This window comes from Klebsiella sp. C283 (assembly GCF_048822555.1).
Taxonomy (GTDB): domain Bacteria; phylum Pseudomonadota; class Gammaproteobacteria; order Enterobacterales; family Enterobacteriaceae; genus Klebsiella; species Klebsiella quasipneumoniae.
This window is the reverse complement of the sequence record NZ_JBMEZS010000011.1, coordinates 56784-170466: the sequence shown is the minus strand read 5'-3', so window position 1 is coordinate 170466 and position 113683 is coordinate 56784. Positions and strand designations below refer to the sequence as shown.

104 protein-coding genes, 2 tRNA genes, 1 other RNA gene, 1 pseudogene and 1 other annotated feature (2 of these 109 only partly in view) are annotated in these 113683 nt (G+C 57.5%); of the genes and pseudogenes, 35 read left to right on the top strand and 73 right to left on the bottom strand.

From position 1 onward, the window contains the following. Together btuC and ACOI7Z_RS21575 are read right to left on the bottom strand one after the other, a co-directional pair. Positions 1–861, bottom strand: partial view of a vitamin B12 ABC transporter permease BtuC gene (gene btuC / locus ACOI7Z_RS21580; protein ID WP_065881301.1) — the 5' portion only. 117 nt of this gene lie to the left of the window's left edge; 861 of the gene's 978 nt are visible here — the first part of the coding sequence; its start codon is at positions 859–861; its stop codon lies beyond the left edge, outside the window. A gap of 120 nt (positions 862–981) precedes the next feature. Continuing rightward, positions 982–2415, bottom strand: coding sequence for a H+/gluconate symporter (locus ACOI7Z_RS21575; RefSeq protein ID WP_023290109.1), 1434 nt, complete (start codon positions 2413–2415; stop codon positions 982–984). 276 nt (positions 2416–2691) lie between these two features. On the opposite strand from ACOI7Z_RS21575, the gene ACOI7Z_RS21570 reads away from it, so the two are divergent. The 3 genes from ACOI7Z_RS21570 to ACOI7Z_RS21560 are packed head-to-tail and all read left to right on the top strand — an operon-like array spanning position 2692 to position 5259. Then, a complete protein-coding gene (locus tag ACOI7Z_RS21570; protein WP_065881299.1) occupies positions 2692–3606 on the top strand; it encodes a LysR family transcriptional regulator in 915 nt (304 codons plus the stop codon). 37 nt (positions 3607–3643) lie between these two features. Continuing rightward, positions 3644–4909: a D-amino acid dehydrogenase gene (locus ACOI7Z_RS21565; RefSeq protein ID WP_332840667.1), complete on the top strand. Its 1266-nt coding sequence runs from the start codon at positions 3644–3646 to the stop codon at positions 4907–4909. Beyond that, positions 4906–5259 (top strand): RidA family protein, encoded by a 354-nt coding sequence (locus ACOI7Z_RS21560; RefSeq protein WP_074442547.1) that lies wholly within the window; start codon positions 4906–4908, stop codon positions 5257–5259. The genes ACOI7Z_RS21565 and ACOI7Z_RS21560 overlap by 4 nt, the downstream gene beginning before the upstream one ends. 52 nt (positions 5260–5311) lie before the next feature. Here the strand turns inward: ACOI7Z_RS21560 and ihfA are convergent, their stop codons facing one another. The 10 genes from ihfA to ACOI7Z_RS21510 all read right to left on the bottom strand — a co-directional run bounded on the left by ihfA (position 5312) and on the right by ACOI7Z_RS21510 (position 14173). After that, positions 5312–5611: an integration host factor subunit alpha gene (ihfA, locus tag ACOI7Z_RS21555; RefSeq protein WP_002909098.1), complete on the bottom strand. Its 300-nt coding sequence runs from the start codon at positions 5609–5611 to the stop codon at positions 5312–5314. Between the two features lie 4 nt (positions 5612–5615). Continuing rightward, on the bottom strand, positions 5616–8003 hold the full coding sequence (pheT, locus tag ACOI7Z_RS21550) for a phenylalanine--tRNA ligase subunit beta (protein WP_087849332.1): 2388 nt from the start codon (positions 8001–8003) through the stop codon (positions 5616–5618). A gap of 15 nt (positions 8004–8018) precedes the next feature. After that, a complete protein-coding gene (pheS, locus tag ACOI7Z_RS21545) occupies positions 8019–9002 on the bottom strand; it encodes a phenylalanine--tRNA ligase subunit alpha (RefSeq protein WP_002909105.1) in 984 nt (327 codons plus the stop codon). A 63-nt stretch (positions 9003–9065) separates the two neighbouring features. Beyond that, positions 9066–9190 (bottom strand) — a sequence feature (Phe leader region). Continuing rightward, complete coding sequence (gene pheM, locus ACOI7Z_RS21540; RefSeq protein ID WP_001386830.1) at positions 9141–9185, bottom strand: pheST operon leader peptide PheM; 45 nt, start codon at positions 9183–9185, stop codon at positions 9141–9143. (Overlaps the previous feature by 45 nt.) A 118-nt stretch (positions 9191–9308) precedes the next feature. Continuing rightward, positions 9309–9665, bottom strand: coding sequence for a 50S ribosomal protein L20 (gene rplT / locus ACOI7Z_RS21535; protein WP_000124850.1), 357 nt, complete (start codon positions 9663–9665; stop codon positions 9309–9311). Positions 9666–9715: 50 nt separating this feature from the next. Beyond that, entirely contained in the window at positions 9716–9913 is a 198-nt protein-coding gene (gene rpmI / locus ACOI7Z_RS21530) for a 50S ribosomal protein L35 (RefSeq protein WP_001124225.1), read from the bottom strand. 92 nt (positions 9914–10005) lie between these two features. Beyond that, positions 10006–10548, bottom strand: a complete 543-nt coding sequence (infC, locus tag ACOI7Z_RS21525; protein ID WP_004189469.1) for a translation initiation factor IF-3 — start codon at positions 10546–10548, stop codon at positions 10006–10008. 3 nt (positions 10549–10551) lie between these two features. Beyond that, positions 10552–12480, bottom strand: coding sequence for a threonine--tRNA ligase (gene thrS, locus ACOI7Z_RS21520; protein WP_017900777.1), 1929 nt, complete (start codon positions 12478–12480; stop codon positions 10552–10554). A gap of 431 nt (positions 12481–12911) precedes the next feature. Beyond that, on the bottom strand, positions 12912–13145 hold the full coding sequence (locus ACOI7Z_RS21515; RefSeq protein WP_048297753.1) for a hypothetical protein: 234 nt from the start codon (positions 13143–13145) through the stop codon (positions 12912–12914). A gap of 269 nt (positions 13146–13414) precedes the next feature. Then, on the bottom strand, positions 13415–14173 hold the full coding sequence (locus tag ACOI7Z_RS21510) for a DUF481 domain-containing protein (protein ID WP_004203142.1): 759 nt from the start codon (positions 14171–14173) through the stop codon (positions 13415–13417). Positions 14174–14528: 355 nt separating this feature from the next. On the opposite strand from ACOI7Z_RS21510, the gene pfkB reads away from it, so the two are divergent. From pfkB to ACOI7Z_RS21495, 3 genes are all read left to right on the top strand, one after another. Further along, positions 14529–15461, top strand: coding sequence for a 6-phosphofructokinase II (pfkB, locus tag ACOI7Z_RS21505; RefSeq protein ID WP_065881289.1), 933 nt, complete (start codon positions 14529–14531; stop codon positions 15459–15461). A gap of 93 nt (positions 15462–15554) precedes the next feature. Next, the gene (gene ghoS / locus ACOI7Z_RS21500) at positions 15555–15839 is read left to right on the top strand and encodes a type V toxin-antitoxin system endoribonuclease antitoxin GhoS (protein ID WP_087849334.1); all 285 of its coding nucleotides are present in this window, start codon (positions 15555–15557) and stop codon (positions 15837–15839) included. Between the two features lie 105 nt (positions 15840–15944). Next, positions 15945–16817, top strand: coding sequence for a fructosamine kinase family protein (locus ACOI7Z_RS21495; RefSeq protein ID WP_023290117.1), 873 nt, complete (start codon positions 15945–15947; stop codon positions 16815–16817). A gap of 43 nt (positions 16818–16860) precedes the next feature. On the opposite strand, the gene tonB is transcribed toward ACOI7Z_RS21495, so the two are convergent. After that, complete coding sequence (gene tonB / locus ACOI7Z_RS21490) at positions 16861–17607, bottom strand: TonB system transport protein TonB (protein ID WP_087849335.1); 747 nt, start codon at positions 17605–17607, stop codon at positions 16861–16863. A 210-nt stretch (positions 17608–17817) separates the two neighbouring features. Here tonB and ACOI7Z_RS21485 point away from each other — a divergent pair, with 210 nt between their 5' ends. Together ACOI7Z_RS21485 and ACOI7Z_RS21480 are read left to right on the top strand one after the other, a co-directional pair. Continuing rightward, entirely contained in the window at positions 17818–18114 is a 297-nt protein-coding gene (locus ACOI7Z_RS21485; protein WP_002910042.1) for a YciI family protein, read from the top strand. Between the two features lie 685 nt (positions 18115–18799). Next, positions 18800–19447, top strand: coding sequence for a YceI family protein (locus ACOI7Z_RS21480; RefSeq protein WP_170927845.1), 648 nt, complete (start codon positions 18800–18802; stop codon positions 19445–19447). 277 nt (positions 19448–19724) lie between these two features. Here the strand turns inward: ACOI7Z_RS21480 and ACOI7Z_RS21475 are convergent, their stop codons facing one another. After that, a complete protein-coding gene (locus ACOI7Z_RS21475; RefSeq protein ID WP_023290120.1) occupies positions 19725–19898 on the bottom strand; it encodes a YciY family protein in 174 nt (57 codons plus the stop codon). Positions 19899–20041: 143 nt separating this feature from the next. On the opposite strand from ACOI7Z_RS21475, the gene cls reads away from it, so the two are divergent. Further along, a complete protein-coding gene (cls, locus tag ACOI7Z_RS21470) occupies positions 20042–21502 on the top strand; it encodes a cardiolipin synthase (RefSeq protein WP_023290121.1) in 1461 nt (486 codons plus the stop codon). A gap of 34 nt (positions 21503–21536) precedes the next feature. After that, positions 21537–21866, top strand: a complete 330-nt coding sequence (locus ACOI7Z_RS21465) for an HI1450 family dsDNA-mimic protein (protein ID WP_002910079.1) — start codon at positions 21537–21539, stop codon at positions 21864–21866. Between the two features lie 63 nt (positions 21867–21929). Here ACOI7Z_RS21465 and ACOI7Z_RS21460 read toward each other — a convergent pair whose 3' ends face one another. The 8 genes from ACOI7Z_RS21460 to ACOI7Z_RS21425 form a co-directional block, all read right to left on the bottom strand. Then, on the bottom strand, positions 21930–22757 hold the full coding sequence (locus ACOI7Z_RS21460) for an ion transporter (RefSeq protein ID WP_137916244.1): 828 nt from the start codon (positions 22755–22757) through the stop codon (positions 21930–21932). Between the two features lie 54 nt (positions 22758–22811). Further along, positions 22812–23816, bottom strand: a complete 1005-nt coding sequence (oppF, locus tag ACOI7Z_RS21455; protein ID WP_002910083.1) for a murein tripeptide/oligopeptide ABC transporter ATP-binding protein OppF — start codon at positions 23814–23816, stop codon at positions 22812–22814. Further along, on the bottom strand, positions 23813–24826 hold the full coding sequence (locus ACOI7Z_RS21450; RefSeq protein WP_137916243.1) for an ABC transporter ATP-binding protein: 1014 nt from the start codon (positions 24824–24826) through the stop codon (positions 23813–23815). Before ACOI7Z_RS21450 ends, oppF begins: the two co-directional genes overlap by 4 nt. An 11-nt stretch (positions 24827–24837) precedes the next feature. Beyond that, entirely contained in the window at positions 24838–25746 is a 909-nt protein-coding gene (gene oppC, locus ACOI7Z_RS21445; protein WP_004145396.1) for an oligopeptide ABC transporter permease OppC, read from the bottom strand. 14 nt (positions 25747–25760) lie between these two features. Beyond that, on the bottom strand, positions 25761–26681 hold the full coding sequence (gene oppB, locus ACOI7Z_RS21440; RefSeq protein WP_002910089.1) for an oligopeptide ABC transporter permease OppB: 921 nt from the start codon (positions 26679–26681) through the stop codon (positions 25761–25763). A gap of 85 nt (positions 26682–26766) precedes the next feature. Further along, the gene (gene oppA / locus ACOI7Z_RS21435) at positions 26767–28401 is read right to left on the bottom strand and encodes an oligopeptide ABC transporter substrate-binding protein OppA (RefSeq protein ID WP_023290124.1); all 1635 of its coding nucleotides are present in this window, start codon (positions 28399–28401) and stop codon (positions 26767–26769) included. A 744-nt stretch (positions 28402–29145) separates the two neighbouring features. Next, positions 29146–29793, bottom strand: coding sequence for a YchE family NAAT transporter (locus ACOI7Z_RS21430; RefSeq protein ID WP_002910095.1), 648 nt, complete (start codon positions 29791–29793; stop codon positions 29146–29148). A gap of 183 nt (positions 29794–29976) precedes the next feature. Beyond that, entirely contained in the window at positions 29977–30192 is a 216-nt protein-coding gene (locus ACOI7Z_RS21425) for a hypothetical protein (RefSeq protein ID WP_032428896.1), read from the bottom strand. 77 nt (positions 30193–30269) lie between these two features. On the opposite strand from ACOI7Z_RS21425, the gene adhE reads away from it, so the two are divergent. Continuing rightward, a complete protein-coding gene (gene adhE, locus ACOI7Z_RS21420) occupies positions 30270–32945 on the top strand; it encodes a bifunctional acetaldehyde-CoA/alcohol dehydrogenase (protein ID WP_023290125.1) in 2676 nt (891 codons plus the stop codon). A 146-nt stretch (positions 32946–33091) separates the two neighbouring features. On the opposite strand, the gene tdk is transcribed toward adhE, so the two are convergent. After that, entirely contained in the window at positions 33092–33709 is a 618-nt protein-coding gene (gene tdk, locus ACOI7Z_RS21415) for a thymidine kinase (RefSeq protein ID WP_032429180.1), read from the bottom strand. A gap of 7 nt (positions 33710–33716) precedes the next feature. Here tdk and ACOI7Z_RS21410 point away from each other — a divergent pair, with 7 nt between their 5' ends. Continuing rightward, a complete protein-coding gene (locus tag ACOI7Z_RS21410) occupies positions 33717–33848 on the top strand; it encodes a hypothetical protein (protein WP_032428897.1) in 132 nt (43 codons plus the stop codon). A 422-nt stretch (positions 33849–34270) separates the two neighbouring features. Next, positions 34271–34678, top strand: a complete 408-nt coding sequence (gene hns / locus ACOI7Z_RS21405; RefSeq protein ID WP_002910103.1) for a histone-like nucleoid-structuring protein H-NS — start codon at positions 34271–34273, stop codon at positions 34676–34678. A gap of 123 nt (positions 34679–34801) precedes the next feature. On the opposite strand, the gene galU is transcribed toward hns, so the two are convergent. The 3 genes from galU to rssA form a co-directional block, all read right to left on the bottom strand. After that, on the bottom strand, positions 34802–35704 hold the full coding sequence (galU, locus tag ACOI7Z_RS21400) for a UTP--glucose-1-phosphate uridylyltransferase GalU (RefSeq protein ID WP_023290127.1): 903 nt from the start codon (positions 35702–35704) through the stop codon (positions 34802–34804). A 197-nt stretch (positions 35705–35901) separates the two neighbouring features. Further along, positions 35902–36915 carry a two-component system response regulator RssB gene (gene rssB, locus ACOI7Z_RS21395; protein WP_032453277.1) on the bottom strand — a complete coding sequence of 338 codons (1014 nt, stop codon included), beginning with the start codon at positions 36913–36915 and terminating at the stop codon, positions 35902–35904. Positions 36916–37004: 89 nt separating this feature from the next. Next, positions 37005–37907, bottom strand: coding sequence for a patatin-like phospholipase RssA (gene rssA, locus ACOI7Z_RS21390; RefSeq protein ID WP_004203175.1), 903 nt, complete (start codon positions 37905–37907; stop codon positions 37005–37007). Between the two features lie 112 nt (positions 37908–38019). On the opposite strand from rssA, the gene ACOI7Z_RS21385 reads away from it, so the two are divergent. The 5 genes from ACOI7Z_RS21385 to ACOI7Z_RS21365 all read left to right on the top strand — a co-directional run bounded on the left by ACOI7Z_RS21385 (position 38020) and on the right by ACOI7Z_RS21365 (position 39907). Then, a complete protein-coding gene (locus ACOI7Z_RS21385; RefSeq protein WP_032428898.1) occupies positions 38020–38478 on the top strand; it encodes a YchJ family protein in 459 nt (152 codons plus the stop codon). A gap of 42 nt (positions 38479–38520) precedes the next feature. Continuing rightward, a complete protein-coding gene (gene purU / locus ACOI7Z_RS21380) occupies positions 38521–39363 on the top strand; it encodes a formyltetrahydrofolate deformylase (protein ID WP_004203178.1) in 843 nt (280 codons plus the stop codon). Positions 39364–39522: 159 nt separating this feature from the next. Beyond that, positions 39523–39607 (top strand) — tRNA-Tyr (locus ACOI7Z_RS21375). Between the two features lie 43 nt (positions 39608–39650). Further along, positions 39651–39783: non-coding RNA, RtT sRNA (locus ACOI7Z_RS21370), on the top strand. Positions 39784–39822: 39 nt separating this feature from the next. Beyond that, positions 39823–39907, top strand: a tRNA-Tyr gene (locus tag ACOI7Z_RS21365). A gap of 164 nt (positions 39908–40071) precedes the next feature. Here the strand turns inward: ACOI7Z_RS21365 and ACOI7Z_RS21360 are convergent. Further along, positions 40072–40515, bottom strand: coding sequence for an Lrp/AsnC family transcriptional regulator (locus ACOI7Z_RS21360; protein WP_023290130.1), 444 nt, complete (start codon positions 40513–40515; stop codon positions 40072–40074). 107 nt (positions 40516–40622) lie between these two features. Between ACOI7Z_RS21360 and ACOI7Z_RS21355 the strand changes: the two genes are divergently transcribed. Then, a complete protein-coding gene (locus ACOI7Z_RS21355) occupies positions 40623–41519 on the top strand; it encodes a DMT family transporter (RefSeq protein ID WP_137916242.1) in 897 nt (298 codons plus the stop codon). Here the strand turns inward: ACOI7Z_RS21355 and narI are convergent. From narI to ACOI7Z_RS21330, 5 genes are all read right to left on the bottom strand, one after another. Beyond that, on the bottom strand, positions 41516–42193 hold the full coding sequence (narI, locus tag ACOI7Z_RS21350) for a respiratory nitrate reductase subunit gamma (protein ID WP_002910189.1): 678 nt from the start codon (positions 42191–42193) through the stop codon (positions 41516–41518). The two genes, ACOI7Z_RS21355 and narI, sit on opposite strands and share 4 nt — an antisense overlap. Beyond that, the gene (narJ, locus tag ACOI7Z_RS21345; RefSeq protein ID WP_023318561.1) at positions 42193–42903 is read right to left on the bottom strand and encodes a nitrate reductase molybdenum cofactor assembly chaperone; all 711 of its coding nucleotides are present in this window, start codon (positions 42901–42903) and stop codon (positions 42193–42195) included. Before narJ ends, narI begins: the two co-directional genes overlap by 1 nt. Beyond that, entirely contained in the window at positions 42900–44435 is a 1536-nt protein-coding gene (narH, locus tag ACOI7Z_RS21340) for a nitrate reductase subunit beta (RefSeq protein ID WP_023290133.1), read from the bottom strand. The genes narJ and narH overlap by 4 nt, the downstream gene beginning before the upstream one ends. After that, entirely contained in the window at positions 44432–48175 is a 3744-nt protein-coding gene (locus ACOI7Z_RS21335) for a nitrate reductase subunit alpha (RefSeq protein WP_137916241.1), read from the bottom strand. Before ACOI7Z_RS21335 ends, narH begins: the two co-directional genes overlap by 4 nt. A gap of 405 nt (positions 48176–48580) precedes the next feature. Beyond that, positions 48581–49969, bottom strand: a complete 1389-nt coding sequence (locus ACOI7Z_RS21330; protein ID WP_023290135.1) for a NarK family nitrate/nitrite MFS transporter — start codon at positions 49967–49969, stop codon at positions 48581–48583. A gap of 311 nt (positions 49970–50280) precedes the next feature. Between ACOI7Z_RS21330 and narX the strand changes: the two genes are divergently transcribed. Together narX and narL are read left to right on the top strand one after the other, a co-directional pair. Next, positions 50281–52059: a nitrate/nitrite two-component system sensor histidine kinase NarX gene (gene narX / locus ACOI7Z_RS21325; RefSeq protein ID WP_032428899.1), complete on the top strand. Its 1779-nt coding sequence runs from the start codon at positions 50281–50283 to the stop codon at positions 52057–52059. A 10-nt stretch (positions 52060–52069) separates the two neighbouring features. Then, a complete protein-coding gene (gene narL / locus ACOI7Z_RS21320) occupies positions 52070–52720 on the top strand; it encodes a two-component system response regulator NarL (RefSeq protein ID WP_002910198.1) in 651 nt (216 codons plus the stop codon). Here the strand turns inward: narL and ACOI7Z_RS21315 are convergent. From ACOI7Z_RS21315 to nasR, 7 genes are all read right to left on the bottom strand, one after another. Beyond that, positions 52717–54099 (bottom strand): YchO/YchP family invasin, encoded by a 1383-nt coding sequence (locus tag ACOI7Z_RS21315; protein ID WP_032453282.1) that lies wholly within the window; start codon positions 54097–54099, stop codon positions 52717–52719. The genes narL and ACOI7Z_RS21315 overlap by 4 nt on opposite strands. 153 nt (positions 54100–54252) lie before the next feature. Then, complete coding sequence (locus tag ACOI7Z_RS21310; protein WP_087848649.1) at positions 54253–56859, bottom strand: nitrate reductase; 2607 nt, start codon at positions 56857–56859, stop codon at positions 54253–54255. Beyond that, positions 56859–60926 (bottom strand): nitrite reductase large subunit NirB, encoded by a 4068-nt coding sequence (gene nirB / locus ACOI7Z_RS21305; protein WP_087848648.1) that lies wholly within the window; start codon positions 60924–60926, stop codon positions 56859–56861. The genes ACOI7Z_RS21310 and nirB overlap by 1 nt, the downstream gene beginning before the upstream one ends. A 10-nt stretch (positions 60927–60936) precedes the next feature. Continuing rightward, entirely contained in the window at positions 60937–61725 is a 789-nt protein-coding gene (locus ACOI7Z_RS21300; protein WP_087848647.1) for an ABC transporter ATP-binding protein, read from the bottom strand. Positions 61726–61734: 9 nt separating this feature from the next. Beyond that, positions 61735–62619: a nitrate ABC transporter permease gene (gene ntrB / locus ACOI7Z_RS21295; protein WP_087775644.1), complete on the bottom strand. Its 885-nt coding sequence runs from the start codon at positions 62617–62619 to the stop codon at positions 61735–61737. 1 nt (position 62620) lies between these two features. After that, on the bottom strand, positions 62621–63877 hold the full coding sequence (locus ACOI7Z_RS21290) for a CmpA/NrtA family ABC transporter substrate-binding protein (protein WP_032453296.1): 1257 nt from the start codon (positions 63875–63877) through the stop codon (positions 62621–62623). A gap of 244 nt (positions 63878–64121) precedes the next feature. Then, positions 64122–65303, bottom strand: a complete 1182-nt coding sequence (gene nasR, locus ACOI7Z_RS21285; protein WP_044523872.1) for a nitrate regulatory protein NasR — start codon at positions 65301–65303, stop codon at positions 64122–64124. A 68-nt stretch (positions 65304–65371) separates the two neighbouring features. Here nasR and ACOI7Z_RS21280 point away from each other — a divergent pair, with 68 nt between their 5' ends. Then, the gene (locus tag ACOI7Z_RS21280; RefSeq protein ID WP_002910380.1) at positions 65372–65725 is read left to right on the top strand and encodes a DsrE/DsrF/TusD sulfur relay family protein; all 354 of its coding nucleotides are present in this window, start codon (positions 65372–65374) and stop codon (positions 65723–65725) included. Between the two features lie 238 nt (positions 65726–65963). Continuing rightward, positions 65964–66206, top strand: coding sequence for a DUF1883 domain-containing protein (locus ACOI7Z_RS21275; RefSeq protein WP_002910387.1), 243 nt, complete (start codon positions 65964–65966; stop codon positions 66204–66206). Between the two features lie 56 nt (positions 66207–66262). On the opposite strand, the gene ACOI7Z_RS21270 is transcribed toward ACOI7Z_RS21275, so the two are convergent. Both ACOI7Z_RS21270 and chaB read right to left on the bottom strand, forming a co-directional pair. After that, entirely contained in the window at positions 66263–66943 is a 681-nt protein-coding gene (locus tag ACOI7Z_RS21270) for a gamma-glutamylcyclotransferase (RefSeq protein ID WP_023290144.1), read from the bottom strand. A gap of 136 nt (positions 66944–67079) precedes the next feature. Continuing rightward, positions 67080–67310, bottom strand: coding sequence for a putative cation transport regulator ChaB (chaB, locus tag ACOI7Z_RS21265; protein WP_023290145.1), 231 nt, complete (start codon positions 67308–67310; stop codon positions 67080–67082). 263 nt (positions 67311–67573) lie between these two features. Between chaB and chaA the strand changes: the two genes are divergently transcribed. Beyond that, positions 67574–68674, top strand: a complete 1101-nt coding sequence (gene chaA / locus ACOI7Z_RS21260) for a sodium-potassium/proton antiporter ChaA (RefSeq protein ID WP_065881264.1) — start codon at positions 67574–67576, stop codon at positions 68672–68674. 87 nt (positions 68675–68761) lie between these two features. On the opposite strand, the gene kdsA is transcribed toward chaA, so the two are convergent. Genes kdsA through hemA form a run of 6 tightly spaced genes read right to left on the bottom strand, consistent with a single transcriptional unit; the run spans position 68762 to position 74093 of the window. Next, on the bottom strand, positions 68762–69616 hold the full coding sequence (gene kdsA / locus ACOI7Z_RS21255; protein WP_002910393.1) for a 3-deoxy-8-phosphooctulonate synthase: 855 nt from the start codon (positions 69614–69616) through the stop codon (positions 68762–68764). Positions 69617–69655: 39 nt separating this feature from the next. Next, positions 69656–70468: an invasion regulator SirB1 gene (gene sirB1 / locus ACOI7Z_RS21250; RefSeq protein ID WP_017899847.1), complete on the bottom strand. Its 813-nt coding sequence runs from the start codon at positions 70466–70468 to the stop codon at positions 69656–69658. Between the two features lie 3 nt (positions 70469–70471). After that, complete coding sequence (sirB2, locus tag ACOI7Z_RS21245) at positions 70472–70864, bottom strand: invasion regulator SirB2 (RefSeq protein WP_008804389.1); 393 nt, start codon at positions 70862–70864, stop codon at positions 70472–70474. Beyond that, on the bottom strand, positions 70864–71712 hold the full coding sequence (prmC, locus tag ACOI7Z_RS21240; protein WP_087848646.1) for a peptide chain release factor N(5)-glutamine methyltransferase: 849 nt from the start codon (positions 71710–71712) through the stop codon (positions 70864–70866). The genes sirB2 and prmC overlap by 1 nt, the downstream gene beginning before the upstream one ends. Further along, positions 71712–72794 carry a peptide chain release factor 1 gene (gene prfA / locus ACOI7Z_RS21235; RefSeq protein ID WP_004203214.1) on the bottom strand — a complete coding sequence of 361 codons (1083 nt, stop codon included), beginning with the start codon at positions 72792–72794 and terminating at the stop codon, positions 71712–71714. Before prfA ends, prmC begins: the two co-directional genes overlap by 1 nt. A 42-nt stretch (positions 72795–72836) precedes the next feature. Next, positions 72837–74093, bottom strand: a complete 1257-nt coding sequence (hemA, locus tag ACOI7Z_RS21230; RefSeq protein WP_023290148.1) for a glutamyl-tRNA reductase — start codon at positions 74091–74093, stop codon at positions 72837–72839. A gap of 271 nt (positions 74094–74364) precedes the next feature. Here hemA and lolB point away from each other — a divergent pair, with 271 nt between their 5' ends. From lolB to dauA, 4 genes are all read left to right on the top strand, one after another. Further along, entirely contained in the window at positions 74365–74976 is a 612-nt protein-coding gene (lolB, locus tag ACOI7Z_RS21225; RefSeq protein WP_023290149.1) for a lipoprotein insertase outer membrane protein LolB, read from the top strand. Continuing rightward, the gene (gene ispE, locus ACOI7Z_RS21220) at positions 74976–75824 is read left to right on the top strand and encodes a 4-(cytidine 5'-diphospho)-2-C-methyl-D-erythritol kinase (protein ID WP_072413462.1); all 849 of its coding nucleotides are present in this window, start codon (positions 74976–74978) and stop codon (positions 75822–75824) included. Before lolB ends, ispE begins: the two co-directional genes overlap by 1 nt. A gap of 183 nt (positions 75825–76007) precedes the next feature. Then, on the top strand, positions 76008–76955 hold the full coding sequence (gene prs, locus ACOI7Z_RS21215) for a ribose-phosphate diphosphokinase (RefSeq protein WP_002910407.1): 948 nt from the start codon (positions 76008–76010) through the stop codon (positions 76953–76955). Between the two features lie 250 nt (positions 76956–77205). After that, positions 77206–78885, top strand: coding sequence for a C4-dicarboxylic acid transporter DauA (gene dauA / locus ACOI7Z_RS21210; RefSeq protein ID WP_064157472.1), 1680 nt, complete (start codon positions 77206–77208; stop codon positions 78883–78885). On the opposite strand, the gene ACOI7Z_RS21205 is transcribed toward dauA, so the two are convergent. Then, positions 78886–79932, bottom strand: a complete 1047-nt coding sequence (locus tag ACOI7Z_RS21205; protein WP_065881258.1) for a MerR family transcriptional regulator — start codon at positions 79930–79932, stop codon at positions 78886–78888. 222 nt (positions 79933–80154) lie between these two features. After that, the gene (ychH, locus tag ACOI7Z_RS21200; protein ID WP_002910437.1) at positions 80155–80430 is read right to left on the bottom strand and encodes a stress-induced protein YchH; all 276 of its coding nucleotides are present in this window, start codon (positions 80428–80430) and stop codon (positions 80155–80157) included. 272 nt (positions 80431–80702) lie between these two features. Here ychH and pth point away from each other — a divergent pair, with 272 nt between their 5' ends. Together pth and ychF are read left to right on the top strand one after the other, a co-directional pair. Then, positions 80703–81287, top strand: a complete 585-nt coding sequence (pth, locus tag ACOI7Z_RS21195) for an aminoacyl-tRNA hydrolase (RefSeq protein WP_004180389.1) — start codon at positions 80703–80705, stop codon at positions 81285–81287. Between the two features lie 117 nt (positions 81288–81404). After that, on the top strand, positions 81405–82496 hold the full coding sequence (gene ychF / locus ACOI7Z_RS21190) for a redox-regulated ATPase YchF (protein WP_002910443.1): 1092 nt from the start codon (positions 81405–81407) through the stop codon (positions 82494–82496). A gap of 87 nt (positions 82497–82583) precedes the next feature. On the opposite strand, the gene ACOI7Z_RS21185 is transcribed toward ychF, so the two are convergent. The 19 genes and pseudogenes from ACOI7Z_RS21185 to tssK all read right to left on the bottom strand — a co-directional run bounded on the left by ACOI7Z_RS21185 (position 82584) and on the right by tssK (position 105093). Then, positions 82584–82913 (bottom strand): DUF1869 domain-containing protein, encoded by a 330-nt coding sequence (locus ACOI7Z_RS21185; RefSeq protein ID WP_087848645.1) that lies wholly within the window; start codon positions 82911–82913, stop codon positions 82584–82586. A gap of 83 nt (positions 82914–82996) precedes the next feature. After that, positions 82997–83911, bottom strand: a complete 915-nt coding sequence (locus ACOI7Z_RS21180; RefSeq protein ID WP_023290154.1) for a sugar ABC transporter substrate-binding protein — start codon at positions 83909–83911, stop codon at positions 82997–82999. Positions 83912–84042: 131 nt separating this feature from the next. Continuing rightward, positions 84043–85458: a VasL domain-containing protein gene (locus ACOI7Z_RS21175; protein ID WP_087848644.1), complete on the bottom strand. Its 1416-nt coding sequence runs from the start codon at positions 85456–85458 to the stop codon at positions 84043–84045. 19 nt (positions 85459–85477) lie between these two features. Beyond that, positions 85478–85921: a type VI secretion system baseplate subunit TssE gene (tssE, locus tag ACOI7Z_RS21170; RefSeq protein WP_048297773.1), complete on the bottom strand. Its 444-nt coding sequence runs from the start codon at positions 85919–85921 to the stop codon at positions 85478–85480. 1 nt (position 85922) lies between these two features. Further along, positions 85923–86459, bottom strand: a complete 537-nt coding sequence (gene tssJ, locus ACOI7Z_RS21165; RefSeq protein WP_087848653.1) for a type VI secretion system lipoprotein TssJ — start codon at positions 86457–86459, stop codon at positions 85923–85925. Continuing rightward, the gene (tssG, locus tag ACOI7Z_RS21160; protein WP_170927803.1) at positions 86440–87456 is read right to left on the bottom strand and encodes a type VI secretion system baseplate subunit TssG; all 1017 of its coding nucleotides are present in this window, start codon (positions 87454–87456) and stop codon (positions 86440–86442) included. The genes tssJ and tssG overlap by 20 nt, the downstream gene beginning before the upstream one ends. Positions 87457–87485: 29 nt before the next feature. Beyond that, the gene (gene tssF, locus ACOI7Z_RS21155; RefSeq protein WP_087848642.1) at positions 87486–89249 is read right to left on the bottom strand and encodes a type VI secretion system baseplate subunit TssF; all 1764 of its coding nucleotides are present in this window, start codon (positions 89247–89249) and stop codon (positions 87486–87488) included. A gap of 134 nt (positions 89250–89383) precedes the next feature. Beyond that, positions 89384–92689, bottom strand: a complete 3306-nt coding sequence (locus ACOI7Z_RS21150; protein ID WP_249356068.1) for an ImcF-related family protein — start codon at positions 92687–92689, stop codon at positions 89384–89386. Between the two features lie 131 nt (positions 92690–92820). Continuing rightward, entirely contained in the window at positions 92821–93930 is a 1110-nt protein-coding gene (locus tag ACOI7Z_RS21145) for a hypothetical protein (protein ID WP_087848641.1), read from the bottom strand. 2 nt (positions 93931–93932) lie between these two features. Next, positions 93933–94193, bottom strand: coding sequence for a PAAR domain-containing protein (locus ACOI7Z_RS21140; RefSeq protein ID WP_087848640.1), 261 nt, complete (start codon positions 94191–94193; stop codon positions 93933–93935). 144 nt (positions 94194–94337) lie between these two features. Further along, positions 94338–94730: a T6SS immunity protein Tli4 family protein gene (locus ACOI7Z_RS21135; protein ID WP_240513432.1), complete on the bottom strand. Its 393-nt coding sequence runs from the start codon at positions 94728–94730 to the stop codon at positions 94338–94340. A 41-nt stretch (positions 94731–94771) separates the two neighbouring features. Continuing rightward, on the bottom strand, positions 94772–95455 hold the full coding sequence (locus ACOI7Z_RS21130; RefSeq protein WP_249356067.1) for a hypothetical protein: 684 nt from the start codon (positions 95453–95455) through the stop codon (positions 94772–94774). 97 nt (positions 95456–95552) lie between these two features. Further along, the gene (locus ACOI7Z_RS21125; RefSeq protein ID WP_249356065.1) at positions 95553–96671 is read right to left on the bottom strand and encodes a T6SS immunity protein Tli4 family protein; all 1119 of its coding nucleotides are present in this window, start codon (positions 96669–96671) and stop codon (positions 95553–95555) included. Continuing rightward, positions 96640–98412, bottom strand: a complete 1773-nt coding sequence (locus ACOI7Z_RS21120; protein ID WP_087848638.1) for a lipase family alpha/beta hydrolase — start codon at positions 98410–98412, stop codon at positions 96640–96642. The genes ACOI7Z_RS21125 and ACOI7Z_RS21120 overlap by 32 nt, the downstream gene beginning before the upstream one ends. A gap of 24 nt (positions 98413–98436) precedes the next feature. Then, a complete protein-coding gene (locus tag ACOI7Z_RS21115; RefSeq protein ID WP_087848637.1) occupies positions 98437–100941 on the bottom strand; it encodes a DUF2345 domain-containing protein in 2505 nt (834 codons plus the stop codon). Between the two features lie 150 nt (positions 100942–101091). Continuing rightward, a pseudogene (locus ACOI7Z_RS21110) lies at positions 101092–101215 on the bottom strand (hypothetical protein). 186 nt (positions 101216–101401) lie between these two features. Next, positions 101402–103099, bottom strand: coding sequence for an OmpA family protein (locus tag ACOI7Z_RS21105; protein WP_087848636.1), 1698 nt, complete (start codon positions 103097–103099; stop codon positions 101402–101404). Between the two features lie 3 nt (positions 103100–103102). Beyond that, positions 103103–103756 carry a type VI secretion system protein TssL, short form gene (gene tssL, locus ACOI7Z_RS21100; RefSeq protein ID WP_420702438.1) on the bottom strand — a complete coding sequence of 218 codons (654 nt, stop codon included), beginning with the start codon at positions 103754–103756 and terminating at the stop codon, positions 103103–103105. Next, the gene (gene tssK / locus ACOI7Z_RS21095; protein ID WP_087848634.1) at positions 103753–105093 is read right to left on the bottom strand and encodes a type VI secretion system baseplate subunit TssK; all 1341 of its coding nucleotides are present in this window, start codon (positions 105091–105093) and stop codon (positions 103753–103755) included. The genes tssL and tssK overlap by 4 nt, the downstream gene beginning before the upstream one ends. A gap of 601 nt (positions 105094–105694) precedes the next feature. Here tssK and ACOI7Z_RS21090 point away from each other — a divergent pair. Next, on the top strand, positions 105695–106024 hold the full coding sequence (locus tag ACOI7Z_RS21090; protein WP_023290172.1) for a gamma-glutamylcyclotransferase family protein: 330 nt from the start codon (positions 105695–105697) through the stop codon (positions 106022–106024). Between the two features lie 115 nt (positions 106025–106139). Continuing rightward, positions 106140–106679 carry a DUF2058 domain-containing protein gene (locus ACOI7Z_RS21085; protein WP_023290173.1) on the top strand — a complete coding sequence of 180 codons (540 nt, stop codon included), beginning with the start codon at positions 106140–106142 and terminating at the stop codon, positions 106677–106679. A 24-nt stretch (positions 106680–106703) separates the two neighbouring features. Here ACOI7Z_RS21085 and ACOI7Z_RS21080 read toward each other — a convergent pair whose 3' ends face one another. Further along, the gene (locus tag ACOI7Z_RS21080; protein ID WP_087848633.1) at positions 106704–107402 is read right to left on the bottom strand and encodes an RluA family pseudouridine synthase; all 699 of its coding nucleotides are present in this window, start codon (positions 107400–107402) and stop codon (positions 106704–106706) included. 191 nt (positions 107403–107593) lie between these two features. Between ACOI7Z_RS21080 and ACOI7Z_RS21075 the strand changes: the two genes are divergently transcribed. Then, on the top strand, positions 107594–108076 hold the full coding sequence (locus ACOI7Z_RS21075) for a cold-shock protein (protein WP_032453327.1): 483 nt from the start codon (positions 107594–107596) through the stop codon (positions 108074–108076). 114 nt (positions 108077–108190) lie between these two features. Continuing rightward, positions 108191–109090, top strand: a complete 900-nt coding sequence (locus ACOI7Z_RS21070; RefSeq protein ID WP_044523908.1) for a LysR family transcriptional regulator — start codon at positions 108191–108193, stop codon at positions 109088–109090. Here ACOI7Z_RS21070 and ACOI7Z_RS21065 read toward each other — a convergent pair. The 3 genes from ACOI7Z_RS21065 to ACOI7Z_RS21055 all read right to left on the bottom strand — a co-directional run bounded on the left by ACOI7Z_RS21065 (position 109065) and on the right by ACOI7Z_RS21055 (position 112447). Further along, positions 109065–109874, bottom strand: coding sequence for a substrate-binding domain-containing protein (locus ACOI7Z_RS21065; protein WP_170927801.1), 810 nt, complete (start codon positions 109872–109874; stop codon positions 109065–109067). The two genes, ACOI7Z_RS21070 and ACOI7Z_RS21065, sit on opposite strands and share 26 nt — an antisense overlap. An 11-nt stretch (positions 109875–109885) precedes the next feature. Next, positions 109886–111181 carry an MFS transporter gene (locus ACOI7Z_RS21060; RefSeq protein WP_044523912.1) on the bottom strand — a complete coding sequence of 432 codons (1296 nt, stop codon included), beginning with the start codon at positions 111179–111181 and terminating at the stop codon, positions 109886–109888. Between the two features lie 333 nt (positions 111182–111514). Further along, a complete protein-coding gene (locus ACOI7Z_RS21055; protein ID WP_044523914.1) occupies positions 111515–112447 on the bottom strand; it encodes a LysR family transcriptional regulator in 933 nt (310 codons plus the stop codon). A 99-nt stretch (positions 112448–112546) separates the two neighbouring features. On the opposite strand from ACOI7Z_RS21055, the gene ACOI7Z_RS21050 reads away from it, so the two are divergent. Continuing rightward, positions 112547–113023, top strand: a complete 477-nt coding sequence (locus ACOI7Z_RS21050) for a GNAT family N-acetyltransferase (RefSeq protein ID WP_004203250.1) — start codon at positions 112547–112549, stop codon at positions 113021–113023. A gap of 49 nt (positions 113024–113072) precedes the next feature. On the opposite strand, the gene pckA is transcribed toward ACOI7Z_RS21050, so the two are convergent. Next, positions 113073–113683, bottom strand: the 3' portion of a protein-coding gene (gene pckA, locus ACOI7Z_RS21045; RefSeq protein WP_023290179.1) for a phosphoenolpyruvate carboxykinase (ATP). 1033 nt of this gene lie beyond the right edge of the window; only the last 611 of its 1644 coding nucleotides appear in the window; its start codon lies off the right edge, out of view — the gene reads right to left on this strand; its stop codon occupies positions 113073–113075.

Below are 113683 nucleotides of genomic sequence, written 5' to 3'. Positions count from 1 at the left end.
CAAGGCGCTTGCCCCTGCCAGCATGCAGGCCGGGAGCAAGACCCGGTGATCGCTCAAGCCGCATAGCCGCAGAATGTGTGGGATCACCAGGCCGATAAAGCCAATCGCCCCCGCCAGCGCCACGCTCACGCCGACCATCCAGCCGGTCGCCACCACCAGCAGCTTACGCCACAGCCACAGCGGCAGGCCGAGCTGACGGGCGGAGACTTCGCCCAGCGCCAGTAAATTCAGGGGTTGCGACTGCAGACAGACCCAGCAGAGCGCTGGCAGGAGGGCTATCATCAGCCACAGCTGCTGCCAGTCGACGCCGCCAAACCCGCCCATCATCCAGTACATCAGCTGACGCAGGTCAAAAGAGGTGGAGAAATAGACCGCCCAGGTCATCAGGGCGCTGCAGATGATCCCCAGCGCCACCCCCGCCAGCAGCAGGCGGCTGGTGGAAAGATGGCGGCGGGCAAAACGCAGCAGAATAAAGGTGATCAGCAGCGCGCCCAGGATCGCGCACAGCCCGAGCGCCCAACCCGGTAACAGGCCTTTACCCAGCAGGACGGCGGCAATCAGCCCGACGCCCGCGCCGTTGGAGACGCCCAGCAGACCCGGTTCCGCCAGCGGATTTTCAAACAGCGCCTGCATTATCGCCCCGGAGAGCGCCAGCGCCGCCCCCACCAGCAGCACCGCCAGGGTCCGCGGCAGGCGGATCTGCCAGATAAACAGCTGACCTTTGGCGCTGAGCCACTCGCCGGGCGGGATCCATTGATCCCCCGCGCACAGGCTGATCAGCAGGGTGACCAGCAGCAACAGCGTTAAACTAAGGAGCCAACGCCGGCTGCGGCGCTGTTGAAGATGGGCGAGAGTCAGCATAGATTCCATTACGCAGTGGGAACAAGAGGCTGATTTTACGGTGGGTGTCGCGGTGAGAAAAGGAAAACCTCACGACCAAAGGTCGACGCGGAGGACCCTCCCCCCGTCGACCATCCCGCTTTACACCAGAATCTGAAACAGCAGCGCGAAGAGAATGATGTTCGCCACCACGATTGCCCAGCCGTTATAGAGCATATACTTCAGATGTGTAGACTGCGCCAGCCCCATCTGGCCGAACATGTCCGATGAGGGAAACGGCCCGAACCAGTCCACCTGAGACGAGGCCAGCAGCACCGCGGTGGTCCCCTGCGGCGGCACGCCGGCGGCCATCAGCATCGGGCCAAAGATTTTATGCGTAAAGGTCATCTGGGCTACCGCCGCGCCGGGCACATGGCCGATAATATTGAACGCGAAGATGCTAAAGCACAGCCAGGCCGGGGAGATCCCTTCCAGCAGCGGCTGAGTATACTCCAGCAGCCCCTGATAGGCGTGCAGGCCATCCATCAGCTCAAGGATCGGGTTATACAGCCAGTAGAGAATAAACATCCACACCAGACGACCGCAGCCGTGATACAGCGCCTGCAGGATCTGCGTCGGCCGCAGGCCGCCCACCAGCCCGGTCATCAGCGCCACCAGCAGCATGACGATAATCGCAAAGCTGAAGCCGGCTTTAATCACCACCCCAACCACCGCCATCACGATGATGGTCGCGGCGAAAGCCAGCGCGCTTAATTTACGCCGGCGCTGCTGCGCGGCGCTAAGGTCCTCTTGCGGCTTTTCCGAGAGATCGACCTCATAGCGCAGTTTGCCTTCGGTCATCTTCTGGATCCGTCCGGCCATGATCCAGCCGGCTAACAGGGTGACGGCGCTCATCGGCAGGCCGACATACAGCAGATAATCCGGATAGCTCAGACCGCCGAGGCTGAGGATCGTCACGGTGCTGGGGGTGAAGGGCCCGGTAAAGAGTCCAACGGAACCGGCGGTCATCATCAGCGCGGCTACCGTCGGCGGCGTTAAGCGTACCGCCGCCGCTACGGGGATAATCACTGCGACAATAATCGCATTGCCGCCGGCCATGGTGCCCAGCGAACCGCAAATTAAAATCGATGACACCACAATGCCGAACTTGACCCGCGTCTGGCTCGACAGCCCAATACGGTGGACCACGAATTTCACCAGTTCAACCGCCGCGCCGGTGCGGGTGGCCACTTCCCCCACGCCGGCGCCGAGCATAATGATAAGCCCGACGGTGGCAATAAATGACCCGGTGGACTTCGCCAGCATCGCGCCCATTTCCGGCAGACCGGTCGAGGTCATGATCATGGCGATAATAATCGAGGAGATGACCGCCAGCACTATATCGACGCCGATCAGCGATAATATCGCTAACGCCACCAGCGGCGTAAATCCCAGCAGGCCAAGCTCGCTGCCCGGTCGACCGTGGCACCACAGCGCAATCAACACGAACAGCAGCAATAACAGACCGGTAATAACGTTTTTTCGCGTGATATTTCGTCTGACAGGCGTATTGCCTGCGAGCGTTGAGTCACTCATAACACTCCTTAATGCCAATCAATCCGACCATGATGGTCAGGTGGTGTATGGGGGCCTGCTCAGAAAATATCCTCCCTCTTTTTCATTATTGGCCGCAGCCTGAGGGTCTGTTGGGGTACAAAGGAAACGATTCTGAGAGCGTTTTATTCCGCCATCAGGCGGGGCCAGCAGCACAATATGTAACCAATGCGCTGATTGGTGATTAAATTTATGTTAACTTAGTGTTAGTAGAAAATGACTTTTTATCGGTAGGCTATAACCCTGAGTTAACTGTTCATGAAACTGCGTCATCTGGAAATCTTCTATGCCGTCATGACCTGCGGCTCTCTGTCACGGGCGGCGGAATCGCTCAATATCTCCCAGCCAGCGGCCAGCAAAGCGTTAAAAAGCGCCGAACTGAAGCTGGGCTTTACCCTGTTTCAGCGGGTGCGCGGCAAGCTGCTGCCGACCAGCGAGGCGATCACACTTTTCGAAAAAGCGCAGACTATTTATCAGGACCTGGACAACCTGCGCCTGCTGGCCGATAACCTGGCCCGCGATCCGCGCGCCAAAATCACCTTAGGCTGTCTGCCGAGCCTGGGGTTAAGCCTGGTGCCGGAGCTGGTGACCGATTTTTATCAGCTAAACAGCAACCTGGTGATGACGCTCACCACCGAGCACACCGAGACGCTGGTCAGAAAACTGGATTTACGCGAGATAGACTTAGCGCTGACGCTGCAGCCGGTGCAGCAGGGAGAGATCCTTACCACCCTGATTGCCGAAGTGCCGCTGGTCTATATCGACCGTCATTATCGTCAGGGAGCGGTGGATATCAGCCAGATCGACCAGCAGCGCTGGATCTCGCCGGGGCCGCACTCGCTTTCCGCCGCCATCGCCACCCGTCGCGACTTTTCCACTACCCGGCTGAATGTCCAGACCTACTACATGGCCACCGAGTTCGTGAAGCGCGGCATGGGCTGCAGCATTACCGATATCTTTTCCGCCCAGCACAACCTGGCTCCCGAGATGATCCATCCCATTACGCCGCCGATGGCCATTAACCTCTGCCTGCTGCGTCGGGCCGACGTTTCCCTGAGCCCGATGGCGCAAAAATTCGTCGATTTTCTCTGCCAGCGCCTGCGCCAGCAGCTCAAGGAGATTAACCTGCGGTTATACCCTGACCATAAAAAGTCAATTGCGCCGCCAGGGTAAATGCTTTGACATAACCCGATAAATTGAACAGCGGTGGATATATCGGGTTATGAACAAACGCATTGTCATTATCGGCGGCGGCGTGGTCGGTCTGGCCACGGCCTGGGAACTGATCAAGCGCGGCCATCAGGTGCAATTACTGGAGCGCAACGGCGAACCGGCCAGCGCCACCAGTTTTGCCAACGGCGGACAATTAAGTTACCGCTACGTCGCCCCCCTTGCCGACAGCGGCGTTCCCCTGCAGGGGATAAAATGGATGGGCAAAGCCGATTCGCCGCTCAATATGCGTCTCAATATCTCTTTACAGCAGTGGCGCTGGCTGCTGCAGTTCCTGCGCGCCTGTAATAGCCAGACCAATAAAATAAACGGCGCTCATATATTGCGTCTGTCGCTGCTCAGCCGGCAGGTCATGCAGTCGTGGCGGGAAGAGGATAATCTTGCCGATTTTCACTGGCGACGCAGCGGAAAATTAATTATCCATCGCCGGGAATATGATTTTACTAAAGCGGCAAAAGGGATCGATCCTCAGTATCAGCAGGCGCTGAATGCTGAAGCCTGCCTGCAGCTGGAACCGGCGCTAAAACATATCAGCCCTTCGCTGCAGGGCGGAATTTATTCGCCGGGGGATGAAACGGCGGATTGCCATCAGTTTTGCCTTGCGCTGATCGGCAAGCTCACCGCCAGCAGCCGCTTCAGCCTGCTGACCCACTGTGAGGTGCAGCGGCTCGCCAGGCGCGGCGGACGCGTCAGCGCCCTGGAGACCAGCCGCGGGACCATCACCGGCGATGAGTACGTCGTCGCCGCCGGCAACGGCAGCGGTCCGCTGCTGGGGCACATGGGCGTTCGCGTGCCGCTCTGCGCCCTGAAGGGGTACAGCCTGACCCTTCCCTATCCGCAGCAGGCGGGCATTGCGCCGGACATCAGCGTCACCGATTACGGGCACAAAATCGTTTATGCCCGCCTGGGCCAGCAGCTGCGCATCGCGGCGATGGTGGACATCGGCTACGACGGCGACACACTGCGCGAGAGCCGCATTCAGGCGCTGAAAAAAATCGTCTCCCGCAGCTTTCCCGAACTCGAGGGGTTGGACAAGGCCGAAGCCTGGACCGGCATGCGCCCCTCAACGCCAGCCGGGCCACCGCTACTGGGACGCGCCGGCTACCCCAACCTGTGGATGAATCTCGGCCAGGGCAGCCTCGGTTTTACCCTCGCCGCCGGCAGCGCGGTGGTGCTGGGCGCGTTAATCGACAATCAGATGCCAGACATTTCTTTAGAAGGTCTCACATGGAAACAAACCGCATGACAATTATTCGCAATCATCCTCAACCTCGTCTTTCCGCCAGCGTTGCGTATGGCAATCTGCTGTTCCTCTCCGGACAGACGCCGAAAAGCAACGAGGAGGACATCGCCTTGCAGACCCGCGAAGTGCTGGAGAAAATCGACGCCCTGCTGGCGGCGGCCGGGAGCGATAAGCGGCACATTCTCTCCGCGCAGATCTGGCTGAAAAATATCGAGCGTGACTTTGCCGCGTTCAATGAGGCGTGGGTGGAGTGGATGCCGGAAGGCCATAGCCCGGCGCGCGCGGCCGTGCAGGCGGAGATGGCGCGACCAGACATCCTGGTGGAGATCATGCTCACCGCCGTTAAAGCGTAAGATTCGACAGAAAAGAAAAAGGCCGCAATGCGGCCTTTTTAATTAGTTCAGATTATTTGTCTTTAGGCGACGCGTTTTCGACACGGCTTTTCAGCTTCTGACCGGGTCTGAAGGTCACCACGCGCCGGGCTGTAATGGGAATATCCTCCCCCGTCTTCGGGTTACGTCCCGGGCGTTGGTTTTTATCCCGCAAATCGAAGTTGCCGAACCCGGAGAGTTTGACCTGTTCTCCGTTTTCCAGAGCACGACGGATCTCTTCGAAAAACAACTCGACCAGTTCTTTGGCATCCCGCTTGCTAAGCCCAAGCTTATCAAACAGATATTCTGACATTTCAGCTTTTGTAAGCGCCATAGGTTCAATCCCTCAATGATGCCTGGAATCGCTCTTTTAATGCCTCTACACATCTGGCAACGGTAGCGGCAATCTCCTCTTCTTCGAGTGTACGGCTGGTATCCTGCAGGATCAGGCTAATCGCAAGGCTCTTATACCCTTCCGCCACACCTTTACCACGGTACACGTCAAATAAGTTTACGCCAACTACCTGATTTACGCCAACTTTCTTACATTCGGCTAAAACATCGGCGGCAGCCACGTTTTCCGCGACCAGCACCGCGATGTCGCGACGGTTCGCCGGGAAGCGGGAAATGTCGCGCGCCTGAGGCACCACGCGGTCTGCGAGCTTGTTCCACTCCAGTTCAAACACCAGAGTGCGACCGTTCAGATCCAGTTTACGTTCCAGCTCAGGATGAACAACCCCAATGAAACCAATGCGTTCACCTTTAAGATAAATCGCTGCGGATTGCCCCGGATGCAGCGCGGTGGTCGCTTCCGCACGGAATTCGATATCCGCTAATTTGCCGGTTAAATCCAGAACGGCTTCCAGATCGCCTTTCAGATCATAGAAATCGACCGTCTCTTTCGCCAGTGTCCAGTGCTCTTCGTAGCGGTTGCCGCAGATCGCCCCGGCCAGCATCACATCCTGACGAATGCCCAGCGGCGCATTGGTGTCCGGCACAAAGCGCAGACCGCTCTCAAAGATGCGAACCCGGCTCTGCTGACGGTTCTGGTTGTAGACCACGGTCCCCAGCAGGCCAGTCCACAGCGACAGGCGCATGGCCGACATTTCGCTGGAGATCGGGCTTGGCAGGATCAGCGCCTCTTCACCGGCGTGGATCAGCTGCTGGACTTTCGGGTCGACGAAGCTGTAGGTGATCACTTCCTGATAGCCTTTGTCATTCAGCAGCGTTTTCACGCGCTTCAGCGACAGGTCGGCTTCACGATGGGTACCCATGATCAGACCCGCCTGCACCGGCTCATCAGGAATGTTGTTGTAGCCATAAACGCGAGCCACTTCCTCGACCAGATCCTCTTCGATCTCCATGTCGAAACGCCAGCTCGGGGCCACCGCCTGCCATTCGCCCTCGCCCACCGTCACTTCGCAGCCGAGGCGCTGAAGAATATCAGTGACCTGCGCGTCGTCGATATGGTGGCCAATCAGGCGATCCAGTTTGCTGCGACGCAGAGTGATGGTGGCGCGTTGTGGCAGGGTCGCTTCGTTAGTCACGTCGATCACCGGGCCGGCTTCGCCGCCGCAGAGGTCGATCAGCAGACGCGTGGCGCGCTCCAGCGCTTTATACTGCAGGGCCGGATCGACGCCGCGCTCATAGCGATGAGAGGCATCGGTGTGCAGGCCGTGACGGCGCGCGCGGCCGGTAATGGACAGCGGGCTGAAGAAGGCACACTCCAGCAGTACGTTCTGGGTTTCGTCGTTAACGCCGGAGTGCTCCCCGCCGAAGATCCCGCCCATTGCCAGCGCTTTGTTGTGGTCAGCAATGACCAGGGTATCGCTGTCGAGCTTCGCTTCGGAGCCATCGAGCAGGACCAGGGTTTCGCCCTCTTTTGCCATGCGCACCACGATCCCGCCTTCAATACGGTCGCGGTCAAAGGCGTGCATCGGCTGGCCCAGCTCAAGCAGCACATAGTTGGTCACGTCAACCACCGCGTCGATGGAGCGGATCCCGCAGCGGCGCAGTTTCTCTTTCATCCACAGCGGCGTCGGCGCTTTGACGTTGATGCCTTTCACCACGCGGCCCAGATAGCGCGGGCACGCCTGCGGGGCGTCAACCTGAATCGGCAGCACATCGTCAATGGTGGCGGCTACCGGGGTGATTTCCGGCGCGTTCAGCGGCGCCTTGTTCAGCACGGCCACATCGCGCGCGACGCCGATGATGCCCAGGCAGTCGGCACGGTTCGGGGTGACGCTGATTTCGATAGTGTTATCGTCAAGCTTCAGATATTCGCGAATATCGGTACCGATCGGCGCATCCGCCGGCAGCTCGATAATTCCGCTATGATCATCGGAAATGCCCAGCTCGGAGAAGGAGCACAGCATCCCCTCTGACGGCTCGCCGCGCAGTTTCGCGGCTTTGATTTTAAAATCGCCCGGCAGCACGGCGCCGATGGTCGCCACGGCGACTTTCAGCCCCTGACGGCAGTTTGGCGCGCCGCAGACGATGTCCAGCAGGCGTTCGCCGCCGACGTTGACTTTGGTGACGCGCAGTTTGTCGGCGTTCGGGTGCTGACCGCACTCCACTACTTCACCGACAACGACGCCGTTGAAGGTGCCGGCAACCGGCTCAACGCCGTCCACTTCGAGGCCCGCCATGGTGATCTGATCGGAAAGCGCTTCGCTGTCGATCGCCGGGTTAACCCACTCGCGTAACCACAGTTCACTGAATTTCATTGTTCTGTCCTGCCCTTATTTAAACTGTTTGAGGAAACGCAGATCGTTTTCGAAGAACGCGCGCAGATCGGTGACGCCATAGCGCAGCATGGTCAGACGCTCCATGCCCATGCCGAAGGCGAAGCCGGAGTACACTTCCGGATCGATACCCACGTTGCGCAGCACGTTCGGGTGCACCATCCCGCAGCCCAGCACTTCCAGCCATTTGCCGTTTTTACCCATCACGTCAACTTCCGCGGACGGTTCGGTGAACGGGAAGTAGGACGGACGGAAGCGTACCTGCAGATCTTCTTCAAAGAAGTTGTTCAGGAAGTCGTGCAGGGTTCCTTTCAGGTTGGTGAAGCTGATGTTTTTATCAACGATCAGACCTTCCATCTGGTGGAACATCGGGGTGTGGGTCTGATCGTAGTCGTTACGATAGACGCGGCCCGGCGCGATAATACGGATGGGCGGCTGCTGGTTTTCCATGGTGCGGATCTGCACGCCGGAGGTCTGGGTGCGCAGCAGGCGAGTGGCATCGAACCAGAAAGTGTCGTGGTCAGCGCGCGCCGGATGGTGGCCCGGGATATTCAGCGCATCGAAGTTGTGGTAATCATCTTCGATTTCCGGGCCCGTCGCCACGGTAAAGCCGAGCTCACCGAAGAAACTTTCAATACGGTCGATGGTGCGGGTGACCGGATGCAGACCGCCATTTTCAATGCGGCGGCCCGGCAGCGAGACGTCGATGGTCTCTGCAGCCAGACGAGCATTCAGCGCCGCGCCTTCCAGTTCGGCTTTGCGCGCGTTCAGCGCCTGCTGTACCTGCTCTTTCGCTTCGTTGATGACCGCACCGGCTGCCGGACGCTCTTCCGGCGGCAACTCACGCAGGGTGGTCATTTGCAGGGTCAGATGCCCTTTCTTACCCAGGTATTCCACGCGGACGTTGTCCAGCGCAGCAACATCTGATGCCTCGTTAATGGCTGCCTTGGCACTGGCAACCAGCTCTGCGAGATGTGACATGGTTTTCCTCATTATGTCGGTGCAGACACCGGTTATAGTGAAATTAATATTCCGAATCCATATACGAAAAAAGCCTCCACAGGGGAGGCTTTCTGGCGCTGTTTTCCGTTTCTTCTTTCACGCGCTAGCCTCCTGAGTTCAGGTGCTAAAGTAAAAAAAGAAGCGGAAAATAGCAGCATTCATGCTTGCATTACCTTGTCTGGTAAGAAACGTCAGACCTGTATTGAAAAGCCTGCGCCGATAAAAGTCAATGTATTGATGGTGTTGAAACGAAAAGAGGGAGACAAGCTCCCTCTTTCAACTGGCTTATGCCAGAGCTGCTTTCGCTTTTTCGACCAGAGCGGTGAACGCTACTTTGTCGAATACGGCGATGTCAGCCAGGATCTTACGGTCGATTTCAACAGAGGCTTTTTTCAGGCCATTGATGAATTTGCTGTAAGAAATACCGTTCTGACGTGCTGCTGCGTTGATACGTGCAATCCACAGTTGACGGAACTGACGTTTACGTTGACGACGGTCACGGTAAGCGTACTGACCAGCCTTGATAACAGCCTGGAAGGCAACGCGGTATACGCGAGAACGCGCACCGTAGTAGCCTTTAGCTTGTTTCAAAATTTTCTTGTGACGTGCACGTGCAATTACACCACGTTTTACGCGAGCCATGTGTGCTCTCCTGTATCTATTCTAAGTTAAAAAAGTTAAACGTTAACGACTTATGCGTACGGCAGGCACGCGATAACCAGGCCCAGATCGCCTTTGGAAACCATGGCTTTCGGACGCAGGTGACGTTTACGCTTGGTAGCTTTTTTAGTCAGAATGTGACGCAGGTTAGCGTGCTTGTGCTTAAAACCACCTTTACCGGTTTTTTTGAAGCGCTTAGCAGCACCGCGTACGGTCTTAATTTTTGGCATTTTAATAACTTCCACTTCGCATTGTTAATAAACGAAACAAAGGCGAACAAAACCAGTGAGCCGAAGCCCACCGGAAATGTTTCTTGATGGCCTTACTGTTTCTTCTTAGGAGCGAGCACCATGATCATCTGGCGGCCTTCGATCTTCGTTGGGAAGGATTCGACTACTGCCAGTTCAACCAGATCGTCTTTCACGCGGTTAAGCACTTCCATACCGATCTGCTGGTGGGCCATCTCACGACCGCGGAAACGCAGCGTGATTTTGGCCTTATCGCCATCTTCGAGAAAGCGAATCAGGCTGCGGAGTTTTACCTGATAGTCACCTTCATCAGTACCAGGGCGGAATTTAATTTCCTTAACCTGGATAACTTTCTGCTTCTTCTTCTGTTCCTTAGAAGACTTACTCTTTTCATAAAGGAACTTGCCGTAGTCCATGATACGACAAACTGGCGGCTCGGCGTTAGGGCTGATTTCAACTAAATCTACTCCAGCCTCTTCAGCCTTTTCGATAGCTTCTCTCAGACTCACAATACCCAGCTGCTCACCTTCCAGACCTGTTAAGCGAACTTCCTGGGCGCGAATCTCGCCATTGATACGATTCGGACGTGCCGTTTGAACTCGTTTTCCGCCTTTAATACCTTATTCCTCCAGTTGTTGAAGACTGCGGCTGCGAATCTCTTGTTGCAGCTTCTCGATCACTTCATTTACGTCCATGCTGCCGAGGTCTTTCCCGCGACGGGTGCGCACGGCCACTTTGCCGGCTTCGACTTCTTTGTCGCCACAGACCAACATATACGGGACACGACGTAAAGTGTGCTCGCGGATTTTAAAGCCAATCTTCTCATTTCTCAAGTCTGCTTTTACACGAATGCCCGCATTTTGTAGTTTACGCGTCAATTCGTTAACGTATTCAGCCTGAGAATCGGTGATATTCATGACCACCACCTGCACTGGTGCAATCCAGGTTGGGAAGAAGCCAGCGAACTCTTCGGTCAGGATGCCAATGAAGCGCTCCAGAGAACCGAGAATCGCACGGTGGATCATGACCGGCACCTGACGCTCGTTGTTTTCGCCCACATAGGAGGCGCTTAAACGCTGCGGCAGAGAGAAGTCCAGCTGTACCGTACCGCACTGCCATGCACGATCGAGGCAGTCATACAGGGTAAATTCAATTTTCGGGCCGTAGAACGCCCCTTCACCCAGTTGATATTCAAATGGGATATTATTTTCTTCCAGCGCCACCGCCAGATCCGCTTCCGCGCGATCCCAGGTCTCGTCGCTGCCGATACGTTTTTCCGGGCGAGTCGACAGTTTGACGACGATCTTCTCGAAGCCAAAGGTGCTGTACATATCATAAACCATACGAATACAGGCGTTCACTTCATCGCGAACCTGATCTTCAGTACAGAAGATATGCGCATCATCCTGGGTAAAACCGCGAACGCGCATCAGACCGTGCAGCGCGCCTGATGGTTCGTTACGGTGGCAGCTACCAAACTCCGCCATACGCAGCGGCAGATCGCGGTAGGATTTCAGCCCCTGGTTGAAGATCTGCACGTGGCCCGGGCAGTTCATCGGCTTAATGCAGTATTCACGGTTCTCAGAAGAGGTGGTGAACATCGCATCTTTGTAGTTGTCCCAGTGGCCGGTTTTTTCCCACAGCACACGGTCCATCATGAACGGACCTTTGACTTCCTGGTACTGATACTCTTTCAGTTTCGAACGGACAAAGGTTTCCAGTTCACGGAAGATAGTCCAGCCGTCGTTGTGCCAGAACACCATCCCAGGCGCCTCTTCCTGCATATGATACAGGTCGAGCTGCTTACCGATTTTACGGTGGTCGCGCTTGGCGGCTTCTTCCAGACGCTGCAGATAAGCATTCAACGCTTTTTTATCTGCCCACGCGGTGCCGTAGATACGCTGCAACATTTTATTGTTGCTGTCGCCGCGCCAGTAGGCACCGGCGGTTTTCATCAGCTTGAAGTGATGGCAGAAGCGCATGTTCGGCACGTGCGGACCGCGGCACATATCGATATATTCTTCATGATGATACAGGCCAGGCTTGTCATCATGGGCAATGTTTTCGTCAAGAATAGAAACTTTATAGCTTTCGCCGCGCTTCACGAAGGTTTCACGCGCTTCGTGCCAGCTCACTTTCTTCTTGATGACATCGTAGTTTTTCTCGGCGAGCTCATGCATACGTTTTTCGAGCGCGTCGATATCTTCCTGAGTCAGGGTATGGTCGAGGTCTACGTCATAGTAGAAGCCATTATCAACAACCGGACCGATAGCCATTTTGGTGTTGGGCCACAGCTGCTTGATGGCATGACCTAACAGGTGCGCGCAGGAGTGACGAATGATCTCCAGCCCTTCTTCATCTTTAGCCGTGATAATAGAGAGGGTGGAATCAGTTTCAATCGGGTCGCAGGCGTCTACCAGTTCACCGTTTACCCGCCCGGCGATGGTGGCTTTCGCCAGGCCCGGGCCGATATCCAGCGCGACGTCCATCGGGCTGACAGCGTGATCAAAATGGCGTTGGCTGCCATCAGGAAGCGTAATTACAGGCATTTTATGTCCTTATTTGCAGTGGTGCCCCGCACGAAAGAGCACATACAAAACTATATAATCATAATTATCATCAGGTTAAGGCGCAGTTCCCGCTTCACTCTGCGAAAAGAGGAGCACGACCGGAGCGATCGTTCCCGCCTGCTGCCGCCTGCTGATAACACCGGGGAGTAGTTTACACATCATTGGTACGTGATTAAAGCCGTAATAGCATAAATGATGGCGGAATGTGGAGAAAACAAGAGCCGCGCGGATAAAAGCAGAATATCCGCCAGGAAGACGCGAAAATAATCACCAGCGAAGCCGGATGATATTATGCGGACAAACTAAAAGAGACGCCTTGATATTGCCTGCGTGATGTTTAGCGCGGGTCGTTAAACCGGTACCACTCTACCCGGCTTAATAGTCTGCCCGTGAAGCAGTAGCCTGCGATATTAAGACCACTCGCCTGCTACCAGCGTATGCACATTAAAGGCATCGCTCATGGATTGTCCGGTGCTATGGGAACCGGGGGCAATATTCGAACCGGCCTCAACGTCGGTTGCTTTGGCGATACCTACCTGCGTATGGTCCTGGTTACCCGACGGCGGAACTGGCGTGGCGGCTGATGCGCCAAAGGAAAGCACGCACAGCGCCAGGGCTGCGATGGTAAATTGGCTGTTTTTCATGATGTTTATTCTCTTATTACGGAAGACGGACCGAACAATGTCGCCATTCGGTCAGTGACTCTTAGTATAGATCCAGATCACATATTTGTCCGACGAATATTTAGCTTTTCGTGTCAAATAGAATGAATATTTGTCAGCAAACGGAGAATAATGGAGAAAAGATGGAGGCCCGTTTCTTTTTATAAAAACTAAAACGAATTGCCAGAAAAAATAATGTCACTTATTGCTAAATCTAAAACGATCAGGCCGGGAAACCCGGCCTGAAAATATTACATCTTATACCCGAGGGAGAGCGAGGTCCGGCGATCGGTATGCTCCGGCGCAGACGCAGGGGGCTCCGAGTTCCAGGTGACGTTGTACGCCACTTTCAGCGCAAAGTGGGCGTTAATCGCCACGTTTAACGCGCTCTCTGAGTTGACCGTGGTGTCCTCGGCGCCAAACACCGATACCCCTTGAGTAAATTTGGCGTTGTCGGTCATCTGCCAGGCCCAGGTTCCGGAGGCGTAACCCAGCGGCTGAGTGTCGGTATCCCCGTCGGTGTATTCGTCATAGCGGACGCCAGGACCAAATTCAAACCGCAGGCTATGCACTGGTCCGTTGAGGATTTGACGACCATAGCCCGCCGTCAGAACATCGCGCTGCTGATAGCCGTTGTAGCGGTCGGTTAGCCAACTGCCCTGCCCAAAGACGTAGTTCATATCGGTCAGGTTATAGCGGCTACGGCCACCGACAGCATATTTCTCTGAGGAGCGCTCATCGTTGGACGAGGTGTTGCTGGCGTTGCCCCACAGCGACCAGGCGGTGGTATTGCCATACCAGGTCAGGGTGGAATCGGCCGTCATTGAGGAGTTCTTGGTGTTGCCGGACTGCGCCAGGTAACCTGCGTTGACCACTCCTTCGAACGGTTTTTTGGCAGCGGAAGGGTCATCCATGACGGTAAATACAGAATCATCGGCCATTGCGCCAACAGACGCAAAAAGCCCCCCCGCCAGCATGACCGCTGCGGGTACTGTCTTTAAAAGCTTCATTATAACTCTCTAAAATACATTTTTTAGGACAGTACAAATGATGAACAGGCGTCACTTTGCCGGCTCATTGAATTTAGCGTCCGTACAACATAAAAGAGACCTGTGGGTCCCGGAAACTTTCGCGAGGATCGCGGAGTGCAGGTCCTAAGAAAGGTAGCAAATTATAAAAAAGCACGAATAACATAGCAATCACTTACTCTTTCGTTTTTTGAATAAGACAGCTCCGGAAACAATCTTTATTTCATAATGAAAATACAGGCTTCTTTGCAAATCTCTCAGGGACAGCACTTTCCCTCCCTGGATCATCGTGCCATGCTTAAATAAAGTACAGTCGCCGTATTAAGGAGGAGAAGGAATGACCAAAATTTATACGCTCACGCTGGCCCCCTCGCTGGATAGCGCCACCCAGACCCCACAGATCTACCCGGAAGGGAAACTCCGCTGCAGCGCGCCGGTATTTGAACCCGGCGGCGGCGGGATCAACGTCGCCCGCGCCGTGACCTTTCTCGGCGGGAAAGCCACCGCCATTTTCCCTATTGGCGGCGCCACCGGCGAGCACCTTGCCGCCCTGCTGGCCGATGAGCAGGTGCCGGTCGAGACCGTCGAAACCCGCGACTGGACGCGACAGAACCTGCACGTTCACGTAGCCGCCAGCGGCGAACAGTATCGCTTTGTGATGCCCGGCGCCGCGCTGACAGACGATGAATTCCGCCGTCTGGAAGAGAAAGTCCTGACCATCGATCCCGGCTCTCTGCTGGTGATCAGCGGCAGTCTGCCGCCAGGAATCAGCGTCGAAAATCTGATGCAGCTGGTTAAGCATGCGCAACAGCAGGGCCTGCGCTGCATTATCGACAGCTCCGGCGACGCGCTGGCCGCCGCGCTGGACGTCGGCAATATTGAATTAGTGAAGCCAAACCAGAAAGAGCTCAGCGCCCTCGTGCAGCGCGATCTGAGCCAGCCCGATGACGTTCGCCTTGCCGCTCAATCGTTGATCCAGTCCGGTAAAGTTCGCCGGGTGGTGGTCTCCCTTGGTCCGCAGGGGGCGTTGGGGGTTGACGCCAGCGGCAGTGTTCAGGTGGTGCCGCCGCCAATGAAAAGCCAGAGCACCGTCGGCGCAGGCGACAGCATGGTGGGCGCCATGACCTTACGTCTGGCGGAGAACGCCAGCCTCGAAGACATGGTACGCTTTGGCGTCGCCGCCGGTAGCGCCGCGACCATCAACCAGGGCACCCGCCTCTGCTCGCAGGCCAATACGCAAAAAATCTACGATTATCTCTGCGGGTGTTGATCTCCCCTGCCCCTCCCCGCTGGCGGAGGGGAACCACGATATTTGCAGGATGGTCTATGCTGGAAAGGCCATGCATAACAACGGGGTGTAGAAATGAGCAATGATATTACCGCCTGGGTCGTCAGCGTGAACTTCCACGAACAGGCGCTAACGGAGATCAATGAGGTCAGCAACCATTTTACCCGAGCAGGGTTTGTACTGACGCTCAATGATGAAGAGGGCACTCCCCATGAGCTGGGCACCAATACCTTTGGCCTGCTGAGCGCCCAGGCAGCCGAGGAAGTGAAGGCCCTTGGCGCCGGACTGGCGGAAGCGGCCCTTGGCCGCCCGGCGGAGATCGCCGTCAGCACATTCGCTGAATGGTTAAAAACTCAATAAGTGCGTTTAGCGCAACGTAAAGCGTCAGTTGTGCGTCAGTTCCAGGTTTACCCGGTAGTAATGCGCTAACCTTATGATATGGTGGAAAACATGGGGAGAGACAGCATGTGGCAAGCAATCAGTACTCTTTTACGCGATTGGCATACCGAAGACGCTGAAATCGAACTGAAAACCGAGCTGCCCGGCGGAGAGATCCATTCCGCCTGGCATTTGCGTTTCGGCGGCAAAGATTACTTCGTGAAATGCGACGAACGGGAACTCCTGCCTATCTTCACCGCCGAGGCCGATCAGCTGGAGCTGCTGTCGCGAAGCAAAACTGTTCGCGTACCACAGGTCTTTGCCGTCGGCAGCGATCGCGACTACAGCTTCGTGGTCATGGAATACCTCCCTCCCCGTCCGCTGGATGCGCATAACGCTTTCCTGCTTGGCCAGCAGTTAGCCCACCTGCATCAGTGGAGCGATCAGCCGCAGTTCGGTCTGGATTTTGATAACGATCTTTCCACCACGCCGCAGCCCAACGCCTGGCAACGTCGCTGGTCGGTGTTTTTCGCTGAGCAACGTATCGGCTGGCAGCTGGAGCTGGCGGCGGAGAAAGGGTTGCACTTTGGCGATATCGATACCTTAGTCGATGTGGTACAGCAGCGGCTGGCCAACCATCAGCCGCAACCTTCGCTGCTACACGGGGACCTGTGGTCCGGCAACTGCGCCTTAGGGCCGGATGGCCCCTACATCTTCGACCCGGCCTGCTACTGGGGCGATCGCGAATGTGATTTAGCTATGCTGCCGATGCACCCGGAACAACCTCCGCAGATCTATGACGGCTATCAGTCCGTCTCACCGCTGCCGGCTGGTTTTCTCGAGCGTCAGCCGATCTACCAGCTTTATACCCTGCTGAACCGGGCGATATTGTTCGGTGGTCAGCACCTGGTGACGGTCCAGCAGGCGCTGGACGATGTCTTGATGGAAAAAACGCGTTAGACAAGGTTTACGGCGGACCTCCCCGGTCCGCCGCCCTGCATTATCAGTTAATCTCGACGCCGTTGAGACGGAATTTAATGGTCATCGTCACGCCGGTTCCCGGTTTTGCCTGCTCGTAACGCCATCTGCGCATCGCGCTTTTCACCTCGCGCTCAAACATATTCGCCGGCTGGGCGGAGAGGATCTGCAGATTATCAATTCGGCCATCAGGCGTGACGTCAAACTTCACCCGCACCGTTCCTTCAATGCGCAGCGCCTGAGCGCGCGCCGGATAGGTCGGCTGAACGCGGCTGATCGCCCGCGGGCCGCTCGGGGCAGTGACGGTGGGTTTGGCCGCTGCGGTGGAGGTGCTCGGCGCGGTGCGCGCTGGCGTCGTATTGCTGTTTTCAAACGGTGAAGCCGGACGAGGCTCCGCGGCCGGTTTGACGTCCCGCTTCGGCTGCTCAACCTTTTTCTCCGGCCTGGGCTTCGGTTTAGGTTTGGGCTTCGGCTTAGGTTCTGGTTTATGGATCACCACCGGCGCCTCTTTCGGCGGCTCCGGGACCACCTCAGGTTCCGGCTCCGGTTCAGGTTCAACAACGGGCTGCACGACGGGTTGCGCCGCCGGGGGCGGCTCAAGATCGGCCGGCGCCACCATCGTGATCTCTATCGGCTGCGTCGGGGAAGGCTGTTCAATAACCTGATGTACCGAGGTATAAAGCAGCCCCGCCACAACGGCACCGTGGATAGCCACGGATAACAGCGTTGGCCACGGGAAGCGGCGAGGTAAATCAAGGGTCATTGCGCTCATAGTCGTTTCTGTTGAAAAATGATGCTCCGATTTTAAATGCAAATAGCAATCATATTCAATAAGCCGTCTTAACCTGAGTCAATTTTTGCCACCATTTGCGGAAAAAAGCCGCGTCAGCGGGGCATTCGACACCGGGGCGCATCTTTGCATTGCAGTCCATCGTCGTTTAACTTAACGTAATTCGCCTGTTTAATGATAAGGAGCTTTGCCGTGCTTTACGTTATCTACGCTGAAGATATCGCCGATTCTCTGGAAAAGCGGCTCTCGGTTCGCCCCGCGCACCTTGCGCGTCTACAACTTTTACATGATGAAGGTCGGCTGCTTACCGCCGGGCCAATGCCGGCCGTTGACAGCAACGAACCGGGCGCAGCCGGATTCAGCGGCTCAACGGTGATCGCTGAGTTTGAATCGCTGGAAGCGGCTCAGGCCTGGGCTAATGACGATCCGTATATCGCCGCCGGCGTCTACCGCCAGGTCTCTGTTAAACCATATAAGAAGGTATTTTGAAAATACCCTTTTCTTTTTCTGGTTAACGGCAACAACGCACCAGGCCATCAGATTAAAGGGCGCATTTTGCTACATCACATTAAAATGTCGCCCTTTTTAACCGCACGCAAGCGTTGTCTGTTATCCGCCGGAGACGCCAGGAAGATGAGCACATCCCTTCTCCTTCGACGACATCATCGACCCTCACCTCGCCTTTTGCGGCCATAGAAAATGCTGACCAAACGTCGACGCCGGGCATGATTTTGAATTGCTAATGTATTGAATCAGTCTGCAACAGAGGTCTTGCATTGGATTTAGCGCTTGCTTTACAAGCCAGCACATCCTGACGTCGCCCGGTAAATCCAAAATACAGTTGAAAGAAGATCGTTAAAGAGAGATAGATGCTGACCAACAGATATAAAGGCCTGGAATAAATAAGCATGCATATCCCGTTCCGCAGGTATGGGACCCCATATCGCCATCTTACTGCATTCAGAAACGCGGTGGCTTGAAAGCGTCTGAAAATAAACGGAGTGCGCTGACACAGGCACATATCAATATGGAATGAACGTCTAAAAACTACGCAACCAGATTTACGTTGCAGATGATCATTTTTTAAAGTCGATTAATTTCGCTGGGTAAACTTCACGCAGAGTAATTGTAGGGTGATTTTTGGTTGATTAAAAAATTTGAACGGGAATAACAAATGTTTTCAATAAGTGCCGCATTTTTTTGGGCTACCATTTATGTACCTGACGCTTATGAGGATTTTTGTGTGAATACCCTGAAAAAAACCGCATTGCTTTCTCTGCTTGCCTTATATATTCCTGTGTCACAAGCCGTAGCGACAGAATATAGCCTGGATCCGCAGCATACTTCGGTTGTTATTGCCTGGAACCATTTTGGCTTCTCTAACCCTACAGCGTATATCTCTGATGTTTCAGGGAAACTGTCTTTCGACAAAGACAACCCGGAGAAATCCTCTGTGCACGTCACGCTGCCAGTCAAAACCATTGACACTCACGTCAAAGCGTTAACGGATGAGTTTTTAGGCAAAGAGTACTTCGATGTCAACACGTATCCTGAGGCCACTTTTCAGAGCACCCGGGTGGAAAGTAAAGGCGGCAATAAATATGATGTTGAAGGTAACCTGACCATTAAGGGCATCACCAAACCGGTTGTATTGCATGCCACTTTGAATAAACAGGATATGCATCCGATGGTGAAAAAACAGGCCATTGGTTTTGATGCCACAGGGGTAATAAAACGTTCAGACTTCAAGCTTGATAAATATGTTCCGGCGGTGAGTGATAACGTGACTATCACGTTATCCACGGAAGCCTATGCCAAATAAATTACCGCCCGCAAAAGCGGTGCGTTTTATTCAGGGTGGGTATCCTGATAGTGAGCATGACATTGAAAAACGATCGACGACCCCACGCCCTGTCCGGACTTCCACACGGCGGTGAATGCCTGTTGCGGAAAAAGGCGTTCTGTCGATAATCCCCCGTCATACCCTGACAGGCATCGCATAGATATTTCAATAGGCGATCTGGCGATGTTAAAAGGGAATGCCGCGCAGAGCGGGAAAACGACAACGGCACCGCATTCGGTGCCGTTGTTCTGCTCGTTTAACAGTCGGGGAAGATAAACAGCAGAGCATGACGCTGCCGTTTCACCAGTCCCTTCCTGATAGCGAGGATCCGCATATTGCGGCGTGATTGGGCTTCCAGCCAGCGCGCTTTACGGCGATTCACCTGTCTCAGCATGCGCCAGCGCCCTACTTCCGTTCTACTACGCTTCATTGCAACGACTCTACGAGTGAAAACAGCCCCCATTATAAACCTCTACCGGCTACTGACCACCGCTTTCGCTGCGTTTTTATTTGCCAGAAAAATACTGATGCGTAAACTCATCACATAACGTCATTCAAAAGGATTTTACATCTATGACAACCTTTTACACGGTGGTGAACTGGCTGGTCATTCTGGGGTACTGGCTGTTGATCGCCGGTGTAACATTACGAATTCTAATGAAACGCCGCGCTGTGCCGTCCGCCATGGCATGGTTATTGATCATTTATATCCTGCCGCTGGTGGGGATCATCGCCTATCTCTCCTTTGGCGAGCTGCATCTTGGCAAGCGGCGGGCAGAACGCGCGAGAGCGATGTGGCCTTCCACGGCCAAATGGTTAAACGACCTCAAAGCCTGCAAACATATCTTTGCCGAAGATAACAGCCCGGTGGCCGAGTCCCTGTTCAAGCTTTGCGAACGGCGCCAGGGCATTGGCGGCGTAAAAGGCAACCAGCTGCAGTTGCTGACGGAATCTGACGACGTCATGCAGGCCCTGATCCGCGATATTCAACTGGCTCGCCATAACATAGAGATGGTCTTCTATATCTGGCAGCCAGGCGGTATGGCCGACAGCGTCGCCGAATCGCTAATGGCCGCCGCCCGTCGCGGGGTTCACTGCCGGTTAATGCTCGACTCCGCGGGCAGTGTGGCCTTTTTCCGTAGCCCATGGGCGGCGATGATGCGTAACGCCGGCATTGAAGTGGTCGAGGCTCTCAAGGTCAATCTGATGCGTGTGTTTCTGCGCCGGATGGACCTGCGCCAACATCGTAAAATGGTAATGATCGATAACTATATCGCCTACACCGGCAGCATGAATCTGGTCGATCCCCGCTACTTTAAGCAGGACTCGGGGGTCGGGCAGTGGATTGACCTGATGGCGCGCATGGAAGGCCCAGTGGCGACCTCGATGGGCATCGTCTACTCCTGTGACTGGGAGATCGAGACCGGAAAGCGTATTCTGCCACCGCCGCCGGACGTCAATATCATGCCGTTTGAAGAGGCCAGTGGGCATACCATCCACACGATCGCCTCCGGTCCGGGCTTTCCGGAAGATCTGATCCATCAGGCGCTGCTCACCGCCGCCTACGCGGCGAAAGAGCATTTGATCATGACCACGCCCTACTTCGTACCCAGCGACGACCTGCTGCACGCGATCTGTACCGCCGCCCAGCGCGGCGTGGACGTGAGTATTATTTTACCGCGCAAGAACGATTCGCTGCTGGTGGGCTGGGCCAGCCGGGCCTTTTTCACCGAGCTGCTGGCGGCAGGGGTGAAGATTTACCAGTTTGAAGGCGGCCTGTTGCATACCAAAAGCGTGCTGGTCGATGGCGAACTGAGCCTGGTGGGAACCGTGAATCTGGATATGCGCAGCCTGTGGCTCAATTTTGAAATCACGCTGGTCATCGATGACGCCGGCTTCGGCAGCGATCTGGCGGCGGTTCAGGATGACTATATCTCGCGCTCGCGCCTGCTGGACGCCCGTCTCTGGTTAAAACGTCCGCTGTGGCAGCGGATCGCCGAGCGACTGTTTTACTTCTTCAGCCCGTTGCTGTAAAACGTGCCCATCAGATACCGAATGAGTAGCAATCATGGATATGGATTTAAACAACCGCCTGACCGAAGACGAAACGCTTGAGCAGGCATACGACATCTTCCTCGAACTGGCGGCCGATAACCTCGACCCGGCGGACATCATTCTGTTTAACCTGCAGTTTGAGGAGCGCGGCGGCGCCGAGCTGTTCGACCCATCCGCAGACTGGGAAGAGCATGTGGATTACGATCTGAACCCGGATTTCTTCGCCGAAGTGGTGATTGGCCTGGCGGATACCGACGGCGGGGAAATCAATGATATCTTCGCCCGCGTGCTGCTGTGCCGCGAGAAAGATCACAAGCTGTGTCATATTCTGTGGCGTGAATAACGCTGACCCGCCAGTGAAAAGCCTGCCGCGTTCCACCCGGCAGGCTTTTTTTATGCCGAGAGTTTACTTCGGTAAGACATGACCGCAGGCGTGGCAAAACCGGGCGTTATCGTCATGGTCGCCCTGCTGGCACTGCGGGCATACCCGCTGCTGGCGCCGCCGGTTCAGGGCGCTGGTCATATGGGTGGTGATAAGCCCGGTCGGAATGGCAATAATGGAGTAGCCGATCAGGATGAGAATGGAGGCCAGGATGCGGCCCAGCGGCGTGTGCGGCGTAATATCCCCGTAGCCGACGGTGGTGATGGTCACAATGGCCCAATAGACCGAAGCGTTGAGCGTGGTAAAACCATACTCTGGCCCTTCTATCAGGTACATTAACGAGCCGAAAATCACCATCACAATGGCGATAAACGAATAGAACAGGATCAGCTGATGGCGCGCGCTGACAATCGCCCGCCAGAACACATTGAGCGAAGGCATAAAGCGCAACAGTTTGAGAATACGCAACGCGCGGATCGCCCGCATTGCCCGCCAGGCAGAGACATAATTGAGACTAATTTCCGGCCACAGCCACATCACGTATAGCGGCAGGATGGTCGCTAAGTCAATAAACCCCCAGAAGCTGAAAATGTAGTGGAGCGGATTGGGCCATGTCGCAATACGCAGCAGATACTCCAGGGTAAAGACCGCGGTCACCATCAGCTCCAGCCAGACGAATAAATGCCATTCATCTAATGTCAGATGATATTGCGTGCCCAGCCCCGATTCGACAAATATCACCACCACGCTGAGCAAGGCGAAAAGTCCGCACAGCCCTTCGAAGCGGCGGCCGGAACGTCGGTTTTGATCGAAAAGCAAATGATAAAGCCGCAGGCGAGCGGCAGAAAGCATACCCACTTCGTTAACCTCGCAAAAAAAAGGGCTGACCTGCGTCAGCCCCTGAGATTATAACGGGTCTACCTTAAGGCAGGAAACCGCATGGCGGAAACTGCCCTCCAGCACCGGGCGGGTTTTGGCGCACTCCGGTCCGGCGAGCGGACAGCGGGTGCGGAAGACACAGCCCGACGGCGGATTAATCGGCGAGGGTAATTCGCCCTCCAGCAGCTGGATGGTTTTCGTTTTTTCGAGGTCCGGATCGGGGATCGGCACCGCCGACATCAGCGCTTTGGTATAGGGGTGTAGCGGATTATGGTACACCTCATCGTAGGTTCCCAGCTCCACCGCATGGCCCAGATACATCACCAGTACGCGATCGGAGATGTGCTTAACCACCGCCAGATCGTGGGCGATAAATATCAGCGACAGTCCCATTTCACGCTGCAGCTGCTGCAGCAAGTTGACCACCTGAGCCTGGATGGACACATCAAGCGCGGACACCGGCTCATCGCAGATAATCAGCTTCGGCTCGAGGATCAGCGCCCGCGCAATGCCGATGCGCTGACACTGACCGCCAGAGAACTCGTGCGGATAGCGGTTGATCAGGTTAGGCAACAGCCCGACTTTCATCATCATCGCCTTCACGCGATCGCGCACTTCCTGACGCGGCATCTTCGGATGATAGGTACGCAACGGCTCAGCGATGATTTCTCCGATGGTCATACGCGGGTTCAGCGAGGCCAGCGGATCCTGGAAGATCATCTGGATATCGCTGCGCACGTCGCGCCACTCTTCCTGCTTCATGCCCAGCAGATCTTTACCCAGCCAGGCCACTTTGCCATCGGTAGCTTTCACCAGACCAATGATGGCGCGGGCGAAAGTCGATTTACCGCAGCCGGACTCCCCCACCACGCCGAGGGTCTCGCCTTCATAGAGACGCAGCGTCACGCCATCTACGGCTTTCAGCGTTTTCGACGGCTGCCAGAACCACTGTTTGCCATCTTTAATATCGAAATGCACCTTCAGGTCGGCAATTTCGAGCAGGACTTTTCGTTGTTCAGTTACGGCGTTCATAGCAGCTCCCCCACCGGTTTAAAGCAGGCACGCAGGCGGCCTGGCACGAACGACTCCAGCGGCGGCGCGCTGCTGCACTGTTCCATTGCGTGCGGACAGCGCGGCTGGAATGGGCAGCCCTTCGGCAAACGCAGCAGGTTTGGCGGGTTGCCCGGAATGGTCAACAACGCATCGCCTTCGGCATCCAGACGAGGAACCGCATTCAACAGCCCAATAGAGTAAGGGTGAGACGGCTGATAGAAGACATCGCGCGCCTGACCATACTCCATGGTGCGGCCCGCATACATCACCAGCACTTTATCGCAGATCCCCGCCACCACTCCGAGGTCATGGGTGATCATAATGATGGCCGTATTAAATTCGCGTTTCAGCTCATTCAGTAACGTCATGATCTGCGCCTGTACGGTGACGTCCAGGGCGGTGGTCGGCTCATCGGCAATCAGCAGCCGGGGTCGGCAGAGCAGCGCCATGGCAATCATCACGCGCTGGCGCATCCCACCGGAGAACTCGTGTGGGAACATCTTCATGCGCTTGCGCGCTTCCGGCATTTTTACCGCGTCGAGCATCTTCACCGATTCTTCAAACGCTTCGGCTTTACTCAGCCCTTTATGCAGCATCAGGACTTCCATTAACTGCTCGCCCACCCGCATATACGGGTTCAGAGAGGTCATCGGATCCTGGAAAATCATCGAGATTTGCTCGGCGCGCAGTTTGTTCAGCTCACGCTCAGGCAAATTGAGGATTTGCCGACCGTTAAAGGTGGCGGAACCCCCGATTCGGCCGTTGGCCGCCAGCAGCCCCATCAGGGCGAAGGCGGTCTGCGATTTACCGGAGCCGGACTCCCCGACAATACCGAGCGTCTCCCCCGCCTGCAGGGTGAAGTTCAGATCATTGACGGCGGTGACATCGCCATCCGGCGTTTTAAAGGTGACGCGAAGATCTTTCACGTCCAGCAGCAGGCCGCTGTGGCTCTGCGCTTGCGGCGCTTTTGCCGTTTCAATCATGGTCATGGCAGCGCTCCTTAGCGGTCTTTCGGGTCGAGGGCATCACGCAGACCATCGCCGATAAAGTTGAAACAGAACAGGGTCACCACCAGGAAACCCGCCGGGAACAGCAGCAGCCAGGGCGAGACTTCCATTGAGTTGGCGCCATCGCTGAGCAATGCCCCCCAGCTGCTGAGCGGCTCCTGCGTCCCCAACCCCAGGAAGCTGAGGAAGGATTCAAAGAGGATCATGCTGGGGACCAGCAGCGAGGCGTACACCACCACCACGCCCAGCACATTAGGAACGATATGGCGCAGCACGATGCTCGCTGTGGAGACCCCGCCGACCTGCGCCGCTTCAATAAACTCTTTGCGCTTCAGGCTCAAGGTCTGTCCGCGAACGATACGCGCCATATCCAGCCAGGAGACCATGCCGATAGCGACAAAAATCAACAGGATATTCTGGCCAAAAAAGGTCACCAGCAGGATAACGAAGAACATAAACGGGAAGGAGTTGAGGATCTCCAGCAGACGCATCATCACCGAATCCACTTTGCCGCCGAGATAACCGGAAAGCGAACCGTACAGCGTGCCGAGGATCACCGCCACCAGCGCCGCCGCCACCCCGACCATCAGCGAAATACGCCCGCCGATCGCCACGCGCACCAGCAGATCGCGACCGGAGGAGTCGGTCCCGAAGTAGTGGCCAGAGGCCATGTCCGGGGCGTTAGACATCATGCCCCAGTCGGTGTCGAAATAGGAGAATGACGACACCATCGGCGCGAAGGTCACGAACAGCGCAATAAGCACCAGCATAATCAGGCTGGTGACCGCGGCGCGGTTGTGCATAAAGCGGCGACGCGCATCCTGCCAGAGGCTACGCCCCTCCACTTCCAGCTTCTCACTGAAGTTTTCCAGCGCCTCGCTATTTTTCTTACTTAACATCATGGCGAACTCCGGCTTCAGTAGCGAATCTTCGGATCGATAACGGCGTACAGCACGTCAACGATGGCGTTGAACAGGATAGTCAGGGCGCCAACCAGGATCGTCAGGCTGAGCACCAGCGAGTAGTCGCGGTTAAGCGCCCCGTTAACGAACAGCTGGCCAATCCCCGGCAGGCCGTAAATGGTTTCAATGACCATTGAGCCCGTAATGATGCCCACGAAAGCCGGCCCCATATAGGAGAGCACCGGCAGCAGCGCCGGCTTCAGCGCATGACGCAAAATAATGCGGCGCATCGGCAGCCCCTTCGCCCGCGCGGTGCGGATAAAGTTAGAGTGCAGCACTTCAATCATTGAGCCGCGGGTAATACGCGCGATACTGGCGATATAGGCCAGGGAAAGCGCCACCATCGGCAGGATCATAAATTTCAGCGCCCCGCCGTTCCAGCCTCCGCCCGGCAACCAGTGCAGGGTAATGGCAAAGATCATCACCAGCAGAGGCGCCACCACAAAGCTCGGAATAACCACGCCGGTCATGGCTACCCCCATCACCGCATAGTCCCAGCGGGTATTCTGCTTCAAAGCGGCAATAACGCCCGCAGCGACACCGATCACAACCGCCAGCAAAAAGGCGGCGAAGCCCAGTTTCGCTGAAACCGGGAAGCTGGCCGCCACCAGATCGTTGACCGAATAATCTTTGTATTTAAAGGAGGGACCAAAATCGCCATGCGCCAGCTGCTTCAGGTAATTGAAGTACTGCGTCATGATGGGGTCGTTTAAATGGTATTTTGCTTCAATATTCGCCATGACTTCCGGCGGTAGCGTGCGTTCCCCGGTAAAAGGACTTCCCGGAGCCAAACGCATCATGAAGAATGAGATGGTGATAAGAATAAATAGCGTCGGAATCGCTTCCAGACAGCGACGTAAGATAAATTTTAACATTGCCCGTACCTTCTGGCGTGTGCCTTTGCACTGCTCTCAAATAAGACACGATGGAGCGAGCACAGGCCCGCTCCACGTATTGCCATTAATGTTTGATAACGTAAAGGTCTTTTGTATAGACGTTATCCATCGGGTCTTTACCGGTGTAGCCACCGACCCACGGTTTCACCAGGCGGGCGTTAACATAGTAATAGACCGGTACGATCGCGCTGTCTTTATCCAGCTGCTGCTCTGCTTTCGCATAGGCCGCCGTGCGCTGTGCTTCATCGGATGCTTTTACGGATTCAGCCATAATTTTGTCGAACGCCGGGCTCTTATAGTGCGCAGTGTTCATTGAGCTGTCAGAAAGCATGGTGTTCAGGAAAGAGGTTGGCTCGTTATAGTCAGCGCACCAGCCCGCACGCGCCACGTCATAGGTGCCCTGATGACGGGTATCGAGGAACGTCTTCCACTCCTGGTTGACCAGCTTCACGTCAATGCCCAGGTTTTTACGCCACAGCGAGGCGGCGGCAATCGCCAGCTTCTTGTGCAAATCAGAGGTGTTATACAGCAGGTTGAAGGTCAACGGTTTATCGGCGCTATAGCCGGCTTCGGCCAGCAGTTTTTTCGCTTCTTCATTCCGTTTTTCCTGCGACCAGGTAAACCATTCCGGCTCGGTCAGCTTCGCGCCATCGGTATACGGCGGGGTGTAGCCGTAGGCCGGCAGATCGCCCTGTCCTTTCACCTTATTGGCAATGATATCGCGATCCAGACCCAGCTTCAGCGCGGTACGCACGCGCACGTCGGTGAACGGCGCTTTCTGGTTGTTAATTTCGTAGTAATAAGTACACAGATACGGGTCAACGTGCAGCTCGTTCGGGATCTCTTTTTTCAGTTTCTGGAAGAGCTCGATCGGCAGCTGGTTATAGGTCATATCCAGTTCACCGCTGCGATAACGGTTAACATAGGTCACTTCAGAAGAGGTCGGCAGCCAGGTGACGGTGTTGATAACGGTTTTGGCATTATCCCAGTAATGCGGGTTGCGCTCCATCACGATACGTTCGTTGACCACCCAGTCTTTCAGGGTGTAGGCGCCGTTGGTGACGATATTGCCAGGCTGCGTCCACTTCTCGCCAAACTTTTCAATCGCTGGTTTATAGACAGGAGACATCGCCGGGTTAACCAGCAGTTTGTAAAAATAGGGTACCGGCTCGCTGAGGGTGACTTCCAGCGTATGGTCGTCAATGGCTTTTACGCCCAGCTCGCCTGGGGCTTTCTTGCCGTCAATGATTTCATCAACGTTGAGGATATGACCATACTGCGGGTAGCTGGCATAAGGAGACGCTGTTTTCGGGTCTACCAGACGCTGCCAGCTATAAACGAAATCCTGGGCGGTAACCGGCTCGCCGTTAGACCATTTCGCATCTTTACGCAGATGGAAGGTCCAGACTTTGAAATCTTTATTATCCCAGCTCTCTGCCACACCAGGGATCGGGTGGCCATCTTTCGGCGAGGTATTCAGCAAGCCTTCGAACAGGTCGCGGCTAATATTCGCCTCGGGCACCCCTTCAATTTTATTCGGGTCCAGCGATTGCGGCTCGGCGCCGCTATTTCGCACCAGCGTTTGCTTATCCGAAAGCTGCACACCGGCCGGGACATCCGCTGCCATAGCCATATTGCCAGCCATGAGCGCGGATAGCACTCCTGCGGCGATCAAACGTTTTTTAGTGATGATGGTCATTGTGTTGTAACTCCAGTCATTATAATTACTGGTTTTTTAACCAGCCTGTTTTTTTTCCCGTTTTCGGGATCTGTCCAACGCAGGAGTGTTTGCGATTGGCAGATTGCTATCACCGACTTATTTATTACGACCGCTCGAACGGCAGTCTTAACGTCGATTCGTTCCCCCTCGCTGGAGGGCAGTTCAGGCGCAATGAGACGATTAAAAATGATTCTCATTTACACGCATAATTCAGCAGACGATAACGGCGGAAAGTACCAAAAGGTACACACCTCCGCCAATGCAATTTGCAAATATGTTACCGGATTCTCTTTTATTGCCGGCTTTGCCAGCGTCACTAGCGGTTGCCACAATATGCCGACAGAAAAATGTTTTTATCAATCATATATTTACTAAATTTCCATCAGTCATCATACTGCGCAGCGACCGCGAGATGATTTTTTGTACAAAAATTTAACAATAGATTACTTTTTAGCACATTCATCTGCAGCCTTGTTAAAATTACTAATATCATTTCGATGATCCGACAGCAAGCGCCAGAGAATGATGTGAAGAAAATAACATCACAGGAGGGAGAGACGTGAGGGGAATGTTAAGAGAAATATTTCATATCTTAATGAAAAACATGAAATTAATAGCGATATCGCAAAATCGTATTCCTACCGCCGGTTCCGCGCTGGTTAATAGGTTTTGCTAATAATCGCGCAGGCGTGAAGGGAGCCTCCCCGCCTGCGTGGCAACGAACTAACTCAGCAGCCCCGGGAAGAGCGCTTTAATCCCCGTCACAATAAACTCAATGCCGAGAGCCATCAGCAGCAGGCCCATAATACGGGTGATAACGTTAATCCCTGTCTGCCCCAGCAGACGCACCAGCCATGGCGCCATGCGGAAAATCCCCCAGCAGCAGAGGGCAAAGACCGCAATCGCCAGTGAAAAACCGACGAGATGCACCCAGGAGTGATACCGCGTACCCCATACGATAGTGGAACTGATTGCCCCCGGTCCGGCCATTAACGGTAGCGCGAGAGGAACGACGCCGATGCTCTCCCTCACCGCCGTCTCCGACTTCTCCTGCTTGTTCTGCTTATCTTCGCCGAGCTTACCGCTGATCATCGACATCGCAATGGTCACCACCAGGATGCCGCCGGCGATACGGAAGGAATCAATGGAGATACCAAAAATCTGCAGAATGCCATCGCCGAGAAACAGTGACGTCAGGAGGATGATCGCCACCGACAGGTTGGCGGTCAGGTTGGTCTTATTGCGCACTGCTGCCGGCTGGTAGCTGGTCATACTAATGAACACCGGAATAATGCCCACCGGGTTAACCAGGGCAAATAAGCCGATGAAAAACTTGAAATATGCAGAAAAATCGAACAGTGATTGAGTCACAATGGGCTCCGCAGCATCATCAAAATTGGCGGTTGACTGTTAACAGCATAAAATAACTGCGCGAAACATACGCTTTTTGCATGCAATATTCATTATAAATATGCATAACCCGGTGATATGTATCGAATGTTAGCTATTTGTAGTTTTAATGCTAATAGTTTTTTTAATTTCAAAACCCTCCCATTACACTTGATCGAACCGGTCAAAAAGCAGCCAGCTGAAAGGTATCAGCAGTGCCAATACTTGATCTAAATCACGTAATTTGTACTCAGAAGTGAGTAATCTTGATGACACCAACAGAGTGGAAGGCAGCAGTACCTGAAAGTTAAAAAGAGAAAGCTTTTTTAGTAAATCGGTAAAACAGCGTCCTGATTTTCCTACATAAACATTTACATGCAAGCTGTTTACAGCCTGTCTATAATGTCGAATCGAGCGACTGATTTACTAAAAAAGTTTAACATTATCAGGAGAGCATTATGGCTGTTACTAATATCGCTGAACTGAACGCGCTTGTTGAGCGTGTCAAGAAAGCCCAGCGTGAATATGCCAGTTTCACTCAAGAACAAGTCGACAAAATCTTCCGCGCCGCCGCGCTGGCCGCTGCAGATGCTCGAATCCCTCTCGCCAAAATGGCCGTTGCCGAATCCGGCATGGGCATCGTTGAAGACAAAGTGATCAAAAACCACTTCGCTTCCGAATACATTTACAACGCTTATAAAGACGAAAAAACCTGTGGCGTCCTGTCAGAAGACGACACCTTTGGTACCATCACTATCGCTGAACCTATCGGCATCATCTGCGGTATCGTACCGACCACTAACCCGACTTCAACAGCCATCTTCAAATCGCTCATCAGCCTGAAGACGCGTAACGCCATCATTTTCTCTCCGCACCCGCGTGCTAAAGAAGCCACCAACAAAGCGGCTGACATCGTCCTGCAGGCTGCCATTGCTGCCGGCGCGCCGAAAGACCTGATTGGCTGGATCGATCAGCCGTCTGTTGAACTGTCTAACGCCCTGATGCACCACCCGGACATCAACCTGATCCTTGCGACCGGTGGTCCAGGCATGGTGAAAGCAGCATACAGCTCCGGTAAACCTGCTATCGGCGTAGGTGCCGGTAACACCCCGGTGGTGATTGATGAAACGGCTGACATCAAACGCGCCGTTGCTTCCGTTCTGATGTCTAAAACCTTCGATAACGGCGTTATCTGTGCTTCTGAGCAGTCCGTTGTGGTGGTTGATTCCGTTTATGACGCGGTTCGCGAACGTTTCGCCAGCCACGGCGGCTACCTGCTGCAGGGTAAAGAGCTGAAAGCCGTTCAGGACATTATCCTGAAAAATGGCGCGCTGAACGCCGCTATCGTTGGTCAGCCTGCGGCGAAAATCGCTGAACTGGCAGGCTTCACCGTACCGGCCACGACTAAAATTCTGATTGGCGAAGTCACCGACGTTGACGAAAGCGAGCCGTTTGCTCACGAAAAACTGTCTCCGACGCTGGCGATGTACCGTGCGAAAGATTTCGAAGACGCCGTGACCAAAGCTGAAAAACTGGTCGCCATGGGCGGTATCGGTCATACCTCTTGCCTGTACACCGACCAGGATAACCAGCCGGCTCGCGTGGCTTACTTCGGCCAGATGATGAAAACTGCGCGTATCCTGATCAACACCCCGGCTTCTCAGGGTGGTATCGGTGACCTGTACAACTTCAAACTCGCTCCTTCCCTGACTCTGGGTTGTGGTTCCTGGGGTGGTAACTCCATCTCTGAAAACGTTGGTCCGAAACACCTGATCAACAAGAAAACCGTTGCTAAGCGAGCTGAAAACATGTTGTGGCACAAACTTCCGAAATCTATCTACTTCCGTCGTGGCTCCCTGCCTATCGCACTGGATGAAGTGATTACTGATGGTCACAAACGCGCGCTGATCGTGACTGACCGCTTCCTGTTCAACAACGGCTATGCCGATCAGATCACCTCCGTACTGAAAGCAGCGGGTGTTGAAACTGAAGTCTTCTTCGAAGTTGAAGCTGACCCGACGCTGACCATCGTACGTAAAGGCGCCGACCTGGCGAACTCCTTTAAACCAGACGTGATCATCGCGCTGGGCGGCGGTTCCCCGATGGATGCGGCAAAAATCATGTGGGTCATGTACGAACATCCGGAAACCCACTTCGAAGAACTGGCGCTGCGCTTTATGGACATCCGTAAACGTATCTACAAGTTCCCGAAAATGGGCGTTAAAGCCAAGATGGTGGCGATCACTACCACCTCCGGTACCGGTTCTGAAGTTACGCCGTTCGCCGTTGTGACCGATGATGCGACAGGTCAGAAATATCCGCTGGCGGACTACGCGCTGACCCCGGATATGGCCATCGTCGATGCCAACCTGGTGATGGATATGCCGAAATCGCTGTGTGCGTTCGGTGGTCTGGATGCCGTGACCCACGCCCTGGAAGCTTACGTTTCCGTGCTGGCTTCTGAGTTCTCTGACGGCCAGGCTCTGCAGGCGCTGAAACTGCTGAAAGAGTACCTGCCGGCTTCCTACCACGAAGGTTCCAAGAACCCGGTTGCCCGCGAGCGCGTACACAGTGCCGCCACCATCGCCGGTATCGCGTTTGCTAACGCCTTCCTCGGCGTGTGTCACTCCATGGCGCACAAACTGGGTTCCCAGTTCCATATTCCGCACGGTCTGGCCAACGCCCTGCTGATCTGCAACGTTATCCGCTACAACGCGAATGACAACCCGACCAAGCAGACCGCGTTCAGCCAGTACGACCGTCCGCAGGCTCGTCGTCGCTACGCTGAAATCGCCGATCACCTGGGTCTCTCCGCACCGGGCGACCGTACCGCAGCGAAAATCGAGAAGCTGCTGGCATGGCTGGAAAGCGTGAAAGCTGAGCTGGGTATTCCGAAATCTATCCGCGAAGCTGGCGTTCAGGAAGCTGACTTCCTGGCCCACGTTGATAAGCTGTCTGAAGATGCATTCGATGACCAGTGCACCGGCGCTAACCCGCGCTACCCGCTGATCTCCGAGCTGAAACAGATCCTGCTGGATACCTACTACGGTCGCGAGTTCGTCGAAGGCGAAGCAGCCGCGAAAGCCGAAGCAGCTCCGGTGAAAGCTGAGAAAAAAGCGAAAAAATCCGCTTAATCGACAAGCATAAACGTTCTGCAAGCCCCGTCATCTGACGGGGCTTTTTTTTGCCCGCCGACAGCCAAGCTTTAACGCCTGCTGGCCCAACGGAGCGCAGGCAATAAAAAGGCGCCCACAGGCGCCTGGACGAGCTTCTGCGCGTATTAGCTGGGGCGGTGCTGGTTTTGTACCTGAGTTAACGAGCCGACGCTCAGCGCCTCTTTATAATGCTTACGACAAACTGACACGTACCGCTCATTGCCGCCGATGACGACCTGCTCGCCCTCGTTGTAAGGACGCCCCTCCTGATCGAGGCGCAGCACCATACTGGCCTTCCGGCCGCAGAAACAGATGGTTTTCAGCTCCACCAGCTTATCTGACCAGGCCAGTAAATACTGGCTGCCGGTAAAGAGCTCACCGCGAAAGTCTGTCCGCAAACCATAGCAAAGCACAGGAATATCCAGCGTATCGACAACTTCAGACAGCTCGTGAACCTGCTCGCGCGTCAGAAACTGGCTTTCATCCACCAGCACGCAGTGAATCGGCTTTAGCTTGTGCTCTGCGGCAATATCGTTAAATAGCGACGTCTGTGGGTTATACAATCGGGCCGGCGAGGAGAGACCGATACGCGAGCTGACTTTTCCGGCGCCAAAGCGGTCATCAATCTCAGCGGTATAAACGACGGTACGCATCCCCCGCTCCTGATAATTGTACGAAGATTGCAACAGAGCGGTCGACTTACCTGCATTCATTGCAGAGTAGTAGAAATAAAGTTGTGCCATCGGCTGCGTGACCCCAATCAAAGTGTTTTATCGCGGCGGCGATTGTACCATATTTTATGCGTACAGCCGCCCATTCGGCAGGGGTATTGTATCGCAGCTGAAGAGCCTGCAAAGCCAAAGGATTAAGAGGATGAATTGAATTTTCAGGGCCATTATTTGTACGCCCCGCTACGCTACTGGCGGGGTAACCATTGTCTTTTCGTGCTTATAGGGCGGTTACCTATGGGGCTATAAGCGGCGCCGCGCGTTGTTTTATATTAAGCCTCATAACCAAAAATGCGCTAATACTGACAAGGGTTATTTACCCATGTAAAGGATAATTTTTCTCACCGAACCTCAGAAAAAGCATACCGTCTCAGTGTTTTAGCTTACCTTCTGCTCATCGCTATAAGGATGAAAGATGTGAAGCGGCACGGGAATTTTAACTTAAATTAATTAATTCTCGCGACAAATAACCAGTAATTTTGAATTCCTTACATTCCCCCCTATTGCACAACGCATTTTATCGCTCTATTATTAGTTCAACAAACCACCCCACAATATAAGTTTGAGATTACTACAATGAGCGAAGCACTTAAAATTTTGAACAACATCCGTACTCTTCGTGCGCAGGCAAGAGAATGCACCCTGGAAACGCTCGAAGAAATGCTGGAAAAATTAGAAGTCGTTGTTAACGAGCGCCGTGAAGAAGAAAACGCCGCCGCGGCAGAAATTGAAGAGCGTACGCGTAAGCTGCAGCAATATCGTGAAATGCTGATCGCTGACGGTATTGATCCGAATGAACTGCTGAGCACCATGGCAGCCGTTAAAGCCGGTACCAAAACCAAGCGTGCTGCACGTCCGGCTAAATACAGCTATGTCGACGAAAACGGCGAAACCAAAACTTGGACCGGCCAGGGCCGTACCCCGGCGGTGATCAAAAAAGCAATGGATGAGCAAGGTAAATCACTGGACGATTTCCTGATCTAATCTCCGTTGTTACGATATAAAAAATCCCGCTGCGGCGGGATTTTTTTTGCCCCCAGGGGCCGATATAAAAAACCGGGAGCGCATCTGCGACTCCCGGTTTTGTGCTTTCAGCAGCGCTGCAGATTACTTAGCAACCGCGGTTTCCAGCCAGGCTTTAAAATCGTCACCCAGCGTTTTGTGGCGAATACCATATTCGACGAACGCCTGCATGTAGCCAAGCTTATTACCGCAGTCATGGCTCTTGCCTTTCATATGATAAGCTTCGACCGTCTCTTTTTCGATCAGCATATCAATCGCGTCAGTCAGCTGAATTTCATCACCGGCACCCGGAGGAGTCTTCGCCAGCAGCGGCCAGATATCGGCGCTGAGGACATAGCGCCCCACCACCGCCAGGTTGGACGGGGCGACGTCAGCTTTTGGCTTCTCGACCACGCCTACCATCGGCACGCTTTCTCCCGGCTTGAGAGATTCACCTTTGCAGTCAACGACACCGTAAGCGGTCACGTCGTCGACAGGCTCAACCATAATCTGGCTGGCGCCGGTCTCATCGAAACGAGAGATCATCTCTGCGAGGTTATCGCGGCTCAGATCGGATTCATATTCATCCAGAATAACGTCTGGCAGAATAACTGCGACCGGCTCATCACCCACCACCGGATGGGCGCAAAGCACCGCGTGTCCCAGACCTTTTGCCAGGCCCTGACGAACTTGCATAATGGTTACGTGCGGCGGACAAATAGACTGTACTTCTTCCAGCAGCTGGCGTTTCACACGTTTTTCCAGCATCGCTTCCAGCTCAAAACTGGTATCGAAATGGTTTTCGATAGAGTTTTTGGACGAGTGCGTTACCAGAACAATTTCAGTAATTCCTGCAGCGATACATTCATTAACAACGTACTGAATTAACGGCTTATCTACCAGCGGCAGCATTTCTTTTGGAATCGCTTTGGTGGCCGGCAGCATCCTGGTGCCTAATCCCGCAACCGGGATAACCGCTTTTCTGACTTTAGAATTAAGGGCAGCCATTGAAATCTCCTGGACTGTTTGTTTTTTAAACTTCTCGTTACAAATAACGTGTCGAGTATATCAGTCAACCGCGTATTCACTGGTCTGAAAAGCTTCCGATAGCCTCGAATTAGGACTTTTACGCATAAAACTGCTCGATGTTACCACCGCTAAAGGACAACGGGTAATCCCGTCTGCTTAGATATAAACGCAATTGCTCACTCCGCAGACAACATTAAGCGTAAACGGCCTCCCGCCCCCCAAATTTGGCACTGCCATGAGGTACAGCGTTGACTAATTTGATTAAGGTAAGCATCACCCAGGGTGCCCAAAGGAACGCCATTGCTAATCTGAATTTGATGCTCACCGGTATTCAGCGTGCCATTAAGTCCCGCCGACACCAGAATTAAATTTTTCAGTCCGCTGTGGTAATACCCCACTAACAAAGGAAACTGGCCGGGAAGGTTTGCCTGACGCAGGAGCTGATTCACCTGTTTTAGCAGACTCCCCATTTCTGGTAGCCGCTGTCCCTGATGCGCCAGCTGCTCCTGTAGCAAGCCATTGAACAACGCGCGCAATAATAAAGCGGCCAGGACGCCATTATCTCCTGCCCGTGTGACATCCAGACAATAGAAGGCCAAATCATTGTCTGAGAGCGGCGCGATATCAAGTACCAGACCGGGTTTATCCGCCGACACCAGCTGGCGATAATGAATGCGGCAGTGCGACATTTCCTGTTGCACCGGCGGCTGTAATTCCTGCAGTAATCGTGAAGCCGCAGTGGGATTACTGACCAGCGCGTCCCAGTCCTCAAATAATCGCTCTTCCTCTTCCACCCGTGAACTGAACATCGCAGGATAGAGGCAGGCATAAACGGTTTCGCGCAGGCGATCGAAATCTTTTACTGGCTTTAACAACACGTCCTGAACGCCAAGCCGCAACGCTTTGGCTATATCGGCCATGTTTTCGGTAGCGGAAATCATCAGGATCGGTAGCTGCTCGCCGCGATTACGCAACGTTTCCACCAGCTCCAGACCGTTCATTCTCGGCATCGAAATGTCGCAAATCATCAGGTCCGGATGCACCTCCGTCATTTTATGCAGGGCATCCTTGCCATCTTCCGCCTGGAAGGTTGTTGCTCCCAGCGAGGTCAGCCATCCATGCAAGAGTGAGCGGAAAACGGGTTCGTCTTCAACTATCAGAATCTGTTTTCCCGCCAATGGCTGCGTCATGATATCTCCCCTGGCTGACGATAATTCAATAGTGGCACGCTATTCTCACTATCGCCTGTCAGAATTTGCTTAAGTCAGGTACTCGTGCGTTAAATCGCGGTACGCACTAAGGGTAATAATTCATCCATTTTCTTTTCTACCGCCAACTGCCCTGCGGTAATCGCCTCGCCGGCGCGATGGAAATCAAGCGTCGAGACTTGCGGACAGTACGGTTGCAACAGGATATCCGGCGGGTCACCCGCCATACGATTGCGTTTAAGACGGTTCTCCAGGACCTGGATAGAGGTGGTCATGATCTCCATCGCCGTCGGCGTCACGGCCGTACGGCGGGAACTCATTTGCGTCAAGCGTGCGCGCAGACGAGTATGCCATGGCCCCTCCTTCGCTTCGGCTTCCCGCCGCGGCGTTTCGAGGGAGAATAAATCCTGCTGCATAAGGTGGGCATCATGTTGCAAATCCACGGCAATCACGATATCCGCCCCCATTGCCCGCGTAAGCGATACGGGAACCGGATTGACCACCGCGCCATCGACCAGCCAGTAACCGTTATGCCTGACCGGCGACATTAACCCCGGCATACTGCAGGAGGCTCGAATCGCTAAGTGCAGATCGCCTTCGGTAAACCACAGCTCCCGGCCAGTGCTTAAATTTGTCGCGACGGCGGCAAATCGCCGCTCGCAGTGTTCGATATCGGTCACGGGCATGATGCGGCGATAATGATTGAACACCTTTTCACCCCGCAGTAGTCCACCGCGGCGCCAGGAGAGGTCCATCAGTTTCAAAACGTCCCAGTTACTGAAAGAGCAGACCCAGGACTCAAGGGCCGGGAGTCGGTTACAGGCATACGCCGCCCCTACCAGCGAACCGATAGAGCAACCGGCCACGATATCAATCTCAATGCCGGCCTGCTGGAGGGCGTTGATGACGCCAATGTGCGACCATCCGCGGGCGGCGCCCGCACCTAACGCCAGACCAATTTTAAGCTTTCTCATTAGTACTGATAACTATCCTTCCACTCTGAGCGTGGCAACATTGTCACGGCTCAGTTAACATAAAGCCCTTTGGCGTAGAAGCGCCGTTACTCTTTCTTCCATGGAGGCAGTTTTGTCGCAATTATGCCCCTGTGGCAGCGCACTGGAGTATAGCTCATGTTGCCAGCGATATCTGTCCGGCGCTGAGCTTGCGCCAGGCCCGTCACAGCTTATGCGCTCCCGTTACAGCGCGTTCGTCATGAAAGATGCCGACTATCTGATCAAAACCTGGCATCCGTCCTGTCAGGCGCAGCAGTTTCGCGCCGAACTGGAGAAAGGCTTTGCCCACACCGAATGGCTGGGCTTAACCCTGTTCGCCAGCGATGATGGACGAGCCGCCAATGAAGGCTTTGTCAGCTTTATCGCCCGCTTTAATGACAATAACCGCCCGGGCGCCATTATTGAACGTTCCAGATTCTTAAAAGAAAATGGACAGTGGTACTATATCGACGGGACACGGCCGCTGATTGGCCGTAACGACCCCTGCCCTTGCGGTTCAGGTAAAAAATTTAAAAAATGCTGCGGCCAGTAACGCTACCGCAGCGCTTGCAAACACTACAGGATTTTCCTCGCGATGCATTCATTACAACGTAAAGTACTACGCACTATTTGCCCTGATCAGAAAGGCCTCATCGCGCGTATCACCAATATCTGCTACAAGCACGAACTTAACATTGTGCAGAACAACGAATTTGTTGACCACCGTACCGGTCGTTTCTTTATGCGCACCGAACTGGAAGGCATCTTCAACGACGCTATTCTGCTGGCCGATCTGGACAGCGCCCTGCCGGAAGGCTCGATTCGTGAACTCAATCCGGCAGGCCGCCGCCGGGTAGTGATTCTGGTGACGAAAGAGGCGCACTGCCTCGGCGATCTGCTGATGAAAGCCAACTACGGCGGGCTGGATGTCGACATTGCCGCGGTTATTGGCAACCATGACACCCTGCGCCCGCTGGTGGAACGTTTTGGCATCCCGTTTGAACTGGTCAGCCATGAAGGGCTGAGCCGCGAAGAGCACGACAAGCAGATGGGCGACGCGATTGCCGCCCATGAACCGGATTACGTGGTGCTGGCCAAGTATATGCGCGTTCTTACGCCGGAATTTGTCGCTCGTTTCCCGAACAAGATCATTAATATTCACCACTCGTTCCTGCCGGCGTTTATCGGCGCGCGTCCGTATCATCAGGCCTATGAGCGCGGCGTGAAGATCATCGGCGCCACCGCCCACTACGTGAATGATAACCTGGACGAAGGTCCCATCATTATGCAGGACGTCATTCACGTCGATCATACTTATACCGCAGAAGATATGATGCGTGCCGGGCGCGATGTCGAAAAAAACGTATTGAGCCGGGCGCTGTATCAGGTCCTGGCGCAGCGCGTCTTCGTCTACGGTAACCGGACGATTATTCTTTAATCGACTGAGAAATGAATTGGTTAGCTTTCCGGCGTTACGGGTAAAAATCAGGCAACCAGTTTATTTTTGTCAAAGGAATGCTTTACAGGGGCGCATCATTTGGTATGATGCGCCCCGCTTCCCGAGAAGGAAGCAGGCCAGTACTAAGCATTACCCCGTGGTGGGGTTCCCGAGCGGCCAAAGGGAGCAGACTGTAAATCTGCCGTCATCGACTTCGAAGGTTCGAATCCTTCCCCCACCACCATTATTCACTACAGTGATAGGGTTTCCCCGGCAGGCGTAAACGATGTTTGCACTTAGCGGGAAGGGTAAGAACCTTCGACTAAGGTTCGACTCAAGCGCCAGCGAGAGAACGTTGCCGCAGGCAACGGCCCGAAGGGCGAGGAGCGATAGCGACGAGTTATCCTTCCCCCACCACCATTCACTTTGCTGAATAGCCTACAATTTGATTTTACCCCTGGTGGGGTTCCCGAGCGGCCAAAGGGAGCAGACTGTAAATCTGCCGTCATCGACTTCGAAGGTTCGAATCCTTCCCCCACCACCATCTCTTCATGTATTACCCAACTTACTTCACTTGCGATACTCTATATTCTGCCCCACGGGGAAGGATGAGAAGCGTCGACTAAGGTTCGACTCGAGCGTAGCGAGAGAACGTTGCCTGTGCCGACCGGCAGCCCGGACTGGTGCGCCGCGCCGCCTCCGGGAAACTCACAGCGGGGGCAGTCGTCTCTTCACCGGCGAACTTTTCACCACCGAGGTATTGCACTGAGCAAATTCGGCCAGGCCGTCAAGCAGCGTATCCAGTTGGGCAATATCACGCACCACCAGTCGCATCACGAAACAATCCTCTCCGGTCACTTTGTCACTTTCGATGCACTCCGGCATCGCCTGGATATATTTATCCACCTTCTGCAGCAGACCAGGCAGCGGCCGTACCCGCACCAGCGCCTGCAGGCTGTAGCCCAGCGCGGCAAGATTCACCCGCGCCCCATAGCCCTGGATCACCCCCCGCTCCTCCAGGCGCTTCACCCGCTCGGCGGTGCTCGGCGAGGTCAGCCCCACCCGCGCGCTCAATACCTTCAACGAGACTCTGGCGTCCTGAGTCAGGCAAGCGAGGATCGCCCGGTCAATTTCATCAAGTAAGTCATTCATGGTTTTCACCTAATTATGAAAGGAATTTCCCCCTGCTTACCTTAATTCAGCCATGTCAGGCTGTCAGGATTTTTCGCACAATAATGGAAAACTACTGGAGGTGAAATATGCAACTTACCCGCGGCGTCTGGCAAATGAGCCTGGCGATGATAATTTCTGGCTCGATCGGCGCGTTCGTGCTGCTCTCTGGTTTGCCGGTAATTGATGTGGTGTTCTGGTGCTGCCTGATTGGCGCGCTCACCCTGCTGCTGTTTATCGTTCTCAGCCGCCAACCCTTCAGTCGTCTCACGCGCTGCACCCTCGCCCTCGCGGTGCTTGGCGGCATTGCGCTGGTCATCAACTGGCTGCTGCTTTTTGCCGCCTACTCGCGTATTTCAATTGGCATGGCCACGGTGGTCTACAACACCCAGCCGTTTATGCTGGTACTGATGGGCATGGTGCTAGGGGAGCGAGTCAGCGCCGTAAAATGGGGATGGTTACTGCTGGCCTTCGGCGGCGTGGTGATCCTGCTGTCAAGCGAGCTTGCCCCGGCGCACGGCGATAGTCTCGCGACCGGCGTTTTGCTGGCATTAGGCGCAGCATTTTTCTATGCTCTGACCGCCATTATCGCCCGCAAACTGCATCCGCTCCCTGCTCAGCATATCGCCTTTATTCAGGTGCTGGTCGGCGTCGTGATGCTGCTGCCGCTGGTGCAAATGCCCGAGTTTTCTGCCAGCTTTCCCTGGCGCTATCTGCTGATCCTCGGCGTCGTCCATACCGGGATCATGTATCAGCTTTTATATAGCGCGATACAGAAGCTGCCAACGCCCATTACCGGTTCACTCTCCTTTATTTATCCACTGGTGGCGATGGGGGTCGACTATCTGGTCTTCCACCATGCGTTAACCCCTGTGCAGTGGTGCGGCGGGATGCTGATTCTGTTTGCCGCCGCGGGGAATAACCTCGGCTGGGGCGAAAAAAAACCCCGCCAGAGCGGGGTCAGTCAGCAGTCGCGGGCCAGTTAGCGACGGGCGCGAACAATCTGGTATTTGCGCGTCAGGTACTCTACCGGCGCGCTCCAGATATGAACCAGACGGGAGAACGGGAACAGCAGGAACAGGGTCATACCCAGCACCAGGTGGACGCGGAAGATAAACGCCACGCCATCCAGGTGCTGCGACGCACCGCCGTGGAAGGTGACCACCGACTGCGCCCAGCCGACCAGCTTCATCATTTCGCTGCCGTCCATATGCTGGGCTGAGAACGGGATCGTCAGCAGGCCCAACGCACACTGCACCATCAGCAGGGAGAGGATCAGAATATCCGCGCCGGTGGTGGTGGCGCGAACGCGCGGGCTGAGCAGACGACGCTTGAGCAGCAGTAAACCGCCCACCAGGGTCATCACGCCGCAGGCGCCGCCGGCGATCATCGCCATCTTCTGCTTGACGTCGATCGGCAGGAAGGATTCATACATCCAGTGCGGCGTCAGCATGCCGAGGAAGTGGCCGGCGAAAATGCCGAGGATGCCGATATGAAACAGGTTCGACGCCAGATTCATCCCTTTACGGTCCAGCATCTGGCTGGAGGCCGCGCGCCAGGTGTACTGACCGTAGTCATAGCGCAGCCAGCTGCCGATCAGAAACACCGAGCCCGCAATGTACGGATAAATGTCAAAGAAGAACATATTCAGGAAGTGCATTATTGCTGTCCTCCGTTAGAGATATTCAGATATTGCGGGGCCACGGCTCCGGCAAAACGACGCTGGTGAGCGGAAATCTCCGACTCGCCGCAGCCCTGGTCGGCAAAGAATTTAACCTGTTCTTCTTCCCAGACTGCGTCCAGCGCCTGCGGCGTATCGTCGCGGGCTTCGTCGGCAATCTTCTCCGCCACTTTCTGGCTGTCGACCTGAGTGTTGGCCAGCTTCAGCAGCAGCTCGAACAGCACCGCATAGCGGCTCTCGCGCTGCTGCAGGCGCGCGCTGAGCAGGCCGAGGATCGGCGCGACGTCCCGCAGGCCGCCAAGCGCTTCCTCTTCCGGCAGCTGCGCCAGATACTCCAGATACAGCGGCAGATGATCCGGCAGCTCATGGCTATCGAGCAGCAGACCGTGGCGCTCATACTGCGCCATCAGGTCAACCATCGCCTGCCCGCGATCGCGGGATTCGCCGTGCACGTGTTCAAACAGCAGCAGCGAGGTGGCCCGTCCGCGGTCAAACAGTTCGCTGTAGGCCGCCTGGGCATCCAGCGGATCCTGAGCCAGCAGATCGCGCAGAAAAACGCCCAGCGCGTGAGCATCTTCTTTGCTGAGTTTCTCCGATGACGCGAGCGCCTCGAACATCTCCTGCTGATGCTGCCATAAGGCAGCGTCAGGGTATTCGAGCAAACGCGACACAATCACAAGTTCAATCATGCGTGCGGCTCCGTTTTGCTGGTCACGTCGATGGCGTCGATGCGACGGCTGTTGAACAGGTTGAACTGGCTGTCAGAGCCGTGGCAGCCGTCGCCAAAGCTAAAGCCGCAGCCATTTTTCTCCGGAAACGCTTCCCGCGCCTGTTCACGATGGCTGCTCGGCACCACGAAACGATCTTCGTAGTTGGCGATCGCCAGGTAGCGGTACATCTCCTGAGCCTGCGCTTCGCTTAAGCCCACCTCTTCCAGCGCGCGGGTATCGACAACACCGTCAACGGTTTCCGCCCGCTTATAGTGACGCATCGCCAGCATCCGCTTCAGGGCCAACAGGACCGGTTGGGTATCGCCGGCGGTCAGCAGATTGGCCAGATACTGCACCGGAATACGCAGGCTTTCCACGTCCGGCAGAATCCCGTTGCTGCCCAGTTCGCCGGCATCGGCGGCGGACTGAATCGGCGACAGCGGCGGCACGTACCAAACCATCGGCAGGGTGCGATATTCCGGGTGCAGCGGCAGGGCCAGCTTCCAGTCCATCGCCATTTTCCAGACCGGCGACTGCTGCGCGGCTTCAATCACGCCCTGCGGTACGCCATCTTTCAGCGCCTGCTCAATCACTTTCGGGTCGTTCGGATCGAGGAACACGTCCAGTTGACGCTGATAGAGATCTTTCTCGTTCTCGGTGCTGGCGGCATTTTCGATCGCGTCCGCGTCATACAGCAGGACGCCGAGGTAGCGGATTCGGCCCACGCAGGTTTCGGAGCATACCGTCGGCATTCCGGATTCAATACGCGGGTAGCAGAAGATGCACTTCTCAGATTTCCCGCTCTTCCAGTTGAAGTAGATCTTCTTGTACGGGCAGCCGGTGATGCACATCCGCCAGCCGCGGCACTTGTCCTGGTCGATCAGTACGATGCCGTCTTCTTCACGCTTATAGATGGCGCCGCTCGGGCAGGTTGCGACGCACGCCGGATTCAGGCAGTGCTCGCACAGGCGCGGCAGATACATCATGAAGGTGTTCTCGAACTGGCCGTACATCGCCTTCTGCATGTTGTCGAAGTTCTGGTCTTTGGCGCGCTTTTCAAACTCGCCGCCGAGGATCTCTTCCCAGTTCGGACCGCTGGTGATCTTGTCCATCCGCTGGCCGGTGATCAGCGATCGCGGACGGGCGATCGGCTGGTGTTTACTCTCCGGGGCGTTATGCAGGTTCTGGTAGTCGTAATCGAACGGCTCGTAGTAATCATCGATGCCCGGCAGATGCGGGTTCGCGAAGATTTTACCTAACAGCATCGCGCGGTTGCCCATACGCGGCTGCAGCTTGCCGTTGATTTTGCGGATCCAGCCGCCCTTCCATTTCTCCTGGTTTTCCCAGTCGTTCGGAAAACCAACGCCAGGCTTACTCTCCACGTTATTGAACCAGGCGTACTCCATCCCTTCCCGGCTGGTCCAGACGTTTTTACAGGTTACCGAGCAGGTGTGGCAGCCGATGCATTTATCGAGATTCAGCACCATGCCGACTTGTGAACGAATTTTCATTTTACGCTCTCCTGTACCTGGTCATTGCCTTCGCCGTCTAACCAGTTAATGTTCTTCATCTTACGTACCACCACAAACTCATCGCGGTTGGAGCCGACGGTGCCGTAGTAGTTAAAGCCATAGGCCAGATGGCCATAGCCGCCGATCATATGGGTCGGTTTCGGCGTAATACGGGTAACCGAGTTATGGATCCCGCCGCGCTGGCCGGTGACTTCAGAGCCAGGCAGGTTCACGATGCGTTCCTGCGCGTGGTACATCATGGTCATCCCGGCCGGCACGCGCTGGCTCACCACCGCGCGCGCCGTCAGGGCGCCGTTGGCGTTGAACACTTCGATCCAGTCGTTATCTTCGATACCCAGATCTTTCGCATCCGCCTCGCTCATCCAGACGATCGGACCGCCGCGTGACAGGGTCAGCATCAGCAGGTTATCGCTGTAGGTCGAGTGGATACCCCATTTCTGGTGCGGCGTCAGGAAGTTCAGCGCCTTCTCCGGGTTGCCGTTGGACTTCTCGCCCATCACCGCTTTCACCGAGCGGGTGTCAATCGGCGGACGATAAACCAGCAGGCTCTCGCCAAAGTCGCGCATCCACTGGTGATCCTGATACAGCGACTGACGACCGGACAGGGTACGCCATGGGATCAGCTCGTGAACGTTGGTGTATCCGGCGTTATAGGAGACGTGTTCGTCTTCCAGCCCGGACCAGGTCGGGCTGGAGATGATTTTCCGCGGCTGCGCCTGAATATCGCGGAAACGGATCTTCTCGTCTTCTTTGTTCAGCGCCAGGTGCGCGTGTTCGCGGCCGGTGATTTCGCTCAGCGCTTTCCACGCCTTCACCGCCACCTGACCGTTCGTTTCCGGCGCCAGGGTGAGGATCATCTCCGCGGCGTCGATGGCCGTTTCCAGCTTCGGCTGACCTTTCGCCGGGCCTTCGGCCTTGGTGTAGTTGAGCTTACGCAGCAGGTCCATTTCGCTCTGGGTATTCCAGGCGATGCCTTTCCCGCCGTTGCCGATGGTTTCCAGCAGCGGGCCAATGGAGGTGAAGCGCTCATAAGTCGCCGGGTAATCACGCTCGACCGGAATAATATGCGGGGCGGTTTTCCCCGGAATCAGGTCACATTCGCCCTTCTTCCAGTCTTTGACGTCCAGCGGCTGCGCCATTTCCGCGGCGGAATCATGCTGGATCGGCAGCGTAACGACGTCGGTTTCTTTACCGAGGTGGCCCACGCACACTTCAGAGAATTTCTTCGCGATACCTTTGTAGATATCCCAGTCACTCTTCGATTCCCAGGCCGGGTCAACGGCCGCTGACAGCGGATGAATAAACGGATGCATATCCGAGGTATTCATGTCGTCTTTTTCGTACCAGGTGGCGGTCGGCAGCACGATGTCGGAGTAGAGACAGGTGCTCGACAGACGGAAGTCGAGGGTCACCACCAGGTCCAGTTTGCCGTCGAGGCCGTTATCGCGCCATTCGACTTCTTCCGGCTTCACGCCGCCCTGCTTGCCAAGGTCTTTACCCTGAATGCCGTTCTCCGTACCCAACAGGTACTTGAGCATGTACTCATGGCCTTTACCGGAGGAGCCCAGCAGGTTGGAACGCCAGATAAACAGGTTACGCGGATGGTTTTTTCCGTTTTCCGGCTGCTCTGCCGCAAAGCGAATCGATCCCTCCTTCAGAGATTTGACGGTGTAATCCACCGGCGTCATGCCCGCTTTTTTCGCCTCATCGGCGATGCGCAGCGGGTTTACGCCCAGCTGCGGCGCCGACGGCAGCCAGCCCATCCGCTCGGCGCGGACGTTGAAGTCGATCAGATGGCCGCTGTAGCGGGATTTATCCGCCATCGGCGAGAGCAGCTCCTGCGCGGTCACGCTTTCATAGCGCCACTGGCTGGAGTGGTTATAGAAGTACGAGGTGCTGTTCATATGACGTGCCGGACGTTGCCAGTCAAGGGCGAACGCCAGCGGCTGCCAGCCGGTCTGCGGACGCAGTTTTTCCTGGCCCACATAGTGCGCCCAACCGCCGCCGCTCTGGCCGACGCAACCGCAGAAGATCAGCATGTTGATCAGACCGCGGTAGTTCATGTCGAGGTGGAACCAGTGGTTGAGACCCGCCCCGACGATAATCATCGACCGACCATGGGTTTTATCGGCGTTATCGGCAAACTCGCGGGCGGTACGGATAATATGCGCGCGGGAGACGCCGGTAATTTTCTCCGCCCAGGCCGGGGTGTAGGCTTTCACTTCATCATAACTGGCGGCGCAGTTGTCATCGTTCAGACCGCGCTCCAGGCCATAGTTGGCCATGGTCAGGTCGTACACGGTGGTCACCATGGCGGTGGAGCCGTCAGCCAGCTGCAGGCGTTTAACCGGCAGTTTGTGCAGCAGAATGTTTTCCAGCGCGACTTTGTTGAAGTGTTCAGAACCTTCGCCGCCGAAGTACGGGAAGCCGACGTCCGCGACCTCGTCATGGCTGCCCAGCAGGCTCAGACGCAGCTCAATCTCTTCGCCGGTTTTACCGTCGCGCTGTTCGAGGTTCCATTTGCCTTTGTCGCCCCAGCGGAATCCGAGGGAACCGTTCGGCACGGTCAGATCGCCCTTCTCATCAAAGGCGACGGTTTTCCATTCCGGATTCTTCTCCTGACCAAGGGAATCCACGAGGTCGGACGCGCGCAGCGTGCGGCCGGCGGCGTAATAGCCGTCGCGCTCCTCAAGCATCACCAGCATCGGCATGTCGGTGTAGCGACGCACGTAATCGGTGAAGTACTGGCTCGGTTTATCAAGATGGAACTCACGCAGCATCACGTGGCCCATCGCCAGCGCCATCGCGGCATCGGTACCCTGCTTCGGCGCCAGCCACAGATCGCAGAGCTTGGCGATTTCGGCGTAGTCCGGGGTGATGGCGACAGTTTTGGTCCCTTTATAGCGAACTTCGGTAAAGAAGTGCGCATCCGGGGTACGGGTCTGCGGCACGTTGGAGCCCCAGGCGATGATATAGCTGGAGTTGTACCAGTCGGCGGATTCCGGCACGTCGGTCTGCTCGCCCCAGGTCATCGGCGAGGCCGGCGGCAGGTCGCAGTACCAGTCGTAGAAGCTCAGGCAGGTACCGCCGATCAGCGACAGGTAACGAGCGCCGGAGGCGTAGGAGACCATCGACATCGCCGGGATCGGCGAGAAGCCGGCCACGCGATCCGGACCGTAAGTTTTCACGGTATAGACGTTGGAGGCGGCAATCAGCTCATTCACTTCCTGCCAGGAGGAGCGGACAAACCCGCCGCGACCGCGAGCCTGCTTGAAGCTTTTCGCTTTGTCGGCGTCTTCGATAATCGAGGCCCATGCCTCAACCGGATCGCTATGCTGGACCTTCGCTTCCCGCCACATCTTCATCAGGCGTTTGCGCATCAGCGGGTATTTCAGGCGGTTCGCGCTGTACAGATACCAGGAGTAGCTGGCGCCGCGCGGGCAGCCGCGTGGTTCGTGGTTTGGCAGGTCCGGACGGGTGCGCGGATAGTCCGTTTGCTGGGTTTCCCAGGTCACCAGTCCGTTTTTGACATAAATCTTCCAGCTGCATGAACCGGTGCAGTTGACACCGTGAGTGGAACGCACAATTTTGTCATGCTGCCAACGTTGACGGTATCCATCCTCCCAGTCCCGGTTGGTGTTTAGAAGCTGGCCGTGCCCATCGGCAAAGGTTTCACCCTTCTGTTTGAAGTAGCGAAACCGGTCCAGGAATTTACTCATCGGGTTTCTCCTGATATGGAGCCTGACGGCTCTCTGATAAATCGACATTGCTGGATTTGCAGCGAAGGTAACGCTATGAAAGCGGACGGGAATTGATAGCGATCAATACGGACTGGCTTGTTATCGCGGCGGAAATTGGCATTTACCACCAAGGTGGTAGGAAGTTAAATTTTTTAACTTAATGTTTTTTAATGGTTTTTATCGAAAAATGGGTCGCCAGGCGCGGAATTGTTCACCAGGGAGGTATTAAGGGGTAGAGCAGTGACGCTGGCAAGCCGTCCCTTCCCGGCTCAGTGGCCAATACGCATACAATCACCCCTTAGTATGTTGTAACTAAATAGGCCGGTAAAAAAAGGCGCCTCCTCCGGGAGTACGCCTTTACGAAGCAACATCGACGATAGCGAATTACTGACGCTTACGGCCGTATACCGCCCAGGTGATGATCACGCAGGCGATATAGAAGATCAGGAAGACTTTCATCGCGCCGGCCGGCGAGCCGGTCAGATCCAGCGAGATACCGAACGCCTTCGGAATAAAGAAGCCGCCGATGGCGCCAATAGCGGAGATAAAGCCCAGCGCCGCCGCGGTATCGGTCGCCGCCTCGCGCATCGCCTGGGCTTCGCTGCCGCCCTGGGCCTTCACCCGGTCCATGGTCAGCTTACGGAAGATCACGGAGATCATCTGGAAGGTGGAAGCGCTCCCCAGCCCGGCGGTCAGGAACAGCACCATAAACACCGCGAAGAAGGCGATGAAGTTACCGCCCTGGCCGTTGGTCGGCAGGGTCAGGAACAGCAGCGCACAGAAGACAGCCATCACCACAAAGTTGACCAGCGTCACGCGGGTACCGCCGAGACGGTCGGAGATCGCCCCGCCCATCGAACGCGCCAGCGCGCCAATAAACGGACCGAAGAAGGCGTAGTGCAGGATCTGCACGTCCGGGAACTGGGTCTTTGACAGCATGGCGAAACCGGCGGAGAAACCGATAAAGGAGCCGAAGGTCGCCAGATAGAGCAGCGCCATGATCCACAGGTGCAGGCGTTTGAGCACCGGCAGCTGTTCGCTCAGCGAGGCTTTAGAAGCGGACAGGTCGTTCATAAAGAACCACGCCGCCAGGGTGAAAATAATCAGGAAAGGTACCCAGATCCACGCGGCGTTTTCCAGATACAGCATTGAGCCGTCCGGCTGCTCGCTGCCGGTCCCGCCAAAAATGGCAAACACCGAGACCGACACCACCAGCGGCGCGACCAGCTGCATCACGCTGACGCCCATATTACCAAGGCCGCCGTTGACGCCCAGCGCCCCGCCCTGCTTCGCTTTCGGGAAGAAGAAGCTGATATTGGCCATACTGGAGGCGAAGTTGGCCCCGGCGAAGCCGCACAGCAGAGAGATGATCACGAAGACGCTAAACGGCGTGGAGGTATCCTGGACCGCAAAGCCCAGCCACACGCACGGCACAATCATGATCCCGGTACTGAACGCCGTCCAGCGGCGGCCGCCGAACAGCGGTACCATGAAAGCGTAAGGCACGCGCAACAAAGCGCCTGACAGCGCCGGCAGCGCGGTCAGCATAAACAGCTGATCGGTCGTAAACTGAAAGCCCACTTTGTTGAGGTTAACGGCAACGGCGCTGAACAACATCCACACGCAGAACGCCAGTAACAGACAGGGAACGGAGATCCATAAATTGCGGCTCGCCACATGGTGGCCGCGCTGTTGCCAGAATTCAGGATCTTCAGGCCGCCAGTCGGTAATGACCGAGCGGTTAGCCTTCTCCGGGAGGGAAGATTGACTCATAGATACCTCTGATTATTCATTTTTCCTGCCGCTACCTTAGGGGTTGCCCCGGGCGGTAAGTTGATATAAATCAAAGGAAAAGCGCGCGCTAATTTGTGCGAAAATAAACCATGCTCCGAAGTGAGTAGAGAATGGTGGGAAAAAAAGTGTGGTTTTTCACACGGCTGCCGGGATGCGTCTAACCCCTCTCCCAACGGCGCCTACCACCGACAATTAAGGAGTAACTCTTTGTGGGTATGGGTATACTCCAGGGGATAGCCGAGAATAAGCGCCACTCCCGGGGACACGACCGGTCAGGAGCCACGCATTCCATGTTAAAACGTCTTTTTACCCCGCTGACGCTGGTCAATCAACTGGCGTTGATCGTCCTGCTTGCCACCCTTACTGGCGTCGCCGGTATGGCGATCTCCGCGCGCCTGGTCAACGGCGTGCAGGGCAGCGCGCACGCCATTAACAAAGCCGGGTCATTACGCATGCAGAGCTACCGGCTGCTGGCGGCGATCCCGCTGAATGAACACGACCAAAAGCTGGTCGATGATATGACCGCCACCGTCTTCAGTCCGGAGCTGCAAAACTCCGCCCGCCGCGACGGGCAGGAGCGCCAGCTGCAGGCCCTGCAGCAGTACTGGCAGCTGGCGCTGGCTCCCGGCATGCAGCGCGCGGTCAACCAGGCGGAGGTCGCCCAGGATGTCGCCGACTTTGTCGATCGTATCGACCAGCTGGTCACCGCATTCGACCATACCACCGAGCAGCGTATCGAACGGGTGGTCTGGATCCATCGCCTCCTCGCCATCGGCATGGCGCTGCTGCTGATCTTCACCATCATCTGGCTACGCGCCCGCCTGCTGCGGCCATGGAAACAGCTGCTGAGCATGGCGCGAGCGGTGAGCCAGCGTGATTTCACCCAGCGGGCGCACATCAGCGGACGCAACGAAATGGCGACCCTCGGCATGGCGCTAAATAACATGTCGGAAGAGCTGGCGGAAAGCTACGCCGTGCTCGAGCGCCGGGTGCAGGAGAAGACCGCCGGGCTGGAACAGAAGAACGAGATCCTCGCTTTCTTATGGCAGGCCAACCGCCGGCTGCACGCCAACGCCCCGCTCTGTGAACGCATTTCGCCGGTGCTGAACGGCCTGCAGGGTCTGACGCTGCTGCGCGATATCGAGGTGCGGGTCTACGATCTGGAAGATGAAGACAACCATCAGGAGTTTACCTGCCACTCGGATAATGAGTGTGACGACATGGGCTGCTACCTCTGCCCACGCAACCTGCCGCCGCTGCCGGATGGCGGAACGACGCTGAAGTGGCGGCTGTCGGATGCGCATAATCAGTACGGCATCCTGCTGGCGACGCTGCCGGTTGGCCGTCATCTCAGCCACGATCAGCAGCAGCTGGTGGATACTGTGGTTGAACAACTGACCAGCACCCTGGCGCTGGACCGCCATCAGGAGAAACAGCAGCAGCTGATCGTTATGGAAGAGCGGGCCACTATCGCCCGCGAGCTGCATGATTCCATCGCCCAGTCGCTATCCTGTATGAAGATGCAGGTCAGCTGCCTGCAGATGCAGGGCGACGCCTTGCCGGCGGAGAGCCGTCAGCTGCTGGGGCAGATACGTAACGAGCTGAATACCTCCTGGGCCCAGCTGCGTGAGCTGTTGACCACCTTCCGCCTGCAGCTGACCGAGCCGGGCCTGCGCCCGGCGCTGGAGGCCAGCTGTCAGGAGTACAGCGCCCACTTCGGCTTTACGGTGCAGCTTGATTATCAGCTCCCGCCGCGCTTTGTGCCGTCGCATCAGGCCATTCACCTGCTGCAGATCGCCCGCGAAGCGTTAAGCAATGCCCTGAAGCATGCCAGCGCGACCCAAGTCACCGTGACGGTGTCACAACGCGATAATCAGGTCCGTCTGGTGGTGGCGGATAACGGCCGCGGCGTGCCGGACCACGCAGAGCGGAGTAACCATTACGGTTTAATCATTATGCGGGATCGCGCGCAAAGTCTGCGCGGCGACTGTCAGGTTCGGCGCCGGGAAACCGGCGGGACCGAAGTGATCGTCACGTTTATCCCGGAAAAAACGTTTTCTATCCAATAAGGAGACCCCCATGAGTCAACAGGAACGGGCAACCATCCTTCTCATTGACGACCATCCGATGCTGCGCACCGGCGTGAAACAACTGATCAGCATGGCGCCGGACATCCAGGTGATTGGCGAAGCCAGCAATGGCGCGCAAGGTATCGAGCTGGCGGAGTCGCTGGATCCGGACCTGATCCTGCTGGACCTCAATATGCCGGGCATGAACGGTCTGGAGACGCTGGACAAACTGCGTGAGAAATCGCTGTCTGGCCGGGTGGTGGTCTTCAGCGTCTCTAACCATGAAGAGGACGTTGTTACCGCCCTCAAGCGCGGCGCCGATGGCTATCTGCTGAAAGACATGGAGCCGGAAGATCTGCTGAAAGCGCTGCAGCAGGCCGCCGCCGGCGAGATGGTATTAAGCGAAGCGTTAACCCCGGTGCTGGCCGCCAGCCTGCGCGCCAACCGCGCCACCTCCGATCGCGACATCAGCCAGCTGACCCCGCGCGAGCGCGACATCCTCAAGCTGATCGCCCAGGGGCTGCCGAACAAAATGATCGCCCGCCGGCTGGATATCACCGAAAGCACCGTCAAAGTGCACGTCAAGCACATGCTGAAGAAAATGAAGCTCAAATCCCGGGTGGAAGCCGCGGTATGGGTCCACCAGGAGCGAATTTTTTAAGGCGAGTCCGTCCACGAGACGCCAGGCGCGGTGAACTTGATCAGCGGCTCGGTCAGCGTCAGGACGATCTCATTGGAGGAGACGCGCTGCCCCTGTTTATCCTCTACCACCACCGACAGGCGCCAGCGGTTCGCGGCGCCCGGTTCACTGTTCCACACCGGCATAATCACGCTCCAGCCATCGGGGCTGCTGGCATCCACCGGCGGCGTCAGGCTGAGCGCCTGGGTGTCGCCCTGCCAGTGCAGCGACTTGATGCCGTGCAGACTATGGATCTGCAGCTTCAGCTGCACCGTCTCCCCGGACTGTAGATCCCAGGGCGGCGTGGCCAGGTAGACCGTCAGATTTTTGCGCTGCCGATACTCCACCACCGGCAGATTATCCCGCTCCGGGCTGTCGAAGCGGCTGCCGCGCAGTGAGTTGCTGAACGCCACCTCGTCCGCCGCCAGCTGCTGCTTGAGCGGCACGCCAAAGCGGTAGTTGAGCTTCAGGCCAACGTTGTTCTGGCTGACGCCATTTTCCCCTTGCTTATGCTTGGCGGTCACGGTGACCAGCGGGACCGGGGTATAATTGAGCCCGACGGAGACGGCCACCGGGTTATGGTAGCCTGTGCCGGTGTGAAACAGATCGACGCTGTCGCCGAAGTACTGTTCGACGCTGACGCTGGTGTTGATGTGCTCATAAAACGGCAGCCGCGCCTGGGCGGTAACGTCATACCCCGCGGCCATCCGCTGCTCCTGAGTTTGATTCTCCCGCAGCTGCCAGTCGCCCAGCGGATGATAGTAGTTCGCCGACAGGCGGAGATATTCCCCCCACGCCTCGGCGCCGACGCTGCCGCGGGCCAGGCTTTCGCTCAGCACCTTGTCATAAAACGAGTTATAGCCCAGCAGCCAGCCGCCGACCCGCCAGCGCTGGCCAAGCCCAATATTGCCCACCAGATCGTTCTCGCGCCGGGTTACCGAATACTGGTTCCACGTCAGGTAGCGATCGTTATCCTGCAATGGCACGAACCAGCTCCCTTTACTGCCGGTGAACTTCCCCTCTTTATCGACCAGCAGGTCGACATTGGCGTTGCCCCACGGCGAGAGCCAGCTCTCCAGCTGGTGGCTCACTTCATTGCCGAGTTTGTTGATGGCGAACATCTGCGCCTGCTCGCCCGCCGTCAGTCCGTTATCGCTCATGCTGGCCTCGCCGAATTTCTTCGCCACTTCGGCAAAGTGTCTGGCGTCGTCATCGACCTGCGGGGCGATCCCCAAATCGGGCAAGGGATCTTCTCCCTGGGGCGTAAGAGCGGTGTCGCTGGCGGTCAGCGCCCAGACAGGAGCGCCCGGCAGCAGCAGGAGAAAGATCAGGGATGGCAGCAAACGGTACGACACAGGCATCAACAGGTTTTGCGCGGGCTCGCAGAAAAAATTGGAAGATAGTTTTAGTTTATCGTCTTTTCCCTTCTCCCGCAGCCCTGCGGACAATTCCAGGAATATGCTGAAACCGGTTGGGCAAATAGTCGCCCAACCACAGAAGGTGCCGCCGCGCCGTTACGCCCCGGCGCGGGCCGGTTGCGCCGTCAGCAGCGCGTTGAGCTCCGGCACGCAGGAGCCGCAGTTGGTCCCGCACTTAAGCCTGGCGCCCAAAGCCCCAACGCTGGCGCAGCCGCTGGCGATGGCCTCGCCGATCGCCCGCTCCCCCACCCCAAAACAGCTGCAGACGATCCGCCCCGGCGGCGCGGCGGCGGCGTCCGGTCGGCCGCTGAGCAACGCATGGCGCCGGGCGGCGTCGGACGGCGGCGCGGCGAAGGCGGCGCTTATCCCTGCGCTATCCACCGCCGGCTCGCGCGCATCGCTCCACCAGCCCAGCATCAGCCTCCCCTGATGCCACGCCAGCAGGTTCCACACCGCGCCGCCGTCTGCTATCTGCAGCTGCCAGCCGCGCTGCGCGCACCAGACGCTGAGCCACTGTCGGGCTGACGCCTCCCCGGCCAGCGAGTAGTGCAATACGCCCGCCGCCGCCCGCCGCCGCCAGTGCCAGGCCGCAGGAAACGGCAGCGGTTCGCGACAAAACAGTTCGCTATGCCAGGCAGGCTGCCAGGGGGCGATGGCCACCGCCGCCTGTTTACTCTCCGGCTGGGCGGAATGCGGGTCCGTGACGGCGGCCAGCAGATTATTCACCCGCCCCTGGCGGGCGAACTGATTGTTCCAGTGCATTGGGACAAACAGCGAGCCGGGGCGCTGGCCTTCGCTGATCGCCACTTTCGCCACCATCACCCCATGGCGCGACCAGATCCGCGCCAGCCCGCCGGCGACAAGCTGGTAGCGAACGGCGTCCTGCGGCGCCACCTCCACCACCGGCTCCGCGATATGCTGCATCAGCCGCGGCACGGCGCCGGTGCGGGTCATGGTGTGCCACTGATCGCGGATCCGCCCGCTGTTGAGGATCAGCGGATAAAAGACATCGGTTGCCGCCCGGGTCGGCTGAGGCGTCACTGGCACCATCCGCAGCCTGCCATCGCTATGCCAGCCGCGCGTGACATCCCAGGCGGCGCGGCGGCGGCTGACCGGCCAGCGTACCGGCGCCATAGCGTCCCATGCCTCGCGGCTGAGATCCGCCAACGCGCCGATATCAAACGCCCGCTGGCCGTCGTTTTCGAAACCGGACAGCGCCGCATGCTCGCGGAAGACGTCATGCGGATGCTGCCAGGTAAACGCCTCGCGATACCCCAGCGCCTGCCCCACTCTGGCGATGATCCACCAGTCCGCTTTCGCCTCCCCCGGCGGCGGCAGGAAGCTACGCTGACGGGAGATGCGCCGCTCCGAGTTGGTGACCGTGCCATTTTTCTCGCCCCAGGCCAGCGCAGGAAAGCGAATGTGGGCGAATTGTCCGGTATCCGTCTCAGCGGCGACATCCGAGACGATCACCAGCGGACAGCCGGCCAGCGCCTGGCTCACCGCGTGGCTGTCGGGGAGCGACACCACCGGGTTGGTGCCCATGATCCACACCGCTTTCACCTCGCCGCGGCCGATGGCGGCAAACAGCTCCACGGCGGTCAGCCCCGGGGTCTGCGCCAGCCGCTCGGTTCCCCAAAAGCGGGCCAGCCGCTGCAGATCGTCTGGCACAAAATCCATGTGCGCCGCCAGCATCGTCGCCAACCCGCCGACTTCGCGCCCGCCCATGGCGTTGGGTTGACCGGTCAGCGAAAAGGGGCCGCAGCCGCGGCGGCCATACTTTCCGCTGGCCAGATGGACGTTGATGATGGCATTACATTTGTCGCTGCCGCTGGCTGACTGGTTAATTCCCATGGTGTAGAGGGTGATGGCCCGCGGGGCGGCGATAAAATCGCGATAGAAACCCGCCACCTCATCGGCGGGCAGGCCGCAAAAAGCCGCCACTTTCGCCACGTCCCAGCCGCGGGCGGCGGCCAGCGCCTGCGGGCCGTCGCGAAAACCGTCGACGCAGGCCCCGGCCTGCGCCAGGGCGTTAAGCAACCCCACGAACAGCCCGCCGTCGCTTCCCGGCGCCAGCGCCAGATGGCGATCGGCGATTTCGCAGGTGGCGGTGCGCCGGGGGTCTATCGCCACGATCTGTAGCCGGGGATTATCCCGCTTCGCCTGCGCCAGACGCTGGTACAGCACCGGGTGCGCCCAGGCGGCGTTCGAGCCGACCAGCACCACCAGATCGCTGTTTTCCACATCCTCATAGCTACAGGGCACCACGTCGGCGCCAAAGGCCCGCTTGTAGCCGGTCACCGCCGAAGACATGCACAGCCGCGAATTGGTATCGATGTTCGCCGCGCCGATAAATCCCTTCATCAGCTTGTTGGCGGCATAGTAATCCTCCGTCAACAGCTGGCCGGAGGCGTAGAAGGCCACCGCCTGCGGACCGTGCTGGTCGATAACCTGTTGCAGGCGGGAAGCGGTCTCCGCCAGCGCCTGAGACCAGGCCACCGGCTGGCCGTCCACCTCCGGCGCCAGCAGCCGCCCCGCCAGGCCCGTGGTCTCCCCTAGTGCCGCCCCTTTGACGCACAGGCGGCCGAGGTTGGCCGGGTGCTGTTCGTCGCCGCGCACGCTCACCTGACCCGCGTCATCCACGCTCGCCAGCACGCCGCAGCCTACGCCGCAGTAGGGACAGGTCGTTCGGATGGTCTTCATCAGGAGGCCTCCGCTCGCGCCAGCAGCTGCTGGCTGCCCACCCACACTTTGCCGTTTTCCACTTTCACCGGCCAGGCGCGCACTGCCTGTTCACCGCCGTCGCACGGCCAGCCGTCGCGCAGGCGAATCCGCTGTTTGTACAGCGGGGAGATCACCACCGGTTCCCCGCCGACGTCCCCTAACAGCCCCCGCGACAACACGTTGGCCGCGCTGCCCGGCTCGCGGTTGTCCAGGGCATACACCCGATCGCCAAAGCGGAACAGGGCGATCTGCCGCTCCCCTAACCGGGCGCCGATCCCCGCCTGCGCCGGGATGGCGTCAAGGTCGCAAATCGCCTGCCACGGCCGGGATGGGAGTTCGCCTTCGGGCAACGCTTCAGCAGGCAACGGCTGCGGCTGACCGCGCAGATCGTGGCGCTGCACCGCCTCGTCGGGCTGGTCGCTGTTCACGAAGGAGCGGAACAGCGCCAGGCGCTGGGGATCGTTGAGCGTGGTCTGCCACTCGCACTGGTAGCTGTCGACGATGCGGGCCATCTCCTGTTCCAGCTCCTCGCCAATGCCGAGGCTGTCCTCCATCACCACCTGCCGCAGGTAGGCCACGCCGCCCTCCAGGTTGTCCATCCAGGTGCTGGTCCGCTGCAGGCGATCGGCGGTGCGGATATAGAACATCAGCAGACGATCGATGCTGCGGATCAGCGTCGCTTCGTCGAGGTCGCTGGCAAACAGGTCGGCGTGACGCGGCTTCATTCCGCCGTTGCCGCAGACGTAGAGATTCCAGCCTTTGTCGGTGGCAATCACCCCGATGTCTTTGCCCTGGGCTTCAGCGCATTCGCGGGTGCAGCCGGAGACCGCCATCTTGATTTTGTGCGGGGCGCGCAGCCCTTTATAGCGATGCTCGAGCCGCACCGCGAGCCCGGTGGAGTCCTGCACGCCGTAGCGACACCAGGTTGCGCCGACGCAGGACTTCACCGTGCGCAGCGACTTGCCATAGGCGTGGCCGGTTTCAAACCCGGCGTCGGCCAGCTCGCGCCAGATCGCCGGCAGCTGTTCCAGCCGCGCGCCAAACAGGTCGATGCGCTGGCCGCCGGTCACTTTGCTGTAGAGCTGGTAACGTTTGGCGATCTGCCCGATGGCGATCAGCCCGTCCGGCGTCACTTCCCCCGCCGCCATCCGCGGCACCACCGAATAGGTGCCGTCCTTCTGAATGTTGGCGAAATAGCGGTCGTTGGTATCCTGCAGCGGCAGGTGCGCCGGCTTCAGCAGGTATTCGTTCCAGCAGGAGGCCAGCACCGAGGCCACCAGCGGTTTACAAACCTCGCAGCCGTGCCCCTGGCCGTAGCGGCTAATCAGCTGCTCGAAGGTATGGATATGGTTGACCCGCACCAGATGGTAGATCTCCTGACGCGACCACGGGAAATGCTCGCAGACGTCTTTTTTCACTTCGACGCCCTGCGCCGCCAGCTGGTGCTCCATCACCTGTTTCACCAGCGCGCTGCAGCCGCCGCAGCCGGTGGCCGCTCTGGTGCAGCTTTTTATCGCCGCCATATCCCCCGCGCCATTGTTCACCGCCTGGCAGATATCGCCTTTGCTGACGCTATGGCAGGAGCAGATCGGCGCGCTGTCGGGCAGCGCCGCCACCCCCAGCGCCTTCGGCGCGGCCCCCTCCAGCGCCGGCAGGATCAGGCTCTCCGGACGCGGCGGCAGCGCCATGCCGTTCAGCATCATCTGCAGCAGCGTGGCGTAGTCGCTGGCGTCCCCCACCAACACGCCGCCAAGCAGGGCTTTGCCGTCCTGACTGACGACGATTTTTTTGTAAACCTGCTGCGGACCGTCGGTCCATTGATAGCTCTGGCAGCCCGGCGTGCGCCCCTGCGCATCGCCAAACGAGGCTACGTCAACCCCCAGCAGCTTCAGTTTGGTGCTCATGTCGGCGCCGCTAAAGCAGGCGTCCTCTCCTGCGAGGGTGGCCGCGGCGATCCGCGCCATCTGATAACCCGGCGCCACCAGGCCGTAAATTTTATTATCCCACAGGGCGCATTCGCCTATCGCCAGCACGTCCGGGTCAGTGGTGCGGCACTGGCCGTCGATGCCAATCCCCCCGCGCTCGCCAACCTGCAGGGCGCAGCCACGGGCCAGCGCGTCCTGCGGGCGGATCCCTGCCGAGAAGACCACCATGTCGGCCGCCAGCGTGCCGCCGTCGGCAAAGTTCAGCCGCAGGCCATCGGCCTCGCGCACGATGGCGGTGGTGGCTTTGCTGGTATGCACCCCCACGCCGAGGGCGACGATCTTCTCCCGCAGCATCGCCGCCCCGCCGTTATCCAACTGGACGGCCATCAGGTTCGGGGCAAACTCCACCACGTGCGTCTCCAGCCCCAGCTGTTTCAGGGCGTTGGCGGCCTCCAGCCCGAGCAGGCCGCCCCCGATCACCACCCCGGTCTTCGCCGCGGCGGCATGGGCGGCGATACGGTCGAGATCGTCAAGGGTGCGATAGACAAAGCACCCGTCGAGATCGTTGCCAGGGATCGGCGGAACAAAGGGATAGGAGCCGGTCGCCAGCACCAGTTTATCCCAGTGAGTTTCATGCCCCTCGGCGTCCCGCACCAGCCGCGCGTCGCGGTCGATCGTCGCCACCGCCTTGCCGAGGCGGAGTTCGATGCCGTGCTGGTGAAAGAAATCATCGGCCACCAGCGACAGCGATTCGGCGCTGCGTCCGGCGAAATATTCGGAGAGATGCACCCGGTCGTAGGCGGCGTAACGCTCTTCGCCAAACACCACGATACGATATTGCTGATGCAGGTTGCGGCTCACGCATTGTTCGAGAAAATGGTGGCCGACCATGCCATGTCCCACCAGCACTAATACAGGTTTCGTCATCGTCATTATTCCTGCAGCCTGCGGCTGCGTTGAAGAAGGGTCAAAAAGCCAGTCCGCGGTGGCGGGCTCGTCGCTTTCCAGGCGCGCGGTGAGCGCGGCGGCGGCGGTACAGTCGCCCATCAGCAGCACGCCGTGCAGGCGGCCGTCGCGCAGCAGCAGGCGACGATAGTGCCGGTCGATGGGATCCCAGCTGGTATAGATGTCATCCTGTTCGCCGGCCTGCTGTTCGCCGACGCTAAAGAGTTCAATGCCGGTGACCTTCAGGCGGGTCCCGGCGTCCTGCCAGACAAAGCCCGCGCCGGGGGCGCCGCACAGGCGATCCGCCAGCACCTCGGCCTGGCGCAGGCAGGGAGCCACCAGCCCCCAGGTCTGGCCGTCAATTTCGCAACACTCGCCAATGGCGCTGATCCCCGGCAGCGAGGCGGCCATCTGGCGGTCAACCACGATCCCCTGCTGGCACAGCACGCCGGACTGCGCCGCCAGACGGCTGTTGGGCTGCACGCCGGTCGCCAGCACCACTCGGGCGGCGCGGAATACCCGCCCGTCCGCCAGCCGCACGCCGTCGGCGTCGATGGCGGCGATCCGGCACTCCAGCACGCAGCGAATACCGCGCGCTTCAAGCTGCTGCCTGAGCTCATCGGCGGCAAAGGCGTCGATCAGCGGCGCCATTAAGCCGCTGCCGCGATGCAGGAGTGTGACCTCTCCGCCGCGGCGACGCAGCGCCGCCGCCGCTTCCACGCCCAGAACCCCACCGCCAATCACCACCGCCGGGCCGGGTATCGCCAGAATACGTTCCACGTCCGCCAAGGTGCGGAAGGGCATAACCTGCGGACGATCAATGCCCGGCAGCGGCGGGATAAAGGGCCGCGAGCCGGTGGCGAAAACCAGCTCGTCCCACGGCAGCCAGGCGTCAGCGATGCGCAGCCGCCGTTGCGCAACATCCACTTCATCCACCGCCTCGCCAGACCGCAGACACACCCCGTGCCGGGTGTACCACTCCGCCGGCAGCAACGGGATCTGTGAGGCCGTTTTTTCGCCAGCCAGCAGCGGCGAGAGCTGGATGCGGTTATAGGCCGGGTGCGGCTCGTCGCCGACGACGGTAATGGCAAACCGCGCAGGGTCGCGCTCAACCAGCCGCTGCACCAGCCGGGTGGCCGCCATGCCGTTACCGATCACCACCAGTCGCCGCGTCATGACCGCCTCCTTATGCCGCTTTCGGCTGTTTTTCATACAGGAAATGGAGGATCTGCTGGCGCAGATGGTGGTACCGGCTGTCGTCCGCCAGCTGAACGCGATGGCGCGGACGCGGCAGATCGACCGCGAGGATCTCGCCGACCGTCGCCGCCGGGCCGTTGGTCATCATCAGCACCCTGTCGGAAAGCAGCACCGCTTCATCAACGTCGTGGGTGATCATGACGATGGTGGTATTGAGCTCCTGCTGGATATGCATCACCGTGTCCTGGAGGTGAGCGCGGGTCAGCGCGTCCAGGGCGCCGAAGGGCTCATCAAGCAGCAGCACTTTCGGCTTCATCGCCAGCGCCCGGGCGATACCCACCCGCTGCTTCATGCCGCCGGAGATCTCCCCGGGCCGTTTATGCAGCGCATGACTCATCTGCACGCGAGCGAGGTTGTGTTCAATCCACTCCCGACGCTCATGCTTGCTCATGATGCGACGGAACACCTGATCCACCGCCAGCGCCACATTGTCGAAACAGCTCAGCCACGGCAGCAGCGAGTGGTTCTGGAAAACCACCGCCCGCTCCGGCCCGGGCCCGGCGATTTCCCGGTTATCGCACAGCAGTCCGCCCTCGGTAGGGGTCGTGATCCCGGCGATCAGATTCAGCAGGGTCGATTTTCCGCACCCCGAGTGGCCGATCAGGCTAATGGTCTCCCCTTCGACGATATCGAAGGAGACATTCTGTAGCGCCAGAAACTCGCCGCTGGCGGTGTTGAAGCGCTGGCTGACGGCCTGCACCTGAATTAATGGTTTCATATTGGCTCCTTATTTGTCCTGCCAGCTAAAGCGGCGGGCGAGCAGCATCAGGCCCTGCTCCAGCAGCAGGCCGACGACGCCGATAATGACGATGGCGATGATGATGTTTTCCACATTGAGGTTGTTCCACTCGTTCCAGATCCAGAAGCCGATCCCCAGCCCGCCGGTGAGCATTTCCGCCGCCACGATCACCAGCCAGGCGATGCCGATGGAGAGGCGCACGCCGGTGAGCACCGCCGGCAGCACCGCCGGAAAGAGAATTTTGCGCATCACCGTCCACTCTGAGAGCTGGAGGACGCGGGCGACGTTGAGATAGTCCTGCGGGATCCGCCGCACGCCTTCCGCGGTGTTGATCACCATCGGCCAGATGGAGCAGATAAAAATGGTCCAGCTGGAGGCTGGCTCCGCCTTCTGGAACAGCAGCAGGCCAATCGGCAGCCAGGCCAGCGGGCTGACCGGGCGCAGCAGAGCAATCAGCGGATTAAACATGCGGGCGAAGAACAGCGAGCGGCCGATCAAAAACCCCAGCGGAATGCCCGCCAGCGCCGCCAGGCCGAAGCCCACCGCCACGCGCTGCAGGGAGGCCAGCACGTTCCAGCCGATCCCCATGTCATTCGGCCCGTCCTGATAGAACGGATCGGCGAACAGCGTCAGCGCCGAGTCCAGCGTGCTCAACGGGGTGGGAAAGCCTTTGCTGTGCATCGCCGCCAGCTGCCAGGCCAGCAGCAGCACCCCCAGCCCCAGCAGCGGGGGCAGCAGGCGTTGGGTGAGCTCACGCAGCCAGCGCGTGACGGTCGGCGTGGTGCGCCGGACCTGCACCGGCGGCAGGATAATGACTTCGCCAGGCGCGTTCTCCGCGCTGACGACCGGTTGCTTACGTTGTGCCTGCTTCATCTCATGCCCCCTTACGTTGAATAGCGAAATGGCGGGCGTAGCCTTCCGGGTCAGACCCGTTCCAGACCGTACCGTCCATCAGTGTGCTGCTGCGCATCGTGGCCGCCGGTGTGCTGATCCCGCCGACCGCCTGGGCGGCCGCCTGCCAGACGTCGATGCGGTTAAGACGCGACGCCACGGCGAGGTAATCCGGAGCCTGCTTCAGCAGCCCCCAGCGACGAAACTGGGTGAGGAACCACATCCCGTCCGACAGCCAGGGAAAGCTCACCTCTCCCTCGGCGTAAAAACGCATCGGATGGGCATCCTGCCAGCGGCGGCCGAGGCCGTTGTCATACTCCCCAAGCATCCGGCCGGTGAGGTACTGCTCTTTGGTATTGAGCCAGCCGCGTCTGGCGAGCAGGCGGGCCGTCTCCCGGGTGTTCTCCGCCGAGGCGGCGATCCAGCGCTGCGCCTCCATCAGGGCCGCCACCAGCGCGCGGGCGGTGTTCGGGTGGCGTTCCACCCAGTCGCGACGGGCGCCCAGCACCTTTTCCGGATGCTCAGGCCAGATATCCTGGGAAGTGGCCGCGGTGAAGCCGATACGGTCGTTAATGGCGCGGGCGTTCCACGGCTCGCCGACGCAAAAGCCGCTCATATTGCCGATGCGCATGTTCATCACCATCTGCGGCGGCGGCACCACGACGGTGCGCACATCGTTAAAGGGATCGATGCCGGCGCTCGCCAGCCAGTAGTAAAGCCACATGGCATGGGTGCCGGTGGGAAAGGTATGGGCGAAGGTGTAGCTGCCCGGCGCGCTGCGGTCGATCAGCCGCTTCAGTCCGCCGAGGTCGGTCACCCCTTTCTCCTGCAGCTCGCTGGAGAGGGTGATGGCCTGACCATTGCGGTTGAGGGTCATCAGATTAGCCATCGCCTGCGGCTTGCTGGCGATCCCCAGTTCAAGACCGTACAGCAGGCCATAGAGAATATGCGCCGCGTCCAGTTCACCGGCCACCAGCTTATCGCGCACCGCCGCCCAGCTGGCCTCCTTACTCGGCGCCAGGGTAATGCCATATTTTTTGTCAAACCCCTTCGCCGCGGCGATGGCCAGCGGCGCACAGTCGGTCAGCGGAATAAACCCTACCCGCACGGTGGTTTGCTCCGGTCTGTCCGAGCCGCCGGCCCATGCGGCCTGCATCACGCCCGGCAGCAGCATCGCGCCGCCCAGCGCGGCCCCTGCCTGCAGCAAGCGCCGCCGTGAAATTGAAAACTTATCGCTCATATCCGCTCCACACGCGCAAAAAAAAAGCGCCCGACAGTGCATATGCACTGCAGGACGCCTTTATCCACGGACACCCGAACCGCCATTGGTTCGTCGCCCGGACTTTTATTCACTCACTAATGCTAATGCAAAGGGGATGCCAGCTTTGGCTATGGCGCGCTGGCGGGCTTTTCCTTTCGCTCTGGTCGGTTTGTCAGGCAAAAGTGCACCGCCGACAGGCAGCGAATGCCCATCGATTGTGCATCTACTCCTTTGGGGTTAATGGCCAGATCGCCTTCACCATCAGCAGCGCGCGGGCTATCTCAACCATCCGCTGATTCTTGTCCATGGCCATCTTGCGCAGCGTCTGCCAGGCCTGCTCCTCCGGCATCCCCTGATGAGTCATCAGCAGGCTTTTCGCTTTTTCGATCAGCTTGCGTTCCTCGAGCGCGTCTTTCAGCGAAGCCAGCTGGCTGGAGAGCTGCTGCAGCTCATAGGCCTGCTGGCGCACCAGCGGCAGCAGCTGTTTATCCAGCCGCGGCGTCACGCTGTCGCTCTCCTCCCCGGCCAGCCAGCCAGGCGCGTCGTCTTCTAACAGCGCGTCGGTGGCGTCCAGCAGATCGTCGATCAGTTGCTCTTCCACTTCGCGCAGTTGCTCAAGCCGCTGGGTTTGCAGGCCGAACCAGCGCAGCGCCGTTTCCCCGCCGTCCGCCGCCGGCTGGCGGGTGCAGGCGATCCGCCGCAGTTGCTCGATGTCCAGACCGGCCTGGCACTCGGTCGTAAACAGCTGGACCGTCGCCGGACTGCCCAGCGCCTGGAAGCTGTCAAAGCAGGGCTGCTGACCGTCAATACGGTCCACCAGCTGCTGGCGCAGGCTGTCGCTGAACTCGCCGCGGGTAAAGCCCAATGCTCCCAGCGCGCGCTCCTGGCCCACCAGCTCTTTTCCCTGCATAAAGCTGTACAGGGCGACCATACGCCCGGCTACCGACGGGTCGTCAATGCTGTCATTGAGCTGCGGGACGATATTCAGCAGATGGCGGATAATACGGCTGAACTGCTCCGTCGCAGCTTCAGCGGCGACCTGCCGGCGGCTGACCTGCTCACGCAGCGCCGGGAGCTGCGCCAGATCGCCGACCGCCCGGGCGATGCGCCAGCACAGCGCGCTGCCGGCGACCGCGCGCGCCCGTTCGAGGGCGGCATAGAACAAGGCCAGCCGCTCATCAACCAGCGCCCCACCCGCCCGACACTCCGCCGCGTACAGCTGACCGCCCGAGCAAAGAAAAATATTCGACGCCCCGCGCTCGCACTGCAGCATATGCACCAGCGCGCTGAGCTGACTTGCCAGCTCGCCCAGCCGGGCAAGTTGCTGAAGCTGTTGTTTTTGCAGGCGGCGCGCCAGCTGCAGCCAGGCCGTCGCCTCGTCCGCGTGACCAGTCGTATTATTCATACCCCTCCTCCGGGTTAACGCTTTATACTGCGGTAAAGCAATAACCGTGCCTTTAAGAAGGAGTTTGTATGCAACGTATTGTGATTATCGCCAACGGCGCCGCCTACGGCAGTGAATCCCTGTTCAATAGCCTGCGTCTGGCCATTGCCCTGCGCGAACAGCAGTCCGACCTCGATCTCAAGCTGTTTTTGATGTCCGACGCCGTCACCGCCGGGCTGCGCGGGCAGAAGCCGGCGGAAGGGTATAATGTGCAGCAGATGCTGGAGATCCTCACCGCCCAGCAGGTTCCCGTGAAGCTGTGCAAGACCTGCGCGGACGGCCGCGGGGTCAGCGCACTGCCGCTGGTTGATGGGGTGGAGGTTGGCACTCTCGTTGAGCTGGCCCAGTGGACCCTGGCGGCAGATAAAGTGCTGACCTTCTAAATCTGCGCCGCAGAACGGCAGGAAATATCAGGTTTCGCCGCCTGAAGAGGTAAAAAAAACGTTAGCTGAATGCTTTCAGGAACAACGTCATTTTTGTTTAATCTTTATCCCTTTTTTTGATCAAAATCAGCATCCCGACCCGCGCCGTTTGGTGTGATGCACAGAGCAAAGTGTGAACAATATCACGCGAGGACTGGGTGGGCAGGATGCTGTAGCGGGACAGAGACGGGGTACAAAAATGGCGATGGTAAAAGCAAGTTTGACGTTGTTTGGCGGTGACACGCTGGTGGTGCGGTGCTCAGAGCGCTGCCATATTCATCTGATGAGCGCGAAGGTTCCTGGCGACAGCCATGCGGATATTCTGAGCGTGCAGGATCGGGACAGCGCCTATCTGACGGTGCCCTACAGCGGCACCTGGAACGTGCTTATCGACAGTCACAGCCAGTCACTGGAGCACTCCATCAGCTACGTTCCGGCCTGACAGTCACTGCCTTAACACACGCCCGGCCATGCCGGGCGTTTTTCTTTTCCGCGCGCTCAGGCCAGGCCCGGCGTCGGGCTGTCGCCCAACAGCGCGCGGACGCTGGCCACCAGATCATCAAGACTGGCGTCGTGCATCCCGAGCTTACTCAACGCCTGTTCCAGCGAAAACAGGTACTGAGCGTTGGTGCCGAGCGGCCCGCTGGCCCGGGCGATCAGCGGAGCAATGACCTGGGCGCTGGTATCCGGCTCAAACAGCGGATGACGCGGATCCATAATAAACACCAGCGCATTTACCGTCCGCCCGTCGTCCAGCTCCAGCTTGCACCAGGTCGGCAGATAGCAGCCGGTAATCATCTCCCGTTTCCACAGCAGCGTCAGCTCTTCTTCCAGCGTGTCGTCCGGCAGACGATAAGCGACGCCGGTGGTTCGACCGCCCTCTTTCAGGGCCAGCATACGTCCCGGCTGGCAGGCGCTCCCGCGCCCGGCGGTCAACCGCAGGCAAAACGCGCGGTGCCAGCCCGGCAGCGTGCCAGTGCAGGACTCGCGATAATTGAGCGCCGGGTTCCAGATAAGCGAACCGTAGCCAAAGATCCATACTGAGCCATCATCCGGGCGGCAGGCCAGCGTCGCCGCCAGCGAGGCTGCGCGTTGTTCTGCCGACCAGAGTAGCGATTCCTCAATAGCGCCAAACGCTGTCTTACAATCCGCATTCATCAAGAAATCACGAGTTAACACTGTTTACTACCTCCGCCACTGCCCGCTTCCCGGCGTTCGTCTCATGCATCCGTCAATATTGCTGAAATATTATCCAGCTTTATCTTTCAATAAGCAATCAGCGGGGCGCTGGCAAGCATAAAAGCGGCGTCAGCAATTATTTTTTCTTATGCCACTTATCGTCATCGCCTTTCTCGTAGCTGTTCTTCACCGCCGCCCAGGCGACTTTGTGCGCCGTCTCTTCACGGCTGGCGTCATCGCGCCGCTCGTCTTTATCTTTATATTGATCCCAGGCGCTGTTAAACGCTTCTTTATAAATTTCCTGTGCATGGGCAGGCAGAACATGCTGAACGCTGTCGGGGAGCTCTTGTTTACTGTTATAGGGCATAATGACCTCCTGTTTGAGCATAAAATTTAAGTCTGGAACGCAGGCGGCAGGCTATCAAGCCGAGGATGAGTTAAAAATGAATTTTAGTAATTATCTGAATAGTAAGTATAAAAATAGCGTAATCGCAAATTATAATAAACTAATCAAGATATCTCTCGATACCCGTAAACTTAAGTAAAAATACAGCAGAAATTTAGCAAAATCTGTTACTTTATCGCCCTGCGTTTTTATAATTATAACACCTGCATAAATGGAGATGGTTCATGACCCATGCACATGAGGCGGTAAAAACCCGCCATAAGGAGTCTTCCCTCGTCTTTCCGGTGCTGGCGCTGGCGGTGCTGTTTTTCTGGGGCAGCAGCCAGTCACTGCCAGTGGTTATCGCGATTAATATCCTCGCGCTGGTCGGTATTTTAAGCAGCGCCTTCAGCGTGGTCCGCCACGCCGACGTCCTAGCCCACCGCCTGGGCGAACCCTACGGCTCCCTGATTCTCAGCCTGTCGGTGGTTATCCTTGAGGTCAGTCTGATCTCCGCGTTGATGGCCACCGGCGACGCCGCGCCGACCCTGATGCGTGATACGCTCTACTCCATCATTATGATCGTCACCGGCGGTCTGGTCGGTTTCTCCCTGCTGCTGGGCGGGCGTAAATTCGCCACCCAATATATGAATCTGTTCGGCATTAAGCAGTATCTTATCGCCCTGTTTCCGCTGGCGATTATCGTGCTGGTGTTTCCCATGGCGCTGCCGGGCGCGAACTTCAGCACCGGGCAATCGCTGCTGGTGGCGGTGATTTCGGCGGCCATGTACGGCGTTTTCCTGCTTATTCAGACCAAAACCCATCAGAGTCTGTTTGTGTATGAGCATGAAGACGACGGCGATGATGACGACCCGCACCACGGTAAACCGTCCGCCCACAGCAGCGGGTGGCATACCGCCTGGCTGCTGGTGCACCTGGTGGCGGTGATCGCCGTCACTAAAATGAACGCCAACCCGTTGGAAACGCTGTTGACCAGCATGGATGCCCCGGTGGCCTTCACCGGCTTCCTCGTGGCCTTGCTGATCCTGTCGCCGGAAGGCCTTGGCGCGCTCAAAGCGGTGCTCAACAATCAGGTACAGCGGGCGATGAACCTGTTCTTCGGCTCCGTGCTGGCCACCATCTCGCTGACGGTCCCGGTGGTCACCCTCATCGCCTTCCTGACCGGCAATGAGCTGCGCTTTGGCCTTGGCGCGCCGGAGATGGTGGTGATGGTCGCTTCGCTGGTGCTGTGTCATATCTCCTTCTCCACCGGACGCACCAATGTGCTGAACGGCGCGGCCCATCTGGCGCTGTTCGCCGCCTACCTGATGACCATTTTCGCCTGACCCCGCTTGCCCGTCCGGCGGAGTCCGGGCGAAAAAAAAGCCTGCCGGTTTTGACGCCGGCAGGCTTTTTCAGTGATGCGGTCAGGCTTACTTGCTGGTATCCAGCTCGTCGAAGCTTTTCACCAGATCGTCAATCGCTTTCATCTGCTTGAGGAACGGCTCCAGTTTATCCAGCGGCAGCGCGGACGGGCCGTCGCATTTCGCGTGGTCCGGATCCGGATGCGCTTCGATAAACAGACCGGCGATACCCACCGCCATACCAGCGCGGGCCAGCTCGCTCACCTGCGCGCGGCGACCGCCGGAGGCAGCGCCAAACGGGTCGCGGCACTGCAGCGCGTGGGTGACGTCGAAAATAACCGGCGAGTTGTTGGAGGCTTTCTTCATCACGCCGAAGCCGAGCATATCCACCACCAGGTTGTCGTAACCGAAGTTCGCGCCGCGGTCGCAGAGGATCACTTTGTCGTTACCACCTTCGATGAATTTATCGACGATGTTACCCATCTGGCCCGGGCTGACGAACTGCGGTTTCTTGACGTTGATCACCGCTCCGGTTTTGGCCATCGCTTCCACCAGGTCAGTCTGGCGCGCGAGGAAGGCGGGAAGCTGGATCACGTCCACGACGTCAGCCACCGGCTGCGCCTGGCTGGCTTCATGAACGTCGGTGATGATTTTCACGCCAAAGGTCTGCTTCAGCTCCTGGAAAATCTTCATCCCTTCTTCCAGACCCGGCCCACGATAGGAGTGAATGGAGGAACGGTTGGCTTTATCAAAGGAGGCTTTGAAGACGTAGGGGATGCCAAGCTTCTGCGTAACGGTGACGTAATGTTCGCAGATGCGCATCGCCAGATCGCGTGACTCCAGCACGTTCATCCCGCCGAACAGCACGAACGGCAGGTCGTTCGCTACGTTGATATCACCAATGCTAACCACTTTTTGTTTCATAAATTCGCCTTATCAGGGTGTAACCGGAATGGTTCCAGACTAATGCAATGTAATTTGTTTGTGCGAAATCGTGTTGATTTGTGCGCGGATCATCTCGCTGATCGGATCCTCCGGACACTGTTCGACAAAATAGCTCAGGTCCAGCAGCGCCACGTGATCGCAATCCAGCTGGGCGTATATCAGCCCGCGGTCGCGGATCTCATACGGATCTTCCGGGTTAAACTGCAGCAGCGCTTCGCTGGCGCGCAGGGCCAGCTCCATCTGCCGCTCTTCCATCAGCGCCGACTTCAGGGTGTCCAGCAACTTGCGGATCACCTCGGCGTTATCCGCTTCGTCGAGATCTTCATTAAACAGTTCCGCCACCGGCCCGATGTTGCCCTTCAGCCATACCTCCAGGGTATGTTCGTCGAGGGTTTCGCCGTTGAACGGATTAATCAGCCACATCTCTTCGCTGGTTTCCGGGTCCGCGCGCAGCAGCATCTGGGTCGGGAAGATCACCGGCACTACCGGCAGCCCCAGACGCTGGGCGATCCACAGCAGGATCGCGCCTAATGACACCGCGCTTCCCTGGCGGTTGACCAGCACTTTATCGAGCCATAGCGCGTCGGATAGACGATAAACGCCCTGCGAGGCGCCAAAGCCCCACTCCTCGTAAAACAGCGCCAGCAGGCGTTCTATCTGGCGTTCCTGGTCCCACGAAGGCGCAATCTCCTCCTGCGCGAGGCGCAGCAGCCGCTGCAGCTCTTCCTCGACAAAACGCGTCGGAAAATCGTCGCGGACCTGTTCAGAAATGAGGACCATGCCATCACACAATGGCGCTTTGTTAAATTCGAAATCCGCTAATGACCCCATGACCTACCCCAGTATCGGTATTCTTGTGATGGCGAGTTGAATGATGATAAACAACACCACCAGCGCCAGCAGGAACGCGATAAAGCGGCTCTGCTGGCTGCGCGGACGACGACGGCCCAGCGCGATAAAACCTAATGCGATGTAAATGATAACGCCAAACAGCTTTTCAGTCAGCCATGCGCCGTCTTCTGTGAACGGCAGGTAGTGCGTTATCGCCATTAATCCCGCACCGCTGAGAAACAGCAGCGTATCGCTGCAGTGCGGCGCAATTCGCACCCACCGCTGGTTCAGCAGCGGGCTCTGGTGATACATCCACCAGTAACGTAAAACGAACAATCCTACCGACACCACCACGCTGGCGATGTGCAGGTAGAGGACAGCCGTGAATAAGTTCATCAGCCAACGTTCTCCATGTCGGGTAAACGTCCGAGGGTCAGACGCTCATTGTCGCCATAGTCGCGGCAGGTCGCGACATCCAGATAGCCCGCCTCGCGAAACAGGGCGCGTACCGCTTCGCCCTGGGTCCAGCCATGCTCCAGCAGCATCCAGCCGCCGGGCTGCAGATACTGCCGCCCCTCGCGGATAATCTGCGCCAGATCGGCCAGTCCCTGGTCGCATGCCACCAGCGCCGTCAACGGCTCAAAACGCACATCGCCTTCGGCAAGATGCGGGTCGGCGGCGTCGATATAGGGGGGATTGCTGACGATCATGGCGAAGCGCTGCCCGGCCAGCGCACTGAACCAGTCGCTTTGCCGTATCGTCACGTTAGCAATGCCCAGATGAGCGGCATTACGCAACGCCAGCGCCACGGCGTCCGGCATCACGTCCACCGCGATCACTTCACAGTCAGGACGTTCACTGGCCAGCGCCAGGGCAATGGCGCCGGTCCCGGTGCCGAGGTCGAGAATACGGCACGGCGCGACGGGCAGACGCGCCAGCGCCTGCTCCACCAGACATTCGGTATCCGGTCGGGGGATCAGCGTCGCCGGGGAGACAAACAGCGGCAGCGACCAGAACTCCCGCTGCCCGACCAGATGGGCGATGGGCTCCCCGCGCTGGCGTCGCTGCAGGAGCGCCTCCAGCGTCGTCGCCTCGTCGGCGGACAGCGTCGTTTCGCCGAAGGCCAGGATCCAGGTGCGCGCCCGACCGGTGACGTGTCCCAGCAGGATCTCGGCGTCGCGTCGCGGACTGTCGCTCTCCGCCAGGCGGGCGATTGCCTGCTGCAGCCAGGCCTGAAAGGTCATCATTCCTGCTCGGACAGCGCCGCCAGCTGATCGGCCTGGTGTTCCTGGACAATCGGCTCAATCAGCATGTCGAGTTTGCCCTCCATCGCCTCATCGAGACGGTAAAGGGTCAGGTTGATGCGGTGGTCGGTCACGCGGCCCTGCGGGAAGTTGTAGGTACGGTTGCGATCGCTGCGGTCGCCGCTGCCCAGCAGGTTGCGGCGCGTGGAGGCTTCCGCCTGCTGACGCTTGGCCACTTCGGCGGCGCGGATCCGCGCCCCCAGCACCGACAGCGCCTTGGCTTTGTTTTTATGCTGGGAACGTTCGTCCTGACACTCCACCACGATGCCGGTGGGCAGGTGGGTAATACGGATCGCCGAGTCGGTGGTGTTAACGTGCTGACCGCCCGCGCCGGAGGAACGGAACGTATCGATGCGCAGATCCGCCGGGTTGATATCCGGCATTTCCGCCTCCGGCAGCTCCGGCATCACCGCCACCGTACAGGCGGAGGTGTGGATACGCCCCTGCGACTCGGTGGCCGGCACGCGCTGCACGCGATGGCCGCCGGATTCAAATTTGAGCCGGCCATAGACGCCGTCGCCGCTGATCTTGGCGATCACCTCTTTAAAGCCGCCGTGTTCACCTTCGTTGGCGCTGAGGATCTCCACCTGCCAGCGGCGCGATTCCGCGTAACGGGTGTACATGCGGAACAGGTCGCCGGCAAACAGCGCCGCTTCGTCGCCGCCGGTCCCGGCGCGCACTTCCACGAAGGCGTTACGCTCGTCATCAGGATCTTTCGGCAGGAGCAGGACCTGTAGCTGTTGCTCCAGCTGTTCGCCTTTATCTTTGGCGTCCCGCAGCTCTTCCTGCGCCATTTCGCGCATTTCCGGATCGTCGAGCATCATCTGCGCGGTTTCAATATCCTCCTGCACCTGACGCCAGTCGGTATAGCAGCGCGCCACATCGCTTAGTTGAGCATACTCCCGCGACAGCGCGCGGAATTTATCCTGATCGGCAATCGTCGCGGCATCGCCGAGCAGCGCCTGCACTTCTTCGTGGCGCTCGTACAACGCTTCCAGTTTGGCAACAATAGAAGACTTCATAGGCGTGAATTCACCCTGTCCTGAAAATAAGAGAAAGGTGCGCTATTCCAGCCCGAGGCTGTTGCGCAGAATATGCAGGCGTTCGTCGTCCCCGTCACGGGCGGCCTGCTGAAGTGATTTGGTTGGCGCGTGGATCAGGCGGTTGGTGAGCTTACGCGCCAGATCCTGCATAATTTCCTGGGCATCACCGCCCTGCTCCAGCGCGGCCAGCGCCTTCGCCGTCAGCTCCTCACGGACCTGCTCGGACTGAGAACGGTATTCGCGAATGGTCTCGCTGGCGCTCTGCGCGCGCAGCCAGGCCATAAATTCGCTGGTCTCCTGCTCGACGATCGATTCCGCCTGCACCGCCGCGGCCTTACGCTGCGCCAGGTTATGCTGAATGATGTTTTGCAGATCGTCGACGCTGTAGAGGTAAGCGTTAGCCAGTTTGCCGACCTCCGGTTCGACGTCGCGCGGGACGGCGATATCCACCAGCAGCATCGGCTGGTTGCGCCGCGCCTTGAGCGCACGTTCCACCATGCCTTTGCCGATGATCGGCAGCGGGCTGGCGGTGGAGCTGATGATGATGTCGGCCTCTTTCAGCCGTTCGTCGATATCGCTGAGGGCAATCACCTCGGCGCCCACTTCTTCCGCCAGCGCCTGGGCGCGTTCACGAGTGCGGTTGGCGATCACCATTTTGCGCACGTGATGTTCGCGAAGATGGCGCGCCACCAGTTCGATGGTTTCACCGGCGCCGACCAGCAGCACCGTCACGCTCGACAGGGATTCAAAGATTTGCCGCGCCAGGGTACAGGCGGCGAACGCGACGGAAACGGCGCTGGCGCCGATATCGGTTTCGGTACGCACGCGCTTGGCCACCGAGAACGATTTCTGGAACATCCGCTCCAGTTCGCTGACGTTAAGATGGCCGCGGCTGGAATCGGCGAAGGCTTTTTTCACCTGACCGAGGATCTGCGGTTCGCCCAGCACCAGCGAATCAAGGCCGCTGGCGACGCGCATCAGATGGCTGACGGCATCGTTATCCTGGTGCCAGTAGAGGCTTTTACGCAGGTCTTCTTCATTGAGGCCGTGGTAATCGCACAGCCAGCGGATCAGCGCTTCCTGCAGGTTATCCTGCTCTTCGACGCTGAGATAGAGTTCCGTGCGGTTGCAGGTCGACAGCACCACCCCACCCTGCACCATCGGCTGAGCCAGCAAGCTCTCCAGCGCCTTATCGAGCGTTTCCGGCGAAAACGCGACGCGTTCTCGCAGGGCGACCGGAGCTGTTTTGTGATTGATGCCAAGAGCTAAAAGGGTCATTGTGAGGGAGTAGTACCAGCGTTGCTAAGGTTAGTCTGAGTGCATCATACAGGATGCGCGTAATCAATAAAAGAGAGGCTCCCCTTTTGGAGTAATAGCCAAAGCAAGACCGCCATTAAGGTTAATTTTTTGATTTCAGACAACTTGAACGTAGACGCTATCGCCCGGCGACGCTAGCATTAAGGATTATAAATGTAACCTGCTACACAAATCGGCCCGCTGTTCCCCTGCCGCCGGATTTCACTGTAGACATCAAGGATTTGTCATCATTATGAATCGACTGTTCCGCCTGCTGCCGCTGGCCAGCCTCGTCCTGACCGCTTGTTCTGTTCATACCCCCGAGGGGCCTGGCAAAAGCCCGGATTCGCCGCAGTGGCGCCAGCACCAGCAGGCTGTTCGCAGCCTCAACCAGTTCCAGACCCGCGGGGCGTTTGCCTATCTCTCCGATGAGCAAAAAGTCTATGCCCGCTTCTTCTGGCAGCAGACCGGCCAGGACCGCTATCGCCTGCTGTTGACCAACCCGCTGGGCAGCACCGAGCTGTCGCTGACCGCGCAGCCTGGCAGCGTGCAGTTGATCGACAACAAAGGCCAGACCTACACCGCCACCGATGCCGAAGAGATGATTGGCCGCCTGACCGGGATGCCGATCCCGCTGAACAGCCTGCGCCAATGGATCATCGGCCTGCCGGGCGACGCCACCGACTATTCGCTGGACGATCGGTACCGTCTGCGTGAACTGAACTACACGCAAAACGGCAAAACCTGGCACGTCACCTACGGCGGCTACACCAGCGATACCCAGCCCGCCCTGCCGTCTAATGTCGAGCTGAACAATGGCGCCCAGCGCATCAAGCTGAAGATGGATAACTGGATCGTGAAATGATGAGCCGCTGGCCCTCACCTGCAAAACTGAATCTGTTTTTATATATCACCGGCCAGCGGGCTGATGGTTACCACACCCTGCAGACGCTGTTTCAGTTCCTCGACTACGGCGATACGCTGACCATCGAACCGCGCGCTGACGGCGAACTGCGCCTGCTGACGCCGGTGGCCGGGGTGCCGGACGAAGAGAATCTGATCGTTCGCGCCGCGCGTCTGCTGATGCGCGCCGCCGGCGAAAGCGGCCGCCTGCCGGCGGGCAGCGGCGCCGATATCAGTATCGATAAGCGCCTGCCGATGGGCGGCGGTCTGGGGGGCGGCTCGTCCAATGCCGCCACCGTGCTGGTGGCGCTCAACCATCTCTGGGGCTGCGGACTCTCGGAAGATGAGCTGGCGACCCTTGGCCTGCAGCTGGGGGCCGATGTGCCGGTCTTCGTGCGCGGCCATGCCGCCTTTGCCGAGGGGGTGGGTGAAATTCTGACGCCGGTGGAGCCTGAGGAAAAATGGTACCTGGTGGCCCACCCGGGCGTCAGTATTCCGACGCCGATCATTTTTCGCGACCCGGAGCTACCACGAAATACCCCGCGCCGGTCAATTAATACGTTATTAAATTGTGAATTCAGCAACGATTGCGAGCTTATCGCAAGAAAACGTTTTCGCGAGGTTGATGCCGCGCTTTCCTGGCTGTTAGAATATGCGCCGTCACGCCTGACCGGCACAGGGGCCTGTGTGTTTGCTGAATTTAACACCGAATCCGCTGCCCGTCAGGTGCTGGACACTGCCCCGGCATGGCTAAATGGCTTTGTGGCGCGCGGAGTAAACCTCTCGCCGCTCAAGCAGGCCCTGCTCTGAATCCTGCGCCGTGAGGGCGCATCGTTCATGAGTCAGCTGGGGAAATTGAGTTACGGTGACAACGTCACCCTGTTCCAGACGTTGCATCGTGCTCTTTAAATACACCGACTGGATCGAATGGCGCCAGCCCGCACATTATTGGCCCATTCATCCACCACTGGACGCATGCCTGAGGTTCTTCTCGTGCCTGATATGAAGCTTTTTGCTGGTAACGCCACCCCGGAACTAGCACAACGTATTGCCAACCGCCTGTACACTTCTCTTGGCGACGCCGCTGTAGGTCGTTTTAGCGACGGCGAAGTCAGCGTACAAATCAATGAAAACGTACGCGGTGGTGATATTTTCATCATCCAGTCCACTTGTGCTCCCACCAATGACAACCTGATGGAACTGGTTGTTATGGTTGATGCTCTGCGTCGTGCTTCGGCAGGTCGTATCACCGCCGTTATCCCTTACTTCGGTTATGCTCGTCAGGACCGTCGTGTTCGTTCTGCTCGTGTGCCAATCACCGCGAAAGTGGTGGCAGATTTCCTGTCCAGCGTCGGCGTTGACCGCGTACTGACCGTTGACCTGCACGCAGAACAGATCCAGGGCTTCTTCGATGTGCCAGTTGATAACGTGTTCGGCAGCCCAATCCTGCTGGAAGATATGCTGCAGCTGAACCTGGACAACCCGATCGTGGTTTCTCCGGACATCGGCGGCGTGGTTCGTGCTCGCGCTATCGCTAAACTGCTGAACGATACCGATATGGCTATCATCGACAAGCGCCGTCCGCGCGCCAACGTCTCCCAGGTGATGCATATCATCGGCGACGTCGCGGGTCGTGACTGCGTGATGGTCGACGATATGATCGACACCGGCGGCACCCTGTGTAAAGCGGCAGAAGCGCTGAAAGAGCGCGGCGCGAAACGCGTATTCGCTTACGCGACGCACCCGATCTTCTCCGGCAACGCTATCCAGAACATTAAAAACTCTGTGATCGATGAATTTGTCGTCTGCGATACCATTCCGCTGGCACCAGAAATTAAAGCGCTGGATAAAGTGCGTACTCTGACGCTCTCCGGTATGCTGGCTGAAGCTATTCGCCGTATCAGCAATGAAGAATCAATCTCTGCTATGTTCGAACATTAATCGAGCCGAGCACAAAAACCCGCTGCGGCGGGTTTTTTTGTCTCTGAATTTTTAATTCTTCCACAAAATCATTCGGCATGCGTCAAGGCGGCAAGTGAATGAATCCCCGGGAGCGTACAGGCAGTACGTGACCGGGATAAATGAACGCAGCCAACACAGAGGCATCCCGAAGGATGATGTGGAAATGACCGATGCCTCCTTCACCTGCCATTCAGTTGACAGATGATGCGCTCATGGATGAAACATTATTGTGAACAGATTATTTTCCTCACATGTGATGCCTTTCCGCGCCCTCATCGACGCTTGCTGGAAAGAAAAGTACACCACTGCCCGCTTTACCCGCGACCTGATCGCCGGGATCACCGTCGGGATCATTGCGATTCCGCTGGCGATGGCGCTGGCGATTGGCAGCGGTGTGCCGCCGCAGTACGGCCTCTATACCTCAGCGGTGGCAGGGATTGTGATCGCCTTAACCGGCGGATCGCGCTTTAGCGTTTCCGGACCGACCGCCGCCTTTGTGGTGATCCTCTATCCGGTTTCCCAGCAGTTCGGCCTGGCGGGGCTGCTGGTGGCGACGCTGATGTCGGGGATCTTTTTAATGCTTTTCGGCCTGGCGCGCTTTGGCCGCCTGATCGAATATATCCCGCTGTCGGTCACCCTCGGCTTCACCTCCGGGATCGGTATCACCATCGGTACCATGCAGATTAAAGATTTCCTCGGCCTGCAGATGCCCCATGTGCCGGAGCATTATCTGCAGAAAGTGGCGGCGCTGGCGATGGCCCTGCCGACCATTAACGTCGGGGACGCCGCCATCGGCGTCGTCACCCTCGGCACCCTGATCCTCTGGCCACGGCTGGGTATCCGTCTGCCGGGCCACCTCCCGGCGCTGCTGGCCGGCTGTGGGGTGATGCTGGTCGTCAACTTGCTCGGCGGCGATGTGGCGACGATCGGCTCGCAGTTCCACTATCAGCTGGCGGACGGCACTCAGGGCAACGGCATTCCGCAGCTGCTGCCGCAGCTGGTACTGCCCTGGGATATGCCGGGTTCCAACTTTACCCTGAGCTGGGCTTCGCTGCAGGCGCTGCTGCCCGCGGCTTTCTCCATGGCGATGCTGGGCGCTATTGAATCTCTGCTGTGCGCGGTGGTGCTCGACGGCATGACCGGTACCAAACATAAAGCCAACAGCGAGCTGATTGGCCAGGGGCTGGGCAACATCGTTGCGCCGTTCTTCGGCGGGATCACCGCCACCGCGGCGATTGCCCGCTCGGCGGCGAACGTCCGCGCCGGCGCCACATCGCCGATCGCCGCCGTGATCCACGCCCTGCTGGTGATCATGGCGCTGCTGATCCTCGCCCCGCTGCTTTCCTGGCTGCCGCTGTCGGCGATGGCCGCCCTGCTGCTGATGGTGGCATGGAACATGAGCGAGGCGCATAAAGTCATCAATCTGCTGCGCCACGCGCCGAAGGATGACATTGTGGTGATGCTGATGTGCATGTCGCTGACGGTGCTGTTTGATATGGTGATCGCCATCAGCGTCGGGATCGTGCTGGCTTCGCTGTTATTTATGCGCCGTATCGCGCGCATGACCCATCTGGCGCCGGTCAACGTCGAAGTGCCAGACGACGTGCTGGTGCTGCGGGTGATCGGTCCGCTGTTCTTTGCCGCCGCCGAAGGTCTATTCAACGACCTGGAGACCCGGATCGCCGGCAAGCGCATCGTGGTGCTGAAGTGGGACGCGGTGCCGGTTCTCGACGCCGGCGGTCTGGATGCCTTCCAGCGCTTTGTGAACAAGCTGCCGGAAGGCTGTGAATTGCGCGTATCTAACCTCGAATTTCAGCCGCTACGCACGTTAGCGCGCGCCGGCGTCAAGCCGCTGCCCGGACGCCTGAGCTTCTACCCCGATCGTCAGGCCGCGCTGGCTGACCTGTGATCACCCGGCGGCAGGCCCCTGCGCCTGCCGCATCAAGGCTCCGGTCGCCTGCTGCAGCCAGCGCAGCACCGCCGGCGTCATCCAGGTGCCCTTCATCAAATGCGGCTCCTGCTCCATTGCCTGACGAAACTTCTGCAACGTCTGCGGCCGGGTGCCGGCGTAGGACTGAAACAGCTCAAGCCACGCCCGGGCCAGCGCCTGACCCGACGCCGAGTCCGGCGCTACGCCCTCACGGCACGCCTGATGCAGCTTCGCCACCAGCGCTGGCCACTCCTGTAGCCGGTCGAAGTAGTGCCGGCGGGTGAACGCCATCTCCTCGTCGTCGAGATACCGCGCCCAGATGGCCAGTTTGCTTTCGGCAAAGGCTTCGGTGATAAAGGCAATGATGGCCGGGGTGACGCCGGTCTGTTCAACCATTTGCGGCTCGGCGGCATGCATCTCGTTCAGACGGGTCAGAAATTCCGGGCGCCCGGCCGTATCCTGCTCCAGGCGCTCCATCCAGCGCGTCGCCAGACTCATCGCCTGCGGACTGTCCGTCGGGCAGCCGCTCGCCATCAGCGTCTGCACCTCCTCTGTTAGCTCGCGCCACGCCTGCGCGCGCTGTTCATCCTGTGCCGCAAACGGCAGCACAGCTAACTCCTGTTGACTAAACCAACGATCGTACATTTTCATTAACTCCAGCGTCTGTAGCCAGGACTCCAGATCGGGTTCATTGCCGCTCGCCAGCGCCTCGCGCAGCGCCAACAGCCGGTCGCGCAGCCTGCCGACATCGCGCAGTTGGTCATTAAGCGTCTCTATCTGCTGCGTCAGCAGTTCGGGCAGCGACAGCGTTCGCCGATCGAGATAGTCCTTAATGGTGGCGAGCGTCAGCCCGGTCTGCGCCAGCGCCTTGATCATATGCAGGCGCTGAACCGCGGACAGGTTATAGAGCCGATAGCCCGCCTCGCTTCTGGCCGAAGGCGTTAACAGCCCCGTCTGTTCATAATGATGCAGCGTACGCACCGTCAGCCCGGCGCGCTTCGCCAGCTCTCCCACCTGAATTAACATGACTGCTCCTCTCTGTGGCCAGGTCCGCTACTCTGCTGCCTGACGTAACGTCAGGGTCAAGCGAAAAACGCGCTTGATATTCACTTTTGGCGGCAACCATAGCATCACGAAGGTCAGGTCGGAATGGGGGTCGTCATATGGCGGGAAAAAGAAGAAGAGATAACGAGAGGCACAGTAAAACGCATCGGCCTTCAGGGACCGATGCGGGGGATCATGCTACGGTTAGCTGTGGCGATGCTGATTACGACGGCAGCGTTTATCGTAGTGGCGCACCCACCAGTAGCGGTCGCTGACCTGCTCGTGGCCGCCAATACGGGCACCGGCCAGCCAGAGCACCGCACCAACGAAGATGCTTAGGATTGCGCCATGCGCAAAGAATTGTGGCAGGTTAAGCTGCGGAAGCTGGTTCAGAATGGAGTAACCCACCCCCACAACCATCACCACCAACCCTAACCCCATGAGTACGTTACCGAGTAACGAAGCGTTTTTGCGTTTCATGTGTCACCTCCGGACTTTGGGTTGCCAGGGAATGTCCCCAAATCTTATAGGTGTAGTATAGACAAGGTCTCTTCTGTGGAGTGCGCCCACGATCACATTAGTGAACAGCAAATAGACAAAAATTTACAAATAAGCCTATGAACAATATCAAATTCTAATGGTTTAGAGAGTAAATCATCAATGCTGGTATTGTCTCGAGGCCAGAACTTTGTCAAGCGCGCCCGCAGACAGTACACTACGCGGCAGAGAATGCCCCATGCAGGAAAGAAAACGTGACCATTAAACTGATTGTCGGCCTGGCCAACCCCGGTGCGGAATATGCCGCCACCCGGCACAACGCTGGCGCCTGGTATGTGGATTTACTGGCGGATCGCCATCGCGCGCCGCTGCGCGAAGAGAGCAAATTCTTCGGCTATACCTCGCGCATCAACCTGGCGGGCGAGGATGTTCGCCTGCTGGTGCCCACCACCTTTATGAACCTTAGCGGTAAAGCCGTGGCCGCGATGGCGACCTTTTATCGCATCAACCCGGACGAAATTCTGGTTGCCCATGATGAGCTGGATTTGCCGCCGGGCGTGGCGAAATTTAAACTTGGCGGCGGCCATGGCGGCCACAACGGCCTGAAAGACATCATCAGCAAGCTCGGCAATAACCCGAACTTTCACCGCTTACGCGTCGGGATCGGCCATCCGGGCGACAAAAACAAGGTTGTCGGCTTTGTCCTCGGCAAACCACCGGCCAGCGAGCAGAAACTGATTGATGATGCCGTCGACGAAGCGGCGCGCTGTACGGAAATCTGGTTAAAGGATGGTCTCACTAAAGCGACCAACCGTTTACACGCCTTTAAGGCGCAATAAGCCGTTGTCGTGCGGCATTTTTGCCGCGCACCGTGTATAATAGGCAAAGCTATTCAATTTTCTGCAATCTGTTCCTGATAACAGATTGATTATCCAAAGATTAAGGTGATTTAAATCATGGGATTCAAATGCGGTATCGTCGGTTTGCCCAACGTCGGCAAATCCACCCTGTTCAATGCGCTCACCAAAGCGGGTATTGAAGCGGCCAACTTCCCCTTCTGTACCATTGAGCCGAACACCGGTGTCGTACCGATGCCCGATCCGCGTCTGGACAAGCTGGCTGAAATCGTCAAACCGCAGCGTATCCTGCCGACCACCATGGAGTTCGTTGATATCGCGGGCCTGGTGAAAGGCGCGTCCAAAGGCGAAGGTCTCGGCAACCAGTTCCTGACCAACATCCGCGAAACCGAAGCTATCGGCCATGTGGTTCGCTGCTTTGAAAACGACAATATCATTCACGTGGCAGGTAAAGTGAACCCGGCGGAAGATATCGACGTTATCAACACCGAGCTGGCGCTGTCTGACCTTGATACCTGCGAGCGCGCGATTCACCGCGTCTCCAAAAAAGCCAAAGGCGGCGATAAAGACGCGAAAGTTGAGCTGGCCGCGCTGGAGAAATGCCTGCCGCAGCTGGAAAACGCCGGTATGCTGCGCGCGCTGGATCTGACCAAAGAAGAGAAAGAGGCCATCCGCTATCTGAGCTTCCTGACCCTCAAGCCAACCATGTACATCGCGAACGTCAACGAAGACGGTTTCGAGAACAACCCGTACCTCGATCAGGTTCGCGCTATCGCCGAGCAGGAAGGGTCTGTAGTGGTGCCGGTGTGCGCCGCGGTTGAAGCGGACATCGCCGAACTGGACGATGAAGAGCGTGATGAGTTTATGGCTGAGCTGGGTCTCGAAGAACCGGGCCTGAACCGCGTGATCCGCGCTGGCTACGCCCTGCTGAACCTGCAGACCTACTTCACCGCTGGGGTGAAAGAAGTTCGCGCATGGACCATCCCGGTCGGGGCGACCGCGCCGCAGGCAGCCGGTAAGATCCACACCGACTTCGAAAAAGGCTTTATCCGCGCGCAGACCATCGCTTATGAAGACTTTATCGCCTACAAAGGCGAACAGGGCGCGAAAGAAGCCGGTAAAATGCGCGCTGAAGGTAAAGACTACATCGTGAAAGATGGCGATGTGATGAACTTCCTGTTCAACGTCTAATCCCGCTGGCTGGCGTTTCTGCCGCCATCGAGTAATAAAAAATCCACGCTCCGGCGTGGATTTTTTTCCTGTGCTCAAGGCGGCGCGCTACTCCACGATATGGGTCTCTTCTGCCGCCTCGTAGCCATCAACGATCTGCACAATCTTTTTTAACTCGTCCTCAATAAAAGCCGGGGTGGCGCTTTCCCCTGAGGTCGGGTGATGAAGCTCCACCGAGATGCCGCTGGCGGCATTGGTCAGCGACAGGCTGATCTCCTGCGGATCCGCCGCAGACGAGGGTCGCCCGATATGCTGCGCGATGGTCGCCGCCACCACGCGCGTATCAACTTCCGCGAGATACCCCCACCTCATTTCAACATGCCCCTGCTGCCCTGCCTTTATCACCTGCAGCGTATAGCCGCTTTTTGCCGTTGCCATCTCTTTTCCTCCGGTTTCGTTGCCCGGGCGTCATATTCTCAGCCCGGTTTTATCAGCAAAGTTCGAACATTTCTGCCTTGCCGTTAATGACTCTTTTCCACATAGGTCTGCATGTTTTCTTTGGTCACTAACTCAAACGGGATCCAGACATGGGACTCGACTTTTTCTCCTTTAATCAGCTTCAACGCCACCGCTAAGGCCGTTTTGCCCTGACCAACGGCATCCTGGAAAACCGTTACCTGGATCTTATCGCTGGCCAACGCTTTCAGCCCATCCGGCGTGGCGTCGATGCCGCCGATCAGCAGCTTCTTCTGGCTCTTCTCCAGCGCCATCGCCGCGCCAATCGCCATCTCGTCGTTGTTCGCCGCCACAATATCAATCGCTTCCCCGTTGCCTGTCCAGTTCTGCATCAGATCCATTCCCTCGCTGCGGGAATAGTTGGCCGGCTGTTTCTGCACTACTTTCATCGCCGGATATTTGGCCACCACCTGCTCTACGTCCCTGGTGCGCTGCAGCGCGCCGGCATCGGTGAGATTACCAATCATGATGGCGACGTTGCCTTTGTAGTTCGCCAGCTTCGCCAGCGCTTCCATCTGCAATGTGCCGGACTCCCGCTCGTCCGAACCGACAAACACCACGCCAGGGGGTAACGTTTTATCCCCCGGCGTCCGGTTCACATACACCAGCGGCATCCTGGCCTGCTGCGCCATCTTCGTCAGCTGCGGGGTGCTGGCGGAGTCCACGGGGTCAACGATGATCGCGTCCACGCCGGAGGCAATGAAGCTCTGCACCTGATCGGCCTGGCGCCCGGTGTCGCCGCGGGCGTCTTCGAACTGCACCTCGACCTGGCGGGCATGAGCTTCTTTCTCAATGGACTGACGAATAATGGTGAGAAAGTTTTGATCGAAGTAAGCCATCGAGACGCCGATCTTTTCCGCCAATGCCGAAGCGGAACTGGCCAGAAGGCCAACTAACAGGATGATTTTACAGTGCTTCATAGCATGCCCTCAGAGTTTGAAATAAAATTTTCAATATAAAATTAAACGGTATATTTAAATCATTTTCAGACTACGAAGGGCGTAGAGTTCTTGCAATCATGATGTAAAGAAAATGTTGCCATGCGCACACTTTATTTCACCGCCTCACTCACCGAGGGCCCACCGGTTGCGGGTCGCGCAGCAGGCGGTGGCGCCGGCTGTTTTCGCTTCAGCAGGGCATACTCCACGATCAGCTGTTGCAAATGCAGTTCGGCGAGACTGCCGCGGGCGGCTGGCCAGGGTTGACCTGCGGGGAGCGCGGCCAGCTCGCGCAGCTGCTCTTCCAGCGGAACGGTGCGGTTAAGCGACTGCATAATGGCAAACACCGCCGTTTTCAGTTCGCTCACCGTCAGGTACTTCCCCTTCTGCTCGTCGAGGGCATTGAGCTGACCGGCGAGCCGTTGCAGCTGACGCATGCCCTCCGCCCAGCCGGTGAGGTTTTCCGCGGGCAATGCCGCAGCGCTTAGCTGCCGCTGCCACTGCTGCGCCAGGGGCTTTGCCTGTTCCGGCCAGCGGCTCAAGGCCAGCTGGACCAGCCGGTCGCCGTAGCTTATCGCCCAGTCCGGCGCCAGGCGGGCGAGATCGTCAAGCTGGCGCTGCGCCTGGCGCAGATCGACCGGCGCGTGGGGAGATGCCCCCGGGAGGTCCGCTAGCGGCCCAGCCTGTTGCGTCATCACAGTTGGCGGCAAATCGGTCTGGCGCAGCGCCAGCCATCCACCGACGGCGATGCCCGACACCGCCAGCATGGTGACCATTCCGGCGATAAATGGCTTCCAGCGCGACGCGGCGACCGGAGTCGATGCCATCCCTGGCGCGGGCCGCTTTGCTGGTGAAGACGGAGCCAGCGGCTCAGCCTCTGGTCTACGTTGTCGTTCTGGCGCTGGCTCAGCCTTCGCAGCATCCTCTTCGCTGACCAGAGCGTCGGGAAGTGCCGCCTCAGACATCGCCACCGGCGGCGTGGCGGGAGGCGCTGGCGCAGGGTCGAGGTTCTCGAAGCGGGTTGCCGTGCTGCGCAGCAGCGCCCGCAGGTCACTCAGCGGGTTTTCAGGCGCGATCTCAAGGCGCTGGAGCACCGCGTCGAAGGTTTGCAGCGAACACTCAGCCTGGCTAAGCGACGCAAGATCGTCCGGGGTGAGGTTCAGGGTGCGGATCACCTGCCGCAGTCGCTTGCTCAGGGTGCGGAAGATTTCGGTGCGGGCCGGGAGCGCCTGCGGCCACAGGTTTTTACCCTGGTGGGCCAGCAGCGTTTCCAGCAGCGATAGCCCCTCGTTGATCCCTGCCAGGCCGTCCAGCCGGGCGCGGGCCAGCGTATACCAGGCGACAGTCTGCAGATCCGCGCCGTGATGCTCCAGCAGCGCACGGGCAAGCTGCTCGGCATACGGCCAGTTAATATCCGGCCGCGCCGGGTGGCTGAGCTTGTTCATTTCCGCACGCAGGGCAATAAAATCAGCCAGCGTGCGCGGGTCGCCACCGGTTTTATAACGGCGGTCTTTATGTGTTGTCATCATGATGTCTTTCAGCGAGAGATTAGAGGGCGGAGCGGGCGTCAAGGTACTGCTGACGTTTAAGGTGGCGGATCAGCACCCTGCCTTCAGGCATAAACTCTGTGCCGTAACGTACCAGACCGATATCCTTCAGCTCAGCATCAATGGCATAGCGCAGTTCGCCGGGCGCATCCTGATCGAGCATCACCACCGCGATCCGCTGCAGGCGCGGTTCGTATTTCAGCAACACCGCCGACAGCGTACTCATCAGCTGATGCGCCGACGCCGGCATGCCCTGGAGGATAGCGGTCATATCCGGCAGGCCGTAGTCCGGCAAATGCGCCAGCGTTCCGGCCCGACAGTTGAGGATGCGCTGCATGTTATCGAGCACCGACAGGATGACCTGATCCGTTTCGCTGACGTTGTTCAGGTCCAGCCCGCCGGCGAAATTGCCGTAGAGGATGTCGTACAGGGAGGGACGAGGCATTTCACTTCTCCTTAAGCGGGTGCAGCGTCAGTTGATTTTGGCTGGCTTCGATAATGCGCGGTCTCGCCGGGTCGAGATCGTCCCGGGTGAGTACCAGCCGCCAGCTATTTAGCGTCAGGTCTGGATCGATAAACATGGCCGCCACCGCCACAAACTGCGCGCTGGTTTCCATGGGCATATCAACGGTCACCGATTCGCCCGGACGCAGGCGAATATCTTTTTCCGCCACCCGGTCCGCCTGCAGCGCCTGGCCATCGCCGGCAAACAGCGACGGGTAGTCAGTATTGTCAAACGCCTGTCGGTCCTTCAGCTGGTAAATACGCACCACCGTCGCCAGGGAGGCGCCTTTGGCGTTGTTATTCACGCCTTCCCGGGCGCGAAGATCCAGATGAAGCGTTTTCACCTGGGGGTAAAAAATGGACTGGGTCACGGAAACGGCGCCGTCTTTTACGGTCTGCGTCAGGCCGCAGCCGGTTAAGAGGGTGACCATGAGGAATGCCAGTAACGTGGCAGAGGGTTTAACTACGGTAATCGCCATCTTCATCGCTCTCCCTGCGGTGGAGGTTTTCCCGGACGCGCTGATAGCGCCCCAGATAAATCGTGATCCTGTCGTCAACCTGCTTCTGCGCATCCAGCGGTTGCAGCACAGCCGTTCTCCCGAGCTGGACGGCATGCGCCTGCTGGCAGCAAAGTTGCGCATCCGGCAGTAAATGGCGGGCGACGCAAAGCTGCAGCCGCACGTCGAGATGAGATCCGAGCCAGACGTGCAGGAGCGCCATCAGGTCGCTGAACAGTTCGCCGCCGGGCAGCCAGCCGCGGACCTCATCAGGCTTTTCCGTCGCCAGCTGCAGCAACACCTGACCGTTCACATCCGTAGCGTGAGTTCCCATCACTGGCCTGTGTTGCAGGCTAACCGGCTGGCGGATGCTCATCGCTAACGGCTGCGACAAGGGGATCCGGCAGGGATCGTGGTGGTACACCGTCGCCCGGGTCCCCGGAGCCAGGAGCGCCACCAGCGCCTCCATGCCTTCCCCGGATCTCCCCGGCAGCATCATTACCGGCAGCAACGCCAGAAATCGCGACAGCGGCGCTGCGGCAACGGCGGCACATCCCGGTATACCCAGCCCCGCCAGGCCCAGCAGATACTGCGAGGTGTTGTCCGTGCCACCCGCCCGAAAGGTTGCCGGGTAGGAATATTTGCGCCAGATACGGTAATACTGGGCGATTAGTCGATGGTTGAAGATATCGAGAAAATCCTCGGTCGCCTCGACGCCTTCCCGCCGTTGCGCAATGTCATCGCTATAGTGTGTCGGTAGCGGGGATTCCACGCCGTAGAGACCCATAAAAGCAACGCGAACCGCCGGCGGCCGGGGCGGGTCAGGATCGTCCATTCCACGGATTTCGCCGGCCGGAAAGCCCATCCCCGGATGCGGGCGAAAGCGTATGGGTTCATCACCCACCAGCCAGCCGCTGCCGATGATCGGCGCCTTCGGCTGGTTCTCCTCCAGCAACTGGCAGAAGCGGTAAAAATTCATGTACGGCAACTGAGGCCGGAGCTGCGCCATCAGCCGGGCAGGCGCAGACTGTGATTCTCTTTCCACCGGATACATTTCCCTTCAGGTTGAACAATGAGCGTCAGCTGGATGAACTGATTCATATCGGCATACAGTGCGAAAAAGCGGTTGAGCATATCGCCAAACAGGTGGACATCGCCCGCACCGGTAAATCCGCTACCGTCGAGCGTCACTTCGATATCCAGCCCGCGCAGCAGGAAGCCCTGTTCGAAACGCTGAATTCGGTGATGGCTGACCGCCAGAATAGCGTCCAAACGACGGTTATTGAGCTCATCCTCCCGCCAGTTGTAGAGCGACAGCGTGCCGCGCAGTACCTCGGCGCTGCTCATCATGTTGAGAAAACGGGTGCCCAGATGGCTCATGACCCGCCAGTGGTAGCGGTCTTCCGCCGGGGGATATGCCGGCAGCGTGGGTTTACAGAGATTACGGACGGTAAGCGGCGTGGCTGATATCGACTCACAGCGATCCAGCAGCGTGCTCTGTAGCGCCCGGCGCGGCAGCTGGCCGTTAGTGCCGGTGATGCGCAAGGAGACCGTTTCCCGCGCCAGCGCCCGGTCAGCCTCCCATTGCTGTCCGCCGAGGATAAGCCAGGTATCGTGCATGCCGGTGACGCCCCGTTTGACGCGGGTGTGGTAGTAGCGTTCCGGCGCATGGCGACGCATCATCCCGCCCTGGTGACGAAAGCGGGTGAAAGGGACATAGCGTGCCTCCCCGGTGCGCCCGGAGCCGGTCACGCTGTCAACAGAATAGATTTCGGTATGCCCGTCCTGCAGGCGCTTCGGACGCAGGAGGTATTCGCTCTCCAGCCCGCTGATGGTCAACGGATCGGCCTCGAGGGTAAACAGGTTAATCACCGGCACACAGTGCAGGCGCAGGCTGCTTGCGCTGACGGGCAAATCGCTTTGCCAGACCTCGCTGAACACCACCTCAAGCGTGAAATGCGCTATCCCCGCCGGTAGCGTCATGTTTTCCAGACCATTTAGCTGCACGAACATAAATTTTTCGCGAAAGGTGAAGTACTCGAGCAGCAACTGATAGCCGCTGAAAGCGCTCTCCCCCTTCGGCCATAAACGATCCTCCTCGCTAAATCCCCCCGGCGAAAAATAGCCGTCAAGACTTACCCGCTCCGCCTGCCCTGGCAGGCGCAGGTACAGCGCGGCCTGGCGTCGGGTCAGCCAAAGATGAAGAGCGCTGCCGGTAACGGCGTCTTCCCCCAGATACAGCGGCAGGCGGCGGAGATCGGTCTGCGACCAGTCTGCCAGCTCGCTACAGGCGAATCGTAGCCGCAGGGCCGAACGTCCGTCCGGCTCTGCCATCATCACCGCCTCCTCTATCGCCAGCGGGTTAAGCGTCAGATCGCGGGTGGTTCGGTACCGGCACACGGTATTTTTCGGCCCCAGTGGGCGGGAGCTTATCTCAAACCCGGCGGGCACCGTTTCCACCATCTTCATCGCCGGCAGCGTTGGGGTCAGCGCCACGATCGATAACGACGGAATGGTGCGCAAATAGTGCGGCCACAGCATGCTGACCAGCCCCTCGGTCAGCTCCGGCAGATCATCATCAATTTTTTCGCGCAAGCGACCTACGGAAAAGGCAAAGCCTTCAAACAGGCGCTCAACGTAAGGGTCCGGCGTACCGGCTTTATCGAGATCCAGCATCGCCGCCCGGTCGGGGTGAGCCTGCGCGAACGCTTTTGCCGCCTCACGCAGGTAGCGCATTTCAGCGTCAAAATATCGCAGGGTTAAATCGTCCATTATGACTATTCCATTATTCGTCTTCAGGGAGACACGCAGCATGGCTGCGCGGGCAGATTAGTTGGCCGCCGGGCGGCCATGAGCAGAGGCGGCCCGGCGTCGCAGGTCAACGCCAATCAGTGAGGGAGGCGGTTTCAGTATCCCTCTTCGCCGGGTATATCGTCGGTCAGCGGAATACGCTCAGCAGGCGCGCGCACGCTGAATATCGTCTCAGGTAGCGTAAAGTTTCGCAGGGCCAGCAACGCCAGCGGTCCTTCCCCCGCCTCGGTACGCAGGGTGTAGTTCAGCAACAGACCATCCGGCGCTTTCCAGCTCAGGCTCCAGCTGCTGCTCGTTCCGGGGTAAGCGCTGACCACCGCCTTATCCAGCAGGCGGATCCAGCCCCAGGCCCCCTGAAGATCTGCATACTGGCGGGTGCCCGCCCGGGTGCTGATCCAGCTCAGACTGGCGCCCGGCGCTTCGGTATCGGCGGGCCAGCTGAACCGCCGCCAGGCCGGCATCTGGTTCATGTAGACAAGTTTCTGGCTGTCGATGACCAGCTCCGTCTGCATCACGCCATCCGCGGTGCCGGGGCGTAGCGCAAAATGCAATCCCGCTTCGCCGTTGGCGAACGCGACGTCGGAGAGATGGCTCAGGGTATTCATCGCCTGCAGAAAGGCCGGGTTAAACGTCAGCCCCTGGGCATTGATACTGTCCGCCATCCAGCGGCTCCCCTCTTTATGCAGTACGCCGTTCAGCCGGGTCTGCAGAAAGCGGGCGATGCGTCCGGTCTCGCTATTGAGATATTTTGCCAGCAGCGGGAGAGAGACTTCACTGCTGGTATTTTTAAAGGGGTAGCGGCCGCCAAAAGCGCGATTCCAGTCCTCCACCACCGCGCTGCGCCACTGGGCGTTGAGACTTTCCGCCGCCGGGGTCAATACCTGCTGCCAGGCCTGCTCCATCGGGCGAACAAACAGCGTCTGTCCAAAACCACTCCACTGCTGGCCCAGTCCCGCCGCCACCAGGCTGCCGTAGTCGCGCGTTTCGGTTAAATCCACTGCCTTGCCCTGGAACACCGTCTGCGCAAGCAGGCGGGTCATCGCCTGCGGGTCGGTGGCGTTGGTGACCTGCTGCAGGCGCAGACGCACCTGGGTGACGCGGGTCAGGAAGGTCTGCAGGCTAAGACGGCTGGTGGACGCCCCGCCGTCGCGATTGTCCAGCAGCGACAGTACGGGCCCGAAGGTGGCATCCAGAGGACCGCGCACGCCACCCTGCTGGTCGATGGCGGCCTGCCCGTCGCGGTTAAACAGATTTTTCGCTGATTTGACAAGCGAATCGGCGATGGCTTCCCCGGTCTGGCCGGTTCGCCCCTGCACGCTCAGGGTGTTCATCAGCGCCACCAGCGGCGACTGGCGCACATCGGCCATCAGGGTCAGCTGGTCAATGGCATCAGAGAGGGTCGCCGCGCGCTGCCAGCGCAGACTGTTGAGAAAATCCAGCCAGGCGCCGCTGAAATCAGCGAAATAACGCTCCGCCAGCCTGGCTCGCAGAGCTTCCGGCGACGTCGACTGCGCGGCAGTCTGCTTCGTATCGCTCAACACCCAGTCCATTTCATCGCGGCGTTCCGCGACCACTTTCTCAATGGCGGGCTGCACCGTCTCTTCCCAGGCTTTCCGGCTGAACATCCCCGGCACCACCTCATCGGTGGTGAACAGGCGCGACGCGTCGGTGTCGCCGGTCATGTCCGCCAGGTGCAAGTCCGCATACTGGTTCGCCACCTGCGCGAGCATCTTCTGATAAAGCGTGGACTCACTGTTGCGCTGGCCCAGCTGGCGAATTAACCGTGTGCGCGCCTGGCTGACCAGACCGTCATCGACAGGCAGACGCCACTGCGGATGCGACGCCAGGCTGGCAGCGTAAAATGCCAGTAACGAAGGGCCGTTGCCCCGCCAGACGGCGTCGGCGATACCTGAGCGCTGCGACCAGTCCTGCATCAGCGTGGTGGCAAACCAGGACGCGTCCATCCTCTCAGGGCGCGAGAGCATCAGGTACAGTTTTAACTGATCGTAAGCCGTTTTTGCCCTCTTCTCGCGAAGCGGACTGTCCGGCGGAAGCTGCGCAAAGGCGTTCAGCTGCCCTTCCAGATGGCGCGCCGCCGCATCACGCAGCAGCGGTAAGGCGCTTTCGCCATAGCGCGGCAGAAGCGCCGCCAGCAGGTCATCATTCTGGCTGAGGCCAGCGCGGAGGTACCAGGGTGCTCCGTGCTGTGACCGGTATTCCAGCCGGGCAAGGGTTTTCTGCAGCTCAGACAGGGCGTGTAGACTCGTGGTCAGCGGCTGTTTATCCGCCGAAAGCTGCTGAACCTGCTGCTGCGCCTGCGCCACCTGGCTGCGGTTAGTGATAAAGGAGACGGTCATTGCGGCGGCCCACAGGAGCATCAGCACCGCAACGCTCGCGCCCGCCATCCGCACCCCGCTGACGCCCGGTTTACGCGCACGCAAACCTGCCGGTAACGCCAGCGGGGATTCCGGGATGGCGTCCCAGCGGTTATCCCGGCTCCAGTGGTGGGCAACGCTGCGCTGCGCCCCGGCAGAGGGGGCACTGAACACCACGCCCGCCAGCGGCAGCGGGCGGTACGGATTAAGCAGCACGGACAGGGGGCCGGTCAGGCTTTCCGGCCCGCGGGTCAGTTGGTCGGCCAGGGTGAGGAGAAAATGATGCTGCGGTCTGTCGCAAATCTGCTGAATGCCCTGCGCGGTGAGCGCCGGTATCAGCCCGTTCAGCTGGCGGGCCAGCGCGTCAGGCGCACATCCCGCAGACAGCAGGCAGCCCACCGGCTGGGTTGTCCGGCCAGCCTGTTCCCCGCCGCGCCCGTGCAGCGACCAGACATACAGCGGCAGCCGCCAGCCCAGGGCCTCATAACGACCGCTCAGGGCATGGGCCAGCGCATCCGTCGCATCAGAAGTGAGTGATGCGGCGGGCATATCGCCATCCGCACCGGGAACAGAGTCAAAAGCGGAGGTCACCCACACCATGCCGTCCGCCGGGCGACGGCGCAGCTTTCGCAGCGCGGCGAACCAGGCGGCGTCCGCCGGTGCCGCCGGGTCGCCGCCCCACAGCAGCAATGTCCCCCGGTCTTCCTGCCAGAGTTCCCGGGTGAGTTTTGGGGTCAGTTGTTCGACGTCGGCGATGCTGCCGGTAATGAGCAGGATGCGGAGTTTGCGGGGCCAGAAGAAACCATAAACTGAGCTGAGTTGCCTGCGTATTTCCTGGTATGACAGAAGGACAGCAGGTGTTATTTTTGTCGAAATCTGCTGATTTTCCTGATGAGCAAGAACATTGTCTGGTTTGTAGATATTCTGTTCTTTCTTGTACTTTCTCCTCAACCAGAATGGCGATGCGATCACACCCAGCAATAATGCAGAAAATAAACTTCCCCAGACAGCCCATGCTTTATGCATCGTTATGCCATAAGCGACTACTTTATCCTGATTAAGAAACAGTAATAGTGCACATATTCCGGCAAGGCCAATAATCAGAATAATGTATCCGGTAACACTGTAACGGATCTCTGGTGTTGAATTTCCCGCCGTCATAAAAATAACTCCCTGGTGATCAGGCAAAGTGAGTACTTATTTTTTCGCTGCTGTGAAATAAGCAACTGCATTTCACCGGTATGAACAGCTGCATCAACCATCAGTGCGACAGAAACGGGAAATGACAATGGTCCGCCAGGTCCGAAGGTATGATCCAGCAAATGACACGGCAGTTTTGCCGGTAACTGCCATTGCTGCTCTCCGGCATATTGAACGATTTTCGCCCGTTCATCATTATCAACTCCTGTCAACCAGATATGATGTAAGTCTGTGTTGTTTAGCCTGTTATATTCAGACAATATATCCAGTGCGCTGGTTAACGAATCAGCGGATAAGACCCTTCCTATCCCGGCCATAACTGGCAGCTTATGTATTGAGGAAAACGAAACTAATGTAATAATCTGTCCAGAAATAAATTCGCTGTGCTTTTTGTTGTTATCAGTAAACCAGTCCTGAATACAAAGCAGAAGAATAAGTCCCTTCTGTTCTGAATCAACCTGAATATCATCAACTGAATTAATATACTCCGGGTATAAATCCCATTGTTTATAAACAGCCTGACTAACCGATAACTGCTGACTCACGCCAGGAAGAAGAATTTTTATCGCATATAAAAAATGGCGATATCCTGGACACTGTTTCTCTGCCTGGGCATCAATATATTCCAGCCGGTTATTCAATCCAGCAAGAACAGTATGCAAAGACCGGGCCTTGCGCGGATAAGCGGGTATATCCGCATAATCTCCCAGAAGGGCAGCAATTCCGTCTTTTTCCGGTGTCAGCACAATATTACCCACAACAACCCATTGCTGCCTGCACCAGCGTTGCCAGTGTGATCTCGTCCGCTCAGATTCTTTATTCCACAATAGTGTGTCATTAACAGACTTTTCATAGCGATGCCAGATAACACCGAAGAAACACAACCAGATAAAAAATGCCGGTAGCACACCATACAGAATCACCTGCCCGTAACTGGTGACTCTGCCGACAAATAATACCAGAGTTCCTCCAACCGCCAGCATAATGAAAAGAATCACACCCCATGTTTTGTATTCAGGACAAGGAAGTGGGTTTTTCTCCGGTATATCAGGAACAGGCCATTGCATAATTATGACTCAATACTGTTTTCGGTATAAGAACTGATAACACGGCAACCACATTCACAGAGGCAATTATCCACAACAACAAATACGCCCTCCTCTGATGCCGTGGAATCACCTTCAATAATACGACCGGAACCATGTTTCGGGCAGGATACAAAGTCACCAACCAGTGCAACTTGAATACCATTAATAAACATAGTGGAAGATGCTGAAATGACTTTACCGCCATGAGTAGTGGCATCTCCCAGACAGACTAATGCTGGCATAATATTTATCCTATATTAAACGGATAGAAAGCATAATTGTATCACAGATAACAATACTTTCATTTAAACAATATTAAGAACAGTGTACATAAACCAGTGGAATTACCATCACCTAAGTAAATTACAGATCCATTCAAAAAATGATCACCAGGATTTATGGTACTCCAATGTTTCTGTTATATGCTGCCAGACTGCAACCAGTTCAGGCTCACTTAATATCTCACCCGAGCTATTATCCCGTGATGTGTATCTCATATTCACGGTCAGCGGCATCATTCCCCCAACCCTGCCCTCATTAATTCTCAGCGTAAAGGCATAACTTATAATGGGAATACCCTCTGATATCTGGTTCTCTCTGACCAGCCATTCAACGACATCGAGACCATTCACTTTTCTGCTACCTTTATACAGCGTGGTACCATAGGAACTTTCCATTACCCGATGATCTTTTTTTAGTAAAGGAGTTTCCCTGTAAGGGCCGTTATCCATGCTGAAATTAATTTCAATTCCGTATTTGTTCAGATACTTCACGGTCATTTCGTACTCCCCCAACAGTGACTCTTTCACCTCGCCATATTTTATGGCCAGATTGTTCTCCTGCGGGCGCTGGTTATCTTTCCGGGGGTGTAGACCTGATAATATACTGAGTAAAAGAGATTTTTTTCTGGAATATCATAACGATAGCTACTTTTAAAAGTTTCCCTGTCTCGATCATATTTTGAAGATCTGCCATCTCTGGCCTTCATAGTTATTTTAAATGTAACTCCATCATCCCATCGGTAAGCCTCAAGAATTCTTGAGACATCAGAGTAATATCTTTCTTCCATCCTCTCAAATAATACCCCACTCATTCCTGATGGTAATATTTCGGTTTTTTTCAAAAAAGGTGCATCATCAGAACTATCTGGTCGTGTATTTTTAAGTTCTTCTTTATATCGATTAAGAAATTGCTCAAAAGGTGGATAATATTGCTGTTTACTCTCAATTTTAGTCATATCTGACCCCTGTATGAACATAAACATCTCTGGTGCCGGGGTAAACTCTGCTGGCAAAGCAACAGAATAATAACCAAAATACCGGGTTTCTGGCTGCTGTAAAAGCGTACTGACCATCTGCTGCTCCTTATCGCTAAGTGAATAAGAATAATTAATATTGTGATATATAAAAAAACCGACCACGACCAGTAAAGTAATCAGTAATGATATCACTACGCCCGGCTGGCGGGTCAGATTATTCCGTATATGCCATTTCTTCATCATCATTGACCTGCTGGGCTATTTTAGTAATCTTAAGAACAGAGTGCATAAATCAGTGGAATTACCATCGCCTAAGTAAATTACAGATCCATTCAAAAAATGATCACCAGGATTTATGGTACTCCAGTGTTTCTGTTATATGCTGCCAGACTGCAACCAGTTCAGGCTCACTTAATATCTCACCCGAGCTATTGTCCCGTGATGTGTATCTCATATTCACGGTCAGCGGCATCATTCCCCCAACCCTGCCCTCATTAATTCTCAGCGTAAAGGCATAACTTATAATGGGAATACACTCTGATATCTGGTTCTCTCTGACCAGCCATTCAACGACATCGAGACCATTCACTTTTCTGCTACCTTTATACAGCGTGGTACCATAGGAATTTTCCATTACTCGATGATCTTTTTTTAGCAAAGGAGTTCCAATGTAAGTGCTGTTATCCGTATTGAAATAAACTTTAATTCCATATCTGTTTATATACTTCACCGTCATTTCATATTCCCCAAGCAGTGACTCTTTCACCTCACCATATTTTATAGCCAGATTGTTCCCCTGCGGGCGCTGATTATCTTTCCGGGGGTGCAGACTTGATAATATACTGAGTAAAAGAGATTTTTTTTCTGGAATATCATAGTTAAAACTATATTTTGATTTTTTTCTGTCTTCATCATATTTTTTTGCACGTCCGTCTCTGGCCTTCATACTTATTTTAAATGTAACGCCATCATCCCATCGGTAAGCATCCAGTATTCTTGCCACATCCGGAACTCCCTGATGTTCCATTCGCTCAAAAATTTCCCCTTTCATCCCTGATGGCAACAAATGGATTTGTTTCAAAAAAGGTGCATCATCAGGACGCACTGGCAAAGTATTATCTAGCTCATTTTTATAACGTTTTAAAAATTGTTCAAAAGGTGGATAATATTGCTGTTTACTCTCAATTTTCGTCATATCTGAACCCTGTATGAACATTAACATCTCTGGCATTGGAGTAAACTCTGCGGGCAAGGCAACAGAATAGTAACCAAAATACCGGGTTTCTGGCTGTTGTAAAAGTGTACTGACCATCTGCTGTTCCTTATCGGTAAGTGAATAAGAGTAATTATTATTGTGATATATAAAAAAACCGGTCACGACCAGTAAAGTAATCAGTAATGATATCACCACGCCAGGCTGGTGGGTCAGATTATTCCGTATATGCCATTTCTTCATCATCATTTACCTGCTGAGCTATTTTAATAATTGAACGCAATGTAAATGCCAGACTGGTTTCATTACGGTAGGCCGCTTCATGAGATACATTGACATTCAACCTTTCCTTTACAAAGCGATCGGGAATTTTCCCAGCCCGTAACGGCACAGTGCCATCACCATTTTCACTGGAATCCTGCAGGGTAAAACATTGACCTATATAGACATATTCTGAATTATAACTTTTCATATACCCAGAGCCATGAGAAGAAACCTTCCAGCTCTGCTCTTTTTCGGAAAGGGTATCTGCTACCGTCCTTTTCTCCTTTATCTCCCGATAATCCAGGCGTCCGTCATTGAGAATATATTTTTTCTTTAAAACAGCGGCATCACCAATGGCAATACTTCCTTTCCAGCGAGCAGTTTCTTGTGTCAGATATGCCGGAGGAATAACATCATCATCTACTTTCCCATAAAAAGAATAAGTATTGGAATGATATTTCCCAGATATATTTTCATGAAATGGTTTAACGAAGCTATTTATTAGCTCATCAAATACCCCCCAATCAATTTCAATTTGTGCTTGATTTAATGAAACATTGTTAGGATTCAACAAGTTTTCATCGATCAACTTCCACCAGGCATCCCTTTTCAGATAAAGATCCGTATAAGGATCATTCCCTGGCAGCGACGTGGTTACGCCATGACGATCGGTTATTTTAAGCCAGTCAGTACCATAGTCCACGGATGGCAGCAGCTCCAGTGGTCCGGCAGACTGGGAACAAATTGCCGTCATTTCTGCTGCGTTTCGTCCGAGTATCTGCGAAATAATATATCCCTCAGTACTCGATTCAGGATTTTCAGTCCCGCGTTTCATACGTGTGTAAGCAGGCGCTGCGCCAGTTGAGGGCATCACACCGTGTACAACTCCGTAGATATTTTGATTACCCTTACCATCGTCCAGGTCCAGACACTCTGAATAATATCTTGCCACCAGTCCCCCCATCGAGTGGGTGACCAGAATGACTTTATGGCATTTCATGCCTCTGCTTTTATAACCCTGAACAATCTCATTAATACGGGACTTCAGATGGTCCGCTGATTTTATATTAGAACCGAGCCAGTTATACCCCATTGCATGGACAGGAAACTGATATTGCTTCATGACTTCAAGAGCCTGTTCATCCAGAGAGTCACTATTCCCACTACTACAAAACTCAACACCCAGCGCCTCAGTAATTAATTTTTTATAAATCGCATTAAGAGGACTATCTTTACAAGGCTTATCCCGAAATAAAGCTAGCTGGAGTAAATCAAGAAACGAACCATAGCTGCCTGCGGCAACTTCCCCCCAACCACGGGCAGCACGTGTGCCAAAAAGCTTTGTTTCCGGATCGTTTTCCTGGGCCTTTTTAAGCGCAGCGCCCAGACGGTCTATTGATTCTGAATCGTATTTATTAACAGGATTGTCAAGCATTATCTGACTTTGCTGTTCCTGTTGCTGTGACGATATAATCACTCCACGGTTATCAACCTGAACTCTGTCAGGATGGAGCAGTTTCTTTCTCTCTTCTGGTCCGGAACCGGGTAATGACCAGCCTATTAATGACAAACCATCGTCATATCGCCAGATAACATTATCATCACCGTCTTTCAGGTTGCTCCCCATAACTCCCGGAATAAAAACTACAGGGATAATGCGATAGTCATTAATTGTCACTGAACCTATTTTATTCTTTGCGCTGAGATCCGTACTTATTGTGGTCATATACTGTTTGCTCTCTGTCTGTTTTTAGTTTTTCAGATTATCAGGACTTTCCACTTTTATTTCCTCAACAAAGAGTCCGCTCTGTTTTGGCAAACGTCCCTCACCATCAGTTATCATCTCTGTTGTACTCCCATCATCGCGGGTAACAAGGACCTTTTGGTTTCTTGCCAGTTTACCGGTCTGTTCCCAGCGCACCTCTGGCGTAACAGCAAAATCCGCACTCTCCCACTGCTGAATCGCCTCAGTAATACTTTGCCCGCCAAACTTCTGCCACACCGCGCCGCGTTCGATAATTTTATCCGGGGCCGCGCACTCCACCGTGCCATCAGCTATCCGGATATAGCCCCCACCGCTGGTCAGAATAATTTCTTGTTTGGCACTGATGATGATTTTCCCTTCACTACTACTAACCCGGATATCTTTCAGCGCATCCAGCGTCATTTCATCCCCCTGAGCCTGAATCTCTACTTTCCCTTTACTGGCAAACAGTTTGATACCCAGCTTCTGGGCATACAGGCCGATTCTTTCTCCTGCCGCAACAGTCAATTTTTTCAGAATACTGAAATCGGTATTACCACCGCTTGTTGCCGTAATGTTTTCTCCGGCTGATAATTGCAGGGATTTCGGCGTCACCTGCGCTATCCCTTCAGGGGCAGAAAGCAACAGCGCTGATTTCCTGAGTTCTGTCAGTGTCTCGTTCAACAGGGTTTTCTGCGTTTGCAGGTCCGCCAACTCTGCTTTCGCGATTTCTGCTGCGCTGCTTAACGAGTCCGCCAGATTCTGTGCCTGCCGGAGCTGGCTCAAGGCAGCAGACATATCCAGCATCATTCCTCTGGCCGATTGCTGTGGGTCCGCCGTAATAAACACACCCGCACCGCCGCGGATACTCACCCATTTATCCGTTCTCAGCTCTGCCCCTTCCCCACGAAGCGCTCGCTGAGCATCCACATTATGCCCCAGGTTCAGTTGTGTCTTGCCGCCGTACTCAGTGCTGAGCTTGATATGCTCTTCGCCGCGTTTGTCCTCCATCCGCAGTTTGTTCAGCCCCGCCGTTCTGATGACATTGCGCGTGCTGTTCTTTTCCGTCACAGGGTCAACATGCCGCGAGTCGTGCAGCGCATGGGCGATATACGGCCGGTCGGGGTCGCCTTCGTGGAACGCTATCGCCACTTCCGTTCCCTGAATCAGCGGGAAGTGAAAGCCGTACACATCGCCGCCGTAAGGTTTGGCGAGACGCACCGGCATGCTTTCCTGCCCCTGCCCTTTATCATCTCTGTCAGCGTCAAATTTCACCCGGTACAGGCCGGACGCATCCTGCCAGGCGTAGATATCATTCGCCTTCGCGCTGGTCACCCGCGCCGTCATGGTGCCAGTCACCTTCGGGCGCGGCAGCAGCGGCGGACGCCAGCACAATGTTTCGCTGTAGGGCACCGCCAGCAGGGTCACCCGCAGCGCCTCCCGGCGGCTGGCGGTAAAACCGGTGCCGGTGATTAACAGCGAATCCTGCACGGGCGCAGGCAGGGTCGACGGCAGGCTGTCGGTGAGGGTCAGCACCTGGGCCGGCGCCAGCCAGGCTGCCGTACTGCTCGCGGTAATCAGCGTCTGGCGAGCGAGAAAACGCTCATGGTCGAGACGGGCATAGAAGTTGGCGGTCTCCGCCTGCGGGTCGATTTTATCGCCCCGCTCCCGGTGGCGAAGCTTATAGTGGTATACCTCTCCGTAAGTGATGCCTTCACCATTTCCCCGGGTCATATCCGCTGTTGCCGACTGGAGAACGCTCTGCGCATCGCGGGGGTTATAATCCCGGGTAGTGACGTTCGCCTCTACGACGTTGTGCGTGATGTTCAGACCCCATATCGATTCCGCACCGCTGTCGCTCATCCCGGACGGGCTGTTAACCGGCAGTGTCTTATCGAACATCAGCGCCCGCTGCGCGTCGGCGAAGTGGACCACTTCGCTCTGGGCCTCTTCCTGCAGGGTGAAGAAATAAAATATCCCCACCTCTGCCAGCAGGCGCTGGATAAACGCCAGGTCACTCTCCTGATACTGATTAATTTGCTCGCGCCGCGGATAGTGTTGCTTGAGATTAAACTCATACTCCCAGTCATGCAGGTGATGTTCCTGCAAAACCTGCTCCACCACTTCCGGCACCGATTTATTGACGAAGAAACGATGGGTGCGGAACTGTTTGTCCAGCAGCGAGAGGAAGGGTTCGAGGGTTATCATGTACTCTGCCTGGTCAGCAGAGCCACTGATACGCTCAAAATGCGTGACCACGCCATGCACCCGTTTGCATTCGGTCAGGCTCTGTAATATGCCACCGTCCATCGTCAGCGTCGCCGGTTTGCTCAGTAACTGGCTGGCGTCGATATTTTTATCCGTGCTGGTGAAATAAATTGTCCAGAGATACGTTTCACTGAGTTTTTCTGCACCGCTGAATTCTTCCACATCCAGCGATGCAGTACATGACGGAATATCCAGCTGGTAACGGTTGAGGGTGGTGCCGGTAATTATTGAAGAGGTATCCATTATATTCCTGTTTTACTCCGCAGTAATGACCATCAAACATCGATTAACAGGCCATACGGTTTAATTTTGTTTAATGATAATCATCTCATTCATCATAAATATATTTAAGTGCATATCGATATATCAGATACCCCACCAGGAGTTTCATTACTAAAAGGCAACCCCAGGGATATTTATTTTCACTTACTGAGAAATAAAAAAGCACACAGAAACCGGAACCTTCAACGTTTAACGCTGCCAGCATTTCTCTGGCACTGTCCTTAGCGCTATCCATGCTGATCTCCTTTATCCATCCCCTTTCCTGCGCTTCATCCCCGCAGAGGCCCCGCTTTGCCGACAAGATTGACTGGCTGCAGGCACGCTACCGCCCATCGCTGTTTCCTGTTTATCAGGAACCCGTAGCGCACAGGGTCAGGCAGGCAGATTGTTATTGTTCACCGTCCTCGTTCGGGGTCGCGGATTACTCGGTTTCGTTTTTTAAAGCGGCAGCCCCGGCTCCTGAGGTATTAGCCGTGCCCGGCGTCAGACAGGCGTCCTTCTGCGGGACCAGACTGATCTCCACCCGGCGATTTTGCGCCCGCCCGTCTGGCGTCTCGTTGCTGGCGACAGGACGACTTTCGCCGTAGCCCTGCACCGCAAAACAGCTCTCCAGCACATCGCCGGTATCGCGCATCCAGTCGCGGACCGCCTCGGCACGCTTCAGGGAGAGTTGTTGATTAGATCTATCATTGCCGATGCTGTCGGTATGGCCTGCCACCACGATCAGCCAGCCGGGTTTCGCCTTAATGCCCAGCAGCGAGTTCACCAGCAGCTTTGTCGAACCCGGTTTCAGCGTCGATTTGCCGGTATCGAACAGCGCCATGCTATCGAGGCGGATCGTCTGCGGCCCCTGCACAACCTGCTTAATGACCGGACGCGGCGGCGGGGGCGGCGCCCAGTCATTGATCGCGGCTTCCACGAAGGGGATCAGCCGCAATCCCTGATACAACCCCAGCCGGTAACGCAGCGGCTCTCCCCGGCGCAGCCAGTCATCCAGCAGGCGGCTGTCGGCACGTAGGCGCTGCTGCGCCTGCAGCTTCGGCGTCGGCGGCGTGCCGCTGAGGCGGTGGTAGACCGCCAGATGATCGCCGACGCTGCGCACCAGGCGCTGGTTGTTGATAAAGGAAGCCAGCATCGCCAGCGCCAGAAAGAGGAAGCCCACGCCAGCGGCAAGACCGGCATCGCGCATCCGGCGGCTGACCCCGTGGCGGTGCGGCAGTGACGACAGAAGAAGATCCGGCAGCGGGTGAGGACCTGGCGCCGCGGCGTTGCCCGGGGAGAGCGTGGTGATCCCGGCGATTTGCTGCTGCCAGAGGTTATTTGCCACCGCCGTCACCGGCGTCAGGCAGATGCCCATGGCGCACAGGTCCAACGGCGAAAGTTCCGCCTGGCGAGTGCTCAGTGGCCGGACAAGAACGTTTTCTGCCAACGCCAGAATGCTCTCCAGCCACAGCGTCTGATGCAGGCGTGAGGCTGAGCTGCCCTCTCGCTGCCAGTCGGCAATCGACTGGGGCGCTTGTCCCTTCTGCCGCACCTGGAGACCAGGCCGATCCGGCGTGACGGTAAACCAGCGGCTTTCCGCTGCCTGGCCGCCAGGCGGCGTCACCCAGAACACGCTCCACACCGGCGGCAGACCGTTTAACCAGGTTCGGCACTGAACAATACTCCGCCGCCAGTCGCACAGCGACTGCACCAGGTGCTCCCCGGAGGGGTGGTGCTCCGGTACCACCGCCAGCAGCACGGAAACCTGCGATACCAGCGCCGGACGCGCCGCCGCCAGGTACTGCGCCAGCCGCGGCAACTGCTCCGCGCTTTCCCCCCGTAGATACCAGCCGAGGCGGGTTTCGCAGTGCGCCGAACGCCCGGGAAACAGACTGTCGGTATCCCCGCAGACCAGAACCACTGCCCCCTGAAAATCCTCGGGTGGCAGGACGATTTCCGATCGCTGACGGCTGACTGCCCGGCGACGCTGACGCCAGAGCGCCGCGCCGCCCACCAGCAGGATGCACAGACTGACGATCACCTGGTTGCCGATGGACAGCGGCCAGAAGCCCAGCGCCAGCCACAGGGCCAGGATGACGGTCAGTAGCGTAAGCAGACGACGGGCGTTATCACGCATCTCTTATCCCTGCCCTGCTATCTGCGCCACCATCTGTGACAGCATGGAGGAGAAGGTCAACCACAGCGCGGCCAGCGCCACAATGCCAGCCGCCCAGCCGCACCAGTACATCCGCCGTCCGCTGCGCAGCCGGGAGGCACGAACCACCACCGGCGCCTCCTGGGTTATGCTGAACGGCGGAACCCGCGCGCCAAGCGCATGCGCTACATCCTCACGCCGTTCGTCATCCTGGGCGCGGTACTCTCCGACAAACCCCAGCTGCAAAGTACGAAAGAAGCAGGTCAGCACTGCCGCATCCGCCGTGGGCTCTCGCAGCAGCTGGCGGATCCGTTCCCAGAGCTCTTCCCCGGCGTTGAGGGTGCTGAAAAAACGCGCCTGCAGCGGATCCTTGCGCCACCTGCGGTAGCCATCATCCTGACTGGCGCGGTTGAGGACGCTCTCATCGAGCAGCGCGCAGTAGGCATAGAGCATCTGCTCAGCGCTGGTGTCACTGATTCCTGCCGCCGCCAGCGCCTCGCGCGCCTCGGTCACCCATCGACAGGCCTGACGATAGAGCGCCTCGCCATCGGTCACCGGCTGGCCGCAGCGTAACTGGCTGACCATCAGCCAGCCCGGGTAAAAGGTTTTGTTGATCAGATCGCTTTCAGAGATATTCATGAGCGCAGTACCGCAAAGAGTTCAAGTTTCACGTCGCCAAGCGATTCCGGGGTATAGAAGGTGCAGTTGCCAGCCTCCAGCATCGCGCGGGCGGCATCCGTGGAGAGATCCAGAGCGAAATATTGGTTTTCCAGACGTAGCGGAATGGCCGCCGGCACGTGGCTCAGCGGTTTGATCGCGATGCCGCTGAGGGCAATGTTGACGACCTCGGCGACATCATCATGGCTACCCGCCTTACAGAGCTGCGGAAAGCGGCTCTGAAGCTGATGAGGGGGAAGTGAAGAACGCACTGACAGATAAAAATCCGCCCCCTCGCGCAGCCGTGCATCGTGCAGCCTCCCCCGCCAGATCTCCCGGTCAGCACCCTGCTCCAGCGCGATGGCGATCACCCTTGAGGGCAAGCTGACTTCGAGCAGCGTATCCAACAGGGCAAACAGCGGTGGGAATACCTGCTCCGGCGAGGCATGCCGGTAGCGGGGGATCGCGTCCAGATGATGTTCAAGAGAGAAGGTCAGCAGACTGCCGGCCAGCCTGGCCAGTTCACGATAGAGCAGCTCCGGATGGCGCGAAGGGTCCTGATGCAGCTCGCTGAGCACCGGCTCGGCGCTGTTCAGTGCGTTGAGCAGCCAGAACAGGGAAACATCCGCCACGGCAAAATCAGCCATCCGCGCATTGCTTTCACGGCGCATGGCCATGAGGCGTCTGCGTCGGGCCTGCAGGCGATGTAGCAGCTCGCCAAGCTCGCTGACCAGCGTCGGGCTTGCGGCCAGCGACAGCAGCGGCGGGATGAATTTCGGGTCAAAGATCCACTGCCCCTGGGCGTCGCGTACCAGACGCGCTACCGGGCAGGTTAGGAAGGCTGCGTTTTCTTCGATGGAGAGACGCAGCGTCAGCGTGTGCCGCAGGACGGCCAGCTCGCTGCGTTCATGGCCTGCCAGCTCCTGCACGGTCACCTGCTCGGCGCGCCAGCGGCGCGGGCGGGCGCTTTCCTGGCCGTCATCAAGATTGCCGCCGCTGGCGCTGAGCAGCGGCAGAGCGAGCAGAACCTCCACGTTGTCCTGCATCACGTCCGATACATCGCGGACCGGTGGCAAAATATCCGCCAGCTCGGTGTCAATCAGCGCGCCGTCGGCGAAACGCACGATCAGCCGGGTGGCGTTGAGCCGGGAAAGGGTGAGCGCGCTGGCGTCAAACTCCGCGCGCAATATCCCCCAGGGGTGGGCGAGCGCCATGCGGGAGACCGTATCGGCGACGTGCGCGTCCCAGCGGGCCTGTTGCTGAAACTGCTGCGGAACCAGAAAAGCCCCATCGCGCCATAATGGGCGGAAAATCTTCATCGCACCTCCTGTGCCTTTCACTTTCATCTGTCTGCAGACAGGACCAAATGCCCGGTGGGATATCCTTCATATACCTTGCGTTCGCCTCAGCCCCTGCATTTGCTCTGGCCTGTTCCTCACTAGCGGTTTTTCTCCCGAACGTCGTTCGTCTCGATTGATTGCCTGCCGCTTCAAGGAAAGGAAATATCTCCCCTGCCCGCGAGAATTTCGAAATCAGATGGTATTTTTTGTTCAAGGGAGGTTTATCTTAAAGTGAAATAGCCAGGGGAGGTAACGCCTGGCCCTAAATAATATCTGAATTCAACCCAAGGAAGTTTTATAATTCCTCTTCATTCCATTCACGCAGCTTATTCCATAAGCTGTCCATTTATTATTTCGCTATTAAATATTATTTATATTCACCTGCAAATAATAAAAAAAACTCAACACTAAAATTGTCACTGCAGTAAATATGCCACCGACAGCGCCGGCGCCTGAATCTCCCCCGGCATCAGAGAGATGCCTGACCCCCATCCGGCCATTGCCAGGCGCTGAATTACCCCGTATTTTGGTTTTCCGCTCCGCTGGGGGCGGGTATCAGGGCGAACGAGAGAGAGAGAAAATGAAACCGCTATTTGTCTATGGGACGCTCTGTCCCGGTCGCAGCAATGCGCATATTCTGGAGGCGATCGGGGGCGAGTGGCGTCCGGGCTACGTTACCGGTACCTTTTACGCGCGCGGCTGGGGCGCAGCCGCTGATTTTCCGGGGATCGTCCTTGACGCCAACGGCCCGCGGGTCAACGGCTATCTGTTCCTGTCCGACCGGCTGGCGGCGCACTGGCCCATGCTGGACGACTTTGAGGAGGGGTACGATCGGGTGTCGGTGGAGGTGACTACCGACGATGGACAGCAGGTCAGCGCCTGGATTTATCAGCTCCAGCCCCGGGAGTAATCCCCGGCCAGTCTCGCGCTACCGGGCACAGCGGCCCAGTACGTCCGCGGGTCTGGCGTCGTTTCCGCCAATGCAGGTATACTTGCCAGATGTTTCCTCAGCTTCAGATACGCAAATGACAAAACTTACCTTACAAGAGCAGATGCTCAAAGCCGGCCTGGTCAGCAGCAAAAAAATGGCCAAAGTCCAGAGAACGGCGAAAAAATCCCGCGTGCAGGCCCGTGAGGCCCGGGAAGCGGTGGAAGAGAATAAAAAAGCCCAGCTGGAGCGCGATAAACAGCTCAGCGAGCAGCAAAAGCAGGCGGTGCTGGCGAAAGAGTATAAAGCTCAGGTCAAGCAGCTGATTGAGATGAACCGCATTACGGTCGCCCGGGGCGATATCGGCTTTAACTTTACCGATAATAATCTGATTAAAAAAATCATGGTCGACAAGACCACCCAAACCCAGCTGATTAACGGTCGCCTGGCGATTGCCCGCCTGGCGGTGGATAACAAACCTGAAGGGGAATATGCAATTATTCCGGCGATTGTGGCTGAGAAAATTGCCCAGCGCGATGCCAGCAGCATCGTGTTGCACAGCGCCCTGAGTCAGGATGAGCAGGATGAAGACGATCCGTACGCCGACTTTAAGGTGCCCGACGACCTGATGTGGTGATCGCGGGCTTCCGGCGGCAGGCTATCAGAACGAGCTTGCCTGCTGGATATGCATCGGCTTGCGGCTGACGGGGTGGCGAAAACGCAGTTCGCTGGCGTGCAGCATCAGCCGCGGAGCCTGTTCCGTGCCCGGCAATACCCGGCCGCCATACAGATCGCAGCCAAGGAGCGGATAGCCCAGCAGCTGACAGTGGATCCGCAGCTGATGGGTGCGCCCGGTCTCCGGGGTGAGCGCCACCCTCGTCAGCGCCAACGCCCTCTCCCCTTCCCGCGTCTGGTACATACGGTCAATTACCCGGTAGCGCGAACGCGCCGGTTTGCCGTGCCGGGCGCAGATCGACATGCGCGGGAAACGGGCCGGGTCTTTGGCGATCGCCGCCTCCACTATCCCTTTATCTTCCGGCAGATGGCCGCACAGCAGCGCCGTATAGACCTTACCCACCGTGCGCTGACTGAACTGCTGGCACAGCGCGGCGTTAATCACCTTGTTGCGGGCGACCACCATCAGACCGGAAGTGCCGAAATCAAGGCGGTGTACCAGGGTGCAGCCCGGAAAGCGCTGGACCAGTCGATGATGCACGGAGTCGAGGTTGCGCGGATCTTTGCCTGACAGACTCAGCAGCCCGGCAGGTTTATTGATCAGCAGCAGGTGTTCGTCCTGATACAGGAGGGTTATCTGCTCGCGGCACGGCGGAGCGACAAAGGTATCGATAATGGTGGACATCAGACGGCCCGAAGAAGGAGTGGCCGGCGATAGTAACCCATTTTGCCCGCCGGTACGACGCTGGCGCACGATCCGCCCTCGCGGCGGCGTCATTTATCACCCACACTTATCGCAAAGGCATGGTCTGCGCAGGCAATGTGCTTTACACTGCGCGCTGCAAAATTTGAGTTAACCAACGAGTAAGAACGGTAATGGCGATGAACGGAACAATCACAACGTGGTTTAAAGATAAAGGTTTTGGATTTATCAAAGATGAAAACGGCGAAAACCGGTATTTTCATGTGATTAAGGTCGCCAATCCCGATCTCATCAAGAAAGACGCGGCGGTAACTTTTGAACCTACCACCAACAATAAAGGGCTGTCGGCCTACGCGGTGAAGGTCATTCCGGAAAGCAAATATATCTATATCGCCGGCGAGCGGCTGAAGCTGACCTCCATCAAGTCCTATGTGGTTTACCGGGAAGAAGAGCCGGTCGAGACCCGCGTGGATAAAGAAAACGCGGTGCTGTCGGTCGGGCTGCTGATGAACAGCATCCGGCCAAAATCCGCGGTGCAGCCGGGAGAGATGCGCTCGGTGAAAAAGCTGGCGATCACCACCTTTCAGGGGACAACCCTGATCTTCTCGGAAGACGAAATCGATATCGATGCCACGGTAAAACTGCTCAAGGTATGACGACCCGGCGTGCGGTCAGCCGCGCGCCCAGTCACCTGCCGAGCCGATTTTCGTCGCCATCGCCCCTCACCGGACGGGGCGAGGCGCCAGACAGCCGATAAGGATGCCGCCGCCATGCCCGTAAATTTTGACTTCAACGACCTCTATGCCTTTCGCGCCCTGATGGAGTATGGCAGCTTTCGGCTGGCCGCAGAATCCATTTGCCTGTCGCAGTCAGCCCTCAGCCGCCGCATCGAAAAGCTGGAAACCGCGTTAGGCAACCGGCTGTTCGAGCGCACCACCCGCCGCGTGACCCTTACGCTGTATGGACAGAATTTTGCCGAACGTTCGGAGCAGCTGCTGGCCCACGTCGAGACGGTGCTGGCGGATATCAGCCAGGTCAGCAAGGCGCGTACCGGGCTGGTGACAGTGGCGACGGTACCTTCCGCCGCCTACTACTTTATGCCGGAAATCATCCGCAGCTTTCAGGCGCGCTTTCCCCAGGTGCGTATCCGGCTAATCGACAGCAGCGCCGGGAATGTCATCGAGGCGGTGAGCAGCGGACAGGCTGACTTTGGCCTCTGCTTTGCCAAAAACCTGCCGGCCAGCATCGAATTCACCCCGCTGGCCGACGACCGCTATGTCGCCGCCTGTCGGCACGACCATCCGCTGGCGAGCAGGACGCACCTCAGCTGGCAGGCATACTTTGAACAGGATTATATTGGCCTCGATCGGGTCTCCGGCAACCGGACGCTGCTCGACAGGGAGCTGGCGCATCTGACGCCGGCGCGGCCAAGCATTTGCGAAACCCGCCACGTCACCACGATGCTGGGGATGGTGGAAGCGGGCATCGGCATTGCCGCCGTGCCCGCGATGTCGATGCCCGCCGGGGAGCATTCCGTTCTCCGCGCCGTACCGCTTACCGACCCGGTGGTCACCCGTACGGTAGGTCTGATCCGCCTCAGCGGCCGTATTCAGTCCTACGTGGCGGCAGAGCTGGAGAAGCTGATTATTGAACAGTATCCTTCTGGCTGACCGGCGCGGCGGCAGCTACGCTTCGCATACCGGTGGCGTGGATGGTCTCCTGCGCCGCCGGTGAGGCCAGATACGTCAGCAGCGCCTTTCCTTCCTGCGGGTGGTCGGCGCTGACGGTCACCGCCCCGGCAAAGCGGGTGATGTACTGCAGGTTATCCGGCAGTTCGCCGACAACGGTCACGCCGGGCACCGGCAGCAGTTCGCTCACCTGCTGAAAACCGATCGCATACCGTCCCTTCGCCACTTCCGAGGCCACCGGAATACGCTCCACCATCTGCGCTTTGCTCTGCATCGCCTCATCAATGCCCAGGCGGTGGAACAGCGTCGAGCTGACATAGCGTCCGCTGGCGCTGTCGGAGTACGCGACCGACGGCGCAGCCATCAGCGCCGCCCGCAGCTGGTCTGCGCTGCGGATAGCCGGCAGCGGCGCTCCCGCTTTCACCACCACGCCGATGGGCGAGTCGGCCAGCTCCCGGCGTGAATCCGGTTGCGTACGGCCCGCTTTCTCGAGGCTGGTCAGCGCGTCGCCGACCATAATCACCACGTCCGCGTGTTCGCCCCGCGCCAGGCGGTTAGGGATCGCCTGCGGCGTTTTTCCCATCGACGGCCCGGGGATCACCACGAGGTGGTTGCCGCTTTGTTTTTCCCATGCCGGGGCCAGCTTTTCCAGCGCCGCTTTGAAGCCGCCGGAGATCATCACGGTGACCTCAGCGGACAGCGCGCTGCCGCCGGTGGCGGCCAGCAGCAGCGTGGCCAGCAGGGTTCCTGTCGTTTTACGCATCATCATCTCCCTGATTAACGTGCCGTCTGCAGCGTAACGGCGCTGCGGCGATAGAGGTAGCAAGTGGCCAGCAGGCCGCAGACGGCGGCAAAGCTCATCCAGTAGCCTGGGGAAGCTTTATCACCGGTATATTCAATCAGCGCCGTGGAAATCACCGGCGTGAAGCCGCCAAACACTGCGGTCGCCAGGCTATAGGCCAGCGAGAAGCCTGCCACGCGCACTTCGGCGGGCATAATTTCGGTCAGCGCCGGGATCATCGCCCCGTTGTACATGCCGTAGATAAAGGACAACCACAGCAGCACGCTCAGCATCATCAAAAAGCTCGGCGCGTTCGCCAGCATGGTCAGCGCAGGCCACGCGGTAGCCAGCGCCAGCAGGGTCATGGCAATCAGCACCGGCCGGCGGCCAAAGCGGTCGGACAGCGCCCCGCCCACCGGCAGCCAGAAGAAGTTGGAAATCGCCACCAGCAGCGTGACCAGCAGGCTGTCCGAGGCGCTGAGCATCAGCACTTTTTTGCCAAAGGTCGGCGCATAGACGGTGATCAGATAGAACGCGGTGGTGGTCATCGCCACCATCATCATCCCGGCGATGACCACCTGCCAGTTCGCCAGCAGGGTGGCGAATACCTGGCGCATCGCCAGATGATGGCGGCGGGCAGTAAACTCCTGGGTCTCCTCCAGCTTACGGCGCAGCACAAAAATGAACGGGACGATCAGGCAGCCGAAAAGGAACGGAATACGCCAGCCCCAGTCGCTGATGGCGCTCTGCTCCAGCACGGCGTTGAGGGCAAAGCCCATCGCGGCCGCCACCATAATGGCGACCTGCTGGCTGCCCGACTGCCAGCTGGTGTAAAACCCTTTGCGGCCCGGGGTGGCGATCTCGGCCAGATAGACGGATACCCCGCCCAGCTCAGCGCCGGCGGAGAAGCCCTGCAGCAGGCGGCCGATCAGCACCAGCAGCGGCGCCCACAGGCCAATGGCCTGGTAAGAGGGGATCAGCACGATCAGGAAGGTGCCGGTGGCCATGATCGACAGAGTCACAATCAGCCCTTTACGCCGCCCTACCTTGTCGATATAGGCGCCAAGCACGATGGCGCCGATGGGCCGCATCAGAAAGCCGGCGCCAAAGACCGCGAAGGTCATCATCAGCGAGGCGAATTCACTGCTCGCCGGAAAAAAGGTATGTGCGATGTAGGTGGCATAAAACCCGAACAGGAAAAAGTCGAACTGTTCGAGAAAGTTACCGGACGTGACGCGCAGAATGGCGCCGAGCCGGTCACGGGTACTCATCAGTGAGGTTGTCGAATGCATGCAGGTCTCCAGTTTGTTATCCACGCGTTGTCGCGCGCCTGTTGCTGAAGACTGAAACAGAACCGGGAATGAAATAAGCGTAATAAACGCATCCATTGATGCAATTTACGCATAAATAACATTTAACTAATTAACATTACTTTTATATACAATCATTTAACACTCTCTACGCCATCAGCGTCGGCGGCAGGGATGAAAAGGTGAGTTTTCCGTTTTGTGACCGAGGCCAGGGTACGCCACTGCGCCCCGGGCGCCAGGCGGTAAAAGACATACCCGGCCCGGCAGGGTTAACGCGACGCCGAGCGGCGAGATGTGAATAATCCGGACGTGACCTCAGGGCGCCGGCGCCGCGGCGGCGTTCCCCAGCGTCTGCAACAGGGAGATCAGCCAGCGGGTGGCCTCGCGTTTCCCGCTGCGTTTGTGGGCGTAAATCTTGACGTCAAACGGGGGAACCGGAAACGGCAGCGGGAAAATGGTCAGCCTGGCGGCGCGAGCCATCGTCTCCGCCGCCCGCCGGGGCAGCGCCATCAGCAGATCGCTCTGCTCAATAATAAAGGGAGCGCTCAGCATCGAGGGCGTTTTCACCGCCACCTGCCGCGAATAGCCCTGCCGCTCCAGCTCACAGTCCAGCACCCCCTGCCGCTCATTCCACGGGGTCACCACCAGATGACGGGCCGCAAGGTAGGCGTCCAGGGTGAGCGCCGTTCGGTCGGCCTGGCTGATAACCACATATTCGTCCCGCAGCCAGTTAATCTCCTCGAGATCGGGATGAGCTGGCTCGTCAGGGGTATTGAACCCGAGAGCCAGATCGACCTCCCCCGCCAGCAGCTCGGTCAGCGCCGGGCTGTGGGGCAGATAACGGAGCTCAAACCGCAGCCCGGGCGCCTCACGCTGCAGGTGGTGCATCAGCGTCGGAAAGACGCAGAACGCGGTGAAATCAGTGATCGCAATCTGCATGCAGTCGGTGCTGGCGGCCGGCACAAACGCCGCCGGCGGCGTCAGCTCCTGATTGAGAAATTTCAGCGCCGAAGCGATAGAGGGCGCCAGCTGGCTGGCATAGACGCTGGGGCACATCCGGTGACCTTCCCGATAGAACAGCGGGTCGTTGAGGGCGCTGCGCAGCCGGGAGAGCGCATGGCTCAGCGCCGAGGTGCTCATTGCCAGCTCTTCTGCCGCCAGGCGCACCGAGCGGGAGCGATAGACCGCGTCAAAGACTGGCAGCAGGTTGAGGTCGATACGGCGCAGGACAGGATGCATAATATTCATCGTTTGCTGATTTCATTGCACTTAATTCTTTTCACAATACCGCTTATGCTCTGGGTCAGCAATTTTGCTTTCCTTCATACCATTCAGACAGGACGACCCATGAGCATCACGATCCGCCAGGCCACCCCGGACGACGCCACCGCTATTTATGACATGATTTATGAACTCGCGGTCTACGAGAAAGCCCCCGAAGAGGTGGTGACGACGGCAGAGGAGATCAGAGAGACGCTGTTTGCCAGCAGCAGCAAAACCGAGGCGCTGATCTGCGAGGTGGCGGGCAAAGCGGTGGGCTACGCCGTGTTCTTCACCAGCTACTCCACCTGGCTTGGCCGTAACGGCATCTATATGGAGGATCTGTACGTAACCCCCGACTATCGCGGGATCGGCGCCGGAAAAGCGCTGCTGAAAACCATCGCGCAATATGCAGTACAGCGTCAGTGCGGGCGTCTGGAGTGGAGCGTGCTCGACTGGAACCAGCCGGCGATTGATTTCTATCTGAGCATTGGCGCGCAGCCGCAGGATGAGTGGGTGCGTTATCGCCTCACTGGCGATGCGCTGCGTGCCTTTGCGGAGTAAAGCGGCTCGCCAGCAGGTCGGCGCCAGGCGTCGACCTGCTGGCCGCGGATCAGGCTTCGACCGCGCTATTCTGCAGCTGCGGACCGGCCAGCGCCAGACGCGCGCCCGCTTCGGTATCGCTGTACTGCTTAAAGTTATCCATAAACAGCTGAGCCAGACTCTCCGCCTTCTCCTGCCACTTATCCGCTGAGCTCCAGCCATTACGCGGATCCAGCACTGCGCTGTCGACGCCCGGAATGCTCTGCGGGATCGCAAGATTGAACACCGGGATCGCTTCATCGCGCAGCGGGCCGGTGGTGCCATTGAGGATCGCGCTGATGATGCTGCGGGTATCGCGCAGCGACAGGCGTTTGCCCTCGCCGTTCCAGCCGGTGTTGACCAGCCAGGCTTCCGCACCGGATTCCGCCATCTTCGCCGCCAGTACGCTGGCGTACTGGGTCGGGTGAAGCAGCAGGAACGCCGCGCCGTAGCAGGCGGAGAAGGTCGGCGTCGGCTGGGTAATGCCGCGCTCGGTGCCCGCCAGCTTCGAGGTGAAGCCCGACAGGAAATGGTACTGCATCTGCTCGGTGGTCAGACGGGAGACCGGCGGCAGGACGCCAAACGCGTCTGCGGCAAGGAAAATCACCTTCGACGGATGGCCCGCCCGGGACACCGGCTTGA

What these genes read in the sequence shown, in the direction of transcription:
- ACOI7Z_RS21575 (WP_023290109.1), bottom strand. Translation starts at nt 2,415, where the DNA reads ATGAGTGACTCAACGCTCGCAGGCAATACGCCTGTCAGACGAAATATC.
- ACOI7Z_RS21570 (WP_065881299.1), top strand. Translation starts at nt 2,692, where the DNA reads ATGAAACTGCGTCATCTGGAAATCTTCTATGCCGTCATGACCTGCGGC.
- ACOI7Z_RS21560 (WP_074442547.1), top strand. Translation starts at nt 4,906, where the DNA reads ATGACAATTATTCGCAATCATCCTCAACCTCGTCTTTCCGCCAGCGTT.
- ihfA (WP_002909098.1), bottom strand. Translation starts at nt 5,611, where the DNA reads ATGGCGCTTACAAAAGCTGAAATGTCAGAATATCTGTTTGATAAGCTT.
- pheT (WP_087849332.1), bottom strand. Translation starts at nt 8,003, where the DNA reads ATGAAATTCAGTGAACTGTGGTTACGCGAGTGGGTTAACCCGGCGATC.
- pheS (WP_002909105.1), bottom strand. Translation starts at nt 9,002, where the DNA reads ATGTCACATCTCGCAGAGCTGGTTGCCAGTGCCAAGGCAGCCATTAAC.
- rplT (WP_000124850.1), bottom strand. Translation starts at nt 9,665, where the DNA reads ATGGCTCGCGTAAAACGTGGTGTAATTGCACGTGCACGTCACAAGAAA.
- rpmI (WP_001124225.1), bottom strand. Translation starts at nt 9,913, where the DNA reads ATGCCAAAAATTAAGACCGTACGCGGTGCTGCTAAGCGCTTCAAAAAA.
- thrS (WP_017900777.1), bottom strand. Translation starts at nt 12,480, where the DNA reads ATGCCTGTAATTACGCTTCCTGATGGCAGCCAACGCCATTTTGATCAC.
- ACOI7Z_RS21515 (WP_048297753.1), bottom strand. Translation starts at nt 13,145, where the DNA reads ATGAAAAACAGCCAATTTACCATCGCAGCCCTGGCGCTGTGCGTGCTT.
- ACOI7Z_RS21510 (WP_004203142.1), bottom strand. Translation starts at nt 14,173, where the DNA reads ATGAAGCTTTTAAAGACAGTACCCGCAGCGGTCATGCTGGCGGGGGGG.
- pfkB (WP_065881289.1), top strand. Translation starts at nt 14,529, where the DNA reads ATGACCAAAATTTATACGCTCACGCTGGCCCCCTCGCTGGATAGCGCC.
- ghoS (WP_087849334.1), top strand. Translation starts at nt 15,555, where the DNA reads ATGAGCAATGATATTACCGCCTGGGTCGTCAGCGTGAACTTCCACGAA.
- ACOI7Z_RS21495 (WP_023290117.1), top strand. Translation starts at nt 15,945, where the DNA reads ATGTGGCAAGCAATCAGTACTCTTTTACGCGATTGGCATACCGAAGAC.
- tonB (WP_087849335.1), bottom strand. Translation starts at nt 17,607, where the DNA reads ATGAGCGCAATGACCCTTGATTTACCTCGCCGCTTCCCGTGGCCAACG.
- ACOI7Z_RS21480 (WP_170927845.1), top strand. Translation starts at nt 18,800, where the DNA reads ATGTTTTCAATAAGTGCCGCATTTTTTTGGGCTACCATTTATGTACCT.
- ACOI7Z_RS21475 (WP_023290120.1), bottom strand. Translation starts at nt 19,898, where the DNA reads ATGAAGCGTAGTAGAACGGAAGTAGGGCGCTGGCGCATGCTGAGACAG.
- cls (WP_023290121.1), top strand. Translation starts at nt 20,042, where the DNA reads ATGACAACCTTTTACACGGTGGTGAACTGGCTGGTCATTCTGGGGTAC.
- ACOI7Z_RS21465 (WP_002910079.1), top strand. Translation starts at nt 21,537, where the DNA reads ATGGATATGGATTTAAACAACCGCCTGACCGAAGACGAAACGCTTGAG.
- ACOI7Z_RS21460 (WP_137916244.1), bottom strand. Translation starts at nt 22,757, where the DNA reads ATGCTTTCTGCCGCTCGCCTGCGGCTTTATCATTTGCTTTTCGATCAA.
- oppF (WP_002910083.1), bottom strand. Translation starts at nt 23,816, where the DNA reads ATGAACGCCGTAACTGAACAACGAAAAGTCCTGCTCGAAATTGCCGAC.
- ACOI7Z_RS21450 (WP_137916243.1), bottom strand. Translation starts at nt 24,826, where the DNA reads ATGACCATGATTGAAACGGCAAAAGCGCCGCAAGCGCAGAGCCACAGC.
- oppC (WP_004145396.1), bottom strand. Translation starts at nt 25,746, where the DNA reads ATGATGTTAAGTAAGAAAAATAGCGAGGCGCTGGAAAACTTCAGTGAG.
- oppB (WP_002910089.1), bottom strand. Translation starts at nt 26,681, where the DNA reads ATGTTAAAATTTATCTTACGTCGCTGTCTGGAAGCGATTCCGACGCTA.
- oppA (WP_023290124.1), bottom strand. Translation starts at nt 28,401, where the DNA reads ATGACCATCATCACTAAAAAACGTTTGATCGCCGCAGGAGTGCTATCC.
- adhE (WP_023290125.1), top strand. Translation starts at nt 30,270, where the DNA reads ATGGCTGTTACTAATATCGCTGAACTGAACGCGCTTGTTGAGCGTGTC.
- tdk (WP_032429180.1), bottom strand. Translation starts at nt 33,709, where the DNA reads ATGGCACAACTTTATTTCTACTACTCTGCAATGAATGCAGGTAAGTCG.
- hns (WP_002910103.1), top strand. Translation starts at nt 34,271, where the DNA reads ATGAGCGAAGCACTTAAAATTTTGAACAACATCCGTACTCTTCGTGCG.
- galU (WP_023290127.1), bottom strand. Translation starts at nt 35,704, where the DNA reads ATGGCTGCCCTTAATTCTAAAGTCAGAAAAGCGGTTATCCCGGTTGCG.
- rssB (WP_032453277.1), bottom strand. Translation starts at nt 36,915, where the DNA reads ATGACGCAGCCATTGGCGGGAAAACAGATTCTGATAGTTGAAGACGAA.
- rssA (WP_004203175.1), bottom strand. Translation starts at nt 37,907, where the DNA reads ATGAGAAAGCTTAAAATTGGTCTGGCGTTAGGTGCGGGCGCCGCCCGC.
- purU (WP_004203178.1), top strand. Translation starts at nt 38,521, where the DNA reads ATGCATTCATTACAACGTAAAGTACTACGCACTATTTGCCCTGATCAG.
- ACOI7Z_RS21360 (WP_023290130.1), bottom strand. Translation starts at nt 40,515, where the DNA reads ATGAATGACTTACTTGATGAAATTGACCGGGCGATCCTCGCTTGCCTG.
- ACOI7Z_RS21355 (WP_137916242.1), top strand. Translation starts at nt 40,623, where the DNA reads ATGCAACTTACCCGCGGCGTCTGGCAAATGAGCCTGGCGATGATAATT.
- narI (WP_002910189.1), bottom strand. Translation starts at nt 42,193, where the DNA reads ATGCACTTCCTGAATATGTTCTTCTTTGACATTTATCCGTACATTGCG.
- narJ (WP_023318561.1), bottom strand. Translation starts at nt 42,903, where the DNA reads ATGATTGAACTTGTGATTGTGTCGCGTTTGCTCGAATACCCTGACGCT.
- narH (WP_023290133.1), bottom strand. Translation starts at nt 44,435, where the DNA reads ATGAAAATTCGTTCACAAGTCGGCATGGTGCTGAATCTCGATAAATGC.
- ACOI7Z_RS21335 (WP_137916241.1), bottom strand. Translation starts at nt 48,175, where the DNA reads ATGAGTAAATTCCTGGACCGGTTTCGCTACTTCAAACAGAAGGGTGAA.
- ACOI7Z_RS21330 (WP_023290135.1), bottom strand. Translation starts at nt 49,969, where the DNA reads ATGAGTCAATCTTCCCTCCCGGAGAAGGCTAACCGCTCGGTCATTACC.
- narX (WP_032428899.1), top strand. Translation starts at nt 50,281, where the DNA reads ATGTTAAAACGTCTTTTTACCCCGCTGACGCTGGTCAATCAACTGGCG.
- narL (WP_002910198.1), top strand. Translation starts at nt 52,070, where the DNA reads ATGAGTCAACAGGAACGGGCAACCATCCTTCTCATTGACGACCATCCG.
- ACOI7Z_RS21315 (WP_032453282.1), bottom strand. Translation starts at nt 54,099, where the DNA reads ATGCCTGTGTCGTACCGTTTGCTGCCATCCCTGATCTTTCTCCTGCTG.
- ACOI7Z_RS21310 (WP_087848649.1), bottom strand. Translation starts at nt 56,859, where the DNA reads ATGAAGACCATCCGAACGACCTGTCCCTACTGCGGCGTAGGCTGCGGC.
- nirB (WP_087848648.1), bottom strand. Translation starts at nt 60,926, where the DNA reads ATGACGCGGCGACTGGTGGTGATCGGTAACGGCATGGCGGCCACCCGG.
- ACOI7Z_RS21300 (WP_087848647.1), bottom strand. Translation starts at nt 61,725, where the DNA reads ATGAAACCATTAATTCAGGTGCAGGCCGTCAGCCAGCGCTTCAACACC.
- ntrB (WP_087775644.1), bottom strand. Translation starts at nt 62,619, where the DNA reads ATGAAGCAGGCACAACGTAAGCAACCGGTCGTCAGCGCGGAGAACGCG.
- ACOI7Z_RS21290 (WP_032453296.1), bottom strand. Translation starts at nt 63,877, where the DNA reads ATGAGCGATAAGTTTTCAATTTCACGGCGGCGCTTGCTGCAGGCAGGG.
- nasR (WP_044523872.1), bottom strand. Translation starts at nt 65,303, where the DNA reads ATGAATAATACGACTGGTCACGCGGACGAGGCGACGGCCTGGCTGCAG.
- ACOI7Z_RS21280 (WP_002910380.1), top strand. Translation starts at nt 65,372, where the DNA reads ATGCAACGTATTGTGATTATCGCCAACGGCGCCGCCTACGGCAGTGAA.
- ACOI7Z_RS21275 (WP_002910387.1), top strand. Translation starts at nt 65,964, where the DNA reads ATGGCGATGGTAAAAGCAAGTTTGACGTTGTTTGGCGGTGACACGCTG.
- chaB (WP_023290145.1), bottom strand. Translation starts at nt 67,310, where the DNA reads ATGCCCTATAACAGTAAACAAGAGCTCCCCGACAGCGTTCAGCATGTT.
- chaA (WP_065881264.1), top strand. Translation starts at nt 67,574, where the DNA reads ATGACCCATGCACATGAGGCGGTAAAAACCCGCCATAAGGAGTCTTCC.
- kdsA (WP_002910393.1), bottom strand. Translation starts at nt 69,616, where the DNA reads ATGAAACAAAAAGTGGTTAGCATTGGTGATATCAACGTAGCGAACGAC.
- sirB1 (WP_017899847.1), bottom strand. Translation starts at nt 70,468, where the DNA reads ATGGGGTCATTAGCGGATTTCGAATTTAACAAAGCGCCATTGTGTGAT.
- sirB2 (WP_008804389.1), bottom strand. Translation starts at nt 70,864, where the DNA reads ATGAACTTATTCACGGCTGTCCTCTACCTGCACATCGCCAGCGTGGTG.
- prmC (WP_087848646.1), bottom strand. Translation starts at nt 71,712, where the DNA reads ATGACCTTTCAGGCCTGGCTGCAGCAGGCAATCGCCCGCCTGGCGGAG.
- prfA (WP_004203214.1), bottom strand. Translation starts at nt 72,794, where the DNA reads ATGAAGTCTTCTATTGTTGCCAAACTGGAAGCGTTGTACGAGCGCCAC.
- hemA (WP_023290148.1), bottom strand. Translation starts at nt 74,093, where the DNA reads ATGACCCTTTTAGCTCTTGGCATCAATCACAAAACAGCTCCGGTCGCC.
- lolB (WP_023290149.1), top strand. Translation starts at nt 74,365, where the DNA reads ATGAATCGACTGTTCCGCCTGCTGCCGCTGGCCAGCCTCGTCCTGACC.
- ispE (WP_072413462.1), top strand. Translation starts at nt 74,976, where the DNA reads ATGAGCCGCTGGCCCTCACCTGCAAAACTGAATCTGTTTTTATATATC.
- ACOI7Z_RS21205 (WP_065881258.1), bottom strand. Translation starts at nt 79,932, where the DNA reads ATGTTAATTCAGGTGGGAGAGCTGGCGAAGCGCGCCGGGCTGACGGTG.
- ychH (WP_002910437.1), bottom strand. Translation starts at nt 80,430, where the DNA reads ATGAAACGCAAAAACGCTTCGTTACTCGGTAACGTACTCATGGGGTTA.
- ychF (WP_002910443.1), top strand. Translation starts at nt 81,405, where the DNA reads ATGGGATTCAAATGCGGTATCGTCGGTTTGCCCAACGTCGGCAAATCC.
- ACOI7Z_RS21185 (WP_087848645.1), bottom strand. Translation starts at nt 82,913, where the DNA reads ATGGCAACGGCAAAAAGCGGCTATACGCTGCAGGTGATAAAGGCAGGG.
- ACOI7Z_RS21180 (WP_023290154.1), bottom strand. Translation starts at nt 83,911, where the DNA reads ATGAAGCACTGTAAAATCATCCTGTTAGTTGGCCTTCTGGCCAGTTCC.
- ACOI7Z_RS21175 (WP_087848644.1), bottom strand. Translation starts at nt 85,458, where the DNA reads ATGATGACAACACATAAAGACCGCCGTTATAAAACCGGTGGCGACCCG.
- tssE (WP_048297773.1), bottom strand. Translation starts at nt 85,921, where the DNA reads ATGCCTCGTCCCTCCCTGTACGACATCCTCTACGGCAATTTCGCCGGC.
- tssJ (WP_087848653.1), bottom strand. Translation starts at nt 86,459, where the DNA reads ATGGCGATTACCGTAGTTAAACCCTCTGCCACGTTACTGGCATTCCTC.
- tssG (WP_170927803.1), bottom strand. Translation starts at nt 87,456, where the DNA reads ATGAATTTTTACCGCTTCTGCCAGTTGCTGGAGGAGAACCAGCCGAAG.
- tssF (WP_087848642.1), bottom strand. Translation starts at nt 89,249, where the DNA reads ATGGACGATTTAACCCTGCGATATTTTGACGCTGAAATGCGCTACCTG.
- ACOI7Z_RS21150 (WP_249356068.1), bottom strand. Translation starts at nt 92,689, where the DNA reads ATGCATAAAGCATGGGCTGTCTGGGGAAGTTTATTTTCTGCATTATTG.
- ACOI7Z_RS21145 (WP_087848641.1), bottom strand. Translation starts at nt 93,930, where the DNA reads ATGCAATGGCCTGTTCCTGATATACCGGAGAAAAACCCACTTCCTTGT.
- ACOI7Z_RS21140 (WP_087848640.1), bottom strand. Translation starts at nt 94,193, where the DNA reads ATGCCAGCATTAGTCTGTCTGGGAGATGCCACTACTCATGGCGGTAAA.
- ACOI7Z_RS21135 (WP_240513432.1), bottom strand. Translation starts at nt 94,730, where the DNA reads ATGACCGTGAAGTATCTGAACAAATACGGAATTGAAATTAATTTCAGC.
- ACOI7Z_RS21130 (WP_249356067.1), bottom strand. Translation starts at nt 95,455, where the DNA reads ATGATGATGAAGAAATGGCATATACGGAATAATCTGACCCGCCAGCCG.
- ACOI7Z_RS21125 (WP_249356065.1), bottom strand. Translation starts at nt 96,671, where the DNA reads ATGATGATGAAGAAATGGCATATACGGAATAATCTGACCCACCAGCCT.
- ACOI7Z_RS21120 (WP_087848638.1), bottom strand. Translation starts at nt 98,412, where the DNA reads ATGACCACAATAAGTACGGATCTCAGCGCAAAGAATAAAATAGGTTCA.
- ACOI7Z_RS21115 (WP_087848637.1), bottom strand. Translation starts at nt 100,941, where the DNA reads ATGGATACCTCTTCAATAATTACCGGCACCACCCTCAACCGTTACCAG.
- ACOI7Z_RS21105 (WP_087848636.1), bottom strand. Translation starts at nt 103,099, where the DNA reads ATGCGTGATAACGCCCGTCGTCTGCTTACGCTACTGACCGTCATCCTG.
- tssL (WP_420702438.1), bottom strand. Translation starts at nt 103,756, where the DNA reads ATGAATATCTCTGAAAGCGATCTGATCAACAAAACCTTTTACCCGGGC.
- tssK (WP_087848634.1), bottom strand. Translation starts at nt 105,093, where the DNA reads ATGAAGATTTTCCGCCCATTATGGCGCGATGGGGCTTTTCTGGTTCCG.
- ACOI7Z_RS21090 (WP_023290172.1), top strand. Translation starts at nt 105,695, where the DNA reads ATGAAACCGCTATTTGTCTATGGGACGCTCTGTCCCGGTCGCAGCAAT.
- ACOI7Z_RS21085 (WP_023290173.1), top strand. Translation starts at nt 106,140, where the DNA reads ATGACAAAACTTACCTTACAAGAGCAGATGCTCAAAGCCGGCCTGGTC.
- ACOI7Z_RS21080 (WP_087848633.1), bottom strand. Translation starts at nt 107,402, where the DNA reads ATGTCCACCATTATCGATACCTTTGTCGCTCCGCCGTGCCGCGAGCAG.
- ACOI7Z_RS21075 (WP_032453327.1), top strand. Translation starts at nt 107,594, where the DNA reads ATGGCGATGAACGGAACAATCACAACGTGGTTTAAAGATAAAGGTTTT.
- ACOI7Z_RS21070 (WP_044523908.1), top strand. Translation starts at nt 108,191, where the DNA reads ATGCCCGTAAATTTTGACTTCAACGACCTCTATGCCTTTCGCGCCCTG.
- ACOI7Z_RS21065 (WP_170927801.1), bottom strand. Translation starts at nt 109,874, where the DNA reads ATGATGCGTAAAACGACAGGAACCCTGCTGGCCACGCTGCTGCTGGCC.
- ACOI7Z_RS21060 (WP_044523912.1), bottom strand. Translation starts at nt 111,181, where the DNA reads ATGCATTCGACAACCTCACTGATGAGTACCCGTGACCGGCTCGGCGCC.
- ACOI7Z_RS21055 (WP_044523914.1), bottom strand. Translation starts at nt 112,447, where the DNA reads ATGAATATTATGCATCCTGTCCTGCGCCGTATCGACCTCAACCTGCTG.
- ACOI7Z_RS21050 (WP_004203250.1), top strand. Translation starts at nt 112,547, where the DNA reads ATGAGCATCACGATCCGCCAGGCCACCCCGGACGACGCCACCGCTATT.